Annotated in this window: 99 protein-coding genes, 5 tRNA genes and 2 riboswitches (1 of these 106 cut by a window edge); of the genes, 43 read left to right on the forward strand and 61 right to left on the reverse strand. The window is 63.4% G+C overall.

The features are described from left to right. Positions 1–93: 93 nt before the first annotated feature. From AC5WNJ_RS11925 to AC5WNJ_RS11935, 3 genes are all read right to left on the reverse strand, one after another. Positions 94–798: a glutathione S-transferase gene (locus tag AC5WNJ_RS11925; RefSeq protein ID WP_495929784.1), complete on the reverse strand. Its 705-nt coding sequence runs from the start codon at positions 796–798 to the stop codon at positions 94–96. 53 nt (positions 799–851) lie between these two features. After that, positions 852–1139 carry an HlyU family transcriptional regulator gene (locus tag AC5WNJ_RS11930; protein WP_306424366.1) on the reverse strand — a complete coding sequence of 96 codons (288 nt, stop codon included), beginning with the start codon at positions 1137–1139 and terminating at the stop codon, positions 852–854. A gap of 216 nt (positions 1140–1355) precedes the next feature. Then, positions 1356–2621 carry an argininosuccinate synthase gene (locus AC5WNJ_RS11935; RefSeq protein WP_366071330.1) on the reverse strand — a complete coding sequence of 422 codons (1266 nt, stop codon included), beginning with the start codon at positions 2619–2621 and terminating at the stop codon, positions 1356–1358. 267 nt (positions 2622–2888) lie between these two features. Between AC5WNJ_RS11935 and rnt the strand changes: the two genes are divergently transcribed. Next, complete coding sequence (rnt, locus tag AC5WNJ_RS11940) at positions 2889–3584, forward strand: ribonuclease T (protein WP_176678431.1); 696 nt, start codon at positions 2889–2891, stop codon at positions 3582–3584. Positions 3585–3721: 137 nt separating this feature from the next. Here the strand turns inward: rnt and grxD are convergent, their stop codons facing one another. Then, the gene (grxD, locus tag AC5WNJ_RS11945; protein ID WP_176677604.1) at positions 3722–4054 is read right to left on the reverse strand and encodes a Grx4 family monothiol glutaredoxin; all 333 of its coding nucleotides are present in this window, start codon (positions 4052–4054) and stop codon (positions 3722–3724) included. Positions 4055–4370: 316 nt separating this feature from the next. On the opposite strand from grxD, the gene argF reads away from it, so the two are divergent. Next, complete coding sequence (gene argF / locus AC5WNJ_RS11950; protein WP_043331358.1) at positions 4371–5288, forward strand: ornithine carbamoyltransferase; 918 nt, start codon at positions 4371–4373, stop codon at positions 5286–5288. A 129-nt stretch (positions 5289–5417) separates the two neighbouring features. Beyond that, the gene (locus AC5WNJ_RS11955; RefSeq protein WP_495929785.1) at positions 5418–6497 is read left to right on the forward strand and encodes an ABC transporter ATP-binding protein; all 1080 of its coding nucleotides are present in this window, start codon (positions 5418–5420) and stop codon (positions 6495–6497) included. Between the two features lie 87 nt (positions 6498–6584). Here AC5WNJ_RS11955 and AC5WNJ_RS11960 read toward each other — a convergent pair whose 3' ends face one another. From AC5WNJ_RS11960 to AC5WNJ_RS11970, 3 genes are all read right to left on the reverse strand, one after another. Further along, positions 6585–7457 carry an AraC family transcriptional regulator gene (locus tag AC5WNJ_RS11960; RefSeq protein ID WP_495929786.1) on the reverse strand — a complete coding sequence of 291 codons (873 nt, stop codon included), beginning with the start codon at positions 7455–7457 and terminating at the stop codon, positions 6585–6587. Positions 7458–7687: 230 nt separating this feature from the next. Then, a tRNA-Ala gene (locus tag AC5WNJ_RS11965) sits at positions 7688–7763 on the reverse strand. A gap of 84 nt (positions 7764–7847) precedes the next feature. Next, positions 7848–7923, reverse strand: a tRNA-Ala gene (locus AC5WNJ_RS11970). 299 nt (positions 7924–8222) lie between these two features. On the opposite strand from AC5WNJ_RS11970, the gene uvrY reads away from it, so the two are divergent. From uvrY to AC5WNJ_RS12005, 7 genes are all read left to right on the forward strand, one after another. Further along, entirely contained in the window at positions 8223–8885 is a 663-nt protein-coding gene (uvrY, locus tag AC5WNJ_RS11975; RefSeq protein ID WP_043331360.1) for a UvrY/SirA/GacA family response regulator transcription factor, read from the forward strand. A gap of 268 nt (positions 8886–9153) precedes the next feature. Beyond that, entirely contained in the window at positions 9154–11187 is a 2034-nt protein-coding gene (gene uvrC, locus AC5WNJ_RS11980) for an excinuclease ABC subunit UvrC (RefSeq protein ID WP_495929787.1), read from the forward strand. A gap of 250 nt (positions 11188–11437) precedes the next feature. Further along, entirely contained in the window at positions 11438–11986 is a 549-nt protein-coding gene (pgsA, locus tag AC5WNJ_RS11985) for a CDP-diacylglycerol--glycerol-3-phosphate 3-phosphatidyltransferase (protein ID WP_495929788.1), read from the forward strand. 156 nt (positions 11987–12142) lie between these two features. Continuing rightward, positions 12143–12217 (forward strand) — tRNA-Gly (locus tag AC5WNJ_RS11990). A gap of 112 nt (positions 12218–12329) precedes the next feature. Then, positions 12330–12403, forward strand: a tRNA-Cys gene (locus AC5WNJ_RS11995). Positions 12404–12891: 488 nt separating this feature from the next. Next, a tRNA-Leu gene (locus tag AC5WNJ_RS12000) sits at positions 12892–12976 on the forward strand. Positions 12977–13319: 343 nt separating this feature from the next. Beyond that, positions 13320–13772: a SpoIIAA family protein gene (locus tag AC5WNJ_RS12005; RefSeq protein ID WP_253061181.1), complete on the forward strand. Its 453-nt coding sequence runs from the start codon at positions 13320–13322 to the stop codon at positions 13770–13772. Positions 13773–13816: 44 nt separating this feature from the next. On the opposite strand, the gene AC5WNJ_RS12010 is transcribed toward AC5WNJ_RS12005, so the two are convergent. After that, positions 13817–15229 (reverse strand): Dol-P-Glc:Glc(2)Man(9)GlcNAc(2)-PP-Dol alpha-1,2-glucosyltransferase, encoded by a 1413-nt coding sequence (locus tag AC5WNJ_RS12010; RefSeq protein WP_495929789.1) that lies wholly within the window; start codon positions 15227–15229, stop codon positions 13817–13819. A gap of 298 nt (positions 15230–15527) precedes the next feature. On the opposite strand from AC5WNJ_RS12010, the gene AC5WNJ_RS12015 reads away from it, so the two are divergent. Then, positions 15528–17258, forward strand: a complete 1731-nt coding sequence (locus tag AC5WNJ_RS12015; protein ID WP_176677610.1) for a proline--tRNA ligase — start codon at positions 15528–15530, stop codon at positions 17256–17258. A gap of 176 nt (positions 17259–17434) precedes the next feature. Then, positions 17435–18367: a lytic transglycosylase domain-containing protein gene (locus AC5WNJ_RS12020; RefSeq protein ID WP_176677611.1), complete on the forward strand. Its 933-nt coding sequence runs from the start codon at positions 17435–17437 to the stop codon at positions 18365–18367. Positions 18368–18499: 132 nt separating this feature from the next. Here the strand turns inward: AC5WNJ_RS12020 and AC5WNJ_RS12025 are convergent, their stop codons facing one another. From AC5WNJ_RS12025 to yrfG, 4 genes are all read right to left on the reverse strand, one after another. Continuing rightward, positions 18500–20059 (reverse strand): phosphoenolpyruvate carboxykinase, encoded by a 1560-nt coding sequence (locus tag AC5WNJ_RS12025; protein ID WP_253061185.1) that lies wholly within the window; start codon positions 20057–20059, stop codon positions 18500–18502. 309 nt (positions 20060–20368) lie between these two features. Continuing rightward, the gene (hslO, locus tag AC5WNJ_RS12030; RefSeq protein ID WP_253061187.1) at positions 20369–21283 is read right to left on the reverse strand and encodes an Hsp33 family molecular chaperone HslO; all 915 of its coding nucleotides are present in this window, start codon (positions 21281–21283) and stop codon (positions 20369–20371) included. A gap of 154 nt (positions 21284–21437) precedes the next feature. Further along, positions 21438–21830, reverse strand: coding sequence for an RNA-binding S4 domain-containing protein (locus AC5WNJ_RS12035; RefSeq protein ID WP_175088554.1), 393 nt, complete (start codon positions 21828–21830; stop codon positions 21438–21440). Further along, on the reverse strand, positions 21827–22537 hold the full coding sequence (yrfG, locus tag AC5WNJ_RS12040) for a GMP/IMP nucleotidase (protein WP_253061189.1): 711 nt from the start codon (positions 22535–22537) through the stop codon (positions 21827–21829). The genes AC5WNJ_RS12035 and yrfG overlap by 4 nt, the downstream gene beginning before the upstream one ends. A gap of 201 nt (positions 22538–22738) precedes the next feature. Between yrfG and nudE the strand changes: the two genes are divergently transcribed. Next, positions 22739–23335: an ADP compounds hydrolase NudE gene (gene nudE / locus AC5WNJ_RS12045; RefSeq protein WP_253061538.1), complete on the forward strand. Its 597-nt coding sequence runs from the start codon at positions 22739–22741 to the stop codon at positions 23333–23335. Positions 23336–23560: 225 nt separating this feature from the next. On the opposite strand, the gene AC5WNJ_RS12050 is transcribed toward nudE, so the two are convergent. Then, positions 23561–23920, reverse strand: coding sequence for a hypothetical protein (locus AC5WNJ_RS12050; RefSeq protein WP_253061191.1), 360 nt, complete (start codon positions 23918–23920; stop codon positions 23561–23563). A gap of 646 nt (positions 23921–24566) precedes the next feature. Between AC5WNJ_RS12050 and AC5WNJ_RS12055 the strand changes: the two genes are divergently transcribed. The 3 genes from AC5WNJ_RS12055 to AC5WNJ_RS12065 all read left to right on the forward strand — a co-directional run bounded on the left by AC5WNJ_RS12055 (position 24567) and on the right by AC5WNJ_RS12065 (position 28500). Continuing rightward, entirely contained in the window at positions 24567–26078 is a 1512-nt protein-coding gene (locus tag AC5WNJ_RS12055; protein WP_253061193.1) for a helicase HerA-like domain-containing protein, read from the forward strand. A 303-nt stretch (positions 26079–26381) separates the two neighbouring features. After that, positions 26382–26504, forward strand: coding sequence for a hypothetical protein (locus AC5WNJ_RS12060; RefSeq protein ID WP_290441662.1), 123 nt, complete (start codon positions 26382–26384; stop codon positions 26502–26504). 382 nt (positions 26505–26886) lie between these two features. Continuing rightward, positions 26887–28500, forward strand: a complete 1614-nt coding sequence (locus tag AC5WNJ_RS12065; protein ID WP_253061195.1) for a diguanylate cyclase domain-containing protein — start codon at positions 26887–26889, stop codon at positions 28498–28500. Positions 28501–28626: 126 nt separating this feature from the next. Here AC5WNJ_RS12065 and ilvD read toward each other — a convergent pair whose 3' ends face one another. After that, on the reverse strand, positions 28627–30471 hold the full coding sequence (ilvD, locus tag AC5WNJ_RS12070; RefSeq protein ID WP_253061197.1) for a dihydroxy-acid dehydratase: 1845 nt from the start codon (positions 30469–30471) through the stop codon (positions 28627–28629). 428 nt (positions 30472–30899) lie between these two features. Here ilvD and AC5WNJ_RS12075 point away from each other — a divergent pair, with 428 nt between their 5' ends. Further along, entirely contained in the window at positions 30900–31241 is a 342-nt protein-coding gene (locus tag AC5WNJ_RS12075) for a YegP family protein (protein ID WP_043331370.1), read from the forward strand. Positions 31242–31379: 138 nt separating this feature from the next. Here the strand turns inward: AC5WNJ_RS12075 and lon are convergent, their stop codons facing one another. The 9 genes from lon to nrdR form a co-directional block, all read right to left on the reverse strand. Continuing rightward, on the reverse strand, positions 31380–33830 hold the full coding sequence (gene lon / locus AC5WNJ_RS12080; RefSeq protein ID WP_495929790.1) for an endopeptidase La: 2451 nt from the start codon (positions 33828–33830) through the stop codon (positions 31380–31382). Positions 33831–34026: 196 nt separating this feature from the next. Beyond that, positions 34027–35307, reverse strand: coding sequence for a DUF945 family protein (locus tag AC5WNJ_RS12085; RefSeq protein WP_495929791.1), 1281 nt, complete (start codon positions 35305–35307; stop codon positions 34027–34029). Between the two features lie 115 nt (positions 35308–35422). Continuing rightward, complete coding sequence (locus AC5WNJ_RS12090; protein ID WP_176677623.1) at positions 35423–35896, reverse strand: phosphatidylglycerophosphatase A family protein; 474 nt, start codon at positions 35894–35896, stop codon at positions 35423–35425. Further along, a complete protein-coding gene (gene thiL / locus AC5WNJ_RS12095; RefSeq protein WP_253061203.1) occupies positions 35893–36996 on the reverse strand; it encodes a thiamine-phosphate kinase in 1104 nt (367 codons plus the stop codon). The genes AC5WNJ_RS12090 and thiL overlap by 4 nt, the downstream gene beginning before the upstream one ends. A gap of 1 nt (position 36997) precedes the next feature. Beyond that, positions 36998–37513, reverse strand: coding sequence for a transcription antitermination factor NusB (gene nusB, locus AC5WNJ_RS12100; RefSeq protein WP_176677625.1), 516 nt, complete (start codon positions 37511–37513; stop codon positions 36998–37000). After that, complete coding sequence (gene ribH, locus AC5WNJ_RS12105) at positions 37510–37992, reverse strand: 6,7-dimethyl-8-ribityllumazine synthase (RefSeq protein WP_043331374.1); 483 nt, start codon at positions 37990–37992, stop codon at positions 37510–37512. The genes nusB and ribH overlap by 4 nt, the downstream gene beginning before the upstream one ends. Positions 37993–38103: 111 nt before the next feature. Further along, complete coding sequence (gene ribBA / locus AC5WNJ_RS12110) at positions 38104–39258, reverse strand: bifunctional 3,4-dihydroxy-2-butanone-4-phosphate synthase/GTP cyclohydrolase II (protein WP_176677626.1); 1155 nt, start codon at positions 39256–39258, stop codon at positions 38104–38106. A gap of 156 nt (positions 39259–39414) precedes the next feature. Further along, on the reverse strand, positions 39415–40569 hold the full coding sequence (gene ribD, locus AC5WNJ_RS12115; RefSeq protein WP_253061205.1) for a bifunctional diaminohydroxyphosphoribosylaminopyrimidine deaminase/5-amino-6-(5-phosphoribosylamino)uracil reductase RibD: 1155 nt from the start codon (positions 40567–40569) through the stop codon (positions 39415–39417). 244 nt (positions 40570–40813) lie between these two features. Next, a complete protein-coding gene (gene nrdR / locus AC5WNJ_RS12120; protein WP_176677628.1) occupies positions 40814–41302 on the reverse strand; it encodes a transcriptional regulator NrdR in 489 nt (162 codons plus the stop codon). Positions 41303–41700: 398 nt separating this feature from the next. On the opposite strand from nrdR, the gene AC5WNJ_RS12125 reads away from it, so the two are divergent. Both AC5WNJ_RS12125 and AC5WNJ_RS12130 read left to right on the forward strand, forming a co-directional pair. Further along, positions 41701–41949 (forward strand): GlsB/YeaQ/YmgE family stress response membrane protein, encoded by a 249-nt coding sequence (locus AC5WNJ_RS12125; RefSeq protein ID WP_043331379.1) that lies wholly within the window; start codon positions 41701–41703, stop codon positions 41947–41949. Between the two features lie 363 nt (positions 41950–42312). Further along, positions 42313–44211 carry a sugar phosphorylase gene (locus tag AC5WNJ_RS12130; RefSeq protein ID WP_495929792.1) on the forward strand — a complete coding sequence of 633 codons (1899 nt, stop codon included), beginning with the start codon at positions 42313–42315 and terminating at the stop codon, positions 44209–44211. A 109-nt stretch (positions 44212–44320) separates the two neighbouring features. Here the strand turns inward: AC5WNJ_RS12130 and AC5WNJ_RS12135 are convergent, their stop codons facing one another. The 10 genes from AC5WNJ_RS12135 to AC5WNJ_RS12180 all read right to left on the reverse strand — a co-directional run bounded on the left by AC5WNJ_RS12135 (position 44321) and on the right by AC5WNJ_RS12180 (position 56770). Beyond that, positions 44321–45532: a glycosyltransferase family protein gene (locus AC5WNJ_RS12135; protein ID WP_495929793.1), complete on the reverse strand. Its 1212-nt coding sequence runs from the start codon at positions 45530–45532 to the stop codon at positions 44321–44323. Between the two features lie 41 nt (positions 45533–45573). Continuing rightward, entirely contained in the window at positions 45574–46470 is an 897-nt protein-coding gene (locus AC5WNJ_RS12140) for an HAD-IIB family hydrolase (RefSeq protein WP_495929794.1), read from the reverse strand. 304 nt (positions 46471–46774) lie between these two features. After that, entirely contained in the window at positions 46775–48076 is a 1302-nt protein-coding gene (locus tag AC5WNJ_RS12145) for a TRAP transporter large permease (RefSeq protein WP_495929795.1), read from the reverse strand. Beyond that, positions 48076–48720, reverse strand: a complete 645-nt coding sequence (locus AC5WNJ_RS12150) for a TRAP transporter small permease subunit (RefSeq protein WP_495929796.1) — start codon at positions 48718–48720, stop codon at positions 48076–48078. Before AC5WNJ_RS12150 ends, AC5WNJ_RS12145 begins: the two co-directional genes overlap by 1 nt. A 166-nt stretch (positions 48721–48886) precedes the next feature. Then, positions 48887–49969, reverse strand: a complete 1083-nt coding sequence (locus AC5WNJ_RS12155; protein WP_495929797.1) for a TRAP transporter substrate-binding protein — start codon at positions 49967–49969, stop codon at positions 48887–48889. Positions 49970–50071: 102 nt separating this feature from the next. Beyond that, a complete protein-coding gene (locus tag AC5WNJ_RS12160; RefSeq protein WP_176677634.1) occupies positions 50072–50956 on the reverse strand; it encodes an FCD domain-containing protein in 885 nt (294 codons plus the stop codon). Positions 50957–51178: 222 nt separating this feature from the next. Beyond that, on the reverse strand, positions 51179–51460 hold the full coding sequence (locus tag AC5WNJ_RS12165) for a hypothetical protein (RefSeq protein WP_107336213.1): 282 nt from the start codon (positions 51458–51460) through the stop codon (positions 51179–51181). A gap of 277 nt (positions 51461–51737) precedes the next feature. Further along, a complete protein-coding gene (gene glyA / locus AC5WNJ_RS12170) occupies positions 51738–53000 on the reverse strand; it encodes a serine hydroxymethyltransferase (protein ID WP_176677635.1) in 1263 nt (420 codons plus the stop codon). Between the two features lie 232 nt (positions 53001–53232). Further along, the gene (locus AC5WNJ_RS12175; RefSeq protein WP_495929798.1) at positions 53233–55974 is read right to left on the reverse strand and encodes an ABC transporter permease; all 2742 of its coding nucleotides are present in this window, start codon (positions 55972–55974) and stop codon (positions 53233–53235) included. After that, positions 55967–56770 (reverse strand): ABC transporter ATP-binding protein, encoded by an 804-nt coding sequence (locus AC5WNJ_RS12180; protein WP_495929799.1) that lies wholly within the window; start codon positions 56768–56770, stop codon positions 55967–55969. The genes AC5WNJ_RS12175 and AC5WNJ_RS12180 overlap by 8 nt, the downstream gene beginning before the upstream one ends. Positions 56771–56862: 92 nt before the next feature. Here AC5WNJ_RS12180 and AC5WNJ_RS12185 point away from each other — a divergent pair, with 92 nt between their 5' ends. Both AC5WNJ_RS12185 and ppk2 read left to right on the forward strand, forming a co-directional pair. Then, positions 56863–57603: an arylesterase gene (locus AC5WNJ_RS12185; protein ID WP_253061223.1), complete on the forward strand. Its 741-nt coding sequence runs from the start codon at positions 56863–56865 to the stop codon at positions 57601–57603. A 214-nt stretch (positions 57604–57817) separates the two neighbouring features. Continuing rightward, entirely contained in the window at positions 57818–58738 is a 921-nt protein-coding gene (gene ppk2 / locus AC5WNJ_RS12190) for a polyphosphate kinase 2 (protein ID WP_253061225.1), read from the forward strand. Between the two features lie 39 nt (positions 58739–58777). Here ppk2 and AC5WNJ_RS12195 read toward each other — a convergent pair whose 3' ends face one another. After that, positions 58778–59698 (reverse strand): DMT family transporter, encoded by a 921-nt coding sequence (locus AC5WNJ_RS12195; RefSeq protein ID WP_495929800.1) that lies wholly within the window; start codon positions 59696–59698, stop codon positions 58778–58780. Positions 59699–59842: 144 nt separating this feature from the next. On the opposite strand from AC5WNJ_RS12195, the gene AC5WNJ_RS12200 reads away from it, so the two are divergent. After that, positions 59843–60868, forward strand: coding sequence for a zinc transporter ZntB (locus AC5WNJ_RS12200; protein ID WP_176677640.1), 1026 nt, complete (start codon positions 59843–59845; stop codon positions 60866–60868). A gap of 39 nt (positions 60869–60907) precedes the next feature. Here the strand turns inward: AC5WNJ_RS12200 and AC5WNJ_RS12205 are convergent, their stop codons facing one another. Beyond that, complete coding sequence (locus AC5WNJ_RS12205; protein ID WP_176677641.1) at positions 60908–61231, reverse strand: SelT/SelW/SelH family protein; 324 nt, start codon at positions 61229–61231, stop codon at positions 60908–60910. A 354-nt stretch (positions 61232–61585) separates the two neighbouring features. Between AC5WNJ_RS12205 and AC5WNJ_RS12210 the strand changes: the two genes are divergently transcribed. From AC5WNJ_RS12210 to AC5WNJ_RS12230, 5 genes are all read left to right on the forward strand, one after another. Then, on the forward strand, positions 61586–62893 hold the full coding sequence (locus AC5WNJ_RS12210; protein WP_253061540.1) for an MFS transporter: 1308 nt from the start codon (positions 61586–61588) through the stop codon (positions 62891–62893). A gap of 279 nt (positions 62894–63172) precedes the next feature. Beyond that, positions 63173–63613: a PAS sensor domain-containing protein gene (locus AC5WNJ_RS12215; protein ID WP_043331389.1), complete on the forward strand. Its 441-nt coding sequence runs from the start codon at positions 63173–63175 to the stop codon at positions 63611–63613. Between the two features lie 263 nt (positions 63614–63876). Further along, the gene (locus AC5WNJ_RS12220; RefSeq protein ID WP_176677643.1) at positions 63877–64122 is read left to right on the forward strand and encodes a PA3496 family putative envelope integrity protein; all 246 of its coding nucleotides are present in this window, start codon (positions 63877–63879) and stop codon (positions 64120–64122) included. Between the two features lie 193 nt (positions 64123–64315). Next, the gene (ettA, locus tag AC5WNJ_RS12225) at positions 64316–65977 is read left to right on the forward strand and encodes an energy-dependent translational throttle protein EttA (protein ID WP_176677644.1); all 1662 of its coding nucleotides are present in this window, start codon (positions 64316–64318) and stop codon (positions 65975–65977) included. Between the two features lie 288 nt (positions 65978–66265). Continuing rightward, positions 66266–67615, forward strand: coding sequence for a DUF2254 domain-containing protein (locus AC5WNJ_RS12230; protein ID WP_253061231.1), 1350 nt, complete (start codon positions 66266–66268; stop codon positions 67613–67615). 173 nt (positions 67616–67788) lie between these two features. Here the strand turns inward: AC5WNJ_RS12230 and AC5WNJ_RS12235 are convergent, their stop codons facing one another. The 14 genes from AC5WNJ_RS12235 to ftsB all read right to left on the reverse strand — a co-directional run bounded on the left by AC5WNJ_RS12235 (position 67789) and on the right by ftsB (position 80814). Beyond that, a complete protein-coding gene (locus AC5WNJ_RS12235) occupies positions 67789–67950 on the reverse strand; it encodes a DUF1328 domain-containing protein (RefSeq protein WP_043331394.1) in 162 nt (53 codons plus the stop codon). A 431-nt stretch (positions 67951–68381) separates the two neighbouring features. Beyond that, positions 68382–68765 carry a hypothetical protein gene (locus AC5WNJ_RS12240; RefSeq protein WP_176677647.1) on the reverse strand — a complete coding sequence of 128 codons (384 nt, stop codon included), beginning with the start codon at positions 68763–68765 and terminating at the stop codon, positions 68382–68384. 8 nt (positions 68766–68773) lie between these two features. Then, positions 68774–69691 (reverse strand): LpxL/LpxP family Kdo(2)-lipid IV(A) lauroyl/palmitoleoyl acyltransferase, encoded by a 918-nt coding sequence (gene lpxL / locus AC5WNJ_RS12245; protein ID WP_495929801.1) that lies wholly within the window; start codon positions 69689–69691, stop codon positions 68774–68776. Positions 69692–69751: 60 nt separating this feature from the next. Beyond that, complete coding sequence (alr, locus tag AC5WNJ_RS12250) at positions 69752–70903, reverse strand: alanine racemase (protein WP_495929802.1); 1152 nt, start codon at positions 70901–70903, stop codon at positions 69752–69754. A gap of 336 nt (positions 70904–71239) precedes the next feature. Beyond that, positions 71240–72610 carry a TolC family outer membrane protein gene (locus AC5WNJ_RS12255; RefSeq protein WP_166018839.1) on the reverse strand — a complete coding sequence of 457 codons (1371 nt, stop codon included), beginning with the start codon at positions 72608–72610 and terminating at the stop codon, positions 71240–71242. A 373-nt stretch (positions 72611–72983) separates the two neighbouring features. After that, complete coding sequence (rpoS, locus tag AC5WNJ_RS12260; protein ID WP_176677651.1) at positions 72984–73961, reverse strand: RNA polymerase sigma factor RpoS; 978 nt, start codon at positions 73959–73961, stop codon at positions 72984–72986. Between the two features lie 61 nt (positions 73962–74022). Beyond that, complete coding sequence (locus AC5WNJ_RS12265; RefSeq protein ID WP_253061237.1) at positions 74023–75264, reverse strand: peptidoglycan DD-metalloendopeptidase family protein; 1242 nt, start codon at positions 75262–75264, stop codon at positions 74023–74025. Further along, on the reverse strand, positions 75257–76210 hold the full coding sequence (locus AC5WNJ_RS12270; protein WP_253061239.1) for a DUF368 domain-containing protein: 954 nt from the start codon (positions 76208–76210) through the stop codon (positions 75257–75259). Before AC5WNJ_RS12270 ends, AC5WNJ_RS12265 begins: the two co-directional genes overlap by 8 nt. Beyond that, positions 76207–76863, reverse strand: coding sequence for a protein-L-isoaspartate(D-aspartate) O-methyltransferase (locus AC5WNJ_RS12275; protein ID WP_233593656.1), 657 nt, complete (start codon positions 76861–76863; stop codon positions 76207–76209). The genes AC5WNJ_RS12270 and AC5WNJ_RS12275 overlap by 4 nt, the downstream gene beginning before the upstream one ends. Before the next feature lie 185 nt (positions 76864–77048). Next, complete coding sequence (gene surE, locus AC5WNJ_RS12280) at positions 77049–77795, reverse strand: 5'/3'-nucleotidase SurE (RefSeq protein WP_495929803.1); 747 nt, start codon at positions 77793–77795, stop codon at positions 77049–77051. 51 nt (positions 77796–77846) lie between these two features. After that, on the reverse strand, positions 77847–79022 hold the full coding sequence (gene truD / locus AC5WNJ_RS12285) for a tRNA pseudouridine(13) synthase TruD (RefSeq protein WP_495929804.1): 1176 nt from the start codon (positions 79020–79022) through the stop codon (positions 77847–77849). Continuing rightward, positions 79015–79515, reverse strand: coding sequence for a 2-C-methyl-D-erythritol 2,4-cyclodiphosphate synthase (gene ispF, locus AC5WNJ_RS12290; RefSeq protein ID WP_290441682.1), 501 nt, complete (start codon positions 79513–79515; stop codon positions 79015–79017). Before ispF ends, truD begins: the two co-directional genes overlap by 8 nt. A gap of 91 nt (positions 79516–79606) precedes the next feature. Beyond that, on the reverse strand, positions 79607–80413 hold the full coding sequence (locus AC5WNJ_RS12295; RefSeq protein ID WP_495929805.1) for an IspD/TarI family cytidylyltransferase: 807 nt from the start codon (positions 80411–80413) through the stop codon (positions 79607–79609). Then, a complete protein-coding gene (gene ftsB / locus AC5WNJ_RS12300) occupies positions 80410–80814 on the reverse strand; it encodes a cell division protein FtsB (RefSeq protein WP_253061243.1) in 405 nt (134 codons plus the stop codon). Before ftsB ends, AC5WNJ_RS12295 begins: the two co-directional genes overlap by 4 nt. 123 nt (positions 80815–80937) lie before the next feature. Between ftsB and AC5WNJ_RS12305 the strand changes: the two genes are divergently transcribed. Further along, positions 80938–81249: an NGG1p interacting factor NIF3 gene (locus AC5WNJ_RS12305; RefSeq protein ID WP_495929806.1), complete on the forward strand. Its 312-nt coding sequence runs from the start codon at positions 80938–80940 to the stop codon at positions 81247–81249. A gap of 52 nt (positions 81250–81301) precedes the next feature. On the opposite strand, the gene AC5WNJ_RS12310 is transcribed toward AC5WNJ_RS12305, so the two are convergent. Next, positions 81302–81886, reverse strand: a complete 585-nt coding sequence (locus AC5WNJ_RS12310) for an NUDIX hydrolase (RefSeq protein WP_176677654.1) — start codon at positions 81884–81886, stop codon at positions 81302–81304. Between the two features lie 142 nt (positions 81887–82028). On the opposite strand from AC5WNJ_RS12310, the gene AC5WNJ_RS12315 reads away from it, so the two are divergent. Together AC5WNJ_RS12315 and AC5WNJ_RS12320 are read left to right on the forward strand one after the other, a co-directional pair. Next, entirely contained in the window at positions 82029–82658 is a 630-nt protein-coding gene (locus AC5WNJ_RS12315; RefSeq protein WP_176677655.1) for a CoA pyrophosphatase, read from the forward strand. 287 nt (positions 82659–82945) lie between these two features. Beyond that, the gene (locus tag AC5WNJ_RS12320; protein ID WP_253061247.1) at positions 82946–83611 is read left to right on the forward strand and encodes a 2OG-Fe(II) oxygenase; all 666 of its coding nucleotides are present in this window, start codon (positions 82946–82948) and stop codon (positions 83609–83611) included. 12 nt (positions 83612–83623) lie between these two features. Here the strand turns inward: AC5WNJ_RS12320 and AC5WNJ_RS12325 are convergent, their stop codons facing one another. Next, positions 83624–85030 (reverse strand): MFS transporter, encoded by a 1407-nt coding sequence (locus AC5WNJ_RS12325; RefSeq protein WP_495929807.1) that lies wholly within the window; start codon positions 85028–85030, stop codon positions 83624–83626. 259 nt (positions 85031–85289) lie between these two features. Beyond that, the gene (locus tag AC5WNJ_RS12330; RefSeq protein WP_176677658.1) at positions 85290–86024 is read right to left on the reverse strand and encodes a methyltransferase domain-containing protein; all 735 of its coding nucleotides are present in this window, start codon (positions 86022–86024) and stop codon (positions 85290–85292) included. A 331-nt stretch (positions 86025–86355) separates the two neighbouring features. Between AC5WNJ_RS12330 and AC5WNJ_RS12335 the strand changes: the two genes are divergently transcribed. From AC5WNJ_RS12335 to thiC, 6 genes are all read left to right on the forward strand, one after another. Next, entirely contained in the window at positions 86356–87390 is a 1035-nt protein-coding gene (locus AC5WNJ_RS12335; protein ID WP_495929808.1) for a lysophospholipid acyltransferase family protein, read from the forward strand. A 199-nt stretch (positions 87391–87589) separates the two neighbouring features. Next, the gene (locus AC5WNJ_RS12340; protein WP_495929809.1) at positions 87590–88834 is read left to right on the forward strand and encodes a PQQ-dependent sugar dehydrogenase; all 1245 of its coding nucleotides are present in this window, start codon (positions 87590–87592) and stop codon (positions 88832–88834) included. Positions 88835–89272: 438 nt separating this feature from the next. Next, a complete protein-coding gene (locus tag AC5WNJ_RS12345; protein ID WP_495929810.1) occupies positions 89273–90085 on the forward strand; it encodes a TIGR04283 family arsenosugar biosynthesis glycosyltransferase in 813 nt (270 codons plus the stop codon). A gap of 43 nt (positions 90086–90128) precedes the next feature. Continuing rightward, positions 90129–90803, forward strand: coding sequence for a TIGR04282 family arsenosugar biosynthesis glycosyltransferase (locus AC5WNJ_RS12350; protein ID WP_495929811.1), 675 nt, complete (start codon positions 90129–90131; stop codon positions 90801–90803). A 218-nt stretch (positions 90804–91021) separates the two neighbouring features. Beyond that, a riboswitch (TPP riboswitch) is annotated at positions 91022–91148 on the forward strand. Positions 91149–91294: 146 nt separating this feature from the next. Further along, positions 91295–91954, forward strand: a complete 660-nt coding sequence (tenA, locus tag AC5WNJ_RS12355) for a thiaminase II (protein WP_495929812.1) — start codon at positions 91295–91297, stop codon at positions 91952–91954. 163 nt (positions 91955–92117) lie between these two features. Then, a riboswitch (TPP riboswitch) is annotated at positions 92118–92258 on the forward strand. A gap of 126 nt (positions 92259–92384) precedes the next feature. Further along, positions 92385–94394 carry a phosphomethylpyrimidine synthase ThiC gene (thiC, locus tag AC5WNJ_RS12360; protein ID WP_495929813.1) on the forward strand — a complete coding sequence of 670 codons (2010 nt, stop codon included), beginning with the start codon at positions 92385–92387 and terminating at the stop codon, positions 94392–94394. 129 nt (positions 94395–94523) lie between these two features. Here the strand turns inward: thiC and AC5WNJ_RS12365 are convergent, their stop codons facing one another. The 4 genes from AC5WNJ_RS12365 to AC5WNJ_RS12380 all read right to left on the reverse strand — a co-directional run bounded on the left by AC5WNJ_RS12365 (position 94524) and on the right by AC5WNJ_RS12380 (position 98616). Continuing rightward, the gene (locus tag AC5WNJ_RS12365) at positions 94524–94802 is read right to left on the reverse strand and encodes a peptidylprolyl isomerase (RefSeq protein WP_043331408.1); all 279 of its coding nucleotides are present in this window, start codon (positions 94800–94802) and stop codon (positions 94524–94526) included. Between the two features lie 200 nt (positions 94803–95002). Continuing rightward, the gene (locus tag AC5WNJ_RS12370) at positions 95003–95371 is read right to left on the reverse strand and encodes a phasin family protein (RefSeq protein WP_043331409.1); all 369 of its coding nucleotides are present in this window, start codon (positions 95369–95371) and stop codon (positions 95003–95005) included. Positions 95372–95838: 467 nt separating this feature from the next. After that, entirely contained in the window at positions 95839–97158 is a 1320-nt protein-coding gene (locus AC5WNJ_RS12375; protein WP_495929814.1) for a nuclease-related domain-containing protein, read from the reverse strand. Between the two features lie 129 nt (positions 97159–97287). Then, the gene (locus tag AC5WNJ_RS12380; RefSeq protein ID WP_495929815.1) at positions 97288–98616 is read right to left on the reverse strand and encodes a GNAT family N-acetyltransferase; all 1329 of its coding nucleotides are present in this window, start codon (positions 98614–98616) and stop codon (positions 97288–97290) included. Between the two features lie 103 nt (positions 98617–98719). On the opposite strand from AC5WNJ_RS12380, the gene AC5WNJ_RS12385 reads away from it, so the two are divergent. Both AC5WNJ_RS12385 and pncB read left to right on the forward strand, forming a co-directional pair. After that, on the forward strand, positions 98720–99109 hold the full coding sequence (locus AC5WNJ_RS12385) for a DUF4190 domain-containing protein (RefSeq protein WP_253061269.1): 390 nt from the start codon (positions 98720–98722) through the stop codon (positions 99107–99109). A gap of 159 nt (positions 99110–99268) precedes the next feature. Then, complete coding sequence (gene pncB / locus AC5WNJ_RS12390; RefSeq protein ID WP_495929816.1) at positions 99269–100441, forward strand: nicotinate phosphoribosyltransferase; 1173 nt, start codon at positions 99269–99271, stop codon at positions 100439–100441. Positions 100442–100636: 195 nt separating this feature from the next. On the opposite strand, the gene AC5WNJ_RS12395 is transcribed toward pncB, so the two are convergent. From AC5WNJ_RS12395 to gap, 4 genes are all read right to left on the reverse strand, one after another. Next, on the reverse strand, positions 100637–101503 hold the full coding sequence (locus AC5WNJ_RS12395) for a dienelactone hydrolase family protein (protein WP_495929817.1): 867 nt from the start codon (positions 101501–101503) through the stop codon (positions 100637–100639). 95 nt (positions 101504–101598) lie between these two features. Then, the gene (locus AC5WNJ_RS12400) at positions 101599–104004 is read right to left on the reverse strand and encodes a PAS domain-containing protein (RefSeq protein ID WP_495929818.1); all 2406 of its coding nucleotides are present in this window, start codon (positions 104002–104004) and stop codon (positions 101599–101601) included. 322 nt (positions 104005–104326) lie between these two features. Beyond that, complete coding sequence (locus AC5WNJ_RS12405; RefSeq protein WP_495929819.1) at positions 104327–104719, reverse strand: hypothetical protein; 393 nt, start codon at positions 104717–104719, stop codon at positions 104327–104329. A 696-nt stretch (positions 104720–105415) separates the two neighbouring features. Further along, positions 105416–106420: a type I glyceraldehyde-3-phosphate dehydrogenase gene (gap, locus tag AC5WNJ_RS12410; RefSeq protein WP_495929820.1), complete on the reverse strand. Its 1005-nt coding sequence runs from the start codon at positions 106418–106420 to the stop codon at positions 105416–105418. 365 nt (positions 106421–106785) lie between these two features. Here gap and edd point away from each other — a divergent pair, with 365 nt between their 5' ends. From edd to AC5WNJ_RS12435, 5 genes are all read left to right on the forward strand, one after another. Then, positions 106786–108636, forward strand: a complete 1851-nt coding sequence (gene edd / locus AC5WNJ_RS12415) for a phosphogluconate dehydratase (RefSeq protein WP_495929821.1) — start codon at positions 106786–106788, stop codon at positions 108634–108636. Positions 108637–108691: 55 nt separating this feature from the next. Next, the gene (gene glk / locus AC5WNJ_RS12420; RefSeq protein ID WP_495929822.1) at positions 108692–109717 is read left to right on the forward strand and encodes a glucokinase; all 1026 of its coding nucleotides are present in this window, start codon (positions 108692–108694) and stop codon (positions 109715–109717) included. 37 nt (positions 109718–109754) lie between these two features. After that, on the forward strand, positions 109755–110633 hold the full coding sequence (locus AC5WNJ_RS12425; RefSeq protein ID WP_495929823.1) for an aldose epimerase family protein: 879 nt from the start codon (positions 109755–109757) through the stop codon (positions 110631–110633). Positions 110634–110837: 204 nt separating this feature from the next. Further along, entirely contained in the window at positions 110838–112520 is a 1683-nt protein-coding gene (gene pgi, locus AC5WNJ_RS12430) for a glucose-6-phosphate isomerase (protein WP_175088500.1), read from the forward strand. After that, a complete protein-coding gene (locus tag AC5WNJ_RS12435; RefSeq protein WP_495929824.1) occupies positions 112520–113503 on the forward strand; it encodes a carbohydrate kinase family protein in 984 nt (327 codons plus the stop codon). Before pgi ends, AC5WNJ_RS12435 begins: the two co-directional genes overlap by 1 nt. Positions 113504–113745: 242 nt before the next feature. On the opposite strand, the gene AC5WNJ_RS12440 is transcribed toward AC5WNJ_RS12435, so the two are convergent. Further along, on the reverse strand, positions 113746–114097 hold the end of the coding sequence (locus AC5WNJ_RS12440; protein WP_495929825.1) for a porin. It continues 734 nt past the right edge of the window; only the last 352 of its 1086 coding nucleotides appear in the window; its start codon lies beyond the right edge, outside the window; it ends in the stop codon at positions 113746–113748.

Genomic DNA, 114097 nt, shown 5'->3' on the forward strand with positions numbered 1-114097 from the left:
ATGTGATGTTTGCGCAGCGCGCCCAGGCATCAACGCATCAGCACCTCAGAGCACAAAAGCATCAGCACCTCAGGGCGCAAAAACATCAGCGCGTCAGAGCGCCAGCTCGCCACCCTTGGCCACGGCACGCTGAAAGGCCTCTCGCTGACGGATGCGGGCCAGCCATTCCTGGATATTCGGGTGATTCTTGAGCCCCTGGCGCGCATCAAGCACCTGGATCGGGAAGCTCATCTGGATATCGGCACCGGTCAGCGAGTCACCGGCAAGCCACTGGCGATGCTCGAGACAGGTATCCATGTAGGCGAGATGCGCCTTGATCTCCGGGCTGATGAAGCTGTCATTCACCCCCTTGGCCAGCTTGCGCGCGATCGGGCGCACCAGCCACGGCACCGGTGGCTTGTCGAGACGCGAGAACACCAGCCTGAGTATCAACGGCAGCATCGCCGAGCCCTCGGCGAAGTGCAGCCAGAAGCGATAGTCACGCTCGGCCTGGCTGCCGGCGGGCGGGCGCAGGTGTGCGGTGCTGCCGCTGCCCTGGCCGGCGTACAGATCGATCAGGTATTCGATGATCGCCCCGGACTCGGCGACCACCACCGGCTCGGCATTCTCTCCCGCCAGCGTGGTGTCGGTGATGATCGGCGCCTTGCCCAGCGGGTGTATCTCCTTCAGCGCTCTGGGCGCACGCATGCTCTTGCTGTCGCGGGCATAGGTCTGCAGACGGTATTCAAGATTCAACTCTTCCAGCAGCCACAGGATGCGCTGCGAGCGCGAGTTTTCCAGATGGTGAACCGTGATCATGGGCGTGCTCCTGAAGGTAGGGTCAAGTGCGCAGCGGTCAGCTCCGGGGGCGATCAGCGCTCGAAGATGCTGTCACCCAGGTCATCGATGGTGCGCTTCGCCTTGAGCAGGGTCAGCTCCACGGCGCCCTCTTCGCCCGGCACGGTGTCGGAGCGCTCGAAACGGTGCTCCAGCATCTCGCCGCCTTCCACCGGCTTGCGGATCACGCCCGACACCCGATATTGACCATCGTGCTTCTGCGGCATCGCCACGATCAGATAGCCCTTGTATTCGGTGGCTTCCGGTTCCTTGACCGGCGCAGGCTCGCCTGCGGCAAACAGTTTCTTCAGCATACCCAGCATGAGACATCTTCCTTGGCCGGCTCTCGTGACGCTCGCCGGCGGTTCACGTGCAGAAATGAGAATGAAATGGCGCTTGTGTCAGCATCGCATGCCCCCGTGGGGGTGAACAGCGCTCGGCCGACCGCCAGATAGCACGACGCCGACCCCTATGGCAGCGAATGGCTGCAGCAGGGGCCGGCGTCATGGTGTTCCGAGATCAGGCTATCGGATCAGAGATTACTCGATGCCACGTCCCTTGCTGGCCGCGATACGCAGGCGCAGGGAGTTCAGCTTGATGAAGCCGGCAGCATCTTTCTGGTCGTAGGCGCCCGCGTCGTCTTCGAAGGTCGCGATGGACTCATCGAACAGCGAATCTTCGGACTGACGGCCGACGACGATCACGTTGCCCTTGTAGAGCTTGAGACGCACGACGCCGTTGACGACCTTCTGGGACTCATCGATGGCGGCCTGCAGCATGCGACGCTCCGGGCTCCACCAGTAGCCGTTGTACACCAGCTCGGCGTACTTGGGCATCATCTCATCCTTCAGGTGGGCCGCTTCGCGGTCCAGGGTGATGGACTCGATGGCACGGTGAGCACGCATCATGATGGTGCCGCCCGGTGTTTCGTAGCAGCCACGCGACTTCATGCCGACGTAACGGTTCTCGACGATGTCGAGACGGCCGATGCCGTTGGCGCCGCCGACCTTGTTCAGGTACTCGAGCACTTCGTGAGCGGCCATTTCCTTGCCGTCGATGGCAGTAATGTCGCCCTTCACGTAGGTCAGGTCGATGTAGGTCGCGTCATTCGGCGCCTGCTCCGGGCTGACGCTCCAGCGCCACATCTCTTCTTCGCACTCGGTCCACGGGTCTTCCAGCACGCCACCTTCATAGGAGATGTGCAGAAGGTTCGCGTCCATGGAGTACGGAGACTTCTTCTTGTTCTTGGCGTAGTCGACTTCGATACCGTGCTGCTCGCAGTATTCCATCAACTTCTCGCGGGAGTTCAGGTCCCACTCACGCCACGGCGCGATGACCTGGATACCCGGCTTCAGCGCGTAGGCGCCCAGCTCGAAACGCACCTGGTCGTTGCCCTTGCCGGTGGCGCCGTGAGAGATGGCGTCGGCGCCGGTCTCGTTGGCGATCTCGACCAGACGACGCGCGATCAGCGGACGTGCGATGGAGGTGCCCAGCAGGTACTCGCCTTCATAGATGGCGTTGGCACGGAACATCGGGAAGACGTAATCGCGGACGAAGGTCTCGCGCAGGTCTTCGATGTAGATCTCCTTCACGCCGAGGGCTTCTGCCTTGGCACGCGCCGGCTCGACTTCCTCGCCCTGACCGAGGTCAGCTGTGAAAGTCACGACTTCACAGTTGTAGGTTTCCTGCAGCCACTTGACGATGACTGAAGTGTCCAGGCCGCCGGAGTAGGCGAGAACGACCTTTTGCACGTCGGACATGCTTGACTCCTGAGTTGATGCTTGTAGTTCCCGCGTACCACTGATGAAGGCCGTGGCCGCAGGTGGGGTTGGATCGCCCGGTCCAGACGAGCGAAGGCCGCGCACGCGCAGCCGCTCATCTACCCGAATCACGATGTGAGGCCGATTATAGCGAGGCTGGCACCTCACCGATACTGCCAGCGGGGTCAGAGACACCCCGGCAGGCGGCCAGCGCCGCGACGCGCCCTTTTCGCCCTGCTACAATTGGCCACCTTGAGCGTCGGCGATACGCACGGCGCAGCACGAGATGCAATGACGGGATTGGAGATCTTGATGACCCAGGCGAGCGAGCGCACGCAGATGGCACAGCGCTTCCGTGGCTTTCTGCCAGTGGTGGTCGACCTCGAGACGGGTGGTTTCAATGCCGCCGGTGATGCAATGCTCGAGATCGCTGCCGTCACGCTGACCATGGACGACGATGGCAACATGGTGCCGGATGCGACCTATGCCTTCCACGTGGCCCCCTTCGAGGGCGCCAACATCGAACAGTCGGCACTGGATTTCACCGGTATCGATCTCGACAACCCGGTGCGCAAGCAGGTCGCGGTGGCCGAGAATCAGGCGCTGGGCGAGATCTTCAGCCCGGTGCGCAAGGCCATCAAGGCGCACGGCTGCACGCGTGCGGTGCTGGTCGGCCACAATGCGGCCTTCGACCAGGGCTTCCTGAACGCGGCAGTCGAGCGTTGCGGCATCAAGCGCAATCCGTTCCACCCGTTCTCGTGCTTCGATACCGCTTCGCTTGCGGGTCTGGTCTATGGCCAGACGGTACTGGCGCGCGCCTGCCGTGCCGCCGGCATCGAGTTCGACAACGCCTCCGCCCACTCGGCGCGTTATGACACCGAACGTACCGCGGAGCTGTTCTGCGCGATGGTCAACCGCTTCAAGGACCTGGGCGGCTGGGACCTGGCGATGAAGGAACAGGGCATGAATGACGAGGTGCCGGTCTCGCTCGACGCGCCCGCGCCCTGACTGGCAGAGCTTTTGACAAGCCCTCCAAGCATCAGACATGAAAACGCCCCCGCAGCCTGGCTGCGGGGGCGTTTTTCTGAACGGCATTTGCCTAGATCAGCGCGTGTCAGATCCAGCAGGTCAGATCAGACTGCCGATCACTCGGCGGAAGCTGCCTGAGCGGCCTGCTTGATCATCGGCTCCAGCTCGCCGCTCTGGTACATCTCGACCACGATGTCGCAGCCGCCGACCAGCTCGCCGTTGATCCACAGCTGCGGGAAGGTCGGCCAGTTGGCGTACTTCGGCAACTCGGCGCGGATGTCCGGGTTGTCGAGGATGTTGACGAAGGCGAAACGCTCGCCGCAGGACATGACGGCCTGCACGGTCTGCGCAGAGAAACCACACTGCGGCAGCTGCGGGGTGCCCTTCATGTACAGGAGGATCGGGTTCTCGCCAATCTGCTTTTCGATCGATTCGATGGTAGTGCTCATGTGCAATCCTCGGACGGTGGGCGCAAGGCCCGTGAGTGTCATTCCCTCATTCTACTGGGGGTAAGCCATGAATTCAGCCCCCGATAGTGCCCGAGTTGTGGATTGCTGTCTGCAGCAGCGCGCATCGGCCCTGCAGCGCGCGCCATGGCCGCGCTGATAACGGCGCGAGCGTTGCACGCTCGCGCCGAGCTGGCTAGGATGGCTCTTTTGACAGGCAGCGCCATCCGGGCGCCGTGATCGTCGGCGACCTCCTTCCCTCCGACGCATGGCGCCCTTTTCGATGGTGCTGCCCGAGACCCTGACAGGAGCCCGCTCGATGGCCACCCGGCACTTTCTGACCCTGCTTGACCTTTCTCCGGAAGAACTCGACTACCTCATCCAGCGCGCCATCACCATCAAGGATGGGCTGAAGAAGGAAGGTCCGGTCTATACGCCGTTCGCCAACCGCACCCTGGCGATGATCTTCGAGAAGTCCTCCACGCGCACCCGCGTGTCCTTCGAGACGGCCATGGCGCAATTCGGTGGCCATGCGCTGTTCCTGTCACCGCGCGACACCCAGCTGGGCCGTGGCGAGCCGATCGGCGACACCGCACGCGTGCTGTCCGAGATGGTCGATGGCGTGATGATCCGCACCTTCGCCCACTCAGACATCGAAGCCTTCGCCGACGCCTCCAGCGTGCCGGTCATCAATGCGCTGACCGATGACTATCATCCGTGCCAGCTGCTGGCTGACGTGATGACCTGGACCGAATGCCGTGGCTCCGTGAAGGGCAAGACGGCGGTCTGGATCGGCGATGGCAACAACATGTGCCACTCCTGGATCAACGCCGCGCGTCAGTTCGATTTCAATCTGCGCATCTGCTGCCCGGAAGGCTACGAGCCGGACAGCGAGATCGTCGCGGCGGCTGGCCAGCGCGTCAGCATCCATCGTGACCCGCAGCAAGCCGTGCAGGGCGCGGACCTGGTGACCACCGATGTCTGGGCCTCCATGGGCCAGGAAGAAGAGCAGCTCAAGCGTGAAGCCGACTTCGCCGGTTTCCAGGTCGATGAAGCCATGCTCGACAAGGCCGCCGACGATGTCATCTTCCTGCACTGCCTGCCGGCACACCGCGGCGAAGAGATCAGCATGGGGCTGCTGGATGACCCGCGCGCCGTCGTCTGGCAGGAAGCAGGCAACCGCCTGCACGCCCAGAAGGCACTGCTCGAGTTCCTGATGCTGGGTCGCCAGGACTGAGCCATCAGCACTGAAGCTCAGGACTGAGCCGCCGCCTGCATCCACGCAGGCGGCGCTCGCGTATGCTCAAGCGAGACGGACATTCCCCTGCCCCGTTGCCTTCATCGCCATCCGGACTGACCTGCCATCATGCAACCGCTCCTTCAGATCGATTCGCTGGAATGTCGCTACGACACCACCGTCGTGACTCGCGACATCAATTTCTCCCTCAACAAGGGTGACATTGCCTGCCTGCTCGGCCCCTCCGGCTGCGGCAAGACCACGCTGCTGCGCGCGATTGCCGGCTTCGAACCGGTGGCGGTGGGCGAGATTCGTCTCGAAGGCGAGGTGCTGTCCAGCGCGACTCATCTGACCGCGCCGGAGCAGCGCCATGTCGGCATGGTCTTCCAGGATTACGCGCTGTTCCCCCATCTGAGCGTGGCGGACAACGTGGCCTTCGGTGTGCGCCGCATGACCCGTGAAGCGCGCAATGACAAGGTGACGGAGCTGCTGACGCTGGTCGGCCTCGCCCACCTCGGCGAGCGCTTCCCACATGAACTGTCCGGTGGCCAGCAGCAGCGCGTGGCCCTGGCTCGCGCGCTGGCACCGGAGCCGCGCATTCTGCTGCTCGATGAGCCGTTCTCGAATCTGGACGTGGAGCTGCGCCGTCAACTGAGCCAGGAGGTGCGGCGGATTCTCAAACACCTCGGCATCAGCGCGGTGCTGGTCACGCATGACCAGAATGAGGCCTTTGCGATGGCCGACCAGATCGGCGTGATCCACGGCGGTCATCTGCAGCAGTGGGACACGCCGTTCAACCTGTATCACGAACCCGCCACGCGCTTCGTCGCCAACTTCATCGGCCAGGGCTATTTCATCCCCGGCACGCTGAAGGACAACGAATGTGTGAGCACGGAGCTGGGCGTGATTCGCGGCAACCGTGCCTATCCGTATGCACCCGGCACGCCGGTGGATGTGCTGCTGCGCCCGGATGACCTGGTGTTGGCCGAAGGGGATTCGGAAGCGACCGACCTCAAGGCACGCGTGCTCAGCGCGACCTTCGCCGGTACCAGCACCCTCTACCGGCTGGCGCTGCCTTCCGGGCGGGAAGTCGAGGCGGCCTTCAACAGCCATCACGACTACCAGCCCGGTGAGCGGGTCATGCTGCGTATCCAGGCCGATCACCTGATCCTCTTCGAGCGTGTCGAGGAGAGTGAAGCGGTGCTCTAGTACCCCACGAGCAGGATGATCGCCAGCCATGAAAAAACGGCCTCCTTTCGGATGGCCGTTTTTTCTTGCCCCGCTGGTGGCGTGTCGCTATTTGAACTGACTCCATTGCTTGGGCGACTGCCCGTACAGACGCTTGAATTCGCGACTGAATTGCGACGAGCTCACATAGCCCACGGCCATGGCCGCCTCGCTGACGGTCTTGCCATTGGCGATCTGCATGGCAGCGGTGTTGAGGCGCATGGACTTCACGAACTGGATCGGCGACATCGTGGTCGCCTGCTTGAACTTGCGGTGGAAGACGGCGCGACTCATGCCGACCCGCCCGGCCATGTCTTCAATGCTGACCGGCTCATCCAGTCGACTGGACAGGTAATCGATCGTCCGCGCGATCTCATTGCCCACCCCGAAGGCCCGTCGCGCCGACTCCCCCGCCTCACCCTTCAGGACGGCGTAGTAAAGCTCCCGCAGCCGCCCTTCTCCCAGTATCGCCGCGTCAAGGGGGTTCTGCGCCACCTGCAGCAGTCGCAACAAGGCATCGCTGAAGGCGGCGTCCCAATGCGCCAGGGCAAGCCCCGGCGGCAGCGGGCCGCTGCCCGGCTTGCGTACAAGCCCCGCGGCGCTTTCCATCTCGATGGCAAGCTCCGTCATCACCCGCGTGTCCAGCGAGACGTACACGCCCAGCAGCGGAGTTTCTGGCGAGGCCGTGGGGGCACCCGCCTCGACCGGCATCGAGATGGGACAGCACAGATACTGGCGGCTGTCGTAGACATGCCGCTCGCCGTCCAGTATCGCCTCCTTGGCACCGCTGACGATCACCACCACGGCGGGTTCATAGATGGCCGGCGCGCAACGCACGGGCTCTGTCATGCGAAAGAGCTGCACGCCCTTCACTGCGGTCTCTCGAATGCCTTCCTCGTGGGCGAGGCTCGCCACGAGTCGTGTGATCTCTTGTCTGCTCATGTCGCCAATCTAGCGCCATGCCTGCCTCTCATCAACGACTTGAGATGATCAGGCAACGATTGACGGCAATTTCAGCCAATCACGAACCCGGGTGAGATTTACCACCTATTCCAATCAGCATTGGCAGACCCGGGCACCGGTAGCTATATATGTGAAGCAGACAGGGGCGAGCTGAAAACCGGGCACAAAAAAGCGGCCACCCCGAAGGATGACCGCCTTTTCAAGAATTCTGGTGGAGCCTAGCGGGATCGAACCGCTGACCTCAACACTGCCAGTGTTGCGCTCTCCCAGCTGAGCTAAGGCCCCTAATCAGACTGTCCAGAATGTCATGTCATGTGTCACCTGCAGGCAAGTGGGCACGTGAAACTTGGACAGACTTGTCGTGAATCATGGTGGAGCCTAGCGGGATCGAACCGCTGACCTCAACACTGCCAGTGTTGCGCTCTCCCAGCTGAGCTAAGGCCCCGTCTTCACGATGGAGCGCATATTACAGAGCGACGAATACGTCGTCAACCTCTTATTTTTGCTGCGCTTTGTGGAGTGCGTGAAGTCTAGGCATCGCATCGCGGAGCACGATTTACCGCAGCGGCTCGCTCACTGCCACACGGCCGACGACAAGGAGCAGGATCACGCTAGCACTATATCAGCAGTGGTTATCCTGAGCGCGACTCACTGGATGACAGGGCATCGACAAGCCCTTGCCCAATGGGTACATTGGATCGCGCATTCACTTCACTACTTATTGACACCTTTACTGGAGCCGCCTTGATCAAGGTTCTTGTCGCTGACGACCACCACCTGGTGCGTACCAGCATCGTCCGTACCATTGAGCTAGAGGATGGGCTCAAGGTGATTGCAGAAGCCTCGGATGGCGAAACCGCGATCAAACTCTGCCGTGAGCACAGCCCGGATATCGTGCTCATGGACATCCGCATGCCCGGCGTCGATGGCCTGGAAGCCACGCAGAAGATCGTGCGCAGTCTGCCCGACGTCAGAGTCATCGTGCTGACCGCCTATCTGGAAGAGTCCTTCGCCAAACGCCTGCTGGAAGCGGGAGCCTTCGGCTTCATCTCCAAGGGCACGCCCTTTGACGAGATGATTCGCGCCATCCATCAGGTGGCCGCAGGCGAACGCTATCTATCCCCGGAAATCGCCCAGCGCCTGGTGTTCTCGGGCATGGACACCCAGCGCAGCAATCCCTTCGATCAGCTGTCGAGCCGCGAGCTGCAGGTGGCGACGATGATCGTCAATTGCCATCGCGTCAGCGAGATCTCGGACCGCCTGCACCTGAGCCCGAAGACGGTCAACACCTACCGTTACCGCATCTTCGACAAGCTTGGCGTAACCAGCGACGTGGAGATGACGCATCTGGCCATGCGTCACCAGCTGCTGGATGACTACGTGCTGGACCGTCCTGACGAGGCTTGAACAAGCACACCTTGCTAGCCCGTCACACACTGCAGGCCCGCGCTGCTCGTGACACTCCCGAGAAGCGCCGTCAACGCCTCATGCAAGAACGCCACCTTCCCGGGTGGCGTTCTTGCATGAGGCGTTTCTGTCTGAGGCGTTCTTGAGTGGCACGTCCTGATCGGGCCGGTCATGACAGCAGGCATTGCAGCATGGCGGCGTCGCCCCCATGCCTGCGAGCAATCGCCCTTGTTTGATAGACTCGAGGCATCTCTGGACGAGGAACCTCATGGCCAAGCAGCACACTGATCCCACGATGACGGACACCACTTCTCAGTCACCCGAGAATGAGCAGCCATCAGGCAATCCTGCCCAGCCTGAAGGCTCGCCAGCCCATGATGCCAGCGCGCGGGCTGACAGTCGCGCACGCAGCGATGCCGCACGGGTCTCCAGCCGTCTGATCACCAGTGACGCCAGCAGTGACCTGCTGCAGGGCAGCGAGGCAACCGGCTTCGATGCCCGCCATTTTCTCAAGCATGTCAGCGATGCACCGGGCATCTACCGCATGCTGGATAGCGCAGGCGACGTGCTGTATGTGGGCAAGGCCAAGCGCCTCAAGGCGCGCCTCTCCAGCTATTTCCGCAATACCGGCCTGAATGCCAAGACCCAGGCATTGGTGGGGCGCATTGCCGACGTGCAGGTCACCATCACCCGCAGCGAGACCGAAGCTCTGCTGCTGGAGCAGACCCTGATCAAGGAGCTGCGCCCGCCTTACAACATCCTGCTGCGTGACGACAAATCCTACCCTTACGTCTTCATCAGCCAGCATCACGACTATCCGGCGCTGGAGTTCAAGCGCGTGCGCCACAAGCGCAATGACGGACGCTACTTCGGCCCCTACCCGAGCAGCGTCGCGGTACGCGAGTCCTTGACGCTGATGCAGAAGATCTTCCGCCTGCGCAATTGCGAGGATTCGGTGTTCGCCCACCGCGAGCGCCCGTGCCTGCAATATCAGATCAACCGCTGCACCGCGCCGTGTGTCGACTACATCAGCAAGCAGGATTATCGGCGCGACATGGAACATGCGGTGATGTGCCTGAACGGCCAGAGCGACAAGGTCACCGACGAGCTCAGCCAGGCGATGGAAGACGCGGCCATGCGGCTGGAATTCGAGGAAGCGGCTCGCCTGCGTGATCAGGTCGCCCAGCTGCGCCGCATGCAAGAGAAGCAATACGTCGACACCGGCACCGGCAACGCCGACATCCTGGCGCTGGCCGAGCGCCCCGGCGGGCTCTGCATCAGCGTGGTCTCGGTCCGCCAGGGTCGTATGCTCGGCGCACGTCACTTCTCGCCGAGCAATGGCCTGGACCTGACCAGCAGCGAGCTGCTGACCAGCTTCGTCAGTCAGTACTATCTCGGCCAGGACAGGGAGATGCCTGATGAAGTACTGACCTCGCTGGCCCTCGAGGACGCCAACCTGCTGGAAGGCGCCTTGAGCGAGAAGGCCGAACGCCGGGTACGGGTCGCGCATCAGGTGCGTGGCCATCGCGCCCAGTGGCTGACACTGGCGCAGACCAACGCCGAGCAACATCTGGCCACCCAGCTGGCCAGCCGCCAGCAGCTGTCCAACCGCTTCCTGTCGCTGCGCGATGCGCTGGGACTCGATGAAGTGCCCAAGCGACTGGAATGTTTCGACATCTCCCACAGTCATGGCGAGGCGACCGTGGCCAGCTGCGTGGTCTTCGATCATGACGGCCCGATCAAGTCGGATTACCGGCGCTTCAATATCGAAGGCGTGACGGCCGGCGATGACTACGCCGCCATGCAGCAGGCGCTGACGCGGCGCTTCAAGCGCCTGCAGGAAGGCGAAGGCAAGCGCCCGGACATCCTGCTGGTCGATGGCGGCAAGGGGCAGCTCAACATGGCGCGCGGGGTGTTCGAGTCACTCGGCGTGACTGACATCATCCTGCTCGGGGTGGCCAAGGGCACCACGCGCAAGGCAGGGCTCGAGACGCTGTTCATCGAGACGGTGCATGACACCCTGGATCTTGACAGCCACTCGCCGGCGCTGCACTTGATCCAGCATGTGCGCGATGAATCACACCGCTTCGCCATCGCCGGTCACCGCGCCAAACGCGACAAGGCGCGGCGTACCTCAAGTCTGGAGGGAATCGCGGGAGTCGGCCCCAAGCGGCGCCGCGAGCTGCTCAAGTTCTTCGGCGGACTGCAGGGGGTGAAACAGGCCTCCAAACCGGAACTGGCCCGCGTGCCCGGCATCAGCGAATCGCTCGCCGAGCTGATCCACCAGGCGCTACATGGCTGATGAATCAGACGCTGCATGGCTGCCTCCCGTGCACGACATGGTGGCCTCTGGCACCATCGACTCAACGCTCAAGGAAGAGTGACAGAGCGTTGGCTTGAATAACCTGCCGTTTGGCATGGCTGAATGCGCCGCCGGCAGGCTAGAATAGACGACTTGTGCGGCGTCAATCGAACGGCTTTCTTCAGGGGCTCGACTCGCCCTCGATTGCGCCCAGCCACCTACGCTTCATGCAAGGACTCGTGCCGTCACGATGAGCATCCCCAATATCCTGACTCTGATCCGCATCCTGTTCATTCCGCTGCTGGTGATCTGTTTCTATCTGCCTTATGCATGGAGCCTGCCGCTGACGGCGCTGCTCTTCGCACTGGCCGCCATCACCGACTGGTTCGATGGCTATCTGGCCCGCCTGTGGAATCAGACCACGCCCTTCGGCGCCTTCCTGGACCCCGTCGCCGACAAGCTGATGGTCGCGGTGGCACTGGGCCTGCTGATCGAACGCTACGACAGCCTGTGGATGACCATCCCGAGCCTGGTCATCATCGGTCGCGAGATCGTCATCTCGGCGCTGCGTGAGTGGATGGCCGAGATCGGCAAGCGCGGCAGCGTCGCGGTGTCCTGGGTCGGCAAACTGAAGACGGCTGCCCAGATGCTCGCCCTGTTCATGCTGCTGTTCTTCGCCCCAGGCAGTGTCGGAGGGGACACCGGCCTCGCCCTGCTGTATATCTCGGCTGCGCTGACGCTGTGGTCGATGATCAGCTACCTGCGCGCCGCCTGGCCGGAACTGGTGCGCTCGGTCTGACACCCCGTTCAGCCACGAGATGCTGCGAATGCCTCAACGCCCACCGCCCCTATGGCCGGTGGGCGCTTTCGTTTCCAGCGACCTGACTCGCGAGACAATTTTTCATTAACTGTTTGACAGCATGGGAATTATCCGTATAATTCGACCTCGAGTTCAGCGGGAATAGCTCAGTGGTAGAGCACAACCTTGCCAAGGTTGGGGTCGCGAGTTCGAATCTCGTTTCCCGCTCCAGTAACACAGGTAGCGCAACATCCACCTGATTTACTGACTCATGTATCTGCAGCAGCATCAGTGGATACTCCTCGGATCAGACATCAGTTTCGACTGACATCTCGATCATTGAGGCTGGATGGCAGAGTGGTCATGCAGCGGACTGCAACTCCGTGTACGCCGGTTCGATTCCGACTCCAGCCTCCATTTCAGATACCGAAACATCCCCTGTTTCTCTCTGGAATGGCTATGACACCCACCCCCTTCGGGTCGTCACACTTCCCTTGCTTGTTTCGATTTGCATTGCTGCAACCCTGGCGCTTTTTCGCTTGGCTATCACCTGGTCTACGTCTTGCCAAGTCGTTGCCTTGCCGCGTGATATCTTTTTTTCATCTGTCCAGTGATTCTGACAGTCGCCCTAATCCCATGAAGGATTTCTCCTGTGCGCCTTCGTGCTCGGTACTGACCCTCTGTTTTCCTGCCCTTCTCCACCGTGCACCTTTTCGCGTTGCTTGCCGTGATCATGCCGGGCAAAAATCGCTCTGCTCTTCCTGTCTCAATGTCACCGCTCACGATGACCATTCAGCGTCGCAATTTCATTGCATAACAGTCAGTTGAATCACGTATTCAGTAAGGTGTCATTGCCATTAAAGTTGACCTTGATCTGAAATATGATAAGTTATGCGCCAGTCTGCGCGGCCATGGTGGAATCGGTAGACACCGGAGACTTAAAATCTCCTGCCTTCGGGCGTGCCGGTTCGAGTCCGGCTGGCCGTACCAGATCAAGCAAGAGTCAGTCTGAATTCAAGAGCGCCGCTCCTCTCACGAGGGGCGGCGCTTTTTCATGCCTGATACTTTTCATGCCTGATACTTTTCATGCCTGATACTTTTCGTGTCCGATGCTTTTCTTACCTGAACACTGCCCCGCTCGTCATGCCTCGCGCGGCCAGATGCCGAAGGAGGTAACCGTAGCTGGCAGTTCCTCGACACGAACAGTCCCGACAATCGCCCGGCCAGACGCCCGCAAGCGGCTTACATGCGACTACACTGAAGAGGTAGCGACGCCAGCGCTGGTTTCCAGCACGGCTCGCCCAGCCAACATGCATCAGTGCAGGAGCCAAACATGCTGACACTGCTCAAGAGTCCCGCCGATCACGTTGTCGCCCTGCATCTCGCGGGGCATATCGATCAGGCTTCGCTCGCCCCCATCATCAAGGAATGCGACGAACGCCTGGCACGCCATGAGCGAATCTCGCTGCTGGTGGAAATCGAACGCTTTGGCCTGATCACGCCCGCCGCCCTGCTCAATGACATCGGCTATGCCCTGCGCCACCTGGGAGACTTCGAGCGCGAAGCCATCATCAGCAAGGCCGACTGGTTGCGCCATGTCACCGAGTTCAGCAAGCATCTGGTGCGCTCCATCGAGGTGCGCCACTTCTCGCCCGACGAGCGCGAGGCTGCCTATGCCTGGGTCGCCGAGCCACCGCGTGGTGGCTCTGGCATCGGTGCTGGTGCCAATAAAACCCCTAGCGGTCATGATGCCCAGACCCCGGCGGCGAAACGCCATCAGGCCTGAAGCCCCCGCCGTCGAGTGAGCCTCCAAAGCACCCTGCCACCGCCTCATGGCAGGGTGCGCGTCAGCACCAATCCCGCCAGCAGCAGCGCCCCCATCGAAACCGCCCAGAGCGTCATCGCGCGCTCCACTTCCGCTCGCTCTGCACAGCGCAGTAACTGGAAGACCGTGATCAAGGGCAGCATGTAGCGCGTCTCGATCAGCTCGCGCGTGCAGATCATCAAGGCGAGCATTACCAGCAGCAGACCACCATGCCCCAGCCGCAGCGGTGCTCTCAGCCACCAGAGCGCCATGCTGGTAGTCAGCAACATGGTGACCCACAGCCCCACCGGGTGGTCATTGAGCCATAACAGCCAGGTATTGCGGATCGTCCAGCGCTGGAAATTGTAGTCATGCGTCACCTCAAAGCTCATCACCAGCATGACCCACACGCCCGCCAGCGCCCCCAGCAGCAGAATGCCTCGCCATGGCCAGGCGCCCCGGGTGCACAGACGCCACAGCAGATGCCACTGCCTCGGCAAGTCGGCCAGCCACAATGGCAGAAACACCACGCCGATCACGCCCAGGTAATAGCCGAGATTGCCGGTGTGCCAACCGGCCTGATGACGCGTGGTATCGCCCATGGCAATGCCGTCGTTCCAGAGAACAAACCCGATGAAGGCGGCCACCGGAATCACGGCCACCCACCACCAGCGCACGATCAGGCCCCACCAGAAAGAAAGCTGACGCAACGGCGAGCGCAGCGGTGGTGCCATGCCGACAGCCTGCGAACGAGCCCCAGGCTGCGCTTGCGTCATGAACAGCAATAGACCGCCCCACAGCCCGAGCAGCACGATGCTGTCCTGCCGCAAGCCGAGCCCGACCAGGATCAAGACCAGCAACGCCAGGCGCCGCTCATGCACCAGCGCGACGAGCTGCAGCGCGATCAGGGCGATGATCCACGGGTCGGTATACACCAGTGCCAGATAGGGAAAGATGATCGGCAGCCATAGCCACTGCCAGCTCTGACGATTCGCCTGTTGCCGGGCGCCGCTCTCATCGAGCATGGGGCCCAGGCGCCGATAGACGCTCGGCAGCGCCCGCCAGACCATGCACACCATGACACTGAAGCCGAGCAGCGACAGGCCCCGCACCCAGTCAACCGAGGGCATCTCAGGCCAGCGTCCGGCCAGGGCGTCAGCTGCGAGAGGAAGATTGAGCCACTCCCCCAACGTCTGGAGCGTCATCAACGTCACCGCCATGGTGGCGTGATATAGCGTCAGGGTGGTCAGCTTGGGATGCTGACCCCAGTCGCCGGCGAGAAACTGGCGAATCTGCGCGAAATGCACTCCCTCATCGACGAAAGGGATCGGCAGGAAAAGACTCACCAGCCACAGGGAAACGCTCAGGCACGCCCCCAGTGCGAGCAACACAAGCCCCACCTTCAAGGGCCAGCGATGTCTGGCGCGCGCGTATCCCATGCGCTGATCGAGTGATGACTTATCCCTGTCTCCTTATCGGCTCCTTATCGGGACTCCCCCGAAAGAGCCGATCGTGGCCCTCTTCAAGGGGAAACCCCGTGTCACCAGTATCGTCAGGCCGATGAGGATCTTTCCAGTCTGTCCATGCACTTTGCCCCTCCAAGGCTCGCGGCAGTACAATGCGCTCAGTCTGCTTCGCTGATGCGCCTGTAAAAGGCGTGCCGAAGACCTGCCTGTTCATGCTTCGCGACTGCGAAGCGTACCGATCAAAGCGACAAGTCGAGGGATCGCTGAGCCCATGCGTGCCAGTCAACTGCTGATTTCCACTCTCAAGGAAACCCCGTCCGACGCCGAAGTCGTCAGCCACCAGCTGATGCTGCGTGCCGGTTTCATCCGTCGCCTGACCTCCGGCCTCTACACCTGGATGCCACTGGGCCTGCGCACACTGCGCAAGGTCGAGCGCATCGTGCGTGAAGAGATGGACCGCTCCGGTGCCCAGGAACTGCTGATGCCAGCCGTGCAGCCAGCCGAGCTGTGGCAGGAGTCCGGTCGCTGGGAGCAGTACGGCCCCGAGCTGCTGCGCGTGGTTGACCGTCACCAGCGCGACTACTGTGTCGGCCCGACCCACGAGGAAGTCATCACCGACCTCGCGCGTCGTGAGCTGAACAGCTACAAGCAACTGCCGGCCAACTTCTACCAGGTCCAGACCAAGTTCCGCGACGAGATTCGTCCGCGCTTCGGCGTGATGCGCTCGCGCGAGTTCGTGATGAAGGATGGTTACTCCTTCCACTTGGGCGAAGAATCCCTGAAAGAGACCTATCAGGTGATGTACGACACTTACGTGCGCATCTTCACGCGTCTGGGTCTCGACTTCCGTCCCGTCATCGCCGACAACGGCTCCATCGGTGGCACCGGCTCCCACGAATTCCACGTGCTGGCCGCCTCCGGTGAAGACGCCATCGCCTTCTCCACCGGCTCCGATTTCGCCGCCAACATCGAGAAGTGTGAAGCGCTGCCGGCACCGCTGGGCGAGACGCCTGAGCGCGCGGCACCAACCCAGGAGATGCAGCTGGTCGACACGCCGAACGCCAGGACCATCGCCGCACTGGTCGAGCAGCACGGCCTGGACATCAAGAAGACCGTCAAGACGCTGATCGTCAAGGCGGCCGAAGGCGTCGAAGGTGGTCTGATCGCGCTGATGGTGCGTGGCGACCACGAGCTGAACGAGATCAAGGCCGAGCACCTGCCGCAGGTCGCCGAGCCGCTGACCATGGCCAGCGACGAGGAAGTGCGCGCCGCCGTCGGTGCCGGTTTCGGCTCCCTCGGCCCGGTCGGCCTCGAGATGCCGATCATCATCGATCGCAGCGTCGCGCTGATGAGCGATTTCGGTGCCGGTGCCAATATCGAAGGCAAGCACCACTTCGGCCTCAACTGGGAGCGCGATCTGCCGCTGCCGGAAATCGCCGATATCCGCAACGTCGTCGCCGGTGATCCGTCACCGGACGGCAAGGGCGTGATCGATATCGCACGCGGTATCGAGGTGGGTCACATATTCCAGCTCGGCACCAAGTACTCAGAGGCCATGAATGCCACCGTGCTCGACGAGAACGGCAAGGCACAGCCGCTGTCCATGGGCTGCTACGGCATCGGCGTGACCCGCGTGGTCGCGGCTGCCATCGAGCAGGGCAACGACAAGGGCGGTATCGTGCTGCCGGAAGCCATCGCGCCCTTCCAGGTCGCCATCGTGCCGATGAACGCCCACAAGTCCGTGCGTGTCAGCGAGACTGCCGAGCGCGTCTATCAGGAGCTGACGGCTGCCGGTTACGACGTGCTGCTGGATGACCGTGATCTGCGCCCGGGCAACAAGTTCGCCGACGGCGAGCTGCTGGGCATTCCGCATCGCCTGGTGATCGGTGATCGTGGTCTCGACAATGGCGAGTACGAGTACAAGGGTCGCACCGACGCCGAAGCGACCATGATCGCCGTCGACAGCCTGCTGGACTTCCTGGCCGAGCACAGCGCGAGCTGAACTCGAGCCGCCTGAGCCACTCGCTCACGGCTGACGCTAGCGCAGCACCCGGGACAGCCCGCTCCTCTTCTCGAGGGGCGGGCTGTTTCTTTACATGCATTCACCACGCGATCCGATTAACGTCAACGCCACTGGCACGGCATAATGACGCCATGACGGATACGCAAGGACTGCGCATGACCCTCTCATCGACTTCTCCTGCAGTGCCGCCCGTGACAGGCGCTGCAGGCAATACCTCACGTCGTCGCCTGCGCCCGTGGCTGGCCGCTGTCCTGCTGACGCTGAGCGCCGCGTCTACCGGACTGACAAGCTCCCCGGTGCAGGCCGCCGCCGCGATCCCCGAGCATGGGCTGTCGCCGGGGCTGCGTGACAGCCTGCGCGAGGCCTTGGCCGAGCCCGAGGCCTTCGAGGACCCCATCGATGCTCTGCACTGGGTATTGAGCATGCAGCAGCGGCTGGAGCGCTACATGCCCGACCGCGCCGCGCGCATCGACCTGCTGCGCAAGGTGCGCCGCGAAGCGACGCGCACAGGCCTGGCACCGGAGCTGATCCTGTCCGTCATCCAGGTCGAGAGCGCCTTCAAACCCACTGCTGTCTCCCACGCCGGGGCGCGCGGTCTGATGCAGGTCATGCCGTTCTGGAAGCGTGAGATCGGCGAGCCCGACGACAACCTGCTCGATCAGGACACCAGCCTGCGCTACGGCGCCACCATCCTTGCCCACTACCTCAAGCGCGAGAAAGGCGACATCACCGATGCGCTGGCGCGCTACAACGGCAGCCTCGGCAAGACCTGGTACCCGGAGCGAGTGATGCGTGCCTGGACAACCCGCTGGTGGTATCAGCCGCCGGCGCCCTTCGTCGCCGAGCGCTCGCCCGAAGGCCTTGCCGACACCGCCGACGAAGACCTTGCCAAAACCGCCAACGAAGGCGCGTCACGCCGCACCGAGGCCAGCAACACTGAGCCCAGCCTCGAGCAAAGTGCTGGTGTTGAGCTAGATGAGGGTATCGAGCAACATACCGGCGCTGCGCAAGGCCCGGAGCCGCTCGCCGCCGAGGACACCTTCGACGGCCCTGCCAACCGCTCGCTGGCCGCCGGTGGCAGTCCCTGACAGCGCCTGACAGACCCGACAGCAGGTGATGACGGCAACTGTTGACGAGAAAAGCTGTAGACACGAAAAAGCCTCGCCCGGAATACCGGGCGAGGCTTTTTGCTTACCGCTTGCGATCAATCCCGCTGATCGTCAGACCAGGGTCGGGCCTGCCGCGATGATCGCCTCATCCACGCCGGCGAACTTCTTGAAGTTCTCGACGAACTTGGCTGACAGGTCACGCGCCTTGCTGTCGTAGGCGGCGCGATCTTCCCAGGTCTCACGCGGATCGAGCAGGCTGGAGTCGACACCCGGCACGCGCACCGGCACATCCAGGTTGAGCACGTCGATGTGACGCGTCTCGATGTCCGCCAGCGCACCGTTCTGGATCGCGCTGATGATGCCGCGCGTGGTCGGGATGGAGAAGCGTGAGCCGCCCTCACCGTAGGAGCCACCGGTCCAGCCGGTATTGACCAGGTAGACGCGTGAACCGAAGGCCTCGATGCGCTTGATCAGCAGGTCAGCGTATTCACGTGCCGGACGCGGGAAGAACGGCGCGCCGAAGCAGGTGGAGAAGGTGGCTTCGAGACCGGCGGTGGAGCCCATCTCGGTGGAGCCGACCTTGGCGGTGTAGCCGGAGAGGAAGTGGTAGGCAGCGGCCTGCTTGCTGAGCACGGACACCGGCGGCAGCACGCCGGACATGTCGCAGGTCAGGAATACGATGGCATTCGGCTCGCCGGCACGGTTTTCCGGGACACGCTTCTCGATGTGCTCCAGCGGGTAAGCGGCACGCGAGTTCTGGCTCAGACGGTCATCACCGTAATCCGCGCCACGACGGTCATCCAGCACCACGTTTTCCAGCACGGCACCGAACTTGATCGCGTTCCAGATCACCGGCTCGTTCTTCTCGGAGAGGTCAATGCACTTGGCGTAGCAGCCGCCTTCGATGTTGAAGACGGTGCCTTCGCCCCAGCCATGCTCGTCGTCACCGATCAGGTAACGCGCCGGGTCGGCGGACAGGGTGGTCTTGCCGGTGCCGGACAGGCCGAAGAACAGCGTGGTCTCGCCATCGTCACCGACGTTGGCGGAGCAGTGCATCGGCAGCACGTCCTTTTCCGGCAGCAGGAAGTTCTGCACCGAGAACATGGCCTTCTTCATCTCACCGGCGTAACGCATGCCGGCCAGCAGGACGCGGCGACGCGCGAAGTTGATCAGCACGACGCCGTCGGAGTTGGTGCCATCACGCTCAGGCTCGCAGGTGAAGTGCGGCGCGTTGAGGATGGTCCATTCACTCTTGTCCTTGGCATTGAAGCTGTCCGGACGCACGAACATGGTACGCGCGAACAGATTGTGCCAGGCCGTCTCGGTGGTCACGCGGATCGGCAGGTAGTGCTCGAGGTCAGCCCCGACATGCAGCTCGGAGACGAAGCTGTCGCGCTCGCCGAGGTAGTCCTCGACGCGCTCCCACAGGGCGTCGAAACGCTCCGGGCTGAACGGGCGATTGACGCTGCCCCAGTCGATGGCGTCCGAGGTGGACGGCTCGTCGACGATGAAGCGGTCGTTCGGGGAGCGTCCGCTACGGGTTCCCGTCTCCACGACCAGCGCGCCGTTGTCGGCCAGACGTCCTTCGCCGCGAGCCACTGCCAGCTCGATCAGCTCTGCGCTGCTGAGATTGGTGTGAGTGGTCACCGCACTGTCTTGATGCTTGCTCATTCGCGTCTCCGCGGCTCAGGGCCGCCCTCTCTCTTGATGGCTGAAGCCAGATGCCCGAGGTACATGCCACAGGCTTATTTTGTGATCGATCGTTGCTGCCCGATCGCGCATGACGGCATGCCATGACACCGTCGATACCACCAGCACAGGGCATCCGGCCCTGTACTGGCAAGGCATTATGGCAAAAAGGGTGTCGGGCGGAAACGCCCATTGTTGCAACACCTTGGCGCAGGCGCCGCCGCCTGAGAGACGACGATATGTCAGACAATCATCGTCCCTGGGGCCAGTCGCCGGCGCATTGGGAAAAGCTCAATGCACGACGGGACTTTCGGCGTCAGGATCTTCGATGATCGCTTCCACTTCCGCGGCACTGAAGGAATAGCGGGTATGACAGAAGTGACACTGGGTGGCCAGTTCGCCCTGCTCGGCGACGATCTGACGCAGCTCGTCGGCGGCGATGCTGTGCAGGGCAGCGCCCAGACGCTCGCGCGAACAGGTGCAGCCGAAACGCAGCGCCTTGGGCTCATAGATGCGCACGGTTTCTTCGTGATAGAGACGATGCAGCACTTCCTGCTGGTCCAGCGTCAGCAGCTCCTCGGCCTTGAGGGTCTCGGCCAGGTGCACGACGCGCTCCCAGGCATCCGGGTCCTTGTTGGCCTCATCGTTGGGCAGCTGCTGCAGCAGCACGCCGCCGGTGCGCTTGCCATCGGCCATCAGCCACAGGCGGGTCGGCAGCTGCTCTGACTGACTGAAGTAACTCTCCAGACAGCCGGCGAGGCTGTCCTGATCGATGGCCACGATGCCCTGATAGCGCTTGCCTTCGCGCGGGTCGAGGGTGATCACGATCTGGCCCTGGCCAACCAGCTCCTGCAGACTGGACTCTTCCGTCGGCAACACCGCTTCATCGCCGAGACGTGCGATGGCACGCAGCTCACCGCCGGGGTTCGACTCGGCCATCAGCTGGCGCACGATACCGGTACCGCGCACTTCCAGCGTCATGGTGCCATCGAGCTTGATGGTCTCGGTCAGCAGCGCCACGGCCGCCAGCATCTCGCCCAGCTGGCGCGAGATGGCCTGTGGATAGGAGTGCCGATCGAGCACCTCGGCGTAGGCCTTGTCGAGTGTGACGATCTCGCCACGCACGTTGGTGGCATCGAACAGGAAGCGCTGGATCTGATCGAAGCTCGGCGCGGCCGCATCGTCAGTGGAATGGGAATCTTGCATGTCGTGTTCGCTCATTGAGGGACCTCAAGGCAGGCGTGAAGGGAGAGCGCACAAGCGCCCCCTTGTCAGGCCGCCAACAACGATGTGCTGACACACATCGGTATGGAAATTCTGCCGGTCGGTGCCAAGGCACCCGGCGGTGACTCGCGCTGGCTCAGCTATCGGCATCCTGACGCTGGAAGCGATGGATGTTGCGGCGCTGTTTCTTGTCAGGACGGCCGGGAGGCGGCGTCATGCCCTGATTGCCGAGGCGACGCGTCTCGGCCTCACGCTCACGGCGCTCGCGGGACTCCTGCGTCTCCTGATAGAGCTTCTGGGCCTCGGGCGCGCCACGGCGCTGGTCGCTGAGGGCCAGCACCTCGACGACAAGGCGATCCCAGCCCTGCGGCACCTCGATCACGGCGCCGATCTCGACGGTCTTGGAGGTTTTCACCTTGCCGCCGTTGTACTGGATCTTGCCGCCTTCGATGGCCTTCTTGGCCATGCCACGCGTCTTGAAGAAGCGCGCTGCCCACAACCACTTGTCGATACGTACCTGATCGCTCATGACGCCTCCTCGCCCTCCCCGTCGCTCGAGACTCCGGTATTGGCCACCTCGGACCCCGCGCCCTGTGTCAGCACTGCAAAGCCGTCCAGGCCGTGCACACGTTCGAAATCACGCGCAGGGCGCTTCGAATCCGGCTGACGCACGCCCAGCAGATGGGCAATGCCATAGGTGTGGGCACTTTCCAGCACCTGCGGATTGTCATCAATGAACAGGGTACGCGCCGGATCGAAGGGCTCGATCTCGTTGAGCTTGTGCCAGAAGGCTTGCTCTTCCTTGGCGTGACCCAGATCCGCGGACGACACCACGGCGTCGAAGTAGTCGCCCATGCCGGTCAACGCGAACTTGAGATCGATGCCATGACGGTCGGCGTTGGTCGCCAGCACCACGCGTTGCGGCTGATCGCGCAGCCAGGCGAGGAAGTCCTCGGCCTCATGGCGATAGCCGATCAGGTGCTGCACTTCACGCTTCAGGGCGACGACGTCGAGCTTGAGCTCACGGCTCCAGTAATCGAGGCTGTACCAGTTGAGGGTGCCGGACTCGCTGATGATGCGCGCCTTGAGATCGGCCTGCAGCGCCTCATCGAGGCGGTGCAGCTCGCAATAGCGCCTGGGCAGGTGTTCGAGCCAGAAGTGGCTGTCGAAGTGAAGGTCAAGCAGAGTGCCGTCCATGTCCAACAGCACGGTGTCGATAGTGTTCCAGTCAAGCATCGGGTTCTGTCAGCCAGAGGGAAATTTGGCCTCATAGTGTAAAGCATGGCCCACGGGCGCGCATGTGCAACAAGGGGGGATGGCGGCTTGTGATTGCCCCGCTCGCGGCGGCCTGCCACGATGAGCGACAGTATTCTCTCTTCTCATACTGCCTCGCGAGGACTTGCGATGGATGATGCGCCAGATACCGTTCACCCGACCATGAATCATTCAGACACCAGCCACACGCTGACGCCGCCGCGGATCGACTCACGCCGCGAGGTCGCTCGCTCGCGCCTGTTCGCCGTCGAGGCGCTGGAGTTGACCTTTTCCAATGGCGCCACCCGCAGCTTCGAGCGCCTCAAGAGCGGCGGTCACGGCGCGGTGATGATCGTCGCCATGCCCGACCCCGACCACGTGCTGATGATCCGCGAATATGCCGCTGGCCCTGAGCAATATGTGCTGACTCTGCCCAAGGGACTGATCGACCCGGGCGAGGACCCGGTGACCGCCGCCAATCGCGAATTGATGGAAGAATGCGGTTATGGCGCACACAACATCGAACCACTGGCCGAACTGAGCCTGGCGCCCAACTACATGGATCACCGCATGAACGTGATGCTGGCGCGCGATCTGTTCGAAAAGCGCCTGCCGGGCGATGAACCGGAACCGCTGGTCGTCGAGCGCCACCGCCTCGATGAGCTGCCGGCGCTGCTGGCGCGTGAGGACTTCCACGAGGCGCGTGCGGTCGCGGCGCTGTTCATGGCCCGCGAACGCCTGCTGGCCGGGGAAGATACCTACAGCCCTCGCTGGTGGTAAGGGCTTGGTGGCAAGCGCCGATGACAAGCACCTGAGGGGCCAGCCCCCTCTTTCCTGCCCCCCTCACCCCCTGCTTTGCATGCCCCAATACGACGACAAGCCCCCGCCAAGGCGGGGGCTTGTCGTTTCACTCGCGATGCGCTCAAGCGGGTCGTGCTGGCGACTCGTTCAGGCACCGCAAGATCCATTGCGGGTCTGGCCTGGGAACAGACCGTCAAAACGCGTTTATTCGGTCTTCATGCTGCCATCGGCAGTGTTGGCCGAACCGGATTCCGGGCTGACGCCCATGTGATCTTCGCCCTTGTCCATGACCTTGCCGTGCTTGGCGGACTCGGACTGGGCCGTGCCGCCTTCGACCATCATGGAATCCTTCTTGGTGTTGGCAGAACCACTCTCGGTGTTGCGTTCGGTATCGTGATGCACCTTGCCACCTTCATGACCCGCAGCGGTACCACCCTCTACCTTGGTGGAGTGGGCGCCAGTGTTGGCGGAACCGGTGTTGCTGGATTCGTGGTGATCGGCAAAGGCAGCAGTGGTCGGCAGTGCCAGGGCAGTCGCGAAAAGTGCAGCAGTCAGCTTCTTCATGATCCATCCTCCAGTAGCGGTCTGTTGCAAGAGACGAGCAGATGATTCGCTCGGCCGTTGCCGGTAAGCCTTCAAGAATCTCGAGACTGGATGTCTCGAGTTCCAGGCTCCACAAGACATTCCTGCTTATCTCAACGACGTCTTGTGGTACTGCGTAAATTCCTTGCGGCGCATGTATCGACCCTCTCCTGCGCGTCGGCTGCTTGTCGGAGCATTCTTCAAAAAACGTCACCAGAGTTGTACCCGAACCTGATGGTGTCATTCTTGACGAAAACCTCAATCTGCCGAGACGTGTTGCGTCACATGCGCCCTGATGCCTAAAGATATGGAACTAAGGGGCCGAACTTTCAAGCAGAGAAGGGAAAGAAAAATATCTTTCTTCCAGATTTCCTATACAAGAGTGAGATATCGACTCGCGTTTAATTAGCGCCCATATAGGCTGCTGGCCGCTCATCAGGCGGTTTTTCACGCATCGATTGTCTGACGCCATGCGTCAAGTGGCGCAAGATGGCTTGCAGCATTTTACTCAACGAAACATTTTGTAACCCTACAGTTCCATGACATCGCCCATCTCTGCGGTCATCGGCAGTGGTCACCACACCTCCTTCTGCATGCACCGCCACCACCTGAATGACAGGAGACTCACATGCCAGACGTGCTGATCGGGGGGCTCGCAGGACAGGGACCCAAGGGCCACATCACGCTAGCCGGAGCACTGGCCAATCGTCACGGCCTGGTCGCCGGTGCGACAGGTACCGGCAAGACCGTCACGTTGCAGGTGCTGGCAGAAGAGTTTTCACGCATGGGAGTGCCGGTGTTCACCGCCGACGTCAAGGGCGACCTCTCCGGTATTGCCGCGGCAGGTGCCGCGCATCCACGCGTCGATGACCGCCTCGCCAGCCTCGGCATCAATGACTGGCAGCCTCAGGCCGCGCCCGTCAGGCTATGGGATCTGTTCGGCAAGAGTGGGCATGCGGTGCGTGCCAGCGTGGCTTCCATGGGGCCTGAGCTGATGTCGACCCTGCTGGAGTTGAACGACACCCAGAGTGGCCTGATGCACCTGGCCTTCGATCATGCCGAGCGTGAAGGGCTGGAGCTGATCGATCTCAAGGACCTGATCAGCCTGCTGAAGCATATCGAGCGCGAGCGCGAAGCCTTTGAGGAGCGCTACGGCAGCGTCAGCCCCCAGAGCCTCGGTGCCATGCTGCGCCGAGTGCATGTGCTGGCCACCCAGGGCGGCGAGCGCTTCTTCGCCGAACCGGCGCTCGACATCCATGACATGCTGGCGACCACGGGCGAGGGAGACCAGACACGCGGCTTCATCAATCTGCTCGATGGGCGTGAATTGATGCAAAGCCCACGCCTCTATACCACCTTCCTGCTTTGGTTCCTGTCGACGCTCTTTCGCACCCTCCCCGAACGCGGCGATGCCGACCGCCCGGTGCTGGTATTCTTCTTCGACGAGGCCCACCTGCTGTTCGATGCCGCTCCCAAGGCATTGCTCGAGCGCCTCGAGCAGACGGTGCGCCTGATTCGCTCCAAGGGAGTCGGCGTCTACTTCGTGACCCAATCCCCCGCCGACATCCCCGATGACGTGCTCGGCCAGCTGGGCAACCGGATCCAGCATGCCCTGCGCGCCTTCACTCCACGCGACCAGAAGGCCGTCAAGACCGCTGCCGAGACCTTCCGCCCCAACCCGGCCCTCGATACGGCTCGGGTGATCACGGAACTTGGTGTGGGCGAGGCACTGGTCTCGGTGCTCGACAACAAGGGTACGCCCACCCAGGTGGAGCGCACCTTGATCGCGCCGCCGCGTGGGCGGATCGGCCCGTTGAGTGACAGCGAGCGCGCAGCGCTGCTGGCAAGCTCATCACTGGCCGGTCGCTACGATGAGGCGATAGACCGTGAATCGGCTCACGAGCGCCTCGAGGCGCAACTGACGAGCTCGGCGACAGCCCAGGTTCGGACGGAGGAGACGCCAGCCGCGACGCCTGACATCGAGCAAACAAGTCCGGTGGCCGAAAGCGCCCCACGCAAAGGCGGCAGACAGCGTCAAGGCATCATGGAGACCCTGCTCAAGTCCGTGATGCGCGCCTTGGGATCGCAACTGGGACGGACCCTGATTCGCAGCCTGCTGCGCTCCTTCACTCGCCGCTGAGGCTCGCTGCTTTCAGTCTGACACCACGCCAACAGCCTGAGGCGCTCCTTGGCAAATAGACGCTTCCCCCGACAATCAGGCTCTCGAGACTGAGAGGCTCACCCTTCACGAAAAGCAGGACATCACCCATGGGAATTTGACCATGGGTGATGTCCTGCTTTCGCTATCCAAGGCTGCTGACATCATATCGTCGCGCAAACTTCATTCGCTCTCGGCAAGGAGACGCCATACTGATGTTTGCTGCTTATCGGCAGCACACCATGACACACACTCGATTGCCACTACTCTCGGGGAGACTTGACGATGTGCATGAGCAATGAAGCATTGGAATTGTGGCTGAACGACAACTGGTTCTCGATTGAACTGGCGTTGGAAGCCATCGAAATGGAAGCGACAGCGGAACCTCAGCTGGCCGAAGCCGCCTGAGCCAGGAGCGTTACGCATGACAACAGCGGGATCCTGCCGGCCCCATCGGTGACACCAGGTGTGAACGGCACAGGACCCGGATGACAGGACAAGCGGCACACAGACTCTGCCACGCATGGCGACGCATCATGGTGGGCAGAGAAAGAACTTGTCGGGGAGGCCGTCGATCAGCCATCGACCGGCCTCCCCGTTTCTTTTGTACCACCAGATTCACGACCTGGCGCGCCTCTAGTCCAGTCACACCTCGAAAGGCGCCGTCATTCTTACGTATATAAACAGTTGATTATCTTCTCCAGTAAAACACCCATTCATCGCTCCGAGCCAGCATAATCGATGTATGGCCATTCCCCTCTCCCCGCAACATGCAAGATAAGGATGTCACATGCTGCCTACCCCGCCCGCGCGACCATCCTCCTCGGGACGTTCGAATCCAGTTGATACCTCAGAGCTCTCGCCACAGGCCGCCGCCGCGACTGTCTTCCTCAATCAGAATCTCGGACCCGCCCAGCTGCAAGCGTTGTTTGCCCTGACACTCGCGCCTGCGGGAACCTTCAGCGAACAGCTCAGAGAGTACCTGGTGACCGCTTGCCGCCTGCTGGGGATGACCACTGGCATCCTCGGCCACGCAGAGGCCAATCGCTATGAAATCATGGCGGCGGTCAATCCGCCGCCCGGCAAGGTCGAGGGCGCGATCGCACCGCTGAACGAGACCTACTGCAATGAAGTCGTTGAGCAGGCTGGCTGCATCGCCTACGCCAATATCGCGACCACGCCAGCACTCGAGGCTCATCCGGCTCTCAAGTCGATGCCCTTCCAGAGCTATATCGCCGCGCCGGTATGGACCGAAGGCCGTCTGACCGGCACCGTCTGCTTCGGCGACGACTCACCGCGCGCGACAGATTTCAGCGCCAGCGATCGTGCACTGGTCGAGACACTGGCCAGCCTGCTGGGAGGCTTGATCGATCGCGAGAATGAACGCAAGCGGCTCGCCAGCGAACTGAGCAACCTGCGCCTCGCCTACCAGGAGATGGAGCTGCTGTTCTCACGCTGCCAGCTCCCGATGGCGATCATGGACTTCCATGGCCATTGGACACGTCTCAATCCGGCGCTGGCCCAACTGCTGGGGACGGAGAGGAGTGAACTGCAGCGCGGCGCGCTGGAGGATGTCTCGCACCCTGCTGACATGCAGGCCTGTCAGGAGGCGCTTATGGCCATGCAGGCCGGCGAGATCACCCACTTCGAGCAGCCGCACCGCTATCTGGGCAGACAGGGGCAGATCATCGAAGTCATGCTGCATCTGGATGTAATTGACAGCCACTCCGGCGTCATTCTGAGTCAGCACCAGGACCTCAGCGAGCAGCGCTCCCACGAGGAAAGCCTGGCCCGCATGCGGCACAAGCTGGCCAGCATGACGCCCCCGGGCCCGGCCGTGCCGTCGGTGCTGGACAAGCTGTTGCCCGCCGAGATCTTCGAGCAACAGCTGGATGGCGAGATCGCGCGCAGTGCACGCCACGGGCAGCCACTGTCGATCCTGCTGCTCAACGTGGATGCCTTTACCGACTTCAATCGCCAGTACGGCCGCGCCGCAGGAGACCGCGCACTGCAGCAGGTCTCCACCATCCTGCGCAACGCGACACGCAAGAGCGACCTGCTCAGTCAGCGCGACGATGGCTCGCTGATTGCGGTGCTGGGCCAGACCGATTCCAGCGGCGCCATCATCCTCGCCGAGCGCGTCCGCCATGCCACGACAGAACTGCATGGCCTCGAGGGACCAGTCACCTGCAGCATCGGGCTGACCTGCTATCACCCGGCGCCCGATACGCTCACGCTGGCCAACCGTCTCGAGCTCTGCGAGCGCGCCCAGCACGCACTCAAGAAGGCCAAGCGCCAGGGACGCAATCGCGTGCGCTTCCTTGAGCTTGAGCCGGTCATCCCGACGGACACCTTCGCAAGCCCTCAGTCACCGAGCGGCTCCCCCTCGCCCGACCTGCCCTGAGTGGCGCCTTTCGTGTGTGCGCCCTGCCACGGATGCCCCTCAGGCACATCCCCATCAACGACAACGGCCACCCCTTGGGGTGGCCGTTGTCGTTTGACTCCTGCAGGCTTGCTCAATCCAGCTTGCTCAATCCAGCTTGCTCAGGTCGCGCACGGCGCCCTTGTCAGCAGAGGTCGCCAGCAGGGCATAGGCCTTGAGCGCCGCGGAGACGCGACGATTGCGCTGGATGCTCGGTTTCCAGGCATCCTTGCCACGGGCTTCCATCGCCTCGCGACGCGCATGCAGCTCGGCATCGCTGAGCTGGACGTTGATGGTGCGGTTCGGGATGTCAATCAGGATGGTGTCGCCATGCTCGACCAGACCGATGGCGCCGCCCGCCGCCGCTTCCGGAGACGCGTGGCCGATGGACAGGCCCGAGGTACCGCCGGAGAAACGTCCGTCGGTGAGCAGCGCACACGCCTTGCCCAGCCCCTTGGACTTGAGATAGGACGTCGGGTAGAGCATTTCCTGCATGCCCGGACCACCCTTCGGCCCTTCGTAGCGGATGATCACGACGTCGCCTTCCTTGACCTTGTCGGCCAGGATGTCTTCCACCGCCTGATCCTGGGACTCGCAGACGTAGGCACGGCCTTCGAAGACCAGGATGGAGTCATCGACGCCAGCGGTCTTCACCACGCAACCATCCAATGCGATGTTGCCGTACAGCACGGCCAGGCCGCCCTGGGTGGAGAAGCAATGGTCGTAATCGCGAATACAGCCCTGGGCGCGATCACCATCCAGGCTCGGCCAGCGCGCGCTCTGCGAGAAGGCGGTCTGGGTCGGAATACCGCCCGGGCCGGCGCGATAGAACTCGACGACTTCATCAGTGGGCGAGCGCATGATATCCCACTCTTCCAGCGCCGCAGACAGCGAGTCGCCGTAGACGGTCGGCACTGAGGTATCCAGCACGCCGGCACGATCCAGCTCGCCCAGAATCCCCATGATGCCACCGGCACGATGGACATCCTCGATATGATATTTCTGGGTGTTCGGCGCCACCTTGCACATCTGCGGCACGTTGTGGGAAAGCTTGTCGATGTCGGACATGGTGAAGTCGACACCGGCTTCCTGAGCGGCAGCCAGCAGGTGCAGGATGGTGTTGGTGGAACCGCCCATGGCGATGTCCAGCGTCATCGCATTGGTGAAGGCGGCGCGGGAGCCGATGGCCCGCGGCAGAAGGTGCTCTTCATTGCCTTCGTAGTAACGACGGGCCAATTCGACGATGCGATGACCGGCAGTCTCGAACAGGCGACGACGATCGGAGTGCGTGGCCAGTACGGTACCGTTGCCCGGCAACGCCAGGCCCAGCGCCTCGGTCAGACAGTTCATGGAGTTGGCCGTGAACATGCCCGAGCAGCTACCACAGGTCGGGCAGGCACTGCGCTCGATCTCGGCGACCGTCTCGTCGTCGACGCTGTCATCGGCAGCGATGACCATGGCATCGACCAGATCGAGACCGTGATCCAGCAGCTTGGTCTTGCCGGCTTCCATCGGGCCACCGGAGACGAAGATGACCGGGATGTTGAGGCGCATGGCGGCCATCAGCATCCCCGGGGTGATCTTGTCACAGTTGGAGATGCACACCAGCGCATCCGCACAGTGGGCATTCACCATGTATTCGACGCTGTCGGCGATCAGGTCACGCGACGGCAGCGAATACAGCATGCCGTCGTGGCCCATGGCGATGCCATCATCGACCGCGATGGTGTTGAATTCCTTGGCGACGCCGCCGGCCTTCTCGATCTCGCGCGCGACCAGCTGCCCCATATCCTTGAGGTGGACGTGGCCCGGCACGAACTGGGTGAAGGAGTTGGCAACGGCGATGATCGGCTTCTGGAAGTCGCCATCTTTCATGCCGGTGGCGCGCCACAGGGCGCGAGCGCCGGCCATGTTACGACCTGCGGTGGTCGTACGGGAGCGATACTCTGGCATGGTGTCCTCGTCAATAGTGCTTGGCCGCTCTCCTGTGCGAAGAGGGACTGATTCATGGAATCGCGCCTGGCAGGGTCGAACTGACGCCGCCATTCTGCGCAATCCGCTGCAGAATCACTCCGCACGGGAGCGGCTTCTGTTTTGGTCAGGCGGCGCCCCCCGTGGGGTACGCACACCTGGTGTCCAGAGGAGACGCGTGCCTCATGGGTCAACGCTGTCAGCCTGGGGTCAATTCTGTCATGTACCGGCCCTGCTTGCCTACCAGATAGCACCGTCCACGCCACGCGCAGCCCCGAAAGATGCCGACAGGCGCCGAAAGCGTTGAATCAAGCGGCCTCTAGCGTGGGCCTGCGGCGGGAGGCGCTGATTACACTGAAGGACGACACATCAGGCAATGCCAGACACCTCACAAGGAACAGGAGTCACCCATGGCCGGAAAATTCGTCATCACTCGGGGCAAGGACAGCAAGTTCTACTTTGCGCTGAAGGCAGGCAACGGCGAGAAGATCCTGCAGAGTCAGGGCTATGCCGACAAGCGCGGCTGCCTGAACGGTGTGGAGTCCGTGCGCAAGAATGCCGTCGAGGAAAAACGCTTCACCCGGGAAGTCGCCAAGGACGGACGTTTCTATTTCACCCTGCTGGCCGCCAACAGCCAGCAGATCGGTCGCAGCCAGATGTACAAGTCGGAGTCCGGGCGTGACAACGGAATCGCCAGCGTCGGGCGCAATGCCGCTGAGGCGGCCGTGCTGGAACAGCTCGATACCGCCTGAATGTCCGCGAGCATGACGCCTGCATGCACACAATGCCCCACTGCAAAGCAAAAGCCCCACTGCAAAGCAGAAGCCCCGCCGATTGGCGGGGCTTCTGCTTTTCGTCGGATGTCGCCATCCATTCTGCGCCCTGCGCTGTCAGTGTCGCTGTGCGCTGTCAGTGTCAAAGACCACACGCGAGACATCCGCGTAGCGAGCCGCGAAGTGCACGATCATGCCTTCCTTCAGGTATTCCGGCAGCTCATCGTAATCACGCTGATTGGCCTGCGGCAGGATCAGCTCGTAGATATCACTGCGCCGCGCGGCAATCACCTTCTCGCGGATACCGCCCACCGGCAGCACCTGACCGGTCAAGGTCAGTTCACCAGTCATCGCCAGTCCCTTGCGCGGGGCCTGACGCTTGGCCAACGACATCAACGCCGTGGTCATGGTCACACCGGCGCTGGGGCCATCCTTGGGCGTCGCGCCCTCGGGCACGTGCAGGTGAATGAAGGACTCGTTGAAGAAGTCCGCCTCGGCATCATAGGCCTCGAGATTGGCCAGGGTGTAGGAGTAGGCGATGTTGGCGGACTCCTGCATCACGTCACCCAGCTTGCCGGTCAACTTCAAGCCACGTGTCAGGCCATGCACCCGGGTGGCTTCGATGGGCAGGGTCGCCCCACCCATGCTGGTCCAGGCAAGCCCGGTCACCACGCCTTCGCCGGCCAGAACCTTCTCGCGACGGAAGATCGGCGCCCCGAGGAATTCCTCGAGGTTCTTGACCGAGACCTTCACGGTCGCAAGTTCCTCTTCCAGCAACTTCACCGCCGCCTTGCGCACGATACGGTGCAGCTGTTTCTCCAGCTGGCGCACGCCGGCCTCACGGGCATAGCCTTCGATGACCTGACGCAGCGCGGCGTCACTCAGATTGATGCGCTTCTTGGGGATGTTGTCGCGGGTCAGCAGTTTCGGCCACAGGTGGTGCTTGGCGATCGCCATCTTCTCCTCGGCGATATAGCCGGAGAGGCGAATCTGCTCCATGCGGTCCAGCAGCGGGCCGGGGATGCTGTCCAGCGTGTTGGCGGTACACACGAACAGCACCTTGGAGAGATCGAGACGCACATCGAGATAGTGATCGAGGAAGTCGACATTCTGCTCCGGGTCGAGCACCTCGAGCAGCGCCGAGGCCGGGTCGCCCTGGAAGGACTGCCCCAGCTTGTCGATCTCATCGAGCATGATCACCGGGTTCTCGACCTTGACCTCCTTGAGCGCCTGCACCAGCTTGCCGGGCATGGCACCCACGTAGGTGCGGCGATGCCCCTTGATCTCGGACTCGTCTCGCATCCCACCGACCGAGAAGCGATAGAACTCGCGCCCCAGCGCCTGGGCGATGGAGCGCCCGATGGAGGTCTTGCCGACGCCGGGCGGGCCGACCAGCAGCAGGATCGAGCCGCCGACATCGCCCTTGAAGGTGCCCTCGGCCAGAAACTCGACGATGCGTGACTTCACGTCATCCAGCCCATCGTGATCGCGATTGAGCACGGTGCGCGCGTGGGCCAGATTGAGCTGATCGGTGGAGGTGATGCCCCACGGCAGCGACGTCAGCCAGTCAAGATAGTTGCGTGTGGTGCCGTATTCCGGCGAACCGGTCTCCAGCACCGACAGCTTGTCGAGCTCGTCATCGATGCGCGACTGGACACGCTCCGGCACCTTGAGCTCGTCGAGACGGCCACGGAAGGTATCGACGTCGTTCTCGCGATCATCCTTGGAGATGCCCAGTTCACGCTGGATGACCTTGAGCTGTTCGCGCAGGAAGAATTCGCGCTGATGCTTTTCCATCTGCGCGTTGACCTGCTGGGAGATCTCGGTCTGCAGCTGTGCGACCTCGATTTCCTTGCGCAGCAGAGGCAGCACCTTCTGCATGCGCTCCATCACTGGCAGCGACTCCAGCACTTCCTGCAGCTCAGCACCCTTGGCCGAGGTGATGGCGGCGGCGAAATCGGTCAGCGGGCCGGGTTCATGCGGGCTGAAGCGGTTGAGGTACTGCTTGAGCTCCTCGCCGTACAGCGGGTTGATCGGCAACAGCTCCTTGATGCCGTTGATCATCGCCATCGCGTAGGCGCGGGCCTCGTCGCTCTCGGCATCGATCGGTTCGCGCGGATAGTTGACCTCAACCAGATAGGGAGGCTTGCGCGACAGCCAGCGCGTGATGCGGAAGCGACGCAGCCCCTGGGCGATGAACTGTACCTGGTCATCGCCGTCTTCGGGCTTGTGGACGCGCACGGCAGAGCCGATCTCGGGAAAGTGCTCGACCCCCAGCTCATCCACTTCGACATCGCCGACGAAGGCCAGGCCGACAGCATGATGCGGCGTATTGCCGACCAGCTGCATGGTCTCGGCCCAACGCTGCTTGTTGATCACCAGCGGCTGAACCTGGGCCGGGAAGAACGGGCGATTGTGAATCGGCAGCAGGTAAATGCGCTCCGGTAGCTGGTCGCCACTCGGCACCAGCCCACCCGAGGCGGAAGAAGAAGGCTCTTGTGACTGGCTGTCATCCTCGAAGCCGGCAAGAATATCGTCGTTATCGGAAATCTCTTCGTGACGTGGCATGCAACCCTCATGAAACCAGGCCTCGGTTGAGGCGATCATCTCCACCAATGCGGCCAGTGAGCCACTTTATCAAGGCACGCTTGCCGCGCCGGGGACGCAACACTGCGTGTTCAGAGTGGCACCGGATGCGCCCCCCTGGAAACGACAATGCCCGCCATGAGGCGGGCATTGTCGTTTCCAGCATACTGCGCGACGCTCAGTAGATCGGAGTGCCGTTGATCTTCACGCTGTCACCATCGATCTCGACCACCAGGTTGCGGTCGGCGGCCTGCGGAGAGACACCTGCCATCATGGCCATCATCGGCGGTACGTTGCGGAACTCGAAGCGCCCGCTCAGACGATTCAGGAAGGCCCGCTGAGCCGGCACGGCCTGCAACTCCTGAATGGACAGATCAGTGATGTCGGCACCATCAAGAATCATCTGGCCATCACCCTGCATGTCGACACCGAAGGCATCGCTTTTGGCATTCAGCGATTCCAGTGTCATGCGCGGAGAGGTGCTCAGCATGGTGAACAGCGGCGCTTCGACCTTCTCGAGCATGGCGACCTGCTGCGCTTCGCTCAGCTCCTCGAACGGCTTGCCCGCTTCTTCCAGCAAGCCCTGCAGCTGGGTGATGAAGTCATAGACGGCCGCACCCTGCAGACGATCGATCGAGATGGACACGTCGCCGCTGGCCATCTGCTGATCACCCGCGCTGACATCCCGCACCGACAGCTTCATCAGATAGCGCAGCTCGGTCGGGTCCAGACGCGTTTCGCCGCTGTAACGGATATCGCTGGCGACCACCGGCGGCTGACCGGTGCCGTTGTCGATGGTCAGGGTGTCCAGCACGATCTTGTCGTCCTGACGGAAGTCATTGTCCGCCCCGCGATAGATGCCGTTGAGGCTCAGGGTGCCGACGCTGACCTTCTCGGCGCCATTGGTGATATCGAACGGCGTGATCTCGCCATCCACGGTGATTTCCGGCGTGTCACCGCCATCGTGGGAGGCCAGCAGCTCGCCGCCCTGGAAGTCGATGCGCGTACCGCTCTCCGGGTCCTGCCAGTCAAAGGCCGGCAAGGTCAGGGTAGTATCGCTGGCGCCGCTGAAGTTGTCGACGCTGCCATCGAAGGCGATCGCCTTGCCATCACCGAGCACTTCGGCGAAGACGTCGCGTGACGGCGTACCGTACAGCACCTTGACGTTGCCCTGCATGGTGGTCGACAGCAGGCCGTGGCCAGCTTCATAGGGCAATAGGATGCGCATGGGACCTTCCCCGTCCCCGGTGGCGAGTTCCATCTCTACCCGGCCCGCGGAGCCGAACCAGCCGCTGTCGACATCCTCTCGGGTCGCCTTGATGTCGGAGCTACTGTCGAGCTCTGCCACCATGCGGGCCATCTCATCTTCAAAGCGCTGGCTTGAGTAAGCCACGCCGCCGACATAGCCGGCTGCCCCGATGACGACCACTGCCGTCGCGGTTACCAGTCCCTTGCCCATCGCATTAACCCTTGTCCGTTATTGGAGCATCACACCGTCTGCGCGGTGCCTCTTGTCGCATCTGCTTCCATCAGTGAAACATGTGCATGAGCCTCGCCGCCAAGGCAGCGAGGCGTCAGTGCAACCACAGCCACAGATGCATCGTCGACCAGGCATAGATACCGGCGAAGATGTCATCCAGCATGATGCCGAAGCCACCGGCAACCCGGCGGTCGGCCCAGCGAATCGGCCATGGCTTGAGAATATCGAAGACCCGGAAGACCACGAAGCCCCACAGCGCTGCCTGCCAAGAGAATGGCACGGCGGCCATCGTGATCCAATAGCCGACGAATTCGTCCCAGACGATCCCGGAGTGATCATGCACGCCGAGATCGCGCGAGGTGCGATCACAGATCCAGATCCCGACCAGCGAGGCGACCAGCACGGTGGCCAGATACGGCCACAGCGTGAGGTTGGTCATCAGCCAGTAGAACGGGATTGCCGCGAGAGTACCGAAGGTACCCGGTGCAAAGGGCGCGGTACCGCTGCCCAGCCCGAAGGCCAGGAAGTGGACGGGGCGCCGCCAGACACTGGCGGGTGCGCGATTCATGGTGCCACCCCGTTCTCGTTGCGTGACGACGCATCACCACAGGAGCCATCTGTCCCAGAGGCCTGTGTGGCAGAGACCTGTGTGTCAGAAGCCTGCGAGGCAGAGAAGTGCTGCCAGCTCTGACCCGTCGCTGCCTGCTCAATGCCCTTGTCCATCAGCATCACGCGTGGCGCATCGCCGCCCGCCGCCTGCATGCGCCCGATGACATTCAAGGGCAGGTTGAGCGAGCGCAGGGCAAGCCTGGCCGTCTCGAGGTTCTCCTGGGGCAGCGTGAGCAACAGCTCGTAATCGTCGCCGCCATTGAGGACCGCCTCGCGGGCGCCCTGCTCGCCCAGCGCCGTGACCAGCTCCGGCGCCAGCGGCAGTTCGCCAAGCTCCAGCGCCGCCGACAGCTGACTGGCACGACAGATGTGTGCCAGATCGCCCATCACGCCATCGGAGACATCCAGGCCCGCACTGGCCAGCTCACGCAGCGCCAGCCCCGCATCGACCCGCGGTTCTGGTCGCAGGTAGGCCGCCAGGCAAGGGTTCAGCACATCGCGGACGCCATCCTGCCAGGCCTTGAGTCCGGCATGCGCCAACCCCGGCAGACCGGTGACCGCGATGAGATCGCCCTCGCGGGCGCCGTCACGCCGCAGGATCGGGCGGGCCACGCTGCCGGCCTGCTGAGCAGGCTCGAGCACGCACGGCAACTCGCCATGCACGGTGATCGTGATAGAGAGCGGGCCGCGCGTGACGTCGCCGCCGACCAGCGCGATGCCGTAGCGATCCGCCAGCGCGTGGAAACCGGCCGCAAAACCATGCAGCCAGTCTTCATCCACGTCCGGCAACGTCAGCGCCAGCAACGCCCAGCGCGGGGTCGCACCCATCGCCGCCAGATCAGACAGATTGACGGCCAGGGCACGATGGCCGATGGACGCCGCAGGCGCATCCGGCGGGAAGTGCACCCCCGCCACCGAGGTATCGACACTGACCGCCATCTGCATGCCATCACTGGCGGCAAGAAGTGCACAGTCGTCTCCCGGCCCCAGCAACACGCCCGGTGCCCCGGACAGATCGCGCTGGAAGTAGCGGGCAATCAGCTCGAATTCACCTGGCATGTCAGCGCAGGCGGGCCTGGGTCACCTCGGCGCTGCGCAGCTTGACTGCCAGCTTGTCGAGGATCCCGTTGACGTACTTGTGCCCGTCGGTGGCACCGAAGGTCTTGGCCAGCTCGACCCCTTCGTTGATCGCCACGCGATACGGCACTTCCATGCGCTTGGACAGCTCGTAGGCGCTCAGACGCAGGATGGCCAACTCGATCTCGTCGAGATCCTGCAAGCGGCGGTCGAGCAGCGGGCTGATGCTGGCATCCAGTTCTTTCTGGAAGCGTGGCACGTTGTGCAGCAGCTCGTGGAACAGGGCCTGGTCAGCGATGCGCATCACCTCGACCCAGTTCTCGTGCAGTTCGACATCATCGTCGATCTTTTGACCACGGAACTCGGCCTCGATGGTGGTCATGTTCTTGCCGGTCATCTGCCACTGGTAGATGCCCTGCACGGCCAGCTCGCGAGCGGCGCGCCGCGCCTGCTGCTGCCTGGACGGCTCGCGCTCGGTACGTTCATTGCGTTCGCTCACGCGTCACCTCCCATGGCCTTGAGCAGGGAGACCATTTCCATCGCCGCCATGGCCGCTTCGGTACCCTTGTTGCCAGCCTTGGTGCCGGCACGCTCGATGGCCTGCTCGATGGAATTCACCGTCAGCACGCCATTGGCGACCGGGGTGTCGAATTCGAGCTGCAGACGGGACAGCGCGGAGTTGCACTCGCCGGCGACGTATTCAAAGTGCGGCGTACCACCGCGGATCACCGCACCCAGCGTGATGACGGCGTGCGGCTTGACCTTGGCCAGCACGGCCTTGACGGCCAGCGGAATTTCCCAGGCACCCGGCACGTGGATCAGGTCGATGTTTTCCTCATCGACGCCGTGGCGTACGAGAGAATCGACCGCGCCTTCCACCAGGCTGTCGACGACATGGTGGTTGAAACGCCCGACGACGATGACGTAACGGCCATCGACATTGGTGAAAGTGCCTTCGAGTTGAGCAATCGGTTGCATGGTCAGTCCACAATGCTAGCGCCCCGGAGAACCGGGGCGGGGATATCAATCATACCGGGGTAGGTCGCCAGAAGCGCGCGACCTCCCCCGCCATTTGGGGTGCCGAAGCGCTTACGCGCCTGCGGCGTCTGCGTCTGTCTCGCCTGCCGTGTCATCACTGCCGACCAGTTCGACCACTTCGAGGCCAAACCCGGACAGGGCAGAGAATTTCCACGGCGAGCTGAGCAGACGCATCCGGCCGACACCGAGATCCCGAAGGATCTGGGCACCGGTACCGGTGGTCAGATAGTTGCCCGCACCATCGGATTCGTTGGTGCGCGGGGTACGACGTCGGCCGAGGAAGACATCGAGACGATCCTTGTAATCCAGCGTGTCGCTGCCGGTGTCCAGCAGTACCAGCACGCCGGCATCGGCGGCGGCGACTTCAGCGAGTGCATCATTGAGCGCCCAGCTGCTGCTGCCCGGCTGACGCAGGGTCAACAGGTCGCGCATCGGGTCCTGCACGTGCACGCGCACGGTAGTCAGAGACTCGGCATTCGGCGTGCCCTTGACCAGCGCCAGGTGGTGACGGCCCTGGATGCGATCGCTGAAGCAATGCAACGTCAGCTCGCCGAAGGCGGTCTCGACCTGCTCGCTATCCAGCACTTCCACGGTCTGCTCATTGTGGATGCGATATTCGATCAGATCCGCAATGGTGCCGACCTTGAGGTCGTGCTCGGCGGCGAAGCGCTCGAGCTCTTCACGACGCGCCATGCTGCCGTCATCATTCATGATTTCACAGATCACGCCGGTCGCGCCAAAGCCCGCCATGGACGCCAGATCACAGGCCGCCTCGGTATGGCCGGCACGACGCAGCACACCACCCGGCTCCGCCATCAGCGGGAAGATGTGTCCCGGCTGGACGATGTCCTGCGGGCGCGCATTGCGCGCGGCAGCAGCCTGCACGGTCCGGGCGCGGTCAGCCGCCGAGATACCGGTGGTGACGCCTTCGGTGGCCTCGATGGAGAGCGTGAACTTGGTGCCGAAGCCGGAACCGTTGGCCTGAACCATCAGTGGCAGCTGGAGCTGTTCGCAATGCTCACGCGACATCGGCATGCAGATCAAGCCACGCGCGTGGCGTGCCATGAAGTTGATGTGCTCGGCTGTCACGGCTTCCGCGGCGATGATGATGTCGCCTTCATTCTCACGATCCTCGTCATCCATGAGGATGACCATCTTGCCTTGCCGGATATCCTCGACGAGTGCTGCGATGCCTGATAGCGCCATGCTTGCTCCACTTTACGGGCTGCGCCGGCCCATGCCGGACCCACGCGTAGTATCAAAAAGTCGGGCGTCAGGGTACCCCGCCACCCCGTTTTGCGCCAGCACCCAGCGACGCCGCTGTCGCCAGACGGCGGCAAGTGCTTGCGTGACAACAAGAAATCAGTCGTCGCTCTCCTGTGGGCCTGGCGATGCTACTGGCACCGCGGTGATGCGCCAATCACGCCCCACCGCCCGGATATCGCGAATCTCGACCCGGCGCTGCTGCGCCATGTGATCCAGCCCCGGCAGTGCCAGCAGCGGACGAGCCTCACCACCCAGCAGCGTGGGCGCCATGAACAGCTGCATCTCATCGACCAGGCCTGCCTGGATCATGGCCCCGGCCAGCACCGCGCCGGTTTCCAGCAGCACCTCGTTGGCCTGCTCGTGCTCGGCCAGATAGCGCAGCAGGGCCTCGAGGTCCACGCGGCCATCTTCGCCGGCCGGCAGCGCCAGCACCTCGGCACCGGCCGCCTCCAACAAGGTACGTCGCTCAGCCAGCGCCGCTGTCTCATCCGCGACACACACCAGCAGCGTACGACCGGATTGCGCCAGTATGCGCGCCGCCAGCGGCAGACGCAGGTGGCTGTCCACCACCACGCGCAACGGCTGACGCGCCACCAGCGCTTCGAGTCCCAGCGGGTGGTCGTCGAGACCGAGCTGGTCGGCGCGTACATTGAGGCGCGAATCATCGAAGATGACCGACTCGATGCCGCTCATCACCACGCTGGAGCGGGCGCGCAGACGCTGCACGGCGCTGCGCGCTTCAGGGCCGGTGATCCATTGGGACTCCCCGGAAGCCATCGCCGTGCGACCGTCCAGACTCATGGCCTGCTTGAGGCGCACGAAGGGCCGACCGCGTTCCATGCGTGACAGGAAGCCGGGATTGAGCGCTCGCGCCTCCTGCTCCAACACCCCGACCGTCACCGCGATGCCCGCACCCTGCAACAGCGCGATGCCGCGCCCGGCAACCTGCGGATTCGGATCACGCATCGCGATCACCACCCGCGAAACGCCCGCCGCGATCAGCGCCAGCGAGCAAGGGCCGGTCCGCCCGGTGTGAGAGCAAGGCTCCAGCGTCACATAGGCCACGCAGCCCAGCGCGCGCTCGCCCGCCTCTGCCAGCGCATTGACCTCGGCATGCCCTTCCCCGGCACGTACATGAAAGCCGCTCGCGATCACCTCGTCGGTCTCGGCCTCTACCAGCACACAGCCGACACGCGGATTGGGCTGCGTCGTGTAGCTGCCCAGCCGCGCCAGGCGCAGGGCGTGGGCCATGTGGCGCGCATCACGCGCCGAGGGAGCACTGCGTCCGCGAGAGTGACTGTCGCGAGAGTGGCTGTCACGGGGAGCATGAGAAGCATTAGGAGAAAGAGACATGCGATACCTTGGCGTGAAACGAGAGAAGGTAAGGCGTAGCCCAGGCGGTGACCAATACTTCGAGACCTGAGCTACGCAGCGTGACGCGACAGAGCCAGCAGACACAGGCCTCGAGGTCATCTGCAAGGATGACCTCGAGGCATCAGGGCCGCGAATCTTCCTCGCCAGGCAGGAAGCTGGGCTCCTGGGCGAGGCGGTCGATCTCGGCGCGGAACTCATCAAGGTCCTGGAAGCGACGATAGACCGAAGCGAAGCGGATATAGGCGACCTGATCCAGCCGCTTGAGCTGCTGCATGACTTCATCCCCGATGCGCCGCGCCTCGATCTCACGTTCGCCGGTGGCACGCAGACGCTGGCGAATGCGCTCCACCGCGGCCTCGATCAGTTCGGAGGACACCGGGCGTTTTTCCAGCGCACGCAGCATGCCGGCACGCAGCTTGTGCTCATCGAAGCTCTCACGCGAGCCGTCACCCTTGACCACGCGCGGCATGACCAGCTCCGCCGTTTCGTAGGTCGTGAAACGCTCACCACAGGCCGCACACTGGCGTCGACGCCGCACCTGGTCACCCTCGACCACCAGCCGGGAATCCGTGACCTTGGTTTCATGAGTTCCGCAGAAGGGACAGTGCATGTTGGAGAGCCTGCTTGGGTGCGAGGTGGCTGCGACCCCGCGCGAAGCACAGCGAGGAAGTGGCGCAGCGCAGCCGAATGACAGCGAATGGCGGGTATTGTAACCGTTAAGGCCCCGCCACGGGAGCCTATGTCAGCCCCGACCTATCTGAACTGGCCTTGGGGAGAGACCAAGGGGCGACAGGAGTTTCCTTCATTGTCGCCCTGGGGGGCGGACACCACGGCGAAAGCGTCAATCAACCTGCTCGGCAGGCTTGAAATCCCCGCGGGATAACCGAAAGATGACATCAGGGTGCAGCGCCTCACGAGGACGCTTGCCCGAGCTGTGGAATCCTTTCACGACTGGCGGCAGATGATCTCTGCCGCGAGACTGATCACGATGACGCAAGGAGCTGCGACATGGGAATCATTGCATGGATCATATTCGGTCTCATTGCCGGCATCATCGCCAAGGTGATCGTGCCCGGCAAGGACCCGGGTGGCATCATCGTCACCAGCATCATCGGCATCCTGGGGGCCGTGGTCGGTGGCTGGGTCGGTACCCTGATGGGCTTCGGGGAAGTGACGGGATTCAATCTGGCCAGCTTTGTCATCGCCGTGCTCGGCGCCGTCATCCTGCTGATCCTGTATCGCGTGCTGCGCAAGTAAAGCGTGTCTTGAAGCGCATTGGCGTCAGCCGGCCTCAGGCCACATGACGCCCGACAGGACGGCCAGCCGGCTCATGCAGGCTGGCCGTCCTGCCTTGCAGGCTTGACGAATCTGGCCCGAGGCGTGCATGACTCAGGGGTAAAGGCACCAGGCCGTCACCCACGAGCGTCGCTGAGCGATGCACGATTCAGGAATGTCACTCGGCTGCCGCCAGCCGACTTCATCTGATATGTGATTTCCAGTCTTGCCACCGGCCCCCGCAGGATTGCGCCGGCGGGCTTAACGAAGATCACCCGCGACACGCTCTGCCCATTGAGACTCACGCGCAGAGCCAGACCGCTTCTGCTGCCACGAGGATTGCCCATGCCCGATACGTCATCTTCCGATCACTCGACTTCCACTGCCTCCGACCCTGCGCCGAGCGAGGGCAATGCCAGGCCACGCACCAGAGTCTCTCTCGCCAAGCGCCTCTCGCAGGCTGATTTCCAGGCCCACGCCACACGTCTGCTCGCCGAGATCTACCCGCAGCGTCATGAAGAAGTCCTCAGACGCCTGGAGACGGTGCTGGATTTCCATCGCACGCGCCTCAATCCCCGCGTACCGGAAGGCGAGCCACTCTGGAGCGAGCGCGACCAGTGGCTGATCACCTACGGCGACAGCCTGCAGCAGGAAGGCGAGGCACCACTGGCGACCCTGCACGACTTCCTCGCCAGCCGACTGGACGACAGCCTGTCCGGTGTCCACGTGCTGCCCTTCTTTCCGTGGAGCAGCGATGACGGCTTCAGCGTCATCCACTATCGCGAGGTCAATCCGGCCCTCGGCGACTGGCAGGACATCCGGCGCCTGAGTGAGCAGCGCGACCTGATGGCAGACCTGGTCATCAATCACTGCTCGCGCGAGTCACTGTGGTTCGCCGACTATCTGGCCGGTGTGCAGCCCGGTCGCGACTACTTCATCGAGATGGACCCCGACACCGATGTCTCCGAGGTGGTGCGCCCGCGCCCGTCTGCCCTGCTCACGCCGGTGCATACCCGTCGTGGCCTGCGCCATCTTTGGGCAACCTTCTCGGATGACCAGATCGACCTGAACTTCGCCAATCCCGATGTGCTGCTCGAATTCATCGGCATCCTGCTTTATTACCTCGAGCAGGGCGCGGGCATCATCCGCCTCGATGCAGTGGCCTTCCTGTGGAAACGTCAGGGCACCACCTGCATTCACCTGCCGGAGACACATGCCGTGGTGCGCCTGCTGCGCGCCATCGTCGACCATCTGGCGCCGGGCAGCCTGTTGATCACCGAGACCAACGTGCCCCATGCCGAGAACATGTCCTACTTCGGGCTCGACCGTCTGTCACAGCACGACCTCGCCACCATCGAGGGCAGCGCCCAGGCCGATGAAGCACACCTGATCTATCAGTTCACGCTGCCGCCGCTGACGCTGCACACCCTGACCTCCGGCGATGCCAGCGCCCTGACCCAGTGGGCCGCCAGCCTGCCGTCGTTGCCCTCCGGCTGCAGCTACTTCAACTTCACCGCCAGCCACGACGGCATCGGCGTTCGCGCCCTTGAGGGCCTGCTGCCCGACCACGAGCGCGACACCCTGGTGCGACTGGTGCATGACTTCGGCGGCTACGTCAGCATGCGCGCCAACCCGGGCCGCGCCGACACCCCCTATGAACTCAACATCAGCTACTTCGATGCGCTCAAGGGCACGCGGCGCGGCCAGGACCCGTGGCAGATAGAGCGTTTCATCGCCAGTCAGACCCTGATGCTGAGCCTGCAGGGCATCCCGGGGCTGTATATCCACTCGCTGACCGCGACCCCCAATCACCAGGAAGGCGTCGAACGCGATGGTCATCTGCGCGCCATCAACCGCCGCAAGTGGCAGCGTGATGAACTGGAAGCGCTGCTGGCAAGCCCCAACACCGCGACCCATGAGGTCTTCCACGCCCTCAAGCGCCGGATGGCACTGCGCCGCAACGAACCCTGCTTCCACCCGGATGCCGACCAGAATGTCTTCGATGTCGGCCCGGACTTCTTCGTCTTCGAGCGCGTCACCCATGAAGGGCGTCGCCTGCTGTTCGCCCTCAATGTCACCGATCAGCCGCGCGTGCTGCCGCTGCCGGCAAGCTGGCAAGGCGTCGCGCTGACCGACCACCTGTGCCACGACAAGGCCTACGACCCCACCATGGCTCGCCGTCCCTATCAAGCGGCCTGGCTGATGGAGCAAACCGTGCGCCCGCCGGCCATCGAGGTCGTCTGACGCCCGCGCTTCTTCCTTCTGCCCACGACAACGGGGCTGCCACTGGCAGCCCCGTTGTCGTGGGTCTTGCTGTTTCCCCCGCGAGCCTTGCTGTTTCCCGCCGCGAGCGTTACTGGTTGTCCAGCTCCACCGCTTCGTGCATGCGCTCGAGCAGGTCCGGCACGGCTGACTGCACCCGGTTCCAGCTCGGGATGAAGGGCTTGTCGCGCGGATTGTCGAGGAAGGCGCTGCCGGCATCCATGATGTTGGCGGCGAACAGCTCCACCGCCGCTTCCTCGCTATGGCGGTCGACCGTCAGACCATTCATGACGGCATCGTTGTAGTAGGTCTCGATCAGGTCCAGCGCGATACGGTAGTAGGTGGCCTTGATGGTGCGGAAGGTCTCGCCGTGGATCTCGACGCCCAGCGTGGCCAGCTTGCGATACATGGCCTTGGCGATATCCAGGCTCATGCGATTGAGCCCGCCCAATGCGTCCTCCTCGGACAGCGGCTGGTGCTTGTGATCGTAGGCATCGGCGATATCCACCTGACACAGACGCTTGGTGGAATAGTTGCGATGCACTTCCGAGAGCACGCCAATCTCCAGCCCCCAGTCACTGGGAATGCGGATGTCCGCCAGCACATCGGTGCGCATCGAGAACTCGCCGGACAGCGGATAACGATAGCTATCGAGATAATCCAGGTACGGCAGCGGGCCATAGACCTTCTTGAGCGCACGGATCAGCGGCGTGACCATCAGGCGCGCCACGCGGCCGTTCAGCTTGCCCTGGGCGATGCGCGAGTAGTAGCCCTTGCAGAACTCGTAGTTGAACTGCGGATGGGCCACCGGGTAGATCAGCCGCGCCAGCAGGCCGCGATCATAGGTGACGATATCGCAGTCGTGCAGCGCCACTGCCTCGGCGATGCCCGAGGCCTGCACGTAGCCTGAGCAGTACCAGACATTGCGCCCCTTGCCGGCCTCCATCGGCGCCAGGCCATGCTCGGTCAGCTCCTCATCCAGTGCCCGCAGGCGCGGACCGTCGTTCCACAGGATGCGGTGATGCTGCGGCAGATGTGAGAAGAACTCCTTGGCATGCTCGAACTGGTCACGGTCGGCGCGGTCCAGCCCGATCACGATCTCGCTGAGGTAGGGCACCTGGGCCAGCTCCTCGACGATAAACTTGAGGGCGGGGCCTTCCAGCTCGGAATACAGCGACGGCAGAATCAGGCTCATCGGCCGCTTGCGGGAGAAGCGCATCAGGTCCGCTTCGAGATCTTCCACCGGACGATCGGTCAGGTTATGGAAGTTGGTGATGATGCCATTCTGGTAAAAATCGCTCATGTCAGCTCCTTGTCATGCCGAAGACATGCATCAGGCAGGCGTCAGGCGCCCAGGCCTCTGGATGTCCATTCTTCCGGCTGGCCATTGGCCAGCCAGTGACGCAATCCCTCGACCCATCCCTGCGGTCCGGGGGAATTGGCGCGGAAACAGCGGCGCTCATCCGCCAATGTCGAGTAGTCGCCAAGCTCACGATCGCGCTGTGAGGTATCGCCGACGCCGGGGATCAGCACAGCGTTGTCGACGGCGGCCAGTAGCGGCAGGTCATTGGCGCCATCACCGAAGCCCAGCGTCCAGGGGCGCACCCGCTCGCAGAGCCGGTAGCGCGCGATCAGATAGCGCGCTGCCACGCCCTTGTCGCTGTCCCCGGTCACATGGTGGAAGCGCCCACCACGTGTCAGCTTGAGGCCATGACTGGCCAGACGCGCGCGAAAGCCCTCGAGACGCTCCGGCGCGTCGCGCCATACCAGCGGTTCACTGGCATCACGCTGTCCCGCCAAGGCCGCATCCGCCTCCCCCAATCCCGTCAGCTCGCTGATTCTCGCCACCGACATCGAAGCGAAACCCTCGAAGGCGAATTCCGCGCTCAGCTCCTCCAGTACCGCGAGAATCCTGTCGCGGGGCATCGCCACCGCGATACGACACAGGCCGTGTGCATCCGGGGCGCTGGCCGCTTCCAGCGGGTAGGCGCTCAGCCAATCGGCAGGCAGTGCCACCACGCCGCCGTTCTCGGCGATCCATGGCTGGCCCGCCAGGCCCAGCGAGTCCATCAGCGGCGCCAGTTCGGCCGCCGTCTTGGAGGTATTGGGGACGACCCAGGCACCGCGCGCGCGCAGGCGGGTCAGCCAGCTGCGCGCCGGGCCCGGCGAGTAATCATGGTGATCCAGCAGCGAGCCATCCAGATCGGTCAGCAACAACAGCGGTGCTTGAGTCTCTGACATGTGAACTCTCCTCGTGAAGTGCTGCAGCGTGTCGGGGGTCACCTCGGCAGGATCTCGTGGCACCGGACAGGCATTGCAAGAGCATTGCAGGGAATGTGCCAAGATGGTGCAGCCTCCATGTCAGCCTGCCCTCTCTCGCCATGACGATGTTTATGCACCCGCTCATTTGCACCATCAAAGAGCACAAAGCCTGCCTTGCATGATGTCACGCCTCATGGCGGCGCAAATTCAACGTCACCAACGACGACGCCCTCGCATCTGCGAGGGCGTCGAGTTCTGGGCAAGTGGGCAACGTCTGTTGAGACTAGACCAGCCACAGCGACAGTTGCGGCCACAGCAGCAACATCGCCAGCACGCACAGCTGGATGGCGATGAACGGCAGCAGCGAGACGAAGATATCCTTGAGGCTGATGCCTTCCGGTGCCACGCCTTTCAGATAGAAGGCGGCAGGCCCGAAGGGGGGCGACAGGAAGGACACCTGCATGTTGACCGCGAACAGCACGCCGAACCATACCGGGTCGTAGCCGAGCTGAACGATGATCGGCACGAAGATCGGCAGGGTCAGCATCGCGATGCCGATCCAGTCGAGGAACAGCCCCAACAGCAGCAGGATCGCCATCATCACCATGATGATCGCCAGCGGCGGGATATCCAGGCCGAGAATCATGCTCGACACGAAGCGGTTGCCGCCCATCAGGTTGTAGACCCCGACCAGCGCCGCCGCGCCGATGCCGATCCAGATGATCATGCCGCAGGTGTTCATGGTCTGGGACAGCGCACGCTGCATCAGGGTGATGGAGAACTCACCGCGCAGCATCACCGCCACCAGCACGCCGAAGCTGCCCATCGCCGCGGCTTCGGTCACCGAGGCCACGCCACCATAGATGGAGCCCAGCACCAGCCCCGCGATGACCGCCGGCACGCCGATGGCCTTGAGCAGCTCACTCTTGCTCTGGAAGCTGGCGCGGCGCTCCTCCTCGGGCATCACCGGCCCCAGCGAAGGGTTGCGCAGGCAGCGGATCAGCACGTAGATGATGTAGCTTGCCATCAGCACGATGGCCGGGGTGATCGCCGCGGTGAACAGGTCCGCGATCGACTGGTTGGCGATCAGGCCATAGATGATCAGCACGATGGAGGGCGGCATCATGGTGCCCAGCGAGCCGCCGGCACACACCACGCCGATGGCGATGTGCTTGTCATAGCCGAGCCTGAGCATCTGCGGCAGCGCCAGAATCCCCAGCAGCACGATCTCGCCGCCGATGATGCCGGACATCGCGGCGAGGAAGAACGCCACCACGATGGTCTGGATTGCCACGCCGCCGGGCAGGCGCCCTGCCATCACGCGCATGGCATTGAACAGGTCCCTGGCGATCCCCGAGCGATCCAGCAGCGAGGCCATCAGCACGAACATCGGCACCGCCACCAGCGAATACTCGGTGACGAAGCCATAGACACGACTGGTGACCAGCGGCAGCGCCATCGGACCAAACCAGCCAAAGGTGTAGGCCAGCGCGACCAGGCCGGTGACGAAGGCCAGCGGCAGGCCGGTGACCAGCAGCGCGAAGATGCCGCCAACCAGCAGCATCGTAGCCGTTGCGATATCCATCAGCGCGGCTCCTTGTGGTCAGCTGCGGCGCCGGGAGTGGCGTCGGAGACATCATGAGACCCACTGCCGCCCTCGGGCGGACGGGGCGAGAAGAAAGTCTGATAGAGATGCCACAGCGCCTGCAGGGTCATCACCGCCAGCGCGAACAGGATCACGCCCTTGGTCAGCGCCGGAAACGGCGGATTCCATGAGGTGCCGGAACGCTCCAGCTGCCACTCGCCCAGCGGACTGTGCGAGGCACGCCAGAACATCACCCAGCCCGCATAGCTCATCGCCAGACAGAAGACGAACGTCATCACGTCATTGAAGCAGTCCAGCACGTAGCGAAAGCGCGTGCCGACCAGGTCGTAGAGCACGCGCACGCGAATGTGGCGATTGTTGGCCAGTGCCGCCGGGCCGCCCAGCGCGAAGCTGGTCGCGACCAGGAAGATCACCGTCTCGTGCACCCAGGAGGTCGGTGAATCGAGGCCGTAGCGCATCACCACCTCGAACACGCTGATCGCCATCGCCAGCAATACCAGCCACGCCGCGGCGCGCGTGCCCTTGCCCACCAGGCGGTCCAGCGGCGTGCGCGTGCCCAGGTTCGGGTCGTGGTCATCCGACGCCTCGGGTAGCCCCGGCGACGCCACATCATGTTCTGCCATATCGAATTCCTTGCTGACTCGCTGCCCCAAGGAGAATCGGCGCGCCCAGTGAGCACGCCGACCTTGATCTCCCGCGTCTTCATCGTTCTACGATCGTGTCGCCAAAAGCATGGCTAGCTGCCTCTTGCCACGCAGCAGCTGGCGCCCATCCCGCGCGCCAGCGGGCTCACATCAGGTTGCGGTCGGTCAGGAAGCTGACCACGGACTCGTAGACCTTGCCGGTCAGCTCATTCTTCTCGGCCCACACCTTCCACTCCTGCTGCGCGATGCGACGGAACTTGGCGCGCTCCTCCGGCGCCATGTCGATCACCTCGATATCCGGATTGGCACGCGCCGCGCTCACCGCCTTGATGTCACGCGCCTTGAGGGTGAAGACCATGTCGTAGGCCATCGCGTCGGTAGCGGTCTCCATGATCGCCTTGAGATCCGCCGGCAGGCCGTCCCAGATGCCCTTGTTCATCGACACCGCCACCATCGGCAAGGAGTGGAAGCCGGGGTAGGACGGGTACTTGGCGAAGCTGTGCAGGCCCTGGTCATCATTGGTGGCGAAGACGGTGTAATCCGCCGCGTCGATCACGCCCTTCTCCAGGCCGGTGTAGACCTCGGAGCCCGGCAGGTTGACGGGGGCCGCGCCGGCCTTCTGGAAGATGTTGTAGACCATGCCTTCCGGCGCACGCACCTTGAGGCCCTTGAGGTCATCGACGGTGCGCACCGGCTTCTTGGAGACGAAGGACTCAAGCCCGGTAGCGCCCGCGCCGATCAGATGCACGCCGTAGGGCTCGACCAGCTCGTTGTAGAGCTCCTCACCGCCGCCGTGCTGCATGTACTCGAGATATTCCAGCGGGTCACCCCAGGCACCCACCAGGTTGCCCAGCATGCCGAAGGCCGGATTCTGGCCCGAGAAGTAGGACGGATCGGTCAGGTGGCCCTGCAGGATGCCGGCGCTGACGGCGTCAAGCGTCTGGTTGGCCTGCACCACGGCATTGACCGGCAGGATCTCGATGGCGATGCGGCCATCCGACATGGCCTTGATGCTGTCGGCCCAGGCCTTCTTGACCTCGAACTGCGGCTCCCCGGCCGTCTCGGAGGTCTGGAAGGTCCATTCGTACTCGGCGGCCCAGCTCGGTGTGGGGATCAGCGTGGCGGCCACGGCAGTGGACAGCGCCAGCGCCTTGAGCGTGACACGGGCGGGAGCGGCAGTGGTGCGCGGCGAGGTAGTAGTGAGCGACGAGATAGTGGAACGCGGCATGGTGAAACTCCTGGCTTGTTGTTATGACGTGTTATGACGTTCTGTGGTCAATCGAAGACGTGCAGGCACTTTCTGGCGTGGCGAAACGCCGCGAGGTGCCGTTCACTCGCTTGACAGCGGTGCAGACAGGCTGGGCAGCTGGCCGAAGCGACGCAGCAGCTCCAGCGGTTCCTGGGCGCGCCCGGCAGGATGGCTGCCTTCAGGGCCTGCAGGCATGGCCAGCCCGAGGTCCTGGCCGGTGCGGTCCAGCACATGCAGGCTCGCGGCGTGGGCGGCATCGGGCTGGCGCAGACGAATCGCTTCCATCACCGCGCGATGGCGGCCGAGGCTGTCACCCAGCTCCGAGGCATTGTGATTGGAGGTCGCCACCAGCAGGCTGATCGACGGCTTGAGCACATGGCCAAGCTGCGCCCAGATGACGTTGTGGGTCGCGGCGAAGATGGCGTCATGGAAGGCGATATCGGCGCGGTCGAACTCCTCCATGGCGCTGCCGCCATGCACCGCCGCGGCCATGCCGTCATAGGCCTGCTCGATGGCGGACAGGTCCTGGGCGGTGGCCTCGGTGGCCGCCAGGGCGGCGACGAAGGGTTCGATGGAGATGCGGAAGGCGTAGATGTCCCGCGCCAGCTGCGGATGTGGCATCGCGTAGCGTGTCATCCAGCCGGTCACGCGCGGATCGAGCAGATGCCACTCGCTGAGCGGATTGACGCGGGTGCCCTGGCCGGTGGTGCGGGTGAGAATCCCGGCATTGACCAGGCTCTGAATCGCGGTGCGCACGGTAGCGCGGCTCTGGGCGTGCTGATCGCACAGGTCCAGCTCACGAGGAATCAGGCTGCCCGGCGGGTAGCGATTCTCGAAGATGGCCTGCGCCAGCCATTCGGCGACATCGACACGCGCGGTCGAGGTGTCGCCGGGTGAGGCAGACGTTCCAGAAGAGGCATTGGCGCGCGGGCTGCCGCCAGCGGCACTCGTGGGAGGCGTGGTCATGATCGAACGTTCCTTGATGGCGTGGCGCGTCATTTGTAGCTCGCGCACATCCTTCACGGGATGCATCGCGGCGCGCTCTTGTCCGTCAAGGAATAGCTCATGTCAGACATGCCAACAAGACACCCTAGACCAAGGGCGAGACCCGACTTTGGTCACACCTTTACGCAACTCCCTGTTGCAAAAGGGCTATTCAGGTACTGGCAATTTCCCCCTGTGCTGGCGTCAGGCCGTGAATCGCACGCGACCGATCGACACTGTACGCTCGGCACCGCTGTCCGCGACCACCGTTCTCAGCGCTTCCTCACCTGCCGCGCCGAAACTTGCCGACAGCTCGATCTGGCTGACGCCCTGGGCGACCAGCTCACTGACCAACCGCTCGGCGGCTCTCAGCGTCCCCAGCGTGGCGACGGAAATGCGGACCTCGCCGCTGCCCTGACTGCTCAGTGAGGTATTGCCGCTATTCTCGACCAGGATCAGAAAGGCATGGTGCTGCATGACGGCCATGGAAGCCTCCTTGCACGAAGATGAGCAGAGTGTGTCCGGCATCGAGAATAGCGTAGCGCGTCCACTCCCGGGCACAGGCTGATCTTTCTGAGCGCCGGTTGACCACTCTCCCACCCCGCTGCGCACCACGCCACTCGGCCTCGGCTGGCCGTGGTGCGGGCACAAAAAAACGCCTGCCGCTTGCGCGACAGGCGTTTCTCGTCTGGTGCATGACAGCGCTACACCACTGTCAGCACTGCTGCGATGAGGGCCAGCCGAGCTGGCACCTCGTCACGCCTCAGGCGTAGACCGGCAGACGTGCACAGACGGCGGAGACCTTGGCCTGCACCTCGGCTTCGGCAGCGGCGGAATCGCCAGCGACCATCGCATCGAGGATGTCGCAGATCCAGCCGGCCAGTTCCAGACACTCCTGCTCCTGGAAGCCACGCGTGGTGACGGCCGGGGTACCGATACGCAGACCGGAAGTGACGAACGGCGACTGCGGGTCACCCGGTACGGCGTTCTTGTTGACGGTGATGTGGGCACGGCCCAGCGCCGCGTCAGCGTCCTTGCCGGTCAGGCCCTGCTTGACCAGCGACAGCAGGAACAGGTGATCTTCGGTGCCGCCGGAGACGACTTCGAAACCGCGCTCCAGGAACACGGAGGCCATCGCCTTGGCGTTCTTGACCACTTGCTTCTGGTAAGCGGTGAAGGCCGGGTCCATCGCTTCCTTGAAGCAGACTGCCTTGGCCGCGATGACGTGCATCAGCGGGCCGCCCTGGCCACCCGGGAAGACAGCGGAGTTCAGCTTCTTCTCGATGTCGGCATTGCCTTCGGCGGACAGGATCAGGCCGCCACGCGGACCGCGCAGGGTCTTGTGCGTGGTGGTGGTGACGACGTGGGCGTGGGGCAGCGGGCTCGGGTAGACGCCAGCGGCGACCAGACCGGCCACGTGGGCCATGTCGACCAGCAGGTAGGCACCCACTTCATCGGCGATCTTGCGGAACTCGGCCCAGTCGATGATCTGGGAGTAGGCGGAGAAGCCGGCGATGATCATCTTCGGCTTGTGCTCACGCGCCAGACGCGCGACTTCGGCGTAGTCGATCAGGCCGTTCTCGCCCAGACCGTACTGCACGGCGTTGTAGTGCTTGCCGGAGAAGTTCGGACGTGCACCGTGAGTCAGGTGACCCCCCGCGTCCAGGCTCATGCCCAGAATAGTGTCGCCCGGCGAGACCAGCGCCTGGAAGACGGCACTGTTGGCCTGGGAACCGGCGTGCGGCTGAACGTTGGCGTAGGTAGCACCGAACAGTTCGCAGGCACGATCGATGGCCAGCTGCTCGACCTTGTCGACGAACTCGCAACCACCGTAGTAACGCTTGCCCGGGTAGCCTTCCGCGTACTTGTTGGTCAGCTGGGAGCCTTGCGCCTGGATAACGCGGGGGCTGGCGTAGTTCTCGGAGGCGATCAGCTCGATGTGAGCTTCCTGGCGAACGACTTCGTCGTCCATGGCGCTCAGGAGCGCATCATCAAAACCGGCAATCTGCATGTCACGGGTGAACATCGGGTGTCCTCGCCTGAAGGGTGATGACGACAGCGAATTCCGGCGCGGCCGGCTCGCCATCTGGGGGTAAGATCAGGACCAGCATGATACCTCAGCCAGCGGTCCGATTCACATGAATCAGCATCATTGTTAACGCAAGACGGCCCCATGACAGAGACAATGATCATGAGGCCGCAGGTTGACGTCGTCAGGCATCATCATCCGGCGCTGCGATGACGAGGCCTGATGGCCCTTACTGCAGGGCGCGCAGCCCCGCCATCGGCGGCTGACGCCTCACGTCTCTCGACAGCCAGAAGCCCAGCCCGCCGATCAGCACACCCCCCGCCAGCGGCAGCAGCCCCCACAGCCACGGATGCAGCACCACCGGCAGCCCCAGCCAGCCGGAATAGAGACCGACCGCCGCCCCTTCGGCGAGCATCGCCGCCAGCAGACCACTGAGCAGACCGAGCAGCACGAACTCAGCGGCCTGCAGGCGTGCCAGCAAGCCCTGGCCTGCGCCGAACACCTTGTACAGCGCACCCTCGTGCTCACGTGCCGGACGACTGGCCACCAGCGCCGCGTAGAGCACGCTGGCCCCCGCCAGCAACACCAGCCCCAGAATCAGCTCCACCGCGCGCGATACTTGGGCGATCAGCTCCTGCACGCGGGTCAGGATGGCGTCGATATTGATCAACGACACGCTGGGATAGTCACGCACCAGTGGCGCCAGCTTGCGCTCATCCTCGAGATGAAACGCCGTCATGTAGCTGTGGGCGAAGCTCTCGAGCGCGCCGGGCGGGAAGATGACGTAGAAGTTGGGCAGGAAGCTGTCCCAGTCGACATGGCGCAGATTGACCACCTGCGCCTTGACGGTCTCGCTGCCGATGGTGAACGACAGGCTGTCACCGATGACCAGCCCCATGCGCTCGGCAAGCTCTTCCTCCATCGACACCGGCACGCCCTGCGCGGCGGCGAGGCGACTGCGCGTCTCGCTGTCTGCCTCGGCGAAGTCTCTGATCGGCACCCACTCGCCCGCCGACAGGCGGTTGTGGTCCGGCAGATCACGATGCCAGGTCAGGTTCAGCTCACGCTGCGGGACGCCCTGCTGCTCGCCGTCCCCCTCATCGCTGCGTCCTTCCTGCATGCCGCCTGCCGCCGGCTGATCCGACTGGGCCGACGTATTGCTGTCTGCAGCCTGGAGTCGCTGCTGGGTGCGTCCCAGCAGCGACTCGCCCTTGAGCGCCGTGATGCGACCACGCACCATCGGGTAGAGCTCGCTCTGGCTGTCGCCGGCCTGCTCATCCACCATCGTGGTCAGCTGCTCGCCGAAGGCCTGCTGCTCTCCGGGCTGGATATTGATCGCGAAGTGATTGGGCGCATCGGTCGGAATCTGCGCCTGCCAGCGGGTGATCAGATCACCGCGTACCAGCGCGATCAACGCCATCGCCGCGAAGGTCACGGCAAAGGCCACCAGCTGACCGAGGCTGGCACCGCGCCGCCTGGCCAGCATGCCGCCGGCGAGGCGAATCGGCCGGCTCCAGCCGCCCTGACCGCGCATGCGTGCCACCACCTTGAGCATCAGCGACAGCAGCAGCTGCCCCACCACCATCAAGAGCCCCAGCGCGATGATGCCACCGACCAGCAGGCCGGCCGCCAGCATGAGGTCACCCGAGTAGAGCCACATCAGGGCGCCGAACACCAGACTGGCGATCGCCACCACCACCCACGCCGAGGCAGGCAGCGGGGCCAGTTCGCGCCGCAGCACCTTGAGTGCGCTGACCTGACGCAGGCGCAGCAGCATCGGGCCGGCAAAGCCGACCAGCACCGCCAGCGCCGTCAGAATTCCCAATGCCAGCGGCAGCGGCCCCGGTGCGGGCAGCTCCAGCGGCAGGAAGCGCTCCAGCAGCGCCACCAGTCCCATCTGGCCCAACAGACCCAGCACCGCTCCCCCGGTACTCGCCAGCAGGGCCAACCAGCCGAGCTGGGCCGCGAACAACCGTGACAGTTGACGCTGAGAGGCGCCGAAGCAGCGCCACAGCGCGGCGCTGTCCAGGTGGCGCTCCACATAGCGACGCGTCGACATCGCCACCGCGACCCCGGCCAGCAGCACCGCCACCAGCCCGGCCAGACTCAGGTACTTGTCGGCACGCTCCAGAGAGCGCCCCAGACGTGGGCGGTCTTCACGCACGTCCTTGAGGCGTACCTCGGCGTTGTCGGCACTCGCCAGCAGCGGCGCGATGGCATCACGTGCCTGCTGCACCGCCGTCGGATCGCCCGCCGCCAGCAGGCGATATTCCATCCGCGAGCCGGGCTGGATCAGACCGGTGGCGTCGAGATCTTCCATGTTGAACATCAGGCGCGGGCTGAAGTCGGAAAAGCCGCCCTGCTGATCAGGCTCACGCGTGATCAGGCCACTGATGGTGAGCTGCTTGCGCCCGACCGTCAGGGTATCGCCGACCTCGGCCGACAGCGCCATGGCCAGACGCGGCACGATCCACGCCTCGCCCGGCGACGGGATCTCCGCGCGCGAGCTGGTACCTGGCGCCTGAGCCTCCTCGTCCGTGGCGTCCGACTCCAGCTCCACCCGGCCGGCAAGCGGATAGCCCGGCGACACCGCCTTGAGACTCGACAGCACGAAGCTGTCGCCGTGGGAGGCCATCGAGACCATGCCCAGCTGCGGCGACATCTCAAGCCCCGCCGCGCGGAAGGCCTTGGCGAAGCGCGGATCGAGCGGGTTGCTGGACTCCAGTACCAGGTCCCCGCCGAGCAGCTGACTCGCCTGGCGATTGAGTCCACGGTCGAGACGATCCAGGAAGAAGCCGATCATGGTGGTCGCGGCGACCGCCAGCATCAGTGCCAGAAAGAGGGCACGCACATCACTGGCGCGCAGGTCACGCAGCAGGCCACGCAGCGCCAGCGGCAGGCGCGCCCCACGCGGGCGCTGCGCATTGGCGGAAGATGTCGCCTCGCGGTCAGACACCCGGGACTCAGACATCGTCGCCTCCTTGTGGCGTCGCCACGGCCGGCGCACTCGCCTCATCCTGCCACTCCACCAGCTTGCCGGCCTCGAGGTTCAGGCAGCGATCACAGCGCCTGGCCAGCGTCAGGTCATGGGTGACCAGAATCAGCGTGGTGCCCCGCTCACGGTTGAGGGTGAACAGCAGCTCCGCGATGCGCTCGCCGGTGGCGGTATCCAGATTGCCGGTCGGCTCATCGGCGAACACCAGCCCCGGCCCCGCGACGAAAGCGCGCGCGATGGCCACGCGCTGCTGCTCGCCGCCGGACAGATGACGCGGCAGGTGATCGAGCCGCTCTCCCAGCCCGACCCGCGTCAGCCAGTCACGTGCTTGCGCCTCGATATCGCCCTGCGGGGCCAGCTCCAGCGGCATCAGCACGTTCTCCAGCGCCGTCAGCGTCGGCAACAGCTGGAAGTTCTGGAACACGAAGCCGACCTGCCCCGCGCGCAGTGCCGCACGGCCATCCTCGTCGAGCCCTGCAAGCGAGCTTCCGAACAGGCGGATATCGCCCTCGCTCGGGCTGTCCAGACCCGCCAGCAGACCCAGCAGCGTCGACTTGCCGGAGCCGCTGGCCCCGATGATGGCGACGCTTTCACCGGCCTGCACGGCAAGCTCCAGGTCTTCGAGGATGGTCAGGCGCCCTTCGCCACTGGTCACCCGCTGCGCCAGTCCGCTCACTTCCAGCACCGGTGCAGGCGTTGCGCTGGCCTGCGCGTCTGACGAGGTTTGATCCGACGCAGGGGTCACGTCGTTAATGGAGGCGTTATGTGACATCGTGTCTGCTCGCTTATGGTAGAGAACGGGGTGGGCACGAACTCCAGACCCCGAAACGGGTATGAATAGTGTGCAGATGATGGAGATGATGAATGCAGAAATGGCTAGTGAATCGCCGTGACACCCAGTGCCTGGCGAGCGGTGGCAAAGCTCCCGGCACGCCGGGACTCAAGCGGCTGCGCAATGCCCTCGCCAGTACGGCACTGAGCCTCGTGGCCGTGCTGACACCTCAGATGGCGCTGGCCGACGCGCCGGCCCCGTGGCTGGTGGTCGGCGACTCCATCTCGGCCGGCTACGGCATCGACAGCAGCCAGGGCTGGGTCGCACTGCTCGACATGCGCCTCGAGAACCGCCTGGGCAGCGATGCGCCTGAGGTCATCAATGCCAGCATCAGCGGCGACACGACCGAAGGCGGCCTCAATCGTCTGCCGGCACTGCTCGAGCGACACGACCCTTCACTGGTGATGATCGAACTGGGCGGCAACGACGGCCTGCGTGGCCTGCCACCCGCCCGCATGCAGGCCAATCTGGCCAGCATGATCGAGGCCGTGGAAGACGCCGATGCCCAGCCGGTGCTGCTCGGCATCGAGATCCCGCCCAATTACGGCCCGGCCTACACCGATGCCTTCCGTCAGGTCTACCGGGATCTGGCCGACGAATATTCCGTGCCGCTGGTGCCCTTCATCCTCGAAGGCATCGCCACGGCCCCGGCCAGCGAGAAACTGATGCAGCAGGACCGCATCCACCCCACCGCCAAGGCACAACCGCAGCTGCTCGACACCATCTGGCCGACACTCGCGCCACTGGCGCAACACGCGACGTCAGCGGAGTGATCAATATCAGGCACGGCGCATGTCACGCCAGCTTGCATGCGCCTACCTTGCCGCGAGATGACAATCCGCGCCTGGCTGATCAGTGCCTGTCAGGCAGGCCATCTGGGCCATGAGACCTTGCAGCGCTGACTCCAACAGCCCTGCCACCGAGTCGCCGCTGAGCGCCGATCGCCAGTCCCCGGGGCCAGGCCCCATCCTCACAGGAAGTACTGCCATGAGTAAATCCAACAACAGGAAGGCGGATGCCGGCAAGGCGCATTCGAAGGCCAAGGATGCCAAGCGCAAGGGCGCCAAGGGCAAGGCCGGCAAGAAGCACGCCACTGGCGACGCCCCGCGCATGACGCTGGGGCCGGTCTCCAGTGACGCCTACCCCTACGACGAGCGCCTCAAGCGCAAGGTCTATGAGGCCGAGAAGCGCGCGCTGCAGATCGAGCTGCTCAAGGTACAGCATTGGCTGCGTGACAGTGGCGGACGCCTGGCCATCGTGTTCGAGGGGCGTGACGCCGCCGGCAAGGGCGGCACCATCAAGCGCTTCATGGAGTATCTGAATCCGCGTTTCGCGCGCATCGTCGCCCTCGACAAGCCCAACGAGACGGAAAAGGGCCAGTGGTATTTCCAGCGCTACGTCTCGCGCTTTCCCACCAGTGGCGAAATCGTGCTGTTCGATCGCAGCTGGTATAACCGCGCGGGTGTCGAGGCGGTGATGGGTTTCGCCACGCCGGAGGAAGTCGAACGCTTCCTGGTTCAGGTGCCCCAGCAGGAGCGTCTGTGGGTCGAGGATGGCCTGCACCTGGTCAAGCTGTACTTCTCGGTGTCCCGCGAGGAGCAATCGATCCGCTTCGCCAAGCGCGCCGCTGATCCGTTGACCCACTGGAAGCTGTCACCGATGGACGCCGTGGCGCAGGAGAAATGGGATGAGTACACCGATGCCGCCGAGGCGATGTTCGCGCGCACGCACAGCGATCATGCGCCCTGGACGCTGATCCGCTCCGACGACAAGCGCCGGGCCCGTATCGGCGCGCTGCGTCATGTGCTCAGTCAGCTCGACTACCCCGGCAAGGACAAGAAGATGATCGGCACCCCGGACCCGCTGATCGTGGTGGATGCCGATCGCCTCATCCTGCCCGACGACTGACGATCGAGTGACGGGCGGTGCACTGACGGCGCAGCTCGCTCAGGTCGACCGTGACAGCTCCGCCGGTGCCTTCTGCATCTGCTGCAGGCCGAGTCCGGCCAGAATCAGCACCAGCCCTGCCAGCGTCGAGGTCAGAATCGGCTCGCCGACTATGAAGTGCAGCAGCGTCAATGAGATGGGCGGTGACAGGAAGATCAGATTGGAGACCTTGGCGGTGCGCGATACCTTGTGCACCGCCAGCTGCCAGAGCACGAAGGCAATGCCCATCTCGCACAGGCCGACATAGATACCCGCCGTCAGCGCCTGGGGGTTGGCGCTGGCGCCGATGAAGTTGCCGAAGCCCGGCCCGAAGGCCACCAGCAGCGTCAGCACCGGCAAGGCGATGCTGAAGTTCTGCCACTGGGCGACCAGCGGCGCGCGGGGGTCACGCGCATTGAGCAACCAATAGAGCGCCCACAGCAGGGTCGAGCCCAGCGCCAGCCCGACGCCCAGCGGGTCGGCGAAGGCGACATCGAATATCTCGCCACGCGTGGCGATGGTCCACACACCGGCGTAGGCGATCAGCCCCGCCGCGACGTCGATGCGCGTCAGGCGCTGCGCGAGAATCGGTACGGCAAGAAAGGCCATCGCCAGCGCCCAGGTGTAATTGAGCGCCATCGCCTCCTGGCCCGGCAGTCGCGCGTAGGCGCCGAACAGCACCAGATAGTAGCCGACCGGATTCATCAGGCCAGCCCAGAGTGCCGTACGCCAGCCACCCCGCCAGCCGGTGGTGAGCGCTTCGCGCAGCTTGCCCTGACGCCACATCAGCACGCCGATCAACAGCCACGACACCAGTGCCGCCAGCCATACCAGCTCCAGCGGCGACATCTGCGCAAGTGCCAGCTTGAAGGCGGTCGCCACCGTCGACCACAGGGCCACGGCTCCCAGACCGTAGAGCATGGCTTCCCTATCCTGACTCATGGCATCCTTCCTCGCATTTCGGGTATCGCCTTCCTGGCGATGAGTGGCATGGCGATGGCAGCGACACTGCCCACGGCCTGACATTCGAGCATCGCGTGCCCTGCCCGCTGCTGCAAGCCGCGCCACCAAAAAGGAATTTCGTGAATGAGTGATGCCACCGATACGCAAGCCGCGCCGACACCTGCGCCCCCCGCGGGAGATGACTCGGCCACGGCACTGGTCAGCGCCTATCGCCTGGATGGCAAGGGCGGCGCCAGCCTGCTCGATGATGACAGCCTGCGCGAGCAATGGCAGGACCCCGACGCGCTGATCTGGATGCACCTCGATTACACCCGCGGCGACGTCAATGACTACCTGGACGACCTTGCCCAGCTGGATGAGCCAAGCATCGAGGCCCTGACCGAGCTGGACACCCGCCCGCGCGTGGCGCGCTTCGGCGGCGGCATGGTCACCACGCTGCGCGGTATCAATCTCAATCCCGGCGCCGCGCCGGAAGACCTGCTGTCACTGCGCCTGTGGATGAGCCCGACCCGCCTGATCACCCTGCGCCGCCGGCCGTTCCAGTCGATCACTCAGGTGCGTGAGCAACTGGAAGTCGGCCAGGGCGCGGAAAGCATTTCCTGGCTGCTGGCGATGCTCAGCGATGCGCTGGTCGATCGCGTGGCGGAGCTCAGCCATCGCCTCGATGAGCAGCTCGCCAACCTCGAGGAAGACCAGCTCAATGATGTCGAGATCGACCCCGATGACATTACCCGCCTGCGGCGCCCCCTGATCACCCTGCGACGCTTCATGGGGCCTCAGCGCGACTGTCTGGCACAACTCTCCCAGGGGCCATTGTGGATCGATGAGCAGGCGCGTCTGGACCTGCGCGAGATCGCCAACCAGCTGTCGCGCTACGTGGAGGATTTTCAGGCCATGCAGGAACGCGCGCTGATCATCCATGAACAGCGCATGAGTGAGCACAACGAGCAGCTCAACCAGCGCATGTATCTGTTGTCGGTGATCACCGCCGTCTTCCTGCCGCTGGGCTTTCTCACCGGGCTGCTGGGGGTCAACGTCGGCGGCATACCGGGCAGCGACAGCCAGTGGGGCTTCGCTGCCTTCGTCGGCATCACGCTGGGCGTGGTGGCGATGCAGCTGTGGCTGCTCAAGCGCAAGAAATGGTGGTGAGCGCACCCATGGCGTAGCGGAGCTGCTTGAAAACCCTGCTTACTGGCCCTGCTCACGACTGGCGCGGTCGATATGGCCCAGATCGCGCTCTGGGTCGAGCACATCTCGCACGCGCTGCTTGAGATCACGACTGTCGGGGAAGCCGCCGTCGCGCTTGCGCTCCCACAGTACCAGCCACTCCGAATCAGGAGTGGCCTGGCACAGCACCTCGAAATGGCCGCCGTGACTCGGCGCCAAGGCCACCTCACCGAGGTCTTCCCCGAAGGTGGACAGCAGTTCCTGTGCATACCAGGCCGCTCGCAACAGCCAGTTGCAGCCGGTGCAGTAGTGAATCCGGACTTTCAGCGTGGATGCCTGATCCATGGTGGTGCCTGCTCCAATCAATGATGTAATGATCACTTCACTGCACTGTCGCGCAATGGTCAACACCATAAAGCTACACACAAACTTTACATAAACTATACTCGGCGCAGTCATTCCTTCAGTTGAGGTCGCACTGCGATCGATCCTTCTTCAACCGGCAGTACGGACGTGATCTGCATCACGACTTCCCGTACACGACGCCGATAGCGGAGCCCTGGCCACATGTCACCCCTGCCTTCCTCTACCGAGGCCTCCTCACCGACAGACGCTCAAGACCGCGAGACTGAGCGGGAGTCTGCAGACAAAGCCCACGAGAGGCCGTCGGGCAGCGGACAGAGTCGCTTCTTCGAGCGCATGACCGGCGATGAAGATTCGCGCATGTGCAAGGACATCTCCGAGGATGCCTGTCACCAGCAGCCCGGCAACTTCTGGCGTCACCTGCTGGCCTCGCTGGGCACCAAGCTTGCCGACGAGATGGCCAGTGCACGACTGGTATTGCCGTGGCTATTGGGGTTGATCGGGGCGCCGGTGTGGATGGTGGGACTGCTGGTGCCGATTCGCGAGGCCGGCGCCCTGCTGCCTCAACTGCTGGTGGCAGGCTTCATTCGTCCACTGCCGCAACGCAAGTGGGTGTGGGTCGCCGGGGCCTCCACCCAGGCCTTGATGGCGCTGGGGCTGATGATGATCAGCCTACTGGCCGAGGGCAACTTCGCCACGCGTCACGGACTCGATGGCACCCTCGCAGGCAGCCTGGTTCTGCTCCTGTTGATCCTGCTGTCGCTCGGGCGCGGAGTGGCTTCCATTGCTACCAAGGATGTGCTGGGCAAGACCATCGCCAAGCAGCGCCGTGGGCGCCTGATGGGCTGGAGTGGCAGTGTGGCGGGGGCGATGACCCTGCTGGCCGGCGTCGCCTTGATGCTGCTGGGCGAGCAGCCCGGGCAGCAGGTGCTGGCGATACTGATGGCTATCGCGGCGCTGGGCTGGACACTCAATGCCCTGTGCGCCGCCATGATCCGTGAGGACAGCGGTGCCACCAGCGGCGGCGCCAATGCCTGGGAGACGGTGCGCGACGGGGTCATCCAGCTCAAGCATGACGTCGCCTTTCGCAACTTCAATCTGGCACGCGCCCTGCTGCTCTCAAGCGCCCTGGCACTGCCCTATATCGCCTTGCTCGGCCAGCAGCAGAGCGGTGAGAGTCTGGGCGGCCTGGGCGCGCTGGTGGTGGTATCAGGACTGGCCGGGATGCTGGCCAGTCCCATCTGGGGCAGGCTGGCCGACACCTCCAGCCGCCGCGTGATGCGCAACGCAGGGGCCGGCGCCGCTGTCTGCTGCGCCCTGGCCGGCAGCATGGCCTGGTGGCCGCAGGCGCTGGCCGACAGCATCTGGAGCTACGCGCTGGTCTACGGGCTGCTGGTGATCGCCCACGCCGGTATCCGCCTGGGACGCAAGACCTACGTGGTCGATCTCGCCACCTCTGACAATCGCGCCCTCTACGTCGCACTCTCCAACACCCTGACCGGCGTGCTGATGCTGGTACTGGGGTTGTTGATCGGCGGGCTCGCCCAGTGGCTGGGCAGTGAATGGTTGCTGATGATTCTGGCGGTCGTCGCGGCCTGTGCCGCGCTCTGCGCGCAGCGCCTGCCGGAAGTGGAGGACGACTGAGCATCCGGGGCGGGCGTGACGGCTCCCCTGCTACCCCTTTTACCTCTATACCCCTCTCTCCCCCTTATGTATCTGATCGACTCTCACGCTGACAGGGCCTGACAACGATGTCGGGCCCTGCCACATTAGCGGCTGCGATTGCATAAGCCGCGTCTCCCCGCCATAGTGAAACCGATCATGGTGCTGGAATGTCCGGGCACACGGACAGGCACCCTACTACCCGTACTCTCGGGCTCGGTCTTCAGGACCGGGTTCTCAAGCCGCAAGGATCAGAGTCAGATGAAAAGACCTCACATGATCAGCCCCGAGCTGCTCGAGAGAGTCGTGAATGCCTCGGACGATGGCATCGTAGTGGCGGAACAGGAAGGCGATGAGAACATCCTGATCTACGTGAATCAGGGCTTCGAGCGCCTCACCGGTTACAGCGCCGACGAGATTCTCTACCGCGATTGCCGCTTCCTGCAGAATGATGACCGCGATCAGCCGCAGCTGGACAACATCCGTGCCGCGCTGCGCGACAAGCGTCCGTGCCGCGAGATACTGCGCAACTATCGCAAGGATGGCAGCCTGTTCTGGAATGAACTTTCCATGACACCGGTCTTCGATGAGCATGACAACCTGCAGTATTTCGTTGGTGTCCAGAAGGATGTCACCGGCCTGATGACCGCCAAGGAAGAGCTGGAACGCCTGCGCGCGGAGCACCCCAGCGAGTCCAACTGATCGCCACACGCTAAAGATCAGGCGCCGCATTGCGCCAGCAACGACAACGCCCACCCCACCGGTGGGCGTTGTCGTTATGGGCCTCTCGCCTTTGGCAATTGGCGAAAGCCCTGACAGGCCGAGCGAAAGGCTTGTCATCCTCGCCGACGGGCGGTATATAGCCAGAGAGCCTTCGGCGCATCGCCGCTGGCGGTGCCCGGTAGCACAGGCCAGTCCAGGCGCTGGATATCGGGCAGGTCGTTCCAAGATCGTGAGGTCCGCCCATGGCCCGTGAACAATTCCTCGATGATATCGATGCCACGGCACTCGCCGAAGACAGCCCCACCGAAGTGGACTTCGAGCTGTCGCCCTCCAGCGCACCTGCCAAGCCACAACGCAGTGACTCCCGCCAACGTCTTGAAGCCCTGCTCGAGGAGCGCGCCTTGGCTCGCTCAATCCGCGAAGGCTGGGACGATGAAGCCGACGACGATGACCTGATCGGCGCCAGCGACTGGGGCGAAGAGGAGTAAGCTCGCCACCAGCGGCGTGCAGGGGAAGGGAAGCCGGGGAGCGGTCAGGCCATGGAAGGGGTCGACGTCAGGACAGGGAATGTCATGCAGTGAGTCGCCGCGCTCGCCTGGCACAGGCTGCCCGGCTGGCCAAGCGTGACGCCGGGCACTATCATCTGCGCGTCATTCCATTCTCCAACCAAATTGGGATTCCATGGCGCAATACGTCTATACCATGAACCGGGTGGGCAAGGTCGTTCCCCCGAAGCGCGAGATTCTCAAGGACATCTCGCTGTCCTTCTTCCCGGGTGCCAAGATCGGTGTGCTCGGTCTCAACGGCTCGGGCAAGTCCTCGCTGCTGCGCATCATGGCCGGCGTCGATCAGGACTACAACGGCGAAGCACGTCCCATGCCGGGTCTGAATGTCGGCTACCTCCCCCAGGAGCCGGAACTGGATGATTCCAAGAACGTGCGCGAGTGCGTGGAAGAATCCCTGGCCCACATCAAGAACGCCCAGGCCGAACTTGATGAAGTCTATGCCGCCTACGCCGAGCCGGACGCCGATTTCGACGCCCTCGCCGCGCGTCAGGCCAAGCTGGAAGACCTGATCCAGGCCTCCGACGCCCACAACCTCGAGCGCAAGCTGGAAGTGGCTGCCGAAGCGCTGCGTCTGCCGCCGTGGGATGCCAATGTCGGCGTGCTGTCCGGTGGTGAGCGCCGCCGTGTCGCACTGTGCCGTCTGCTGCTCTCCAGCCCGGACATGTTGCTGCTGGACGAGCCGACCAACCACCTGGACGCCGAATCCGTCGCCTGGCTGGAACGCTTCCTGCACGACTACTCCGGCACCGTGGTGGCCATCACCCACGACCGCTACTTCCTCGACAACGTCGCCGGCTGGATTCTCGAGCTGGACCGTGGCCAGGGCATTCCCTTCGAAGGCAACTATTCCTCGTGGCTCGAGCAAAAGGACGCTCGCCTGCAGCAGGAAGCCAAGCAGGAAGCCTCACGCAACAAGGCCATCCAGCAGGAGCTCGAATGGGTTCGTCAGAACCCCAAGGGCCGTCAGGCCAAGAGCAAGGCGCGTCTCAACCGCTTCGAGGAAATGCAGTCCGGTGATTTCCAGAAGCGCAACGAGACCAACGAGATCTACATTCCGCCGGGACCGCGCCTGGGTGACAAGGTCATCGAGCTGCACAACGTCACCAAGCGTTTCGACGACAAGCTGCTGTTCGATGATCTTTCCTTCACCATCCCCCCGGGTGCCATCGTCGGTATCGTCGGCGGCAACGGTGCAGGTAAATCCACGCTGTTCAAGCTGGTGACCGGCAAGGACACCCCGGACAGCGGTGAAGTCGTGCTGGGCGAGACCGTCAAGGTCGCCTACGTCGAGCAGCTGCGTGATGGCCTGGAAGACAATCAGACCGTCTGGGAAGCCGTCTCCGGCGGTCAGGACATGCTCAACATCAATGGCCATGAAGTCTCGTCGCGCGCCTATGTCGGCCGCTTCAACTTCAAGGGCACCGACCAGCAGAAGCGTCTGTCTGATCTGTCCGGTGGTGAGCGTGGCCGTCTGCAGCTGGCCCAGACCCTGAAGCAGGCTGCCAACGTGCTGCTGCTGGATGAGCCATCCAACGACCTGGACATCGAGACCCTGCGCGCGCTGGAAGAGGCTCTGCTGGCCTTCCCGGGCTGTGCGATGGTCATCTCGCACGACCGCTGGTTCCTCGATCGCATCGCGACCCACATCCTCGCCTACGAGGGTGACTCCAACGTGGTGTTCTTCGAAGGCAGCTATACCGAGTACGAAGCGGACTATCACGCGCGCGTCGGCAACGATGCTCCCAAGCGCATGAAGTACAAGCGTATCGACGCCTGATGAGCCGGCGGGGTCAGCCACGCTGATCGACGCAAGTCTCAAGACGCCCCCACCGCGCACCCGGTGGGGCGTCTTGCCATCGGGCCCTGCTGTCCGTTCCAGTCTGTCCGTTCCAGTTCGTCCGCTCTGTCTGCGCTGTTCTGCTTCTTCCCCACCTCCTCACCTCCAGACCCCTCCTGCCAGCACGTCATGCTGACTTGCAGTGATCGACGCGAGCCGTCATAACAGGAGCTTGCCAATCCATCCGTTCGGGGATCGTCTATGAATCGCTGGCTACAGCAACCCCTCATGTGGCTGCGAACCTGGACCACCAGCATCGCCTATCTCCCCAGCATGCTGGCCATGGTCTATACCCTGCTGGGATTGATCTCGGTGATGCCCTCCGGGCTGCCGGATCCTTCCTCGCTGCCGAACAGCGACTTTTTCGAAGCACTGGCCTTCAAGGAACATGACACCCCGCGCACCCTGCTGGCGGCACTGGTCGGCGGCCTGATCTCGCTGATGGTGTTCAGCTTCACCATGGTGATGAGCGTGCTCACCCAGGCAGGCGCGCAGTTCTCCCACAAGTTGCTGCTGGGCCTGGTGACCGAGCGCCACCACCAGCTGGTGCTCGGCCACTACCTGGGCAGTCTGCTGTTCCTGCTGGTCAACCTGATGGTGCCCAATACGGGAGACTCCCCGACCCTGTGGCGCTCGCTGGCCGTCTATCTGGGCGTGCTGATGATGGTCAATTGCCTGGGGATGTTCGTCTACTTCATCCATCAGGTTTCGCAGTCGGTGCAGATCAACGCCGTTGCGCGGCGCCTGTCCGGACGCACCCGCCTCTCGCTGGAACGCCTGCGTCAGCGCAATCGTGACGATGGCTTCTGCGAGCGCGAGGTCAGCCGTGACGACGACCAATGCCAGCTGCTGCGGGCACGCAGGCGTGGCTACATCCAGCAGGTCGACTTCTCGGCGCTGCGCCAACTGGCCATCAAGCATGACATGGTGGTGCATCTGGATTTCGCGCTGGGCGCCTTCATCGTCAGCGGCATGCCCTTGATGCGCATCGAGTGGCCCAACGGCCTGCCCAAGGGTGCGACGGCGGGGGAAGAGCTCGATGAAGAACAACAGGCCGAACTGATCAAAAATCTGCGTGCCACGCTTGGCTACCTGGATGGGGAGTCCGTCGAGGACCTGCACGAGCACGGCCTGACCCAGCTGATGGAAGTCGCCATCAAGGCACTGTCACCCGGCATCAATGACCCCGGCACGGCACGTCTTTGCATGCACCAGCTGACCGAACTGCTCAGCGAGCGCATGTCGGTGCCGCTGTGCAATTGTTGCGTGGATGATCACAAGGCCGTGCGCGTCAGCTGGCAGATGGAGTCCTTCGCAAGCCTCCTCTACCGCTCCATCACGCCGATTCTGCATTATGGCCGTGATGACCTCTCGATCTGCCTGGCCCTGCTGGAGCTGTTGAAGACCCTGTCCCTGATGGGCGCGCAATACGGCCATCTGGTGCTGCTGCAACAGCATGCCGACAAGGTGGTAGAGGCGATTCTCGCCCAGGCCGAATTCGAGGTGGATCGTCGCTTCATCGAACACAGCCTGCAGGCCGGTCATCATCGCCTTAACCTGCCCAGCCCTCAGTGGTAAAAAAGGCCAGCGCCTGAACGCAAGACGCCCGCGACGGTCGATCACCGTCGCGGGCGTTGCTGTCTCTGAGCCGTACTATTTCTGAGCCGTACTGTCTCGAAGTCGACTGTCCGATCACGTGACGGCTTGCGGCCTATTGCCGTCAGTCTGACCCGTGGCAGGGAATCAGAGCCTCACGGCTTGCGGCGGCTCTTGAAGAAGGACACCAGGAACAGCACCAGGAAGATCACGAACAGGACCTTGGCGATGGTCGCTGCGGTGCCGGCGATGCCGCCGAAGCCCAGCACTGCGGCAATGACAGCGACGATCAGAAAGATGATGGCGTAGTTGAGCATGTCAATTCCTTATGTCATGTGAGAATTGTCGCAGCGGAGTCAGGCCCTGACGGATGACGCCTCAGGCGCACTCCAGAGTGCTGAAAACAGCGGTCAGGAGGCGTGTCAGCCACCTGACTCGTTATTGCCAAAATGGTAATAAACTAAAGCTTTGTCAACATGATGTCGCACTTAAGTAAAAGAATTTCCCGCAGCCCTTCTGATGGGTTGAAAGCCTGCCCCGTCATCCGCACATCTTGTGATAGGCACACGACAGGCGGCACTCGGTTGACCGCACGCATGCAGCTCGGGCAGATGATGTTGCTTGTCGGGTGCCGCCTTACACAGCAAAGGCCCCCGTTCGGCGAGATGCCGAACGGGGGCCTTTGCTGTGTGCATCACTCGTGTCATCCCCCTGACAGCGGCGGATGATCGTTGCCGGAGGTATCGGTTTACAGTGCGGCGATCAAGGCCTCGGCGTAGGCGACGAGATCAGGCTCGCTCATCACCTCGACGCGATTCAAGCCACTGTCGAGGCTCGCCGGCTGACCGTGGCGAACCAGCAAGGTACGTGGATAGCCCGCACCGCCGATGCGCTCACTCATCTGTGCATGAGCATCGCTGAGATAGACCCCACGGGTCTGCTGCACGCATAAGGTCACCAGTGGCAGACCGCCACGGGCAAGCGCCGCCTCGAAGGCAGGCAGTGCCGGACGCTGACGTTCGGTGCAATCCGGGCACCATTCCGCGACCTGATTGAGCACGAAGGTATCGCCAGCGGCCAGCCGCGCTTCCACCTCCGCCAGGGCGGCGTGAGAAGAGATGTCGTTGCTCATGGTTCACCTCAGTACAGGGACGGATCGGTTTTCTCGGGACGTGTCTTGAAGCGACGGTGCAGCCACAGATACTGCTCGGGATGCTTGCGAATCGCCCCTTCGATGAAGGCGTTGATGCGCGTGGCATCGGCGACGTCATCGCCACTCGGGAAGTCGTCCAGCGCCGGCAGATACTCCAGCGTATAGGTACGATTGTCCGGATTGCGGTGGAACATCAAGGGCATCACCGGCGCGCCCGTCATGCGGGCGATCTTGGCCGTCAGCTTGATGGAGGCGGCATCGATGCCGAAGAACGGCGCGAACACGCTGACCTCACGGCCGAAGTCCTGATCCGGTGAATACCACACGCCATGGCCGCTCTTGATGCGACGTACCACACCCCGCAGGTCGTGACGATCGATGGCGGTGCCGAAGATGCCATTGCGCGCACGTGTCATGAAGCGCTCGAACAGCGGGTTGTCGTGGGGGCGATAGACGACATCGGCCGGGAAGAACAGCGAGTGCAGTGCGCCGCCCAGATCCAGGGTCGAGAAGTGGATGCCCACGATCAGCGCCCCCTTGCCCTGGGCCATGGCGCGCTCCATGTGCTCCTGCCCCTTGAAGGTCACGCGATCACGCATGTGCTCAGGATCACGACACCAGCCGGTGGCCGTCTCGAAGATACCGATGCCGTTGGCGTGGAAGGTCTTGCGTACCTGACGCGCGCGCTCCGCCTCACTCCACTCGGGAAAGCACAGCTTGAGGTTGGTGTCGGTGATGTGACGACGACGCTTGCCGAAGCGCCATGCCAGCTCACCCAGGCCACGCCCCAGCCACAACTTGGCACACCAAGGCAGATAGGCCGAAGCCTTCATGGCACCGATGCCCAGCCAGGTCAGCCAGTAGCGGGGGTGTGCAAAACTCTCGGGATAGCTCTTCTTGGCCATGACTCTCTCGTTCGACGGGCAACGGCGGCCATTGTAGACCGCGCGAGCCTTGCCGTCAGGTCAGGCGTGCGTATCCAGCGGCTGAGCGCTGGCCAACTGCGCGACATCCTGGTCGTCTGCCACACTGCCAACGCCACCATGATAGTGTCTGGGCACGCGCGGCAGCAGCCCCGTCAGCAGCGTATAGCTGATGGTGTCGCAACTGGCGGCGACGCGATTGACCTCAAGCCCCTCGCCCCACAGCACCACCCGTGAGCCGATACCCGCCTCGGGCAGGTCCGTGATATCCACCGTCAGCATGTCCATCGACACCTTGCCGGCCAGCACCGTTTCCTGGCCATCCACCAGCACCGGCGTACCATCCACGGCGTGGCGATCATAGCCATCGCCATAGCCACAGGCGACGACACCGATACGCGTGGGACGCGTCGCCACGAAGCGCCCCGAGTACCCCACCGGCTCACCGATGGCGATCTCACGCACGGCAATGATGGCCGAAGACAGCGTCATCACCGGCTTCAGACGCCGGCTGGCGTCATTGGCACCTTCCAGCGGGTCTGCGCCGTAGAGCATGATTCCCGGGCGGTTCCAGGCCGCATGCGTCTCTGGCCAGGCCAGCGTCGCCGGTGAATTGGCCAGACACAGTGGCAGCTCTGCCTCGGCCGCCAGGGCTGTCACCGCCGCCATCTGCTGCTGGAAGTAGTCTGGTGTCAGGCTGTCAGCGCTGGCGAAGTGCGTCATCAGGTACAGGTCACGCGCCTTGCCACTTGCCTTGAGGCGCGCCTTGGCATCCAGCACCTGCTCGGCCGTGAAGCCGAGACGATGCATGCCTGAGTCGAACTTGATCCAGCAGGACAAGGGCTGCGCAAGCTCACTCTGTTCGAGGGCCGCCAACTGCCATTCACTGTGAATGGCGCACCAGAAGTCATGCTCGGCAGCCAAGACGTACTCCGCGGCCTCGAACACCCCCTCAAGCAGCACAACCGGATGAGAGATGCCGCCCGACCGCAGCGCCAGCGCCTCCTCTATCGTGGCCACCGCAAAGGCGGGCGCGAGATCCGCCAGTGCCTGCGCGCACGCCACCGCACCATGCCCGTAGGCGTCCGCCTTGATGACGGCCAGGGCGCGCGAATGCGGCGCCAGCTCGCAGGCCAGCTGATAGTTGTGACGCAATGCATCGAGATCAATATCAGCGCGCAGTGGGCGGGACATGAGGGGACTCCAGAGTGATAGACGAAGATGACAGACTGCAGAGCAAACCCCTCAATTATTTTCCATCATCGCCGCCAGGTCACGCTGAAAACCACCAAACTTTCCCCAAATCATCGATATAAACCACTGCCTGTCAAAATAAATACAGGATTTTAGACCAGTACCGCCACGAAGCCACCTGCTTCCAGGCCGCGCTGCTCTTGCGCGCTGCCTTTTCGGCGCCTTCCTGTCAGACAAACACTGCCTGATGAACGGATGTCTCCAAAACGCATGCACCCCCGCAGGCAGGGCCTGTGGGGGTGCATGCAGCACGTGGCGACAGCCAGCGCGGGGCGATCAGGGCGTCACGTTTTCCAGCTCGTCGGAGCTCTCATCATTCAGCACCAGGGATACCTGACGATCTGCCTTGAGGCTCTCGTTGAGGTCACGCACGCTATTGATATCGATGATACCTGCCGCCTGACGCAGGTTGAGCAGGTCGAGCACATAGGTGTAACGCGAAGAGGCGTAGTCCGCCAGCGCCTGATACAGGGCCTGCTCGGCGTCCAGCACGTCGACGATGTTGCGCGTGCCGACTTCATAACCGGAGCGAGTCGCTTCCAGTGCACTGCGGCTGGAGACGATCGCCTGCTTGCGCGCCTTGACGGTCAGGACGTCGCTGCGCACCTGGCTGTAGAGCGAACGCACGCTCTGGGTGGTGGAGCGCTGCTGGTCGAGCAGGTCGTACTGGCTCTGCTCGAGCAGATGGGTGCTCTGACGTACCTGGGCGGAGGTGCGGCCACCGGTATAGATCGGCAGGGAGGCCTGGATACCGATCTGGTTGTATTCCTGATACCCCCCGGCAGTATCGATGTCGGTTTCATCGTAGGAGTAGGTCGCGAAGGCACCGACTTCCGGCAAGTGGCCTGCGCGGGAGGTCTTCACATCGCCTCTGGCGACATCGACACCCTTCTGGGCAGCACCAATCAGCGGGTTATTGGACAATGCCATCTCGACCCACTTGCTGCGGCTGGCCGGCACCGGCGCTTCGATCGCCAGATCTTCTTCCAGGCCATCGATGGAATCGTACTGCTGGCCCGTCAACTGCTGCAGGGCCTCGAAGCTGACCTGAAGATCGGCTTCGGCCGCAATGCGCTGGGCGCGCGCATCATCGAAGGATGCCCTGGCTTCCTGCACGTCCGTGATCGCGATCAGACCGACCTCGAACTGCTGATTGGCCTGGTCCAGCTGGCGGGAGAAGGCCTTTTCCTGAGCAATGCGCGCATCGAGCACATCACGATTGTTCAGAATGGTGAAGTAGGCAGACGCCACGTCATAGAGCAGCTGCTGCTGATCGGAATCCAGCAGCAACTTCTGCTGACGGGTGGTGTCCTTGCTGGTCGCGAGCTCATACCAGTCGGCGGCATCGAACAGCTGCTGGTTCACGTTGACCACGATGTTGCTGTCGGTGTAATCGCCCTCGGTGCCGCTCTGGGAATTGCCGGTGACATCGGTACGCGACACGGTTCCCGTGGCAGTGATCTGTGGCAACAGGTCAGCAAGCTCGATACGCTCATTGTCCTCGACGCTCTGATAGAGCGAGCGAGAGGAGGACAGGCTGGCATTGTGGGTCAATGCATCACGGGTGATGTCGAGCAGATTGGCAGCCTGAGCCTGGGTCGCAAAACCCATCGCCAGCACCAGTGGCAGTATGCGAATGTTGGCCATGTATGCGTTGTTCCTGATCAGTGACAGTCGTGACCTGCATGGCGCCTCGAAAGCACCAGGACAAGGTAAAAGGTAGCTCACACATCGGCTGGACTACTGCCTCAGCCCTGCTCAAGCGGGTCGTGAAAAAGTGGCCTTAGTCTAATCGCCACCCATTTGGGCGTCCAGTTAGTTGGCTAACGTTATTGCACGATACAGCGTTTCCAAATTGACAACAATGTCAGGAAGCACCCTGCGCTCGAACCTCAGAACCCCCATTCTGCCAGTATAATGATGACACAATATGAAAACGGCCCACTCGAATCACGAGCGGGCCGTTTTCACTGGCAACCTGCATCAAGGCATCGACAGCCATGACGACTGTGCCCGCGCATCATTCGAAGATGGATTCGAGCGTCAACCCCTGCTTCTCGAGCATACGTCGCAGCTTCTTGAGCGCCTCGACCTGAATCTGACGGACCCGCTCACGCGTCAGACCGATTTCCTCGCCCACTTCCTCCAGCGTCGCGGCTTCGTGACCGCGCAGCCCGAAGCGGCGTACCACCACTTCCATCTGCTTCTCGGTCAACTCCGCCAACCACTCATCGACATGCGCCTTGACGTCGACATCCACCAGGCTGGACTCCGGGCTGGTGTCATTCTCGTCGGCGATGGTCTCGATCAGCGGCTTGTCGCTCTCACCGCCCATCGGATAGTCGACGGATGACACGCGCTCATTGAGCCCCAGCATCTTCTTGACGGTATCGACCGGCTTGTCGAGGAATTCGGCGATCTCCTCCGCGGTGGCCTCATGATCCAGTTTCTGGGTCAGCTGGCGCGCGGCACGCAGGTAGATGTTGAGTTCCTTGACGACATGAATCGGCAGACGAATGGTGCGTGTCTGATTCATCAACGCCCGCTCGATGGTCTGGCGAATCCACCAGGTGGCGTAGGTCGAGAAACGGAAACCGCGCTCAGGGTCAAACTTCTCCACCGCGCGGATCAGCCCCAGATTGCCCTCCTCGATCAGGTCGAGCAGCGACAGACCACGATTCAGATAGCGCCGTGCGATCTTGACCACCAGACGCAGGTTGGACTCGATCATGCGCTGGCGACCGGCGGGGTCGCCCGCCTGCGCCAGGCGCCCGAAGTAGACCTCCTCCTCGGGCTTGAGCAACGGGGAAAAACCGATCTCGTTGAGGTAGATCTGGGTCGCATCCAGGCTTTGGTAGTGCTTGCGCTCTTCACGATTCAAGGCGCGTTCGAATGCCGCCTCTTCCGCTTCTGCCTCAAGCGTATCGTCATCCTCCTCGACATCCTCAAGGGACAACTCAACCTCAGCCTGATCGATATCCTTTTCCAGCATGCTCATGTCGATACCCCGTTGTCTCTGGTCTGGTGCCAGGAACTTGTTGTTGTGGCAGCGGTGGGAATCAGCGTTTAGGCAGGAATTTCAGTGGGTCCTTGGGCTGCCCATCCTCGCGAATCTCGAAGTGCAGCTGAGCACGTTCAGCATCAGTGGCTCCCAGAGTGGCGATGACCTGTCCGGCGTCGATCACATCGTTCTCTGATACACGCAGAGTGTCGTTGTGGGCGTAGGCGCTCAGATAGCGGTCGTTGTGCTTGAGAATGATGAGGTTACCGTAACCACGTACTCCGCTTCCGGCGTAGACCACGATTCCCGGCCCTGCTGCCTTGACAGGTTGCCCCTTTTGACCAGCGATATCAATGCCGCCGGTGACACTCTCGGACTCGCCGAACTTGCCGATGATCTCGCCTTGCGTAGGCCACTGCCAGTCAACGTTTTTTACCGGAACGTAGGTCTTCTTGGCCGGTGCAGCCTTGACGGTTTCGCCAGCGACGTTGGTGCCCTTTTCAACCTTGGCAGCCTCATTTTTCACGCTAGCGGCCGCTTTCTCGCGCTCTGCCGCGGCGGCAGCGGCGGCTTGCTCGGCCTTTTCCTTGGCGGCCTTGCGCGCCTCGGCCTGGGCGGCGGCCGCACTGGCAGCCGCCTGGCTGGCTGTCTGACTGGCCGAACTGCTGGCTTGCGCAGCACCGCTGCTGACCTGCTCTACGCTGTCATTGGCGGCGTTGCGCGCCGTCTCGGCGAGCGCCTCTTCACTGCCTTCCTGGTAGACAGGCCCCAGCCCGGCCGCCGCCGCGGCCCCGGTGGCGGCCGATGACACGCCACCCGAGCCGGTCGTCAGCGACTGGGCCTGGCGGGTGCGCTGTTGCTGCTGAGCCATGGCGGACTCATCCGGCGCCAGCCAGTCCGGCAGTTCGCTGCCGCCGGCGATCGAACCATCGCTGCCCCCGCCCATCGGCGTGGCAACGACGCCACCGCCCGAGGAGACGCTCGTACCGGAAGCGCCCGCCGCTCTCGCCGGCAGCTGGGTATTGGGGTCCAGACGCAGCGTCTGCCCCGGCTGCAGGGTGTAGGGCGGATTCAAGCCGTTCATGCGCGCCACATCCCGGAAATCCTGACCACTCTGCCAGGAGATGCCATACAGGGTGTCACCGCGCTGAACGGTATAGGTGTCGGAGGTGATACGCGCATTGCCGGCGTTGAGGTCCTGAACCTGCGGGCGAGTGGTAGCCGTGCTGCAGGCTGTCAGCGCACCCAGCGCCAGACCGGCCAACGTCAGTTTGATTCCCTTGTCCATCCTGTCACGCATGTTCCTGCTCCTTGCGGGAATTGCTGGAGTCGTCATCCGGACCGGAGCGTTCTCCGGCAAACCAGACAAGCAATACGCCGGCCAGCATCAGGGCGAGTGCCGCCCACAGCTGGGCAGGCTCACCGGTCACACTGGTGTAGGTATCCGGCATCATGAACTGGTAATCCAGCGGAACCTGTTCACCCTTGGGTCCCAGACGATAATCGGTGATGGTGCGCCACGGCCACAATACCGGCAGCGAGCCGAGAATGAAGCCCGTCAGCAGCATTAGTGTCGCGGTATGATGATGACGAAACAACCACGACAACAAACGCGAGAAGGTGAACAGCCCGATGGCGCAGCCGCTGCCGAACAGCACGATCAGCTGCAGATCGAAGCTCTTGATGCCCGTCATCACCGTGCCGTAGAGGCCCATGGTCAGCAACAGGAAGCTACCGGAGACGCCCGGCAGCAGCATGGCACTGATGGCGATGGCACCGCCGACCACCAGCACCCAGGAGGCATCGGTGGCGGCAGGCAACAGGCTGGGCAACTTGCTGGCCAGCACCAGCCCCAGCGCCAACCACACAAGATACCCGATCCGGAAGGTGGTGATACGCCGCGCGACCACCACCCCGGAGCACACTACCAGCCCGAAGAAGAAGGCATTGAGCAGCAGCGGCTGCGCCTCCATCAGCCAGGTCACCAGATGCGCCACGCTGATCAGGCTGGCGAAGATGCCAGCGGCCAACGGCAGCAGAAAGGCCAGATTCAAATGCTGCCACAGCGCCTTGACACCCTGCTCACGCCATACGCCGATGGCGGAGGGGCCGAAGCGCTTGATGGACTCGATCAATTCTTCATAGATGCCGGTCACGAAGGCAATCGTGCCGCCTGATACCCCGGGCACGGCATCCGCCGCTCCCATGCCAGCGCCCTTGAAGAACACGCTCAAAGCTCGTTTCACCTGATCACTCCCTCGAGCAACGGCACGAAGCGCACAGCCTCGAACCGCTGAATATCCTGAGTGTCGCCGACGCGGCGCACTCGTGTCAGCCACTGACGATCACTGTCGTCCTCGGCCAATGGCACGATCATCACCCCCTGCGGGGCCAACTGCTTCAACAACGCCTGCGGCAGATGCGGTGCGCAGGCAGTCACCACGATCAGATCAAATGCCGAGTCATCGTCCTGCCAGCCATGCCCACCATCGGCATGGCGCAACTCGACATTGTCGAGCCCGAACCAGCCAAGGCGTTGAGCGGCCCTGGCGTGCAGCACGGCGATGCGCTCGAGCGAAGATACCCGAGCGAACAGGCGCGCCAGCAGCAATGTCTGATAGCCCGAACCGGTGCCGACCTCCAGCACCCGACACTCCTCGCGCGGGCGCGGCGCTTGCGCGAGGGCAAGCTCCGTCATGCGGGCGTGCATGTAAGGCTGGGACAGGGTCTGCCCCTGCCCCAGCGGCAGCGCGGTATCTTCATAGGCACGATGCGCCAACGCCTCATCGAGAAACAGATGACGCGGCTCACTGGCCATCAGCTCCAGCACCCGCTCATCACGGATGCCGGCATCCTCCAGGCGCGCCACCATGCGGTCTCGCGTGCGCTGGGACGTCATGCCGATACCGCTCAGCTGCGCCGTGTCCGGGCGCCTGAGATGCAAGGGCCCGGCGATTCCCGCTGCGCTGTCTGACTGCGCAAGCGGGAAAGCGTTCTGATACACGTCCTTCATGGTCTTGATTCATATCCTGTCGAGCGAGGACTTCACAACGAAATCTTGAGCCTTGGCTGGCGCTACGTCGCTCAGGTCAGCGCCTCGAGCCACTGCGCCACATCGTGACGCGCCCCATGGGAGGTGAGATCCGTCATCAACGGCGTGATGGACACATAGCCCGCCGCGATGGCGGCGAAGTCGGTGTCATCGCCATCATCGATGCCATCGCCGGCCAGCGCGATCCAGTAGCGGGTACGGCCACGCGGGTCCTTGACCTCGATCGGGGCGCCCGCCGGGCCACGATGGCCCTGACGCGTGACGCGAAAACCACGAATCTCGCTCCACGGCACATCCGGCACATTGACGTTGAGCAATGAGCGCGGCGGCAATGCCAGGGTCTCGGCCGCGCCGACGAGGCTCGCCGCCACGCGCCCGGCAGTCTCGAAGTGGGTCCTGCCGCACAGTGACATCGCGATTGCCGACATGCCCAGCGAGCGTCCTTCCATCGCCGCCGCCACGGTACCGGAATACAGCACGTCATCGCCCAGATTGGCGCCATGGTTGATGCCGGAAATCACGATGTCAGGCTTCTCGTCCCAGACGCCATTGACGCCCAGGTAGACACAATCCGCGGGTGTGCCGTCGACGCTGTAGAAGCCGTTCTCCATCGCGGACAGCAACAACGGCCGACTCAGCGTCAGCGAGTTGCTGGCCCCTGAGCGGTCACGGTCCGGCGCGACCACACGAATGCGTGCCTGCCCGGCCAGGGCATCATGCAGCGCCTTGAGCCCCGGAGCGTGCACGCCATCATCATTGGAAAGCAGAATCCTGCGCATCATCTCACTCCTTTGCGAATCATCGGATAGTCGTCATGTCACCTGACGGCACTACAGCAACGGGTGGGCGATCAGCTCACGCAACAGGCCCGTCGCGAAGCTGCCACGCGGCAGATCGAAGTGCAGCCAGACACTGGCTTCACTGCCTTCGGTTTTTGCCTGCTCTGGCGTGATATCCCACTCCAGGCGCGGCTTGCCTGGCATCAGGCGCAGCGGACGACGCTCCGCCTTGGCGCCGGCCTTCTCGAGCCCCTCGCACAGCTGCGGCCAACGCGTGGCCAGGACCTGCTCGAGCTGGGCGACCTGCGCATGAGCCTCCGCACGCCCGGTGCCCCACAGCGGACCAGTGGGATGAATATCACCACTCGCCAGGCGCTGCGCCAGCGTCTCGGCCGACTCGCTGCCATCGGTGACGAAGCGCGAGCCCGTCCCGTTGAGCGCAAATACTTCTCCGTTCATCGCCGTCGCCCAGCAATTCGCCTTGAGGCGCGCCGCCAGCACCTCGTTGAACAGGAAGCTGCGCGCGGTCGACAGCAGCATGCCGCTGCGGTCATCACGCTTGCGCCAGCCACGCACCAGCACGGCACGTGCCCGGCCGAGATTATGTCCCTGATGCCCGAAACGCTGCGGCCCGAAATAGTTGGGCACACCATCACGTATCAGCGTCTGCCAGCGCGCCTCGAACTCGGGATGCGCGACGGCTTCACCGCTGACACGCAGCGCGAAGCGGTTGCCGCGATGCACGCCACGCTTGAGCTTGCGCGGATGACGCACGCTGGCCAGCACGCGGACGCCCTTCTCGGCCAGTGCATCGCCGAGATCCTGCGGCGCTTCACGCCCGGGCAACCACACGGAGACCCACTGCTGGGTGATCGCCTGCTTGTCCTTGAGACCGGCCACGCCGATATCACGCGGCGCGACCTCGCACAGGCTGGCCAGTTCACGGCACAGTTCATCGGTGGTCAGGCCGCGTTTCTCGACCCACAGCCACTGATGCTCACCGTGGCCTTCGGGCACGAAGTCCATCAGCTCGGTGACCCGAAAGTCCTCCGGCGTGTGGCGGAAGTCGCCTGCTCCCAGCGGGCCGCCATGCGCATGCGGCCAGCGCTGCATCAACTCGGATTCCTTGACCCACGCCTCGCTGCCCGCGGCATCCAGCGCCGTCAGCGCCTCGGCAAACAGCACATTCGCCTCGGGCGACTCGGACATGTCATTCACTTCAGACATGCTCGGCTCCGCTGGCGGTCGGCAGCGCGCCCAGCAGCACCACGGCCTCGGCGGCGATGCCTTCCTTGCGACCGGTGAAGCCGAGCCGCTCGGTGGTGGTGGCCTTGACGTTGACGACCGCCAGCGGCACGCGCAGGTCTTCGGCGATCACTTCCCGCATCGCCTGGATGTGCGGCGCCATCTTCGGCGCCTGCGCCATCACGGTGAGATCGACATTGCCGACCCCGAAACCGGCGGCATTGACCAGCCCGATCACGTGGCGCAGCAGGCCACGGCTATCAGCGCCGGACCACTCGCTGTCGGTGTCCGGAAAATGCTTGCCGATATCGCCCATGCCACAGGCGCCGAGCAGCGCATCACACAGTGCATGCAGCAGCACGTCACCGTCGGAGTGCGCCACGAACCCATGCTCGTAGGCGATCTTCACGCCCCCGATCATCAGGTGATCGCCATCGCCGAAGCGATGCACATCAAAGCCGTGGCCGATGCGCAGGGCCATCGGCACATGGCCAGCCTGCGGGGAAGAGGTCGCGGATTGCGCAGAGGCAGTGGCAGCGGCGGGTGTTGCAGATTGCTCAGTCATGTCAGGCAGACGTCCGGGGGCTATCGGGAAGCGCCTCGCGCGCGGCCAGCAGTAGGCGCGCCATGGCGAGGTCTTCCGGATGGGTGATCTTGAGATTGTCGCGGGCGGCGGCGACCAGCACGGGGGCACGGCCACAGGCCTCCAGTGCCGAGGCCTCATCCGTGATGAGCGCGGGGTTCTCCCCCAGCGCTTCACGCAGCGCCCGTCGCAACAGGCCCAGCGGGAAGGCCTGCGGCGTGAAGGCATGCCACAGGCCGACGCGGGATTCGGTATGCGCGATGCTCGGCGCACGCTCTTCATCGCCGCCACTGCCATCGCCACCGCCATGCGGGCGCGAGTCGCCGGCCGGCGCGGCGCGTTTCATGGTGTCACTGGCGGGGGCCGCGAGGATGGCGCCATCGGCACTGCGGCGAGCGGTCGCGACCAGCGCATGGATATCGGCATCACGCACGCAGGGACGCGCGACATCGTGCACCAGCACGAGGTCATCGTCATGGGCGTGGCGGCTCAGGCAATCCAGGCCCGCCAGCACGCTGTCGGCACGCTCGCTGCCACCATCGGCGCGCAGCCAGTCCTGCCACGGCACCATCGACGGCGTGAAATAGCCATCATCGGCGCCCAGCACCAGACAGAGTCCTGCCTCGGGCAAGGCGCGCTTGAGCGTGGCCAGCGTCGCCTCCAGCACGCAGCCGCCGGGCGACAGCTCCAGATACTGCTTGGGGCGGTCGGCCTGCATGCGGCTGCCCACGCCGGCGGCCGGCACCAGATACCACAGACGGGGCTCGCGCGAGGCGTCTGATGGCATCATGGGGTGATCACCTTGGGCAGCCCGCCTTCCAGGCCCTTGCCCTCCAGCGCACCGTCCGCCACTTCATCGGGTGAAGGCGCCTTGCGTTCAGGCACCGCGACATTGGGCACCCACAGGAACTGTTCGTCCTTGCGCACCATGCCGAGATCATTGCGTGCACGCTCCTCGATGGCCGCCAGACCATTCTTGAGGTCGACCACTTCCGCACCGAGTCGCTGATTGCGGTTGTCCAGCACCGCACCTTCCTTGGACAGCTGATGCACGCGTGCGCGAATATCGAATAATTCGGTGATGCCATTTTCGCCCCACCACAGCCGATACTGGAGCAGTGCCAGCAGCAGCAGCAGTGAGATATTGATCCATTTGAGCATGGCGATGTCCTTGGCCGTTGCAGCGCGCATTATGCCATCATCCGGGAGCGTGACGCAGGCACTGCCAGCATCCGTTGCCACGCTTGACGCCCCCCAGTCGATCAGGGCCACCTGATGACAGCGCCCTCTCACCCTTCTGCCAGGAGTCATCCGATGTACAAGCTTGCGTTCTTCGTCCCGGAGAATGACGCCGAACACGTCAAGGAAGCCGTCTTCGCCACCGGCGCAGGCCGCATCGGCGACTACGAGGCCTGCTGCTTCGAGACACGCGGCACCGGCCAGTTTCGGCCACTGGCCAGCGCCAATCCGCATATCGGGACCTGCGGCACGCTGGAGCGCGTCGCCGAACTGAAGATAGAGCTGGTATGTGACGATTCGCTCATCGCCGCTGCCGTGGCGGCGCTGCGCGAGGCCCATCCCTATGAAGAAGTCGCCTTCGATTGCTGGCGACTGGAAACGCTCTGACCCCGCGCGTCCCGAAGAACGAGGCACGCGAGGTCAGCAATGGCCAGACGATCTAGCTCGCAGGCAGGAAGGTGGTGTTGAAGAAGTGCTCGCGGGTGTCCAGGTCGATCTGCTCGAGATGCAGCGGGAAATGCTCGTCACCCTCGCCGTGGCGGCGGTCCTCGAAGTAGCGGCGCAGCGTCACTTCCATGGTCGGGAAGGCCAGCGACTGCCAGGGGACCTCCTCTTCGGCGAACAGCGCCACCTCGAGGCTCTCGACGCCGGCCGAGTAGTCGCTGATCAGCTCGGCCCGAAACAGCATGTAGACCTGATTGATATGCGGCAGGTCGATCAACGTATAAAGCCCCTGCAGCTTGACCTCGGCGCCGGCTTCCTCCCGTGTCTCGCGAGCAGCGGCGTCGCTGGTGGTCTCGGCGTTCTCCATGAAGCCGGCCGGCAGGGTCCAATAGCCCAGGCGCGGCTCGATGGCACGCCGACAGAGCAACACCTTGCCATCGCGTACCGGCAGGGTGCCCGCGATGATGCGCGGATTCTGATAATGGATGGTGCCGCAGCTATCACACAGGTAGCGCAGACGATCATCGCCCTGCGGCACTGCCAGACGCACCGTTTCACCACAGTGACTGCAATAATTCATTCGCTCTCCCATGAAATCTCAAGGCACCCTTCAGTGACATCCCGTCTCAGCTTCCTCGCTGCGCGGTGGGCCCAGCGGCATGGCAGTCGCCTTGACCGCCAGGACCCTCGCGCCACATCATGAATGCCTACGAGGAAACGACATGCTAGAAGCCCTGCGCCAACGCCTGCAAGCACATCAACCCCTTGCGACCGACCACCAGCTGCCACGCGCCGCCGTACTGATCGCGTTGATCGATCGTCCCGAACCGACGCTGCTGCTCACGCGGCGTGCCAGCCATCTCAGCCAGCACCCCGGCCAGGTGGCCTTTCCCGGCGGCAAGGCCGAACCCGATGATAGCAATCTGTTGGCCACCGCGCTGCGCGAAGCCGAGGAAGAAGTCGCGCTACCGCCCAGCGCCGTGGAGGTCTTCGGCCAGCTGAGCGACGTGATTTCCCTGCACGGCATGCATGTCACGCCCTTTGTCGGACGCATTCCCGCTGACCTGCCGCTGCGCGCTGACCCCGGCGAGATCGAGCAGATCTTCGAGATGCCGCTGAGCATGTTGCTCAAGGACGAGCGCGAGCATACCGACGTGATCACCGTCGGTGACGAGACCTGGTACGTGCCCAGCTATCGCGTGGCCGACCAAGTGCTGTGGGGGCTGTCCTCGATGATGCTGGTCGAACTGATGGCCATCGGCTTCGGCCATGCCGTGAGCCTCAAGGCAGCGCCACCGCCTGGTGCCCCGCTGCGCCATCTGCCGCCGCGCCCCGTGCCGCCTCGGCCCTGAAGCTCAAGACCCTGAACTCCTGAACTCCTGAACTCCTGAACTCCTGAACTCCTGAGTTAATGAGCTCCAGAGCTCCAGAGCTCCAGAGCACCTGAACCAGGCAAGGTGTGTTCCCGCCAAGCGGCTCGCCATTGCCCTGATGTCATCGCCCTGATGTCATCGCCCTGATGTCATCGCCCTGATGGCATCGCACCGCTGCCATTGCCCCGACAATATTGCACCGACAATGGCACTGGACTATAACTCCTCGCCCACGATGCCATGCCACTTCCCGTTCGGAGCGCCTGATGCCCGCTGTACCTGCACCCGCCCCACTGCTGGACCCTGTCGCACTGAACCTGCTGATCGATGAACTGGTCGAGCATGGCTACAGCGTGCGCCCCGATTTCCTGCCGCGCCAGGTCATCGCCCAGCTCAATGATGAACTGACGGCGCTGGAGACGCGGCAGCAATTGACGGCGGCGGGTATCGGGCGCGGACGCGAGCATGATCTGCGCCCGGACATCCGCGGCGACGCGATTCGCTGGCTGGACCGCAATTCGCGTGCCCAGCGCGCCTACCTGGAAGCGATGAACGTGCTCAAGGATGAGCTCAACCGCGCCCTCTATCTGGGGCTGTTCGAGTATGAGGCCCACTTCGCCCACTATCCGGTCGGCAGCTTCTACAAGAAGCATCTCGACAGTTTTCGCGGCCGCGGCAATCGCCTGATCTCCAGCGTGCTCTATCTCAATGAGGACTGGCCGCGCGATGGCGGCGGCGAGATCGTGCTCTACGACCCCGAGGATGACAGCCGCGAAATGGCGCGCGTCACCCCCGAAGCCGGCACCTTCGTGTGCTTCCTTTCCGAGCAGATCCCCCATGAGGTGCTGCCGACGCATCAGGCGCGCGCCAGTGTCACCGGCTGGTTCCGGCGCAACAGCTCACAGGGCAATCTGGTCGACCCGGCACGCTGATCTGAAAGGTGACTATTTCGGGAGCGTTCGCTCTTCCTGCAAAGCCTGCTCCTCCTTGACCTCGATCTCCTCGAGGCTGTCCAGCGAGGCCTCCGTGATCAGCTCCGGCATGTCAGCGACCAGCTCACGCGTGACCTCGACCAGCGGGTCATCGGCTTCGGCGTCACGCAGGTGCTCCTCGGCGGCCTCGACCAGTTCAGGCCCGACCGCAAGCTCGGTGCCCAGCGGTGTCTGCGGAGCATGGGTCTCGAAGGGCGCCAACGGCTGCGGCGCCGGACGCATCACGCGTCGCCAGACGAAGAAGAGCAGCATGCCGCCACCCATCACCGCCAGACTCAGCGCCATGCCGGGCATCGCGCCCATCTCGGCCATCGGCAGCGATACCGCCGGCGGTGACAGGGTCGACCCCACCGCATTGATCAACAGCAGGCCCTGACTCATGCGCACCAGGGCGCCGGCGGGCGCACGGTCGGCAGCATGGCTGACCGCCACCGGATAGAGGGTGAAAGCGGCGCCGCCGAGCAGGAACAGCACCGTCAGCTGGGCGATGCCCTCGCGGGCCGGCCCCATCAGCAAGGCGGCAAAGCCGACGATGGCGATCGACAGGATGATCAGCACCTGCTGGCGATCATGGCTGTCAGACCAGCGGCCGATGGGGTATTGCAGCAACATGCCACCAAGAATCACCAGCGCCATGCGTTGACCGATCTCCGCGGTGCTCAGGGTGCCGCCATCGCCCAGCGCCAGAGGCAGCAGACTGTAGATGACCGCCACCACCAGTCCCGAGGCCAGGCAACCGAACACGCCCGTCGGCGTGATGCGAATCAGGCGCCACGGGCTCAGGGGCTCGGACTGTTCGATCAGCGGCGAGACACGCGGCAGCAGCACCAGCGGCAATACCGAGGCCGCCGCCAGCATCGCCACCAGCATGAAAGCTGCCTCGAGGCTCAACATGGCAGTCACACCCAGCAGCAGCTGACCGAGCACCCCCGCGCCGTAGAGCACGATCATGTAGAGCGCCAGCAGACGCCCGCGCACGGCGGGGTCGGCGGCGCTCAGCAGCCAGCTCTCGATGACCAGATACACTCCGACCAGCGACCAGCCGATCATCATGCGCAGCAGGAACCACACCACCGGGTGGTCGCCCAGCCCCATGGCCAGTGCCGCGACCGCCACCAGCGAAGCGAAGCCGGCATAGGCGCGGATATGGCCGATGCGCAGCAGCAGGCGGTCGTTGACCAGCGCGCCGAGCCCGAGGCCAAGATAGTAGGCCGAGCTGATCAGGCCGATCGCCTCGCTCGAGACACCGGCGGCAGACAGCCGCAACGGGACCAGCGAGGTCAGCATGGCGTTACCGATCCCCAGCAAGGCAAGGCCGAGCAGGGGTGCAAGGGACATCAACAGCAGATGACGGGGCATGACCAGATCCTCGGCCGGCCGCCAGTCAGCGATCAGCCAATGCCGCAAGGTGCGGATATCGTCGGGAGGGGGAATTTGCCCTGCGAGAATACGTCAAGGCGCGGGCAATATAGTGACAGTCCGCGCCAAATCCAAGCCTTTTTGCGTCATTTGGCGACCATGTCTTCTTTCGTGCCGCTGCGCGCTGTCCTGCGCCCTGTCCTGCGCTCTATCCATGCCCTGTCCCGCGCCCTGTCCCATGCCCTGCCCCGCGCTCTTGTCAGGCGGATCGGGGCACGCGGAAGATGACACTGTCGTTGGCGACCTGCTCAAGCTCGAGTCCGTGCGTACGCGCCAGCCAGGCAAAGGTCGCCGGGCTGAACAGGCACACATGCGTCGGGTCACGCAGGTAGTGCCAGCGCCTGAGCGCTTCCGGGTCATCCGAGGCGGGCTGGGTCATCACCCCCAGCAGGCCGCCGGGCTTGAGGCAGCGCAACCACTGGCGGAAGACTTCTCCCGGGGCGTAGAGATGCTCGATCACCTCGGTGCTGACGATGAAGTCATGCTGGCGGGTGAGCGCGGCCGGGTTCGGATGATAATAGAGGTCGTGAAGCGTCATCGGATGGCCCGCCTCCTCGAACATCTGCGCCAAGGCAGGCCCCGGTCCACAGCCGAAATCGAGCCCGCTGACACCGGCCGCGAGCCGCTCGCACATCGGCGTGAAGAGCCTGGCCAGGAAGCTTCGATAACGCGGGTCTGCCGGGTCATTCTCGTGCTGGTCGTAGATGTCCTGCTCTGCCCTGGCATCCAGGCGCTGGGACGGCGCCAGATACAGCAGATGACATTCCGGGCAGCGCAGGTAATCGCGCTCATCGGCGGGCGGGCGCTTACCGGTGTCGGGGCATGGCCTGCGTCGCTGTACCAAGTGCAGTACATGCTGGCTCCGGGGCGCCTCACACAGCGGGCAGACAGTATCTGAAGGCGGATAGGGAACGGGGGAATCAGGGGCTGACATCAGGACTCCGCGGCAAGGGACACTGGCGATGAGGGGCGATGTCACCACACGGCTGGCGGTGACAACTCGCCGCCACGCGCGACACCGCGGCGGCAGGAGCAATTCCGCAGCAGGTGAACGTATCGAAGGTGGCGACGGTCTGAGTGCTGAATGATACCCCGCGCCAGTGTATTGCGCCTGCCGCGATGGAGCCTGCAGGCACCGCCCCCCTCTGGCACAATGAACATCATTCGAGTGCGGCACCGCGACACCTGACGATGTCACGGCGCCTGCCTTCGCGTCAGACAGTCGCGATCTTTCACGCCAGACCACCGGAACTTCACGTGTGACGATGGACAAGACTCTCAAGCGGTTCGAACAGGCCATGGAACAGCGCCTGACTCCTCTCAAGGCCAACTCCGTGGCCTGTCTGTGGCAACGACTGGCCGGGCTCAGCACCCGCCAGCTCTGGTGGCTGGCGCGCCCGTTGGCGCGTGTGGTGCAGCTGTGCAACCCCCGCGAGCGTCGGGTCACGCGCCAGAATCTGGGCCAGGCCTTTCCGCAGCTCGACAAGCAGGCGCGCGCGCGTCTGGCAAGCGACAGTCTCGCACATTCCACCGCCACCATGCTGGAACTGGGCAAGGTGTGGCTGGGTGATGAAGACGCCGTGCGCGATTCGATTCTCGAGGTCCACGGCCGCAACCTGCTCGACGAGGCGCGTGCCGAGGGGCGCGGTGTCATCGTGCTGGCGCCGCACTTCGGCAACTGGGAAGTGCTCAATTTCTGGCTCTCCAGCCACTTCCCGTTCACCGCCATGTACGAGCCGCCCAAGTTCGAGCGCCTCGACCCGATCATCCGCAATGGCCGTGAACGCATGGGCGCGAGCCTGGTGCCCACCAACTCGCGCGGCGTGGCTGCCTTGCTCAAGGCACTCAAGCGCGCCGAAGCGATCGGCATACTGCCGGATCAGGAGCCGGGTCGTGGCAGCGGCGTCTTCGCCGACTTCTATGGCCGCCCCGCCTATACCGCCACCCTTTTGCCCAAGCTGGTGGCGAGAACCGATGCACGCGTCGTCACCGGTGTCGCCCAACGCCTGGAAGATGGCCATGGCTTCGCCATCCACTTCCTCGCCGCGGATGAGGGAGTCTATTGCGAAGAGGAAGTCGCCTCGGCACGCGGGGTGAATGCCTCGGTGGAAGCGGCGATCGCCTTGGCGCCGGCCCAGTATCAGTGGGAATACAAGCGCTGGCGCAAGAGCCCGCAGGAAATGGAGCAACAACCGGGCTGGCAGGAAGCCCGCTTCTATGCGCGCACCTACTCCTTTTTCTCGCTCAAGGGCTGGCGCCGCTACTTCAAGCATCGCCGCAAGGCCAGCAAGCGCGGCTGAGGGCAGCACTGGCGCAACAGGCCATCAGCTCCCAGACTGAATGCGCATGGCTCAATGACAGGAGGCAAGGATGCCGATCGAGACTCACGCCGCTCACGTCGCTTACCTCACAAGTGGCGCATCGCCCCGGCGCCCCACACTGTCTCGGGCAGTATCGACACGCCTGCCGGCAAGTCTGGTGACAGGCTTGGCGACAAGGTTGGCAACACGTGTGGCGACACGCCTGGTCACAGGTGCCGCGGCGGCCTGTCTCGCCTTGTCTCTACCAGCCCAGGCAGAGACAGATGCCGCTTCCTCACTGTCGCTGGTGAGCGCTCAGCAAGTGCCCAGTGATGCCCCTGCGCTCAAGCTGCCTGAGGGCGCCACGCTCGAGCGGCTGGCCTCACTCGACAGTCCACGCATGCTGCATCTCACTGACGCTGGCGAGCTGCTGATCGGCTCGCGGGCCGAGCGTGTCTATCGCGCTCAGCTGACGCCGGACGGCAACCTCTCTGCCGTGAAGACGCTGGTCGAACTGTCGGGCTACCCTCACTCGCTGGTGGTACGCGGCGACAAGCTCTATGTCGCGACCACTGCAGCCTTGCTGATCGCCGACTATTCACACGGCGAATCTCTCACCCGCGATGACTTTCGTGAGCTGATCGCCCTGCCCGGCGGCGGTGGCCACAACTCGCGCACCCTGAGTCTCGGGCCTGATGGCGGCCTCTATCTGGCGCTGGGCATCCAGGGCAATTGCTCGAATCAATATCTCGCAGGCAGCGAGCAGGGCTACTCCTTCAGTGAACGCCGAGGCGGCGTGCTGCGCCTTGAGGAATCCGGCGATGCCCCGCACTGGCAACCCTGGGCCAGCGGGCTGCGCAACCCGGTAGGCCTCGCCTGGCAGCTGGGCATGGAAGATGAGCCGCGCCTGCTGGCCACCAACAACGGCCCCGACCACTGGGGCTATGAGCAACCTCGCGAGCTGGTGGTCGCAGCCCGCGAAGGCAGCTTCCATGGCATGCCCTGGTATCAGTGGGTCGATGGCCGCTGGCAGGCGGATGACTGCATCACGAGCGATTCACCGCGCGAGCGTGACGAGATTGCGCCGCCACTGGCCGAGATCCCCGCTCGCAGTGCGCCAATGGGAATCGCGATGGTACCGCCAGAACATCCATTGGCCGCAGACATGGATGTCATGGTGGCCGTTCACGGCAGCTGGGGCACGGCTCCCTCCGGCAATGCCGCGGGTGACCCGGCCAGCCGTCGTGAGCCTCGCCTGCTGGGCCTCAAGTTGGCGACGCCAGACACTGAAGCACGTCTGGTGCCAGTGCTGACCGGCCTGCAGGACATCAGCAGCGGTCAGCGCTGGATTCGCCCGCTCGATGTCCTGTTCGGCCCTGATGGCAGCCTGTACTTCACCTCGGATAGCGGCGCGGCTGGCCTCTATCGCCTCACCTTCGATTGATGGCCTGACCTTCAGCAGAACGGGCTTTTGAAGCGAGGCCCTGGCCCTTAGTCACGCGCTCTCTCCAAGCCCTCTCTTCAGGCTCTCTTTCCAGGAGATGCTTGGCAGAGAGCCTATGAACAAGACCTGTGAATAGGGCCTATGGACAGGGCCTGTAAATAGGGCCTGTAAATAGGACCGATGAATGAAGTGCTTGCCTGCTGCAGACTCTAGAACCTGGTCGTTCATGCCCCGCCTTCGAATTACAGAAATGTAGTCCCGTGCCCCCGCATGCACCCAATGGCCTTCTGGTCATCATGTGGCCACTGAGCGACACTGGCCCGACGCCAAGCGTTTAATGAACGATGACGCGTTGAGGGAGCGTCTCTCGCTCGTGCATCTAGCCTACGAACTCCTGCGTATGATCCAACGAATACGCCATCGTCGGAGCCTGCCGCCATGAATCAGCAGCCACCCTCAGCAGCACGGACGCCTGCCAGCCGTGACTCCTTGCCGAGCACATGCACGCATCTGACGCGCGCTCCCTGGCTGAGCATCGTGATGCCGGTGCATGACGAGGCAGCCGGCATCGTGCAAACCCTGATCGCCCTGAATCGCCTGCGCGCGGGAGGGGACTGTGAAGTGATCGTGGTGGATGGTGGTTCGACGGATGGCACTCCCTCACTGGCCCGTCCGCTGTGTGATGCCGTGCTGAGCAGTGAGCCGGGCCGAGCACGCCAGATGAACGCCGGAGCCGCGCGCGCGCGCGGGGAGTGGCTGCTGTTTCTGCATGCCGATACCGACTTGCCCGACAATGCGCTGGCATTGCTGAAAGAGGCCGTCACGACGCATCGTCGCAGCGACTGGGGCCGCTTCGATGTCAGCATCAAGGGCGAGTCGCCGTGGTTACCGGTGATCGCCATCATGATGAATCTGCGCTCGCGGCTGACCAGCATCAGCACGGGCGACCAGACCCAGTTCGTGCAGCGCTCGACCTTCGAGGCCATCGGCGGCTTTGCCGACATGCCATTGATGGAAGATATCTGGTTGAGTGCCCAGCTCAAGCATCTGACACCGCCAATGAACCTGACAGCGCGCGTCACGACCAGCGGTCGACGCTGGGACACCCAGGGCGTCTGGCGCACCATCATCAAGATGTGGGGGCTGCGGCTGGCGGCCTGGTGTGGGGTCTCTCCCGCACGTCTGGCACGCCTCTACGGCTATCGCGCCGCGGCGCAGGCCTGTGAGCAGCGCGGCATGCCCCATGCGTGATACGGCGTTGCCTACCTTGCCCACAGCTGATGCCGCGTCAGAGGTGAGCCCGACCCTCATCATCTTCGGTCGCCTGCCCATCGCCGGCCACTGCAAGACACGCCTGATCCCCGCACTCGGCCCAGAGGGCGCAGCTCGACTCTATGAGCGGATGCTGAGCCATATCGTTGACCAGGCCTGCGCTGCGCATCTCGGCAAGGTCGTGGTGATGCTGACGACCGCTGCCGAACCGTCGAGTCAGGCCCCTGAACAGACCGCCCTGCGGGCAGCGCTGGAAGCCCGGCTGCGAAGTACTGTCGATGCCTCTGCCGACCTCACCTTCGAGGCACAGCCACAGGGGGATCTCGGTGAGCGAATGTCCCTGGCCATGGCCCGACATCTGCCCGAAGGGCCGGTGCTGCTGATGGGCTCGGACCTACCGGCGCTGGACAGCCAGCGTCTGCGCGAGGCAGCCCATGGACTGCGCACTCACGACGCGGTGCTGCAGCCCACCGACGATGGCGGCTATGGCTTGATCGGCCTCAAGGCGTCCTGCCCGCAAGCCTTCCTGCTGCCCCACTGGAGTCATGCCCATGTCTGCCGGGACACCCTGACGCTGTTGGCACGGGCGGGGAGAACGACCGCTTGCCTGCCGGTCAGCTGGGATGTCGATGAGCCAGGTGACCTTGCGCGACTGTCGCGCCACCTGCCGGCGCTCATGGCCGACCTTGCCGCTTGAGGCTTTCATGAACCCGCCCACGGCTTTCTACAAACCCGCTCGAGGCTTATCACAAGCCCGCTTGAGGCTCTTTATAAGCCCGCTTGAGGCTCTTTATAAGCCCGCTTGAGGCTCTTCACACCTTCGGCATGCCTCCCAAAGTCGTATGCATTTTTGCTTACACTGCCCTTCTTCTGCGCCGCAGGGCTGTTACACTCGCTGCATCGTGACTCATATGTCACAGCTTGACGGGGTGCCGGTAAGACCGGCTGAGATGTCATGCGCAGGCAACGTCCTTGCGTGAATGACGATCCCGCCGAACCTGATCCGGCTAGTACCGGCGTAGGGATCAAGCGCGAAGCGATGCCACTCGATATCGTCACCACTTTCTCACGGTGACTGTCGGCACCTCCCCCGCTTTTCCCCTGCTCCTGTTCCGGTACTGGCCACGCTTGCGCCAGAGTCCTGTCGTCCCATCACGGGTCGTCAGCACGCTCACCGAGGGATGCGTCATGCCCAGTTTCAACGACCTGACCAGTGCCTGCGCCGAGGAATGGTGTGACTATCTCGAGCACGACTTCGTTCGCCAGCTGGGCGAAGGTCGTCTGCCGGAGGAGTCCTTCCGCCATTACCTGCAGCAGGACTACCTGTTCCTGATCCACTTCGCGCGTGCCTGGGCACTGGCCGCCTACAAGAGCCGCACCCTCGCGGAGCTGCGTCAGGCCACGGCCAGTCTCGACACCATCCTCAATACCGAGCTCGATCTGCATATCGGCTACTGCCGCGAGTGGGGCATCAGCGAGGATGACCTGAGCGAGCTGCCGGAATCCCGCGCCACCCTGGCCTATACCCGTTACGTGCTCGATTGCGGCCAGCGCGGCGACCTGCTCGATCTGCACGTGGCGCTCGCGCCCTGCCTGATCGGCTACGGCGAGATCGCCGAGTGGCTGCTCGATCAGGACACCACCGAGATCGAGAACAACCCGTACGCGGACTGGATCGCGATGTACTCAAGCGATGACTTCAAGGAAGCCGTCGAAGCCGAGCGTGAATGGCTGGATGCGCGGCTCTCGGAAGTCTCGGAGCGCCGACTGGGTGAACTGGTCGATGTCTTCCGTGACGCCACGCGACTCGAGATCGACTTCTGGCAGATGGGCCTCGATCGCGCCTGAGACATGACAGACTGACGTCCCGGTGCTCGCCATGAGCCGCTCGGGATGTCGCCATCCCCCATGGATGGCACGACTGACAGGCCAACAGAGCCTGGATGCGAGAACACCGCCCGAAGCAGGCATGATGCTTCGTTGGGCAGCACATTCTCGCATTGAAATCTGCACACGCTTGACGGGGTGCCGGTGGAACCGGCTGAGATCCTGCATGCATGCTTCGCCGCCCTGACGCGCGAGCTTGCCAGCAAGGGGTCCCGTGGAACCTGAACCGGTTAGGACCGGCGTAGGAATCAAGCTGATGGCCAGCCGCTGCGCGCGGCCGCCTCGCTCCCGGGCCACCTGCTGGCAAGGAGCTGGCGACGACCATCCTCTCCCTGCGCACGGTCTTCCCATGATGACGTCAGCCGTGACGTCGCCCTTTGAGGAGACCTGCATGAGCACTGCCCCGACAACCCAAGACCCACAAGCTACCAACGCCGCCGAGTCACCGCTCGCCTCGCAGCCTGAGTCTGCCCCCAAGGCACGCGCGCGCGCCGGTCGCAAGGATGGCAGCCGCCACCTTGCCAGCGAAGCACGCGTCGACGCCGCCGCCATCGCGCCACTGAGCGGCTCGCGCAAGATCTATATCGAAGGCTCCCGTCCGGACATCCGCGTGCCCATGCGCGAGATCGTCTGCTCGCCGACCCAGACCTCCAGCGGTCTGGAAGAGAATCCGCCGATCGTCGTCTACGATACCTCCGGCCCCTACACCGACCCGGCGGTCGAGATCGACATTCGCCGAGGTCTGGCGCCGCTGCGTGAACAGTGGATCGAGGAGCGCGGCGATACCGAACAACTCAATCAGCTGAGCAGTGAATACGGCCGCGTGCGTCAGGCCGACCTGCGCCTGGCGTCACTGCGCTTCGAGCTCAACCATCGCCCGCGCCGCGCTCTACCGGGCAAGAATGTCACCCAACTGCACTATGCGCGCCAGGGCATCATCACCCCGGAGATGGAGTACATCGCGATTCGCGAGAACCAGCGTCGCATCGCGCTGCGTGAGGAATATCGGGGCAGTGACTCCGTGGAAAGCATCCTGGGCCATCAGCATCCGGGCCACAGCTTCGGCGCCAACCTGCCCGACGAGATCACCGCCGAATTCGTGCGTGAGGAAGTCGCACGCGGTCGCGCCATCATCCCCGCCAACATCAATCACCCGGAAAGCGAGCCGATGATCATCGGTCGTAACTTCCTGGTAAAGGTCAACGGCAATCTGGGCAACTCGGCGGTGACCTCCTCCATCGAGGAAGAGGTCGACAAGATGACCTGGGCGATCCGTTGGGGCTCCGACACCGTGATGGATCTCTCGACCGGCGCCAATATCCACGAGACCCGTGAATGGATTCTGCGCAACTCTCCCGTGCCCATCGGCACGGTGCCGATCTATCAGGCGCTGGAGAAGGTTGATGGCGTGGCCGAGAACCTCGACTGGGAAATCTTCCGCGATACGCTGATCGAACAGGCCGAGCAAGGCGTCGACTACTTCACCATCCATGCCGGCGTCTTGCTGCGCTACGTGCCGCTGACCGCCAATCGCGTGACCGGCATCGTCTCGCGCGGTGGCTCGATCATGGCCAAATGGTGTCTGGCGCATCATGAGGAAAGCTTCCTCTATCGCCACTTCGAGGACATCTGCGAGATCTGCAAGGCCTACGACATCAGCCTGTCACTGGGCGATGGCCTGCGCCCGGGCTCGGTGGCCGATGCCAACGACGCCGCCCAGTTCGGTGAGCTCGAGACGCTCGGCGAGCTGACCAGGATCGCCTGGCAGCACGATGTCCAGGTCATGATCGAAGGCCCGGGTCACGTGCCGATGCACCTGATCAAGGAGAACATGGACAAGCAGCTCAGCGAGTGTGACGAGGCGCCCTTCTACACCCTCGGCCCGCTGACCACTGACATCGCCCCGGGCTACGACCACATCACCTCCGGCATCGGTGCCGCGATGATCGGCTGGTTCGGCTGCGCCATGCTCTGCTACGTGACCCCCAAGGAGCACCTGGGCCTGCCCAACAAGGACGACGTCAAGACCGGCATCATCACCTACAAGATCGCCGCACATGCCGCCGATCTGGCCAAGGGTCATCCGGGCGCGCAACGCCGAGACAATGGGCTCTCCAAGGCGCGCTTCGAGTTCCGCTGGGAAGACCAGTTCAATCTGGGCCTGGACCCGGACACCGCGCGCAGCTTCCACGATGAGACGCTGCCCAAGGACTCGGCCAAGGTCGCCCACTTCTGCTCCATGTGCGGGCCGAAGTTCTGCTCGATGAAGATCACCCAGGAAGTGCGCGATTACGCCAATGAGCATGGCCTGACCGGCGATGCCGACAGCGTGATGGCCGGCATGCAGGAGCAGGCCGACAAGTTCAAGCGTGAAGGCAGCCAGCTCTATCAGGAGGTCTAGCCAAGCGCCTGACGCACAGGAAAGCTGACTTTCCAAGCGACACAAAAAACGCCCCAACCAGTGATGGTCGGGGCGTTTTCGTCACATCCTGCCAGAGGCTCATGACATCTCATGAGCGTGACAGAAGGCTCACGTGCGGCTGGTGACTTCCAGCAGGTGATAACCGAACTGGGTCTTCACCGGGCCCTGCACGGTGTTGATGGGGGCGCTGAACACGACTTCGTCGAATTCCTTGACCATCATGCCCGGACCGAAGGCACCCAGGTCGCCGCCACTGCGGCCGGACGGGCAAGAGGAGTGCTCGCGAGCGGCATCAGCGAAATCGCGGCCGTTCTCGATTTCGGTCTTGAGAGCTGCACACTGTTCTTCGCTGGAAACGAGAATATGACGCGCTGTGGCCTGTGCCATGTCTATCACCTGTCACTGATCGAATAAATGCCGCCGGCAATCACCGTCGGCGTGGCAGGTCATTGTGGCCCAAGGCAGCGCTCGCCGCTAGCGTCGCGCGCCTCCCCACCTGCTCAGCGATACTCCAGACACGCGAACGCCCACCCGGAAGACCGGATGGGCGTTGAGGACGCTCGCCTGAGAGCGTCGGCAGCAATCGCTTACTTGGCGACTTTCTGCATGGCCTCGGAGGCGGACTTGGCGTTGCTTTCTGCCAGTTCCTGACCTTTCTTGGCGTATTCCTGGTTCAGCTCGACCACTTTCTGGGTGTCGTTCTGCAGCTTCTCGCCCAGAGTCTTGACGGTTTCCTGCTGCTCCTTGACGAAGTTCTTCAGACCTTCGCTGTCCTTGATCTCGAGCATGGAACGCGCCTGGGTCAGGGAAGCATCAGCATAGGACTTGGTCAGTTCCATCTGTGCGCCGATCAGCTTCTCGCTGTAATCGATGCTCAGGGCGCTGAACGCACGCAGCGGAGACAGGAACATATCGTCGAACTGCTGAGCGGACTTCTCGAAGTTGGCATTGAACATGTAGGCACCTCCAGGGTATTGGCATCACACTGAAATGAACCGGAGCGTTGCTCCGTTCGGTTATCAGGACTGAACCGGGCTGGTGCACCGTAGTGACCGAGCCATCATTATCAAGCCGTCACTATCAAGCCGTCGCGGTCAGATAGTGCTATCGACCAGGTTCCATCCTCGCTGCAAAGCAGCATAAGACAGTCTTTGTTGCACTGCAACATCAAAAACATCGCAACGACTGGTCTGTACGCCCTGATTGATGCAGTTGGCTGATTACACTGGAGAAAAACAATCAGAAGCCGAAAAGAAAATTGACGCCTTGGGGCCCCGTCATGCCACACACCACGCCCCTGGAACACCAGACTGGGCCAAAGTGCTGGGCCATAGGGCTGGGAGGATAGAGAGCTAGGACAGAGGGCTGAGACACAAGCCCGAAGCTGAAAGGCTGAACTTGAGGAGAGCGCCGTGCTTATCCCTCACTGGCATGAGGCGTCGCGACAGCGTTTGCAGAGCAGGCGCCCGCCCAGCACGCGCGCCTGCTCTGTCTGGCGACAGAAGTCGACACTCTCGCTGGAGAGCCAACGCCGACAGCCCTGGCAGCGCGGCAAGCCATCCTCATCCTGTGACTGGGCGGAAGACGCGCCCTGCTGATTGCCGGGCACAGTCCCCGGCTGCTCGCCTGCCGTCTGCGGGCTAGCGGGATCTGCTTGGCTGTCCTGGTGCCGGGCCTGCCCCTGAGCCTGGTCCAGCGCCGGGTGCCCGGGCTGCCAATGCGCGGCCTGCAGCCCTCGCCCCCCAAAACCGCACTGCCGTTTCAGGGCAGCCGTAGATGTCACGCCACGCTGGAGCGCCAGCGTCGTGTCATCCGGCGCTCCCTCCTTGTCCTCAGACTCTACCGCCATGGCAGCGCTTCCACCTGAGGTCCGCGCCAGCTCTTCAGGCGATGGCGGCGGTTGCCATAGATAGGCCAGCGGGGACAGCGGAGTGGCAGCGTCGCCCTCCGTCGCGCGCGCGTCAGCGGCCAGGCCCAGCTTTGCCACCCAATCCGTATTGGGGGCCACATGCCGGGTCGCGATGGCGCGCCCCAGCTGGCGCAGGCGGCGCTGATCAAGGCGGTGGGTAAAACTGCGCAGCCGTGTCACGTAAGCGGTCTTGCCACTCACCTGCAGGCACTGACGCTTGAGGCGCGCGAAGGACAGCAGCGCACGACTGTCCACGATATCTTCCGGCGGTCGGCTGACCTGAGCCGCATCGGCCACCAGGATGCGATAGCGCAATTGCGGCTGCAGCGTCATCCCCAGCCGCACAGGCAGCAACGAGGAGGCCTCCAGCCATTGCATGATGGCGCGGCTACGCTCAGGGATCGTCTGCAAGGGACACGGCGTCACGGCATGCGCCATGGCACCATCTTCGCCAGTGGGTGTCTCGCTCCCCCGCGCGACTCGTCCGCCATGGGCCAACAGCTCACCGAAGGGGGTGATCGAGAGCGTCAGATCAAAACAGGAGGCATCCAGCACCCAGACCTGCATGAGGCTGTTGATCAGCAGGTGATCGATCTCGATCACGCCCTCTGCCTGCGTCAGGCGCACATCATGCAGCACGACCCAATCATCCCGCGTCCCCAACAAGGCATCCAGCTGGCTTGCCAGTGCACGGCGACGCGCCTGACGGGCACGTATCGCACGCAGGGCCTCCAGCACCTTGTGGCGCTCAGGTGCGGCAAGCGCAGCATCCTGCGCCAGCACCTCGAGCACCAGCAGATCGTATTCCCGTGAATCGCAGTCCTTGATCAGCATGGGCGCCTCTGGATTAGAGCATTCATATATAACTCAGTGTAGCGCTCCATTCGCAATCTTTCTTGCCTCTGACTCCGCGGGAGAATCCGCCAGCGGATAGCGGATGACAGTCACGAGGCCTGAAGGTCATCACTCCTGCGCTGGCTGGGGCGCGGCCTCCCGGTAAGGCAGCATTGCCGTCACCTGCTGACGCGCCTTGCTGATCCAGCGTGCCTCCTCCTCGACCGCCTCTGCCACCGCCTCCTGAAGCCCGGGATGCATCAGCCAATGCAGCGACCCGGTGGCATACGCCGCGAAACCGCGGCTGATCTTGTGCTCACCCTGAGTACCGGGGTCGAAGCGCTTGAGCCCTCGCTGCAGGCAGAATTCGAGCCCCTGGTAATAGCAGACCTCGAAGTGCAGACAGTCGGCGTGGACTTCGCTGCCCCACCAACGACCATACAGGCAATCACTGCCGATCAGACACAAGGCTGCCGCTACCGGCACGCCCTGCTCATCGCGCGCCTGCACCAGCAGCAACCGCTCGGGCATGTGGCGCCTGAGCTGCTGGAAGAAATCGAGCGGCAGATAGGGCCGCTGGCCGCGCTCGAGATAGGTCATGCAGTAGCAGCGGTAGAAGGCCGCGATGTCATCAGGGCCAATCTGCGCTCCCTCGAGCCTGGCCAGCGTGAAGCCCTGCTCGGCGACCTTGCGCCGCTCGCGACGGATCTCCTTGCGCCGTTTGGAGCGCAGACTCTCGAGCCAGGTGGCGAAGTCAGGCTCGCCGCGTGACTGCCAGTGATATTGCATCCCGGGACGCGAAATCAGCTCCGGAATCGCCGCCTGCCAGTCTTGCCGCTCCTGTGCCGAGGCAAACAGCAGATGAAACCCGCTGTGCTCATAACGACGCAGCGCGCTCCCCGGCTCTGCCGCAGGCGCGATACCCGCCTTGAGGTGCGGCCACAACCAGGCAAGCAAGGCACGCCGGGCAGCGGGCGACGTCAACTGCGGCGAGGTGACAAGACGCGGCCCGTCACTGGGGGTGAACGGCACGGCAGTCAACTGCTTGGGGTAATAGCGACCACCGGCCTGCTCCAGGGCCTCCGCCCATTGCTGGTCGAACACATATTCGCCACGCGAGTGCAGTTTGAGATAGCGCAGCAGCCCTGCCAGCAAGCGGCCGTCGGCGTCTCGCACTACCAGATGGGCAGGATGCCAACCACTGGCGGCGCTGGCCGCACCGCAGCTCTCCAGCGCGCTCAGATAGGCATGTTGCAGGAAGGGATAGTCATCGCCTGCCAGCGCATTCCACTCACTGACGGTGAGGGCGTCGAGGGAATTCAGCACCTCCAGGCGCCAACCCTGCTTCTCTGCGGCATCTGCGGCGCTCGCAACCTGCTGCTGGCCTGTCGCAGCCCCTGCCGCGTGAGCCGCCGCCCCTGTCGCAGCTTCATCCTCTACCTGCCATTGCCCTGTCACCGTACTCTCCTCATGGTCTTGCCATGCCCACCGCTGATGCAGACATGCCGCATATCCCAGGACATGCTAGTGTGTCGTCATGATGCAGGACAACGAGACCCACATGACAGAGACTCCCACGCCGCCCGACGACACGTCCACGAGCGGCTCGCAGACCCCGGGGCGCACTCAAGAGTCCTCGCAAGGGCCCTCTCAAGGCCCCTATGCGCCGACCCCGCCCGCGCAGGACACCCATGCCAGCACGAATCTCATGGCAGTGGCCGCCTTCGCCCTGAGCGTGCTCGGCTGCCTGCTCGCGCCTGCGGCACTCGGCGGCGTCGTGTGTGGCCACATTGCGCGCAGCCAGATCCGCCGCAGTGGCGAAGCCGGTGACAGCTGGGCCCTGGCCGGGCTGATTCTCGGTTATCTGCTGATCGCCCTGTCGCTGGCCGGCCTGCTGATGTTCGGCGGCATGATGCTGACCATGTTCGGCATCATGGCCTTCAGCACCTGACCAGCGCCTGGGCTCTCCGGCTTGAACGTGCAGCGCGCCTGCACGGATAATGCGTCGACATTGCTTCCCCGTGCCAGCGGGGCATGCCTGCCTCTCGCAGCGCCTGCCCTGCCAGCGATTCCGGTTCCCCCGAGCCGCCTTGATACTGAGCGAGCCTCGATGTTGTACTCGATTCTCGATAATGATTTCTACAAGTTCACCATGCAGAACGCCGTGGTGAAACTGTTTCCGTATGCGCGCGCTCGCTACGCCTTTATCAACCGTGGCGAGCATTCGTTCCCGCCGGGGTTCGGCGAGGCCTTGCGCATCGCGGTAGACAACATGGCCGAACTGGCATTGAGCGTGGAAGAGAAATCCTTCCTCGAGCTTCACTGCCCCTTCCTGGACCCGACCTACCGCGACTTCCTGGCGGGCTTCCGCTTCGATCCCTCCGAAATCACCATCACCCAGACCGGTGATGAGCTGGAGATGCATATCGAAGGCTACTGGTATCGCACCATCCTGTGGGAAGTCCCGCTGATGGCGATGATCAGCGAGCTCTGGTATCAGCTGGGCGGAGATCAACGCGACAGCGATCAGGCCCTGCGCGACAGCACCCTGGCCAAGATCGAGCACTACAAGCGTCTCGGCATCCGCGTGGCGGAATTCGGTACTCGTCGTCGGCACTCCTACGATGTGCACGACAAGGTGGTCGCGGGCCTCAAGGACCACGGCCGTGGCTGCTTCATCGGCACCAGCAACGTGCACATGGCGCAGCGCCACGGCATCAAGCCGATCGGCACGCACGCCCATGAGTGGTTCATGTTTCATGCCGCGCGCTTCGGCTTCAAGATGGCCAACATCCTGGCGTTGGAGAACTGGGTCAAGGTCTATCGCGGCGACCTGGGTATCGCCCTGTCTGACACCTTCACCAGCCAGGCCTTCTTCAAGAGCTTCGACAAGAAGTTCGCCAAGCTGTTTGACGGCGTGCGCCACGACAGTGGTGACCCCATCGACTTCGCCGAGACCACCATCCGTCACTATGAGTCGCTGGGGATCGACCCCAAGACCAAGACCATCGTGTTCTCCGATGGCCTGGACACCGACAAGGTCGATCGCATCGTGCGCTACTGCGCCGGACGTATCGGCATGTCGTTCGGCATCGGCACCAACTTCACCAATGATGTCGGCCCGCAACCGATGAACATGGTGATCAAGATGACCGAAGCCCGCCCCGAGGGTCAGGAATGGGTGCCGGTGATCAAGCTGTCGGATGTCTCGAGCAAACACACCGGTGACCCCGACATGATTCGTCTGGCGCACCAGGTGCTGTCGCTCAAGGAGCTGGATTGAGCCGCGCGCTCAGCGATCACTGAGCGCCTTGCCATGGCCTCCTGCCAGAGACCTTGAAACAGGCTCATGAAATAGCTTCTAGAAAAAGCCCCATGAAAAAGCCCGCCCGGAAACTTCTCGGACGGGCTTTTGCGTGTCGATCCCCTTCAGCACCGGTGACGGCGGCTCAGGTCTTAACGACTCAGGTCTTGCAGCTCAGGTCTTGACGGATTTCTTCGGTGTCTTGAAGACCTCATTGAAGAGGTTGAGCATGACCTGCCAGGAAGCCGAATCCGCGGCTGCATCATAGCCCAGCGGCAGCTCGTACCTGGCCGCCTTGGCATCCGACTCCGGATTGGTGAAGGCGTGCCTGGCGCCCGGATACTGGATCAACGTGGTGCGCGTCTCGAGTGACTGGAAGGTCGCGACCAGCTTGTCGAGATCCTCCTGCGGCACCAGCGTATCGGCCGCGCCATTCTGGATCACGACCCGGCCGGCAAACGGCTCGGGCTCCGTCACGGCAATCGACGGGCTGCCATGGAAGCTGACGACCGCCTTGAGCGGCGCTCCGGTCAGCGCCATGTTGAGCACCACGGCACCGCCGAAGCAGTAGCCGATTGCCGCCATGCGCTCGCCATCGACTTCCGGGCGTGAGCGCAGCACCGCCAGCGCCGAATTGAAGCTGGATTCGGCCTTCGGCCAGTCACTCATCACCGCAGAGGAAAAAGCACCGGCCTCCTTGGGGTGCTCGGCCGTGCGCCCACCACCATACATGTCGACGGCCATGACCACGTAGCCCAATCCTGCCAGCTGTTCGGCGCGCTTGCGGGCGTAGCTGTTCAAGCCCCACCACTCATGTACCAACAGGATACCGGGACGGCGTCCCTGCGCCTTGGCATCGCGTGCGATCAGGCCGACGTGCTCCTCACCATTGGCCCGATAGGTCACCGTCTCCGTCACCACCTGCGGCCCCTCGAGACGATTGACCAGCGGTGCATCCTCGGCGGCCATGGCCTGTCCGGCAGAAAATACCGACTGTGCAAACAACAGGGTGCCAGCGCACCAGCCACGTAACATTCGCATCGTCTACTCCTTGTATGACGTGATCCACTTGCATGACGCGATCCACAACCCGAGACACCGGCTGCCGGTGTGCCCGATTGATCACCGGTGTTGGCTCAATTGTCCTCGCTCAAGGACTGCGATGCCAGCACCACCCGATCGCGACCGCTGCGCTTGGCACTGTAGAGCGCCATATCGGCACGGTGCAGGTAGCCGTCCCGAGTCTCCCCCGACTGGGGTGTCGCCACCCCCATGCTGATGGTGCAGTGCAATGTGAGTGACTTGAAGCGAACTTCCAACGCCGCGATCTGCTGTCGCAGTCGCTCGGCCATTCCGACACCGGTGGCCGTGCCGGCATCGGTGAGCAGGACGGCAAATTCCTCGCCGCCCAGACGCGCAAAGCAGTCGTCGCGCCGCAGCTGGGCACGACACGCCTCGCCAAGACTGATCAGTACCTGATCGCCCGCCGCATGACCGTGAGTGTCATTGACGCGCTTGAAGTGGTCGATATCAAACAGGATCAACGCCACCTGCTCCCGCGATGACGAACTCAGCAGGGTATCGAGCGTGTCGAGGAAGCTGGCGCGGGTCATGGCACCCGTCATGGCGTCCGTCATCGCTTCATGCTCACGCCGCTGTTCGATCAGCTTGCGCTCATGAATGTTGCGCGACACCGACAGCACGCGCTGATAACGCCCGGTGACGGGGTCCATCGAGGGCGTCGAGATCGACTCGAACCACAGCGTATGTCCGGCCTTGTGTTGAATTCTGAAATCGATTCGAAATACCTCGCCGAGACAGGCGGCACGATGGACTTCATGGGCGATGCGCTGCATGTCGTCAGGGTGGATGAGCTGCTTGATCTCATGACCGATGACCTCCTGCGGCCGGTAGCCACAGAGCTTTTCCACCGAGGGGCTGATGTACTGACAGATGCCGTGGGAGTCCTCGATGCTGACCAGATCGCTGACGGAGTTGAGGATGAATCGGTAGCGCTCCTCGCTCTGGCGCAGCTCATCCTCGATACGGTATCGAGCGGTGGCATCGTCACAATAGCCATTCCAGATCACGCCGCCCCCGGGGGAGTCGATCATCTGCGGCAAGCCGACACAGGCCAGCCTGCGCTCCTGACCATCCGGATGCTGATAGCGTATCTCCGCCTCCCAGGGCGATTGCTGCTGGGCACTGGTCTGCAGAGACGCAAGCAAAGACTCGCGCTCGCGATCCTCGATACGCGCCAGCAGCAGCATGGGGTCGTCGATGACGGCCTGCGGGTCGAGCCCCAGCACTTGCGAGGCGACCGGCGAGAGGTAGGTATAGCGCAGCTCGCCCTCCTGACTCAGGCGACACTGGAAGAGGACGCCGCGCATCTGCTGGACAAGGTTATCCAATTGGCGCCGATGCGCTTCGCGCTGAGTGACATCACTGAGCTTGCCGAGCACGTCAGTGACCTTCCCTTCAGGGGAGTAACTCAGCTGCATGTCATCCTGGAGATAGCGCTTGCGCCCATCCACATGCACGAAGGCGTAACACAGGCTCAGACGGCTATGGCGCTCCCGCACGGCCTCGCCGAAGCGCTGCTGACAGATGGCCAGCTCATCCGGCACCAACCGGGCCCGCCAGAGACCCGGGCTTGCCATCAGCAGGTCATGTGAAAGCCCGGTGAGTGCCTCGCTGCCTGCCGACAGATACTCCAATTCCTCTGGCGGCCATTCACCAGCGGTCGCGTAGTGCGCGCCGGGTGTCTCATCCACCCGCCGCGCCAGACGCTGCTGTTGATCGACCACATGCTCGAGACGTTGATGTACCTGAGTGATGTCACGCGCCATCACGGCCACCTGACGCCCCTCGTCGGCGAGCGAGCGCCCCAGACTGACCATCTGGACGGACAATCTGGTTTCCCCCCGCGGCAGCGACAGGCTGATATCGCATTGCCAGGGCTCGGCTCTCTCCAGGCTACGCAGGACATGAGGGAGGTAGAGGTGCTCAAGCGAGAGGCGGGAATGTGCACAGGCCGCGTCGTGATAGAGATGCCAGGCCGGGTTGGCATGACTGATCACCAGTCTTTCATCCTTGAGCAACAGGATCGCCATCGGGTCACGACTGCGCACCATCATCAGACGATAGGCACGTGCCAGCTGCCGCTCCTGCTCATTGGCCTTGTCACGCTGCGTGATATCCGTCACTCGTCCACACAGCGGATGCCCAACGCCGGAACTCCACAGACATTCCTCGAGCAACAACAGCTGCCCGCTGCGGTCGCGCATGCGATACGTCGTACGCTCGACCTGCCCCATCGAGGCGCGAAAGTCACTCAACCGCTGCCGGTCGGCGGTGATCACCAGCGAAAGCCAGAGCTCCGGCTGCTTGAGAAAATCCCGCACCGTATATCCCAGCAGGCGTTCCGCCGCTGCATTCATGGCAATCAGGCGCTTACCATCAGCACTGAGCGTGAACAACACATCTGCCACGACAGCATAATGATGCTGCAGCAAACGACTATCCGCGAATGATTCAGGCAACGTGAAACCCCTTCTCTGTCATGCGGTTAGCTCAAGAATGCCCTATCCATGGCGCTGGCAGCCAGCAGCCCTCCCACTCCCAATGCCTGATTGCGCGAAGATCCAGGCAGATGACGGCATATGAACGATTGCGACCTTTCCTTCTTGCGTCTGACTATCTCCCTTATCGGCAGCGGACGCGCAATGTTGTGGTCAAGTATCACGCAAGCGGCGCCGAAGGGAAAACCTCATGGATGCAAAAAGCCCGAAGCATAAGCTTCGGGCTTTTTTGAGAGCTGACCTTGAGCAGAGCTGGCCTTGAGAAGAGCTGGTCTGGAAAGATCTAGCCTTGCGCGGAACGCGGCATGGCATCGCCGATGAGCGCGGAGGTCGGGGCATCAGGTGCGCGGCTACGGCCGTCGTTGCTCTCGCCAGCCGGCTGGGCAGTCGCGCGCGGGGCATTGCGCTTTTGGCGCCGCGACTGCCGGCTGTCCTTGTCCTGCTGGGCGGAAGGCGCCTTGTCCGGCAGGCGCGCCCGCAGATGATCGAGCAACGCGCGAAAATCATCCGGCTCCATGCCGATGCGCTCCGCTGCGGCACTTTCCTGCCATAGCACATAGATCGCCGGCTGCTCACGCCCCAGGTCCATACCCACGACCTTGCCCTCACGCTGGGTACGCGGGTCACGCAAGGTAGCACCGATCAATTCATGAGCTTCGCGGATGGCATCGTGCATCTGAGACAGCCTGCTGTGGAAGTCGAGATAACTGCCGGAGAGTATGCGGCAGTGTGGCAATACCTTCCCTGAATTGCGCACAACAATGGATCACTCGCAGGCCATAGGGCCGCCTGCATGATTTGACGTTGTCATGACCTGGCTCACCAATGGATGCAAGGCCAACAGGTGCGAAGTGTAACACACCGCCACAGTTTCGCTAATTTCACTCGACCGTGAATTACGATGGCGACATGTTGACCACCTTTCTCGACGTATCAATGCACGTTTCACACCACCCACCCCGACTCTGTCGCGATCGTGCTAAAAAAAGTTGCCATAAGTCCACGCCATTGACGCCAGGCAACGACAGCTTGCGCTCTGAAACACCTCCCGCACTTTCGTGGCGCGCAAAAAAAAACCTCTCCCATTGGGAGAGGTTCAAGAATGGATGACGCGATGTCATTCCGAGCAGCATCGAAGCCGGTCTTGGCGCCAACCCTGACCGACCACCGATTCAAAGGGGACGAATGGCATTGCCTTGTCCGTGGAGCCTTAGCGCGACGCGAGAATCCTCGGGCCACTCGTCCTCACCTGTTGGGAGCCTGCCCTGCTGTCTTGCCGACAGACTGACAGCCCCCCGAATTCTTGCTGCCCCGCGCGGCCTTGTCGTTTGATCGTTGATGGATCAAGGGCCGCGCGGGGCTCATCAAGCGGTTACTTGGCGGCTTGCATCGCCAGCGCAGTGTCGAGCATACGGTTGGAGAAGCCCCACTCGTTGTCGTACCACGCCATGACCTTGACCAGGCGATCTTCGCTGACGCGGGTGTGGTTGCTGTCGAAGGTGGAAGAGTGTGCATCGTGGTTGAAGTCGATGGACACCAGCGGCAGCTCGTTGACGGCCAGCACGCTGGAACCTTCGGCGGCCTTGGCCACAATGGCGTTGATCTCTTCGATGGAGGTATCACGCGACGCGGTGAAGGTCAGATCGACCAGCGACACGTTGATCACCGGCACGCGGATCGCCAGACCATCCAGCTTGCCGTTCAGTTCCGGCAGCACCAGACCCACTGCCGCAGCGGCACCGGTCTTGGTCGGGATCATGGAATGGGTCGCGCTGCGGGCACGGTACGGGTCGGAGTGGTAGACATCCGACAGGTTCTGATCGTTGGTGTAGGCGTGAATGGTGGTCATCAGGCCATTCTCGATGCCGACTTCATCATTCAGCGCCTTGGCGACCGGCGCCAGGCAGTTGGTGGTGCAGGACGCGTTGGAGACGACCTGATGCTCAGCCTTCAGCACATCTTCGTTGACGCCGAACACGACGGTCGCATCGGCATCGCCGCTCGGCGCGGAAATCAGCACACGCTTGGCGCCGGCTTCGATGTGCTTGGCAGCGGCAGCACGCTTGGTGAACAGACCGGTGCATTCCATCACCAGGTCGATGTCCAGACTGGACCACGGCAGCTGGGCCGGGTCACGCTCGGCCAAGATGCGGATCTTGTCGTCACCGACGAACAGGTTCTCTTCGTCGTGCGAGACGGTTTCGACGAAACGCCCGTGCACGGTATCACGGCTCAGCAGGTGAGCGTTGAGCTTCGGGTCACCCAGATCGTTGATGGCGACGACCTGGATACGATCGTTGTACTGACCTTCATACAGCGCACGCAGCACGTTGCGACCGATGCGACCAAAACCATTGATGGCGACGCGTAATGTCATGACTCAACTCCTGTGGCGTATGGCGGGTGCAGGACCAGACCTGATCGAAGAACGCCAGCTTGCAATACGTTCCATGAAATTATCCTACACGCTTTTCCCATAATTTGGCCGAAAGTCGTCCAGTCTTCAAGCAGTTTTTTTGTTAAATTTACCGAATATTCCGAACAAAACCGTTTCTCGAGCGCCATGACGCGCTACTGTAGGCTACCCCGGCAACCAAACGACGCGACACGGGTGATGCGAGAGGCTTTACACCGCCATCACCACTGGATAGCGTCGCCGGGCAGCAGCACGCCCACACAGCGGGAAACGCTTTCTTTCGCCAGCCTCGGCGCCCTGCGCCGCCTGATACATGAGGTAAGAGCATGTCAGTCAACCAGACCGTAGAGCACGTGACCCAGCGCATCATCGACCGCTCCCGCGAACGCCGCGCCGCCTATGAGCAGTTGATGGAAAGCCAGCAGCGCCGCGGCGTGCACCGCTCCGAGCTCTCCTGTGGCAACCTGGCGCACGGCTTTGCCGCCTGTGGCGAGACCGACAAGAATCGTCTCAAGCTGATGAACTCGGCCAACCTGGGCATTATTTCGTCATATAACGACATGTTGTCCGCCCACCAGCCCTTCGAGGACTATCCGCGCATCATCAAGGAAGCCGTCCAGGCGATGGGCTCCACCGCCCAGTTCGCCGGCGGCGTGCCCGCGATGTGCGATGGCGTGACCCAGGGCCAGCCGGGCATGGAGCTGTCGCTGTTCTCGCGTGACCTGATCGCCATGGCCGCTGCTGTCGGCCTGTCGCACAACATGTTCGATGGCGCCCTGTTCCTCGGTGTGTGCGACAAGATCGTCCCGGGCCTGTTCATCGCCGCCGCACGCTTCGGCCACCTGCCGACGCTGTTCGTGCCGGCCGGCCCGATGCCCTCCGGCCTGCCCAACAACGAGAAGGCGCGTGTCCGCCAGCTGTTCGCCGAAGGCAAGGTCGGTCGCGATGCACTGCTGGAAGCCGAGTCCGCGTCCTACCACAGCCCGGGCACCTGCACCTTCTATGGCACCGCCAACTCCAACCAGCTGATGGTCGAGCTGATGGGCCTGCACCTGCCGGGCGCGTCCTTCGTCAATCCGGGCACGCCGCTGCGCGAAGCCCTGACGCGTCACGCCGCCGAGCAGACCATCCGCAACAGCGAAGTCGGCGGCGACTACCGTCCCTTCTATCGCCAGATCGATGCCCGCGCCATCGTCAATGCCATGGTCGGCCTGCTGGCTTCCGGCGGCTCCACCAACCACACCCTGCACCTGGTCGCGATGGCCGGCGCAGCGGGCGTGACCATCACCTGGGATGACTTCACCGAGCTTTCCGCGGTGGTGCCGAGCCTGACGCGCATCTACCCCAACGGCCAGGCCGACATCAATCACTTCCAGGCGGCCGGCGGCATGAGCTTCCTGATCCGTGAACTGCTCAAAGCGGGTCTGCTCCACGACATCCCCACCCAGGACGGCGGCACCCTGGCCGGCTATGTCCGCGAGCCCTTCCTCGAGAACGGCAAGCTGGTCTGGAAGGACGGCCCCACCGACAGCCTCGACGAGGATGTGCTGCGCCCGGTGGCCAACCCCTTCGCCCCGACAGGCGGCCTGACCGTGCTCGACGGCAACCTTGGCCGCGGCGTGATCAAGGTCTCTGCCGTCAAGGAAGCGCATCGTCTCGTCGAGGCACCGGTGAAGCTGTTCAGCGATCAGGATGAGCTCAAGGCCGCCTTCGAAGCCGGTGAGCTGGAGCAGGACATGGTCGCCGTGGTGCGCTACCAGGGCCCGCGCGCCAACGGCATGCCGGAACTGCACAAGCTGACGCCCTACCTCGGCATCCTGCAGGACCGCGGCTTCAAGGTCGCACTGGTGACGGATGGCCGCATGTCCGGCGCCTCGGGCAAGGTCCCGGCCGCCATTCACATGACGCCGGAAGCGCTCGATGGCGGCCCGCTGGCACGCCTGCGCGAAGGTGACGTGGTCCGTCTGGACGCCAATGCCGGCACCCTCACGGCGCTGGTCGATGAAGCCGAATGGGCCGAGCGCGAGGCCGCGACCATCACTCGCGACAGCTACCATCACGGCCTGGGCCGCGAGCTGTTCTCCGGCATGCGTTCACTGGTCGGCGGTGCCGAGGAAGGCGCTTCCAGCTTTGCAGGCTACGGCGACCTGCCGGGCAGCGGCCACGACCTGATGTGATGGGCACACCCTGTCACTCTCCTGAGGCACTGACGCAAAGGAAGGATGCCGGACGATGACCCGCGACACCTCCCATCGCCTTGCTCTGGTAGGCGATATCGGTGGCACCAATGCCCGGCTGGCACTTGTCCAGCCGGGTAGCCACACCCTGCAACACATCCAGACGCTCGCCTGCGCCGAGCATGCCGGACTCGAGGAGGCCATCCAGGCCTACTATCGGATGCTGGGCCTGTCAGAGGCCGAGCACCCCGTCGAGGCCTGCCTGGCCTTCGCCTGCCCCGTGCATGATGAACGCGTCAGCATGACCAACAATCACTGGACGTTTCTCAAGCGCGAGGTGCGCGACTCACTGGGGCTCGAGCGCTTCAAGTGCCTCAATGACTTCACCGCCATGGCGCTGGGCGTGCCCCATATCGAGGCCAGCGAACGCCTGGCCATCGGTGAGGAGCTCACCGAAGGTAGTGGCGATGCGGCCTCGCCACGCCTGGTGATCGGCCCCGGCACCGGGCTGGGTGTCGCGGGGCTGGTACGCGGCACGCACAACTGGATTCCGCTCGCGACCGAAGGGGGACATGCAAGCTTCGCCCCCACCGACGAGATCGAGGATGGCCTGCTCGGCATCTTCCGCCGTCGCCATGGTCGCGTCTCGGTGGAGCGCCTGCTGTGCGGCCAGGGCATGCTCGAGATCTATCAGGCCCTGGGCGAGCTTCGCGGAATGGCGACGCCTCTCGACAGTGCCGCCAGCGTCAGCCAGGCCGCCCATGCGGCGGCAGTGCAAGATGAAGCCTCCATCAGGAGCGAGGCTCTGGCACTCGAGGCGGTGATGCGCTTCATGAAGATTCTTGGTGCGGTGGCCGGCGATGCAGCCCTGACACTGGGGGCACGCGGCGGTGTCTATCTGTGCGGTGGCGTGCTGCCGCGCAATTTGGATCTGCTGATGCGCAGCGATTTCCGCCACGCCTTCACCGACAAGAATCGTCTGAGCCGTTACAATGCCGCGATACCCACCTGGGTGGTGACCGCACCGTGGACCGGCCTGCTGGGCGCCGCCGAGGCTCTGCACAATGAAGAGGTGACATGATGCATTGTCACCTCCTGAACCATCGAGGTAGCTCGAGATGATCCCCGAAAGTCTGCGCGAACTGATCGCCGACACCGCTGGCCAACGCACTGTCGAATGGCAGGGCCGCTCGCTGTTGATCCTCAACCAGGCGTGGGGCGAGCTGGTGGTCTGCCACCAGGGGGCTCAGGTGCTGCACTATCAGCCGACGGGCGATTCTCCCTGGCTGTGGGTGACGGAAACGCCCGCCTCCCTGCCGGGCAGCATTCGCGGCGGCATTCCGCTGTGCTGGCCCTGGTTCGCGGATGAGTTCCCCGAGGGCGAAAGCGAACTGCACGGCCCCGCTCGCAAGGCCGACTGGCGCATCGATGCGGTGGACGAGGAAGAGGAAGGCGTCGAGATCCATGCCTCACCGGTCTCGGCACTGCATGCCGCCCTCTCTCCGCGCGTGGTGATCTTTGCCAACCGCCGTTTCCTCAAGGTCGAGCTGATCACGGAAAACCGTGGCGAGACCCCGATCAAGATGACCGGCGCGTTGCATACCTACTTCGCAGTGCCGAATGCCTTCGCGTGTCGTGTCACCGGTCTGGCCGGCGCCAGCTACCTGGACAAGCGCCAGGACTTCTCGCGCTTCGACCAGCAAGGTGAACTGGGCGTGCGCGGCCCGCTGGACCGCATCTACCAGACCAGCCGTGTCCAGGTGCTCGAGGACGGCAAGCGTCAGCTGCGCATCGCCAAGCAGGGCTCTGACTCCACGGTGGTCTGGCATCCCGGGGACGCGCCGCCGGCCGACACCAGCGTCGAGAATGCGCGCAGCTTCCTGTGTGTCGAGACCGCCTGCACGCGCCTCGATCCGGTCTGGCTGCCGCCGGGCGCTCAGCATCTGCTGGCTCAGCACATCTCACCGCTGAACGGTGATGAGGCGAGCGGCAAGTGAATGCCAGCCGGCCACGCGGCTCACGGCGTGGCCGGCACCTTGCGCACCTTGTCGACCAACCGAGAGCGCCAAGCCCCTGAATCGTGTCATCGCCACGACTCCCGGCTGACAGTGACTTTCGCCTCGCCTGCAAGCGTGCGTCGGGCCGCCACAGAATGCGACCCGCCCCGATGAACTTCCACAACCCATACGATGGACACTTCCATGCTGCAATTGACCCGTAGTGTTTCCTGGCAGGCGCTGACCCGGCTGGGCGAGGTGACCCGCAACGACCGCATCCGCGATTACTTCGCGGCGGATCCCAAGCGCTTCGAGAAGATGAGCCTGCGCGTGGGCGGCCTGTTTCTCGACTACTCCAAGCACCACATCTCCGATGAGGTGATGGAGGCGCTGGTCGAACTGGCTGAGCACTCTGCACTCGTTCAACGTCGCGCGCAGATGTTCTCCGGCGACATCATCAACGTCACCGAGAATCGCCCGGTGCTGCACACTGCGCTACGCAGCCAGACCAACACGCCGGTCATCGTCGATGGCAAGGACGTGATGCCGGAAATCCACAAGACGCGCGAGCAGATCCGCGCCTTCTCGGAAGCCGTGCGCAGCGGTGAGTGGAAAGGCTTCGACGGCCAGCGGATTCGCGACGTGGTCAACATCGGCATCGGCGGCTCTGATCTGGGCCCCAACATGGCCTGCCGAGCGCTGCTCAAGCATCGCCACCCGGAAATCAATTTCCACTTCGTCTCCAACGTCGATGGCAACCACATCCAGAAGGTGCTCAAGCGCCTGGATCCGGCCACCACGCTGTTCATCGTCTCCACCAAGACCTTCTCCACCCAGGAAACCCTGCTCAACGCCAAGACGGCGCGCCGCTGGTTCCTGGAGCACGCCGGCGAAGATGCCGACGTCGGTGCCCACTTCGTCGCGGCTTCCACCAACCGCAAGGCGGCCAAGGAATTCGGCATTCGCGAAGAGAACGTCTTCGAATTCTGGGCCTGGGTTGGCGGTCGCTACTCCATGTGGTCTTCCATCGGCCTGCCCATCGCCCTGTCCATCGGCTATGAAGGCTTCATGGAGCTGCTGGAAGGCGCCCATGAGATGGACCAGCACTTCATCAATGCGCCGATGGCCGAGAACATGCCGGTCCTGATGGCGCTGATCGGCATCTGGTACATCAACTTCATGGGCGCCGAGACCCAGGCCATCGTGCCTTACGACCAGGCCCTGCATCAGCTGCCCGCCTTCCTGCAGCAGCTGGATATGGAATCCAACGGCAAGTCGGTCGACATCTTCGGCCGTCCGGTGGACTACAAGACCGGCCCGATCGTCTGGGGCGAGACCGGCTCCAACGGTCAGCATGCCTTCTTCCAGCTGCTGCACCAGGGCACCCGCTACGTGCCCATCGACTTCATCGCCTCGCTGAAGCCGGAACCGGGCACCGAAGAGCACCACTTCGCGCTGATCACCAACATGCTGGCCCAGGCCAATGCCTTCATGGAAGGCAGCCAGGATGGCAGCAACCTCGATCCGCACTACAATTGCCCGGGCAACCGCCCGTCGAGCACCCTGCTGCTGGATGAGATGACCCCGCGCAATCTCGGCGCACTGATCGCCCTCTACGAGCACAAGGTCTTCGTGCAGGGCGTGATCTGGAACATCAACTCCTTCGACCAGTGGGGCGTGCAGCTCGGCAAGCGCATCGCCGGGGAGATCAGTGCGCGCATCGATACCGACGTGAAGGCCTTCGATCCGTCCACCCAGGGCCTGCTGGCGCTGGTCCGCGAGCACTTCCCTGCCGGTGGCGCCACCCAGGCGGATGACAGCAACGACAAGCCGGGCAAGAAAGCCAAAGGCTCCACGACGACCACTCGCAAGGAAACCTCCTCCTGATGACTCCGGTAATCGCGTTCGGCGAAGCGCTCGTCGACATGCTCTCCAACAAGCTCGGCGGCCAGGCCGTCGAGCAGGAAACCTTCACGCCCTACGCGGGCGGCGCTCCGGCCAACGTCGCGGTGGCCTGTGCCCGCCTCGGCCTGCCGAGCCACTTCGTCGGCATGCTGGGTCAGGACAGCTTCGGTGACTTCCTGCACGACGAACTGAGCGCTCATGGCGTGCAGATGGAACACGTCAAGCGCACCAGCCATGCGCGCACCGCGCTCGCCTTCGTGTCTCGCGATGAAGAGGGTGAACGCCGCTTCGACTTCTATCGTCCGCCGGCCGCTGACCTGCTGTTCCGTCCGGAGCACGCCGGGCCTGAGCTGTTCGCGACTCCCGCCATCTTCCACCTGTGCAGCAACAGCCTGACCGACGCCGGCATCGCGGACACCAGCTTCGTGCTGGCATCACGCGCACGTGCGGCAGGCTCTCTGGTCAGCGTGGATGCCAATCTGCGTCACAACCTGTGGCCGAACCAGCAGGTCGATGTGACCCTAGTCACGCGCCTGCTGGACAACGCCGACATCCTCAAGCTGTCCCAGGAAGAGGTCGAGGCACTGACCGGCAGTCAGCCGCAGACCGACTGGCTCGAAGCGCGCCTTAAGGCCGGTGTGCGCCTGATCGTGCTTACCGATGGCCCGGGCGTGATTCGCGCCCTGGTACGCAAGCAGAGCGGCGACATCGAGACCGTCAGTATCACGCCGCCCAAGGTCAAGGCGGTCGATACCACGGCCGGCGGCGATGCCTTCATCGGCGGCTTCCTGTCAGCCCTCAGCGAAGCCGGCATCCATGCCGACAACCTGAGCGACTGGTGCGAAGATGAGAGCCATCTCAACGCCGCACTGGAGCGTGCTGCGTCCTGCGGTGCCTTCGCCGTGACTCGCCCGGGCGCCTATGCTGCATTGCCCAAGCGTGAAGATCTCGACGCCATGAAATGATGGCCGGACAATCACGCTGACGAATAACAGACCAGCGTTATCATTTTCCCGGAAAGCGCAGGATAAAAGCCCCTTTGATCTGATGATCAAAGGGGCTTTTTCGTGACCATGACGCTCATGCTTGTGCACTGGCCACCCTCTCTTCATCGAACGGAGAGTCAGTCATCACGGAAGTGACAGACGTAAAAAAGCCGGCCCCGAGGGACCGGCTTTCGTTAGCCTGCTAGACGGTTGAAGACGTCTTAGAAGCCGTAGTAGATGCCGACTGCAGCACCGTCGCTTTGATCGCCGGAACGATCATACTGAGCGTACTCGACGAAAGTATACATCGCGGAAGAGATGTTGTAGGTGGCACCGACGGTGAATTCGTTGAAGCTGTCATCGCCATACTCGGTAGCATAGTTGGACTGATCTTCAGCATCGACGTACTGGTAGGCACCGTAGACGTCGCCCATGCCATAGCCGTAACGTGCACCGATTCCATAGAAATCGACATCGGTATCGTCGCCTTCACCGTCGAAACGCTCAGCTTTGACAGCAACACGCAATGCATCAACAGTATACTGAGCAGTCAGACCATACTGGTCACCCACG

The sequence above is a fragment of the Cobetia sp. PDI-23MA genome (assembly GCF_059507735.1).

What these genes read in the sequence shown, in the direction of transcription:
- alr (WP_495929802.1), bottom strand. Translation starts at nt 70,903, where the DNA reads ATGTCCCGCCCACTGCGCGCTGATATTGATCTCGATGCATTGCGTCAC.
- AC5WNJ_RS12255 (WP_166018839.1), bottom strand. Translation starts at nt 72,610, where the DNA reads ATGGCCAACATTCGCATACTGCCACTGGTGCTGGCGATGGGTTTTGCG.
- AC5WNJ_RS11960 (WP_495929786.1), bottom strand. Translation starts at nt 7,457, where the DNA reads ATGAGCAGACAAGAGATCACACGACTCGTGGCGAGCCTCGCCCACGAG.
- AC5WNJ_RS12435 (WP_495929824.1), top strand. Translation starts at nt 112,520, where the DNA reads ATGACTCCGGTAATCGCGTTCGGCGAAGCGCTCGTCGACATGCTCTCC.
- AC5WNJ_RS12405 (WP_495929819.1), bottom strand. Translation starts at nt 104,719, where the DNA reads ATGCACGATGCCATCCGCGAAGCTCATGAATTGATCGGTGCTACCTTG.
- AC5WNJ_RS12205 (WP_176677641.1), bottom strand. Translation starts at nt 61,231, where the DNA reads ATGGATCAGGCATCCACGCTGAAAGTCCGGATTCACTACTGCACCGGC.
- AC5WNJ_RS12125 (WP_043331379.1), top strand. Translation starts at nt 41,701, where the DNA reads ATGGGAATCATTGCATGGATCATATTCGGTCTCATTGCCGGCATCATC.
- AC5WNJ_RS12295 (WP_495929805.1), bottom strand. Translation starts at nt 80,413, where the DNA reads ATGATGCCATCAGACGCCTCGCGCGAGCCCCGTCTGTGGTATCTGGTG.
- argF (WP_043331358.1), top strand. Translation starts at nt 4,371, where the DNA reads ATGGCCACCCGGCACTTTCTGACCCTGCTTGACCTTTCTCCGGAAGAA.
- AC5WNJ_RS12310 (WP_176677654.1), bottom strand. Translation starts at nt 81,886, where the DNA reads ATGAATTATTGCAGTCACTGTGGTGAAACGGTGCGTCTGGCAGTGCCG.
- AC5WNJ_RS12035 (WP_175088554.1), bottom strand. Translation starts at nt 21,830, where the DNA reads ATGAGCGATCAGGTACGTATCGACAAGTGGTTGTGGGCAGCGCGCTTC.
- pncB (WP_495929816.1), top strand. Translation starts at nt 99,269, where the DNA reads ATGTTGTACTCGATTCTCGATAATGATTTCTACAAGTTCACCATGCAG.
- AC5WNJ_RS12165 (WP_107336213.1), bottom strand. Translation starts at nt 51,460, where the DNA reads ATGGCCGTCATGCAGCACCATGCCTTTCTGATCCTGGTCGAGAATAGC.
- AC5WNJ_RS12210 (WP_253061540.1), top strand. Translation starts at nt 61,586, where the DNA reads ATGACCGGCGATGAAGATTCGCGCATGTGCAAGGACATCTCCGAGGAT.
- glyA (WP_176677635.1), bottom strand. Translation starts at nt 53,000, where the DNA reads ATGTTCACCCGTGACATGCAGATTGCCGGTTTTGATGATGCGCTCCTG.
- AC5WNJ_RS12195 (WP_495929800.1), bottom strand. Translation starts at nt 59,698, where the DNA reads ATGAGTCAGGATAGGGAAGCCATGCTCTACGGTCTGGGAGCCGTGGCC.
- AC5WNJ_RS12345 (WP_495929810.1), top strand. Translation starts at nt 89,273, where the DNA reads ATGAATCAGCAGCCACCCTCAGCAGCACGGACGCCTGCCAGCCGTGAC.
- edd (WP_495929821.1), top strand. Translation starts at nt 106,786, where the DNA reads ATGTCAGTCAACCAGACCGTAGAGCACGTGACCCAGCGCATCATCGAC.
- AC5WNJ_RS12015 (WP_176677610.1), top strand. Translation starts at nt 15,528, where the DNA reads ATGCGTGCCAGTCAACTGCTGATTTCCACTCTCAAGGAAACCCCGTCC.
- ftsB (WP_253061243.1), bottom strand. Translation starts at nt 80,814, where the DNA reads ATGCGCGCTGCAACGGCCAAGGACATCGCCATGCTCAAATGGATCAAT.
- pgi (WP_175088500.1), top strand. Translation starts at nt 110,838, where the DNA reads ATGCTGCAATTGACCCGTAGTGTTTCCTGGCAGGCGCTGACCCGGCTG.
- AC5WNJ_RS11925 (WP_495929784.1), bottom strand. Translation starts at nt 798, where the DNA reads ATGATCACGGTTCACCATCTGGAAAACTCGCGCTCGCAGCGCATCCTG.
- yrfG (WP_253061189.1), bottom strand. Translation starts at nt 22,537, where the DNA reads ATGCTTGACTGGAACACTATCGACACCGTGCTGTTGGACATGGACGGC.
- AC5WNJ_RS12175 (WP_495929798.1), bottom strand. Translation starts at nt 55,974, where the DNA reads ATGTCTGAGTCCCGGGTGTCTGACCGCGAGGCGACATCTTCCGCCAAT.
- thiC (WP_495929813.1), top strand. Translation starts at nt 92,385, where the DNA reads ATGAGCACTGCCCCGACAACCCAAGACCCACAAGCTACCAACGCCGCC.
- AC5WNJ_RS12065 (WP_253061195.1), top strand. Translation starts at nt 26,887, where the DNA reads ATGCTGCCTACCCCGCCCGCGCGACCATCCTCCTCGGGACGTTCGAAT.
- uvrC (WP_495929787.1), top strand. Translation starts at nt 9,154, where the DNA reads ATGGCCAAGCAGCACACTGATCCCACGATGACGGACACCACTTCTCAG.
- AC5WNJ_RS11955 (WP_495929785.1), top strand. Translation starts at nt 5,418, where the DNA reads ATGCAACCGCTCCTTCAGATCGATTCGCTGGAATGTCGCTACGACACC.
- AC5WNJ_RS12315 (WP_176677655.1), top strand. Translation starts at nt 82,029, where the DNA reads ATGCTAGAAGCCCTGCGCCAACGCCTGCAAGCACATCAACCCCTTGCG.
- AC5WNJ_RS12160 (WP_176677634.1), bottom strand. Translation starts at nt 50,956, where the DNA reads ATGACCACGCCTCCCACGAGTGCCGCTGGCGGCAGCCCGCGCGCCAAT.
- ribH (WP_043331374.1), bottom strand. Translation starts at nt 37,992, where the DNA reads ATGCAACCGATTGCTCAACTCGAAGGCACTTTCACCAATGTCGATGGC.
- tenA (WP_495929812.1), top strand. Translation starts at nt 91,295, where the DNA reads ATGCCCAGTTTCAACGACCTGACCAGTGCCTGCGCCGAGGAATGGTGT.
- AC5WNJ_RS12060 (WP_290441662.1), top strand. Translation starts at nt 26,382, where the DNA reads ATGTGCATGAGCAATGAAGCATTGGAATTGTGGCTGAACGACAACTGG.
- grxD (WP_176677604.1), bottom strand. Translation starts at nt 4,054, where the DNA reads ATGAGCACTACCATCGAATCGATCGAAAAGCAGATTGGCGAGAACCCG.
- AC5WNJ_RS12130 (WP_495929792.1), top strand. Translation starts at nt 42,313, where the DNA reads ATGCCCGATACGTCATCTTCCGATCACTCGACTTCCACTGCCTCCGAC.
- ribD (WP_253061205.1), bottom strand. Translation starts at nt 40,569, where the DNA reads ATGGCCCACGCCCTGCGCCTGGCGCGGCTGGGCAGCTACACGACGCAG.
- pgsA (WP_495929788.1), top strand. Translation starts at nt 11,438, where the DNA reads ATGAGCATCCCCAATATCCTGACTCTGATCCGCATCCTGTTCATTCCG.
- AC5WNJ_RS12385 (WP_253061269.1), top strand. Translation starts at nt 98,720, where the DNA reads ATGACAGAGACTCCCACGCCGCCCGACGACACGTCCACGAGCGGCTCG.
- ppk2 (WP_253061225.1), top strand. Translation starts at nt 57,818, where the DNA reads ATGAGTAAATCCAACAACAGGAAGGCGGATGCCGGCAAGGCGCATTCG.
- AC5WNJ_RS12335 (WP_495929808.1), top strand. Translation starts at nt 86,356, where the DNA reads ATGGACAAGACTCTCAAGCGGTTCGAACAGGCCATGGAACAGCGCCTG.
- AC5WNJ_RS12025 (WP_253061185.1), bottom strand. Translation starts at nt 20,059, where the DNA reads ATGAGCAAGCATCAAGACAGTGCGGTGACCACTCACACCAATCTCAGC.
- lpxL (WP_495929801.1), bottom strand. Translation starts at nt 69,691, where the DNA reads ATGGCCAAGAAGAGCTATCCCGAGAGTTTTGCACACCCCCGCTACTGG.
- glk (WP_495929822.1), top strand. Translation starts at nt 108,692, where the DNA reads ATGACCCGCGACACCTCCCATCGCCTTGCTCTGGTAGGCGATATCGGT.
- surE (WP_495929803.1), bottom strand. Translation starts at nt 77,795, where the DNA reads ATGCGCAGGATTCTGCTTTCCAATGATGATGGCGTGCACGCTCCGGGG.
- AC5WNJ_RS12275 (WP_233593656.1), bottom strand. Translation starts at nt 76,863, where the DNA reads ATGACGTCCCAGCGCACGCGAGACCGCATGGTGGCGCGCCTGGAGGAT.
- AC5WNJ_RS12150 (WP_495929796.1), bottom strand. Translation starts at nt 48,720, where the DNA reads ATGGCAGAACATGATGTGGCGTCGCCGGGGCTACCCGAGGCGTCGGAT.
- AC5WNJ_RS12055 (WP_253061193.1), top strand. Translation starts at nt 24,567, where the DNA reads ATGCCAGACGTGCTGATCGGGGGGCTCGCAGGACAGGGACCCAAGGGC.
- AC5WNJ_RS12240 (WP_176677647.1), bottom strand. Translation starts at nt 68,765, where the DNA reads ATGAGCAACGACATCTCTTCTCACGCCGCCCTGGCGGAGGTGGAAGCG.
- AC5WNJ_RS12425 (WP_495929823.1), top strand. Translation starts at nt 109,755, where the DNA reads ATGATCCCCGAAAGTCTGCGCGAACTGATCGCCGACACCGCTGGCCAA.
- lon (WP_495929790.1), bottom strand. Translation starts at nt 33,830, where the DNA reads ATGCCACGTCACGAAGAGATTTCCGATAACGACGATATTCTTGCCGGC.
- AC5WNJ_RS12200 (WP_176677640.1), top strand. Translation starts at nt 59,843, where the DNA reads ATGAGTGATGCCACCGATACGCAAGCCGCGCCGACACCTGCGCCCCCC.
- AC5WNJ_RS12155 (WP_495929797.1), bottom strand. Translation starts at nt 49,969, where the DNA reads ATGCCGCGTTCCACTATCTCGTCGCTCACTACTACCTCGCCGCGCACC.
- ilvD (WP_253061197.1), bottom strand. Translation starts at nt 30,471, where the DNA reads ATGCCAGAGTATCGCTCCCGTACGACCACCGCAGGTCGTAACATGGCC.
- ribBA (WP_176677626.1), bottom strand. Translation starts at nt 39,258, where the DNA reads ATGGCGCTATCAGGCATCGCAGCACTCGTCGAGGATATCCGGCAAGGC.
- AC5WNJ_RS12185 (WP_253061223.1), top strand. Translation starts at nt 56,863, where the DNA reads ATGCAGAAATGGCTAGTGAATCGCCGTGACACCCAGTGCCTGGCGAGC.
- AC5WNJ_RS12395 (WP_495929817.1), bottom strand. Translation starts at nt 101,503, where the DNA reads ATGCGAATGTTACGTGGCTGGTGCGCTGGCACCCTGTTGTTTGCACAG.
- AC5WNJ_RS12265 (WP_253061237.1), bottom strand. Translation starts at nt 75,264, where the DNA reads ATGCGTGACAGGATGGACAAGGGAATCAAACTGACGTTGGCCGGTCTG.
- AC5WNJ_RS12330 (WP_176677658.1), bottom strand. Translation starts at nt 86,024, where the DNA reads ATGTCAGCCCCTGATTCCCCCGTTCCCTATCCGCCTTCAGATACTGTC.
- nudE (WP_253061538.1), top strand. Translation starts at nt 22,739, where the DNA reads ATGAATCATTCAGACACCAGCCACACGCTGACGCCGCCGCGGATCGAC.
- AC5WNJ_RS12305 (WP_495929806.1), top strand. Translation starts at nt 80,938, where the DNA reads ATGTACAAGCTTGCGTTCTTCGTCCCGGAGAATGACGCCGAACACGTC.
- AC5WNJ_RS12180 (WP_495929799.1), bottom strand. Translation starts at nt 56,770, where the DNA reads ATGTCACATAACGCCTCCATTAACGACGTGACCCCTGCGTCGGATCAA.
- AC5WNJ_RS12230 (WP_253061231.1), top strand. Translation starts at nt 66,266, where the DNA reads ATGTGGCTGCGAACCTGGACCACCAGCATCGCCTATCTCCCCAGCATG.
- AC5WNJ_RS12145 (WP_495929795.1), bottom strand. Translation starts at nt 48,076, where the DNA reads ATGGATATCGCAACGGCTACGATGCTGCTGGTTGGCGGCATCTTCGCG.
- thiL (WP_253061203.1), bottom strand. Translation starts at nt 36,996, where the DNA reads ATGCCAGGTGAATTCGAGCTGATTGCCCGCTACTTCCAGCGCGATCTG.
- AC5WNJ_RS12325 (WP_495929807.1), bottom strand. Translation starts at nt 85,030, where the DNA reads ATGCCCCGTCATCTGCTGTTGATGTCCCTTGCACCCCTGCTCGGCCTT.
- gap (WP_495929820.1), bottom strand. Translation starts at nt 106,420, where the DNA reads ATGACATTACGCGTCGCCATCAATGGTTTTGGTCGCATCGGTCGCAAC.
- hslO (WP_253061187.1), bottom strand. Translation starts at nt 21,283, where the DNA reads ATGCAAGATTCCCATTCCACTGACGATGCGGCCGCGCCGAGCTTCGAT.
- rnt (WP_176678431.1), top strand. Translation starts at nt 2,889, where the DNA reads ATGACCCAGGCGAGCGAGCGCACGCAGATGGCACAGCGCTTCCGTGGC.
- AC5WNJ_RS12050 (WP_253061191.1), bottom strand. Translation starts at nt 23,920, where the DNA reads ATGAAGAAGCTGACTGCTGCACTTTTCGCGACTGCCCTGGCACTGCCG.
- AC5WNJ_RS12320 (WP_253061247.1), top strand. Translation starts at nt 82,946, where the DNA reads ATGCCCGCTGTACCTGCACCCGCCCCACTGCTGGACCCTGTCGCACTG.
- AC5WNJ_RS12010 (WP_495929789.1), bottom strand. Translation starts at nt 15,229, where the DNA reads ATGGGATACGCGCGCGCCAGACATCGCTGGCCCTTGAAGGTGGGGCTT.
- AC5WNJ_RS12020 (WP_176677611.1), top strand. Translation starts at nt 17,435, where the DNA reads ATGACCCTCTCATCGACTTCTCCTGCAGTGCCGCCCGTGACAGGCGCT.
- AC5WNJ_RS12365 (WP_043331408.1), bottom strand. Translation starts at nt 94,802, where the DNA reads ATGGCACAGGCCACAGCGCGTCATATTCTCGTTTCCAGCGAAGAACAG.
- truD (WP_495929804.1), bottom strand. Translation starts at nt 79,022, where the DNA reads ATGTCTGAAGTGAATGACATGTCCGAGTCGCCCGAGGCGAATGTGCTG.
- rpoS (WP_176677651.1), bottom strand. Translation starts at nt 73,961, where the DNA reads ATGAGCATGCTGGAAAAGGATATCGATCAGGCTGAGGTTGAGTTGTCC.
- AC5WNJ_RS12075 (WP_043331370.1), top strand. Translation starts at nt 30,900, where the DNA reads ATGGCCGGAAAATTCGTCATCACTCGGGGCAAGGACAGCAAGTTCTAC.
- AC5WNJ_RS12135 (WP_495929793.1), bottom strand. Translation starts at nt 45,532, where the DNA reads ATGAGCGATTTTTACCAGAATGGCATCATCACCAACTTCCATAACCTG.
- AC5WNJ_RS12220 (WP_176677643.1), top strand. Translation starts at nt 63,877, where the DNA reads ATGGCCCGTGAACAATTCCTCGATGATATCGATGCCACGGCACTCGCC.
- nrdR (WP_176677628.1), bottom strand. Translation starts at nt 41,302, where the DNA reads ATGCACTGTCCCTTCTGCGGAACTCATGAAACCAAGGTCACGGATTCC.
- AC5WNJ_RS12140 (WP_495929794.1), bottom strand. Translation starts at nt 46,470, where the DNA reads ATGTCAGAGACTCAAGCACCGCTGTTGTTGCTGACCGATCTGGATGGC.
- AC5WNJ_RS12370 (WP_043331409.1), bottom strand. Translation starts at nt 95,371, where the DNA reads ATGTTCAATGCCAACTTCGAGAAGTCCGCTCAGCAGTTCGACGATATG.
- ettA (WP_176677644.1), top strand. Translation starts at nt 64,316, where the DNA reads ATGGCGCAATACGTCTATACCATGAACCGGGTGGGCAAGGTCGTTCCC.
- AC5WNJ_RS12235 (WP_043331394.1), bottom strand. Translation starts at nt 67,950, where the DNA reads ATGCTCAACTACGCCATCATCTTTCTGATCGTCGCTGTCATTGCCGCA.
- AC5WNJ_RS12215 (WP_043331389.1), top strand. Translation starts at nt 63,173, where the DNA reads ATGAAAAGACCTCACATGATCAGCCCCGAGCTGCTCGAGAGAGTCGTG.
- AC5WNJ_RS12005 (WP_253061181.1), top strand. Translation starts at nt 13,320, where the DNA reads ATGCTGACACTGCTCAAGAGTCCCGCCGATCACGTTGTCGCCCTGCAT.
- AC5WNJ_RS11930 (WP_306424366.1), bottom strand. Translation starts at nt 1,139, where the DNA reads ATGCTGGGTATGCTGAAGAAACTGTTTGCCGCAGGCGAGCCTGCGCCG.
- AC5WNJ_RS12085 (WP_495929791.1), bottom strand. Translation starts at nt 35,307, where the DNA reads ATGGGCAAGGGACTGGTAACCGCGACGGCAGTGGTCGTCATCGGGGCA.
- AC5WNJ_RS12375 (WP_495929814.1), bottom strand. Translation starts at nt 97,158, where the DNA reads ATGCTGATCAAGGACTGCGATTCACGGGAATACGATCTGCTGGTGCTC.
- AC5WNJ_RS12090 (WP_176677623.1), bottom strand. Translation starts at nt 35,896, where the DNA reads ATGAATCGCGCACCCGCCAGTGTCTGGCGGCGCCCCGTCCACTTCCTG.